We start from the raw sequence: 114794 nt of genomic DNA, 5'->3' as shown, positions 1-114794 counted from the left end.
CTCGGCTGAGTCGACCGCACAAACCGCACGGCGAGCAGGAGGGCCCGATGGATGAGCCGTCGGTGGACCGTCAGGCGGTCCACGAAGAGCTGGACCGCGCCCGTGCGACGTTCCATGGGCTCCTCGACGAAGCCACCAAGGAAGACTTGCGTCGGCCCACCGACGGCACCCGGTGGACCAACGAGCAACTGCTGTTCCACATGCTTTTCGGCTACCTCTTGATCTGGCCGCTGCTGGTCCTGCTGCGGATCTTCGGGCGGCTGCCGCGCGGTGCCAGCCGGGCCTTCGCCCGGCTCCTCAACGCGGGAACCAAGCCCTTCGACGTCGTCAACTATCTGGGCCCCATCGGCGGGGCGAGGGTGCTCGGGCGCTGCCGGATGGGGACTGTCCTTGACCGCGTGATCGCCTCCTTGCACGGCCGCCTCGACGCCGAACGGGAGAGCGACCTCGCGCTCGCCATGCACTACCCCACCCGCTGGGACCCGTTCTTCCGCGACGTCATGACCATCGCCGACCTCTACCGCTACCCGACCCAGCACTTCGACTTCCATCGCCGACAGCTCACGCTGCCCCACGAGGACCGCTGAGGCGGGAAACCGGGGTCGCGCCCTTCGATTTAACGCGCGCCCCCGGCGAGTAGCGTGCTGATCTCGCGGGCAGCCTCGCGGGCCGGTCTCCCGCTGCCGATGAGGGTGGCGGAGGCGGGGCCGGTCCAGTCGCCGTATCCGAGTAGATGCAGGCGCGGTTCGTCCACCGCCCGGGTGCCTTCGGTGGCGATGTGGCCGCGCCGGCTGCGGAGTCGGAGTGGGGCGAGGTGGGAGAGAGCGGGCCGGAAGCCGGTGCACCAGATGATCGCGTCGGCCTCGGCCCGGGTGCCGTCGGCCCACTCGACGCCGCTCTGGACGATCCGGGTGAACATCGGGCTCGTCTTGAGCAGGCCGCGGTCGCGTGCCGCGCGTACGGGCGGGACGGCGACGATGTCGCCGAGGGAGGCGACGCCCCCGCTGTCGGTGCGGCCCTCGTCGAGCGCGCGGCGGCGGGCGGTGGCCGCGTCGAACAAGTCCCGTCCGTCGATGTCGTCGGCGAGGTAGCGGGGCGGGCGCTGGGTGACCCAGGTCAGCTCGGTGTGGTGGGCCAGGTCGGCGGCGATCTGTGCTCCCGAGTTTCCGCCGCCCACTACGACCACTCTGCGGCCTTCGAAGTCCTGCGGTCGCTGGTACTCGACGGTGTGGAACTGGCGTCCCCCGAAGGCCGTGCGGCCCGGGACAGCAGGGAGGAAGGGCCGCTACCAGGTTCCGGTCGCACTGATGACAGCACGGGCGCGCCAGGTGCCGGAGTCGGTCTCCACGCGCAGTCGCCCACCGTCCCGGTGGACACCGAGGACGCTCACGCCTCGCTCGACGGGAAGCTCGTAGCGCTTCTCGTAGTCGGCGAGGTAGTCCACGACGTACTGTGCCTCGGGGTAGGTCTCACCGGGCTGTGGTGGCATGAGGCGGCCGGGCAGCGAGGAGTAGGCGGCCGGGGAGAACAGGCGCAGCGAGTCCCAGGTGCGCTGCCAGGCGCCGCCCGGTGTGGTCTGGGCGTCGAGGATGACGAAGTCGAAGCCCAGGCGGCGCAGGTGGTAGCCGGCGGCGAGGCCGGCCTGGCCGCCGCCGATCACCACCACCTGCGAGACCGGTGTCATACGGTCGGCTGCTCCTCAGCCGTCCGGCCGGGCATGAAGATGAGGGCTACCAGAGCGAGTCCGACCACTGCGCCGACGAGCTGCATGCCGATGAACGCCGCGACCGATCCCGGTGCGATGCCCGCGAAGGTGTCGGTGAAGGCGCGGCCGGTGGTCACCGCCGGGTTGGCGAACGACGTGGACGAGGTGAACCAGTAGGCGGCGCCGATGTAGGAGGCGACCGCGACTGGGGCGAAGCGCAGGCGGTCGGTGCGGGCCAGGCCGAAGATCAGCAGGATCAGGCCCGCGGTGGCGACGACCTCGCCGAGGAGCAGGTGTCCGGCCGAGCGGTCGTGGGTGGACCACTTCACCAGGGGCTCGCCGAACATCGCATCGGCCAGCACAGAGCCCGCGATCGCCCCGGCGATCTGCGCGGGGACGTAGACGGATGCCTCGCGCAGGGTGACGCCGGCGCCGCCGCGGCGGGCAGTCCACCACTCGGCCAGCGTGACGGCGGGGTTGAAGTGCGCGCCGGAGACCGGTCCGAGCAGGGCGATCAGGACCCCGAGACCGAAGACGGTGGCCGTCGAGTTGGCCAGCAGCTGCAGGCCGACGTCCTTGGTCAGCTCGGTGGCCTGGATGCCGGAGCCGACCACGATGGCGACGAGCGCCGCCGTGCCGACCAGTTCAGCGGCGGCCTTGGCCACCAGCGGAGGGCTCTGCCGCGGGGTAGCGCCCGGGGCGGGCTGCGGCTCGGCACCCGCCGCTATGGCGGATTCCTCGGCTCTGTCGTGCTCGGTGGCCTCGGTGGCGCTCAACAGGACTCCTCGGTGCGTTCGAAAAAGCGACAGGACGCGGCGATGGACGGGCGCCGGAAGATCAGGGACAGGACCGCTTGGTGTTGTTCTCGGCGGTTGCGCGCGCGGTCTCCGCGAGGTCGGCGAACTGACCGGCAAGTGAGGCAATGACGTCGGGCTTGAGCCGGTAGTAGGTGAACCGGCCGCAGGGCTCCGTCTCCACGATCCCCGCCTCGCGCAGCACCTTCAGGTGGTTGGAGAGGTTGGTCTGTCTGGCCCCCGTCTCCTCGATCAGGTGCGTGGTGCAGAGCGTCTCCTTGGCGAGCAGGGTGACGATCTGGAGGCGGAGCGGGTCGGCCAGAACCCGCAACAGATCAGTGTCGACTGACGTCAGCATGGGCTGATACTCTCACATCACTCCCGGCTGATACCAGCCTGGGCTGATCCTTGGGACCCGCATCCCAGCACGAGTTGGGACCCATGCCCCGAAGGGGGTTCCCATGACCGCATCGCCGCCCCCTGTCCTGCCCGACGAACGCCTCGCGTCCGGTATCGCCCGGCTCTCGGTGCGCTACCGCGGGCACTTCTCCCCGGAGACCATCCAGCGCCTGATCGTCGACTCCTACGAGCGCCTCGCCGAGCACGCCCGTGTCCGCACGCACCTGGTCGTGCTGGCCGAGCACCTGGCCACCGAGCGCCTCGACGCCCTCTCCCACATCGAGGGCGCACCGGGAAGTGGCCTGCCGCGGGTGCTGTTCGTGTGCAGCCACAATGCCGGCCGCTCCCAGATGGCCGCCGCCCTGCTCGCCCATCGCGCCCATGGCCATGTGGTGGTCTCCTCTGCGGGCACGCATCCGGCCGCCGCGGTCGAGCCGGTCGTCGCGCGGGTGCTGACCGAGGCCGGGGTGGACCTTACAGACGCGTTCCCCAAGCCGCTGACGGACGAGGTCGTGCAAGCCGCCGACATCGTCATCACGATGGGCTGTGGGGATGCCTGTCCCGTGCTGCCGGGGCGCCGGTACCTCGACTGGCCGGTCACCGACCCTGAGGGCGCGCCGATCGCCGTCGTCCGCGGCATCCGCGACGAGATCGACGCCCACATCACCGAGCTGCTCACCTCGCTGCCGAGCAGCTGAACCCGACTCCCGTACCACCTATTGATCCACTTACGAAGGAAGTACCGATGTCCTCCAGCCCGCTCGCCTCCGTGCTGTTCGTCTGTGTCCACAACGCCGGGCGTTCGCAGATGGCCGCCGGCTTCCTCAACCACCTTGCGGGCGACCGGATCGAGGTCCGCTCCGCCGGCTCCATCCCGGGTGATCAGGTCAACCCCGCCGCGGTCGAGGCCATGAAGGAGGTCGGCGTCGACATCTCCGAGGCCAAGCCGAAGATCCTGACCACCGAGGCCGTCCAGGCGTCCGACTACGTCATCACCATGGGCTGCGGCGACGCCTGCCCGATCTTCCCCGGCAAGAAGTACCTCGACTGGGCGCTGGAAGACCCGGCGGGCAAGGGCGTCGAGGCCGTCCGCCCCATCCGCGACCAGATCAAGACCCGTATCGAGGCCCTGATCGCCGAAATCGACGCCCAACAGGACGCGTAACCTCCGCGAGGGGGCACGGGATACGGGAGGTCATCGGCTCGGCCCCCTCAAAGATCGCCTTCGGCTGGCCAAGTCGGCAGTGTGCCGCTGTGCGCCTCGCGTCGGTGCAGTTTCCGCGTCCCTTGGACGCGGGCGGCCTTCTCGGTAAGTGTGTGCGGAACTCCGAGTCAACTGTGCGTAGAGGTGCGTTCTCCAGGGCCGTTGCGGTACAGCAATCTCAGCAGCCGTCCTGGTGACCGCCATCGGACGATGCAAATCGAGCTACCGATCAGCAGGTGCCCACACACCTGCTGCTCTCTGGGGCCGTGGCATCAGTGTGCGTGGCTACTTGCCCGCAGATGGACACCCACATCCCAATCGGCCCGACCGGCAAGAAGTTGCTGCATCTGACGGTCAAGAACGCGGCGCCTGCTCCGAGCGGACACGCTCACTGACGTGAGTGAGGCTCTGGGGCGCATCGCCGATGCGCTGGCGGGGGCGAGCGAGGATGACGTTGCTACTGCGATGCAGCGGTCTGATCCTGGCCCTCACTCGTGAGAGTGGCTGGCGGTCTGCTCTAGTTCTCCGTAGCGCGGAGGGCCCGTGGTGTCGCCTCAGCGCCGGCACGTGAGGCCACCCCGTCGCAGCGCGACACCGCTGGGGACGGATCGTCGTCGGCGTGGGCGGCGGTGTCGGGTGCGGACGCGGTCGTCGTCGAGACGTTCAGCCGAGGGACGCGAGGTGGTCGGCGGTGCCCCCGTGCCACTCGATCATGAAGAGGGTGGCATCGTCGGTGGTGCGCCCGCCCCGTTCGCGCTTCAGCGTGTGCGAGAGCCGGCGCAGATCCGCCCGCACACCCACTGACGGCTCATCCCCCAGGCGGTTGACGCAGCGGATGAGGCGCTCCTCGCCAAACGGCTCCCCGCCGGCGCCACGCTCCTCGATGATGCCGTCGGTGTAGCAGAGCACCCGGTCGCCTCGCTGGAGCACGTGCTCCCGGACTCGGGGCATTTCGCCGCCGAAGCCGACGGGCAGCGTCGTCGCGCTCTCCAGCTGCTGCACGACCTGGCCGTCGCGGATCAGTAGCGGCGCGGGGTGGCCCGCGTTGACCAGCTCCATCTCACCGGTGGAGATGTTCAGGTGCATCAGCTGCGCCGTGACGAAGTGGTCGGGCCCGAACTGCCGGGAAATGGCCTCGTCCATGAACGCGTACTTTTCGTCCAGGCTGATGAACACGCGCCGGGCATGCCGGTAGGCGCCGATGGCCACGGTCGCCATCGTGGCGGCGTCCAAACCGTGGCCCATGGCGTCAATGACGGCCATGTGCAGGATGTTGTCGTTGAGGGCGTAATCGAAGCTGTCGCCGGCGACGCGGTAGGCGGGCTCCAGGGCGCCGGCCACATCGACTTGGGGCACGGACATCGTCAGCGGCGGCAGCAGGCTCCACTGGATCTCTGCGGACACGCTCATCGGCTCCCGACGCCGGGCCTGGAAGAACTGGTCGGTATAGGCATTCTTGGTGACCAGCATGTCGGCGACCAGGCTGGCGAGCCTGCGCAGCAGGCGCCGGTCGTCGTCGCCGACTGTGTCCAGGGTGAGGGCCAGCACGCCCACCTGGTCACTGCCGTCCAGCAGCGGCAGGTACATCCGGACGCCGCGGCGGGCCTGCGGTACTTCGACAATGTCCCCGCGAAGGAAGGCCCGCCCGGCGGGGGAGTCGGCCATCGGCTCGGGCTGGCCGACGTGCAGCTTCCTGCCCGGCAGCGGCACCAGCAACTCCTGCGCGTAGTCCTGGAGCAGGACGGAGACGTCACGACCGCCGATCCTGGCCACCCCCTCCGCGATCAGCGGGGCGATCATCTGGGGTGGCAGCAGCCGTGCTCTGTCCAGCAGTAGGCCGAGCAGCCGCTCGCCGAAACCTTCCGATCGGTCAAAGCTCTGCGCGCCCATGGCCCGGTTTGCCACCCACCTTCCCGCGTCCACGCTGGTCACCGCCTCCGCACAACGTGACCTGGGAAGCCGCCGGAGCGGTTCATTACGCCATGCGCGGCATGTCGGCCGCATGCTTTCCGCGTTTCAGGACTCCTTGCCCGGAGAGCGTCTGCCCCAGGGGATGATCAAGCTGGTGAAGCGTAGGAGGGCTGCGGCAAGTCACCGGTGTCGGGCAGCGAAGGAGTGGCCTGCGGGAGGAGAGGCCCTGCCGGATGCATGCCAACGCAGTCACCAACGCGCTCGGCCTACGCGGCAACGTCCACGGGGACAGGCTCCCATTCCCCGTGGATACGGTCGTGGTCGTGACTCGGTGGCCAGCGCGGCGGCGGGCCTCGGACCCCTCTCTGATTGGCTCCAGCGCAAGCCGTTCAGAGCCGGAACCGGGTGCCCTGTGGCGGCGTCTCTGCCGCCGCAAGTGGACAGCACCGTCGGCACCGATCACCTGAGGGAGCATCCGCGATGACCTGGAGAACCTGGAGAACCTGGAGAGCACTGATGGCGAGTCTGGCCGTACTCATCGGCGTGACCGCCGCCGGAACGTCACCCGCCTTCGCCGGCATAGATGCCCGGGATCCCTACATCGACCAGCACTGCGGTATAGACACCATCGGGAGCGGTACGACGACCATCGCCGTACCCGTGGACCGGCTCAGCCTGAACCTGGAAGCCATCGGGCACGACCCCGCAGGGTCCAAGATCACCGTCGTCTACACCATCCCCGGCACCAGCAAGTACGGCACCCTCTTCGGCCAGTACGACCCCGTCAGGGGAAACGCCACCTTCAACTACACGATCGACTACCCACCCGCGGACTCGACGCTGAGCATCAGTTTCGAGATCGCCTGGACCGACGGCACCTACTACAGCAACACGCTGACGCGCCCCCTGCTCCACTGCACGCGGGACAACACGAGCGAGGTCGACAAAAGGTGGTGGCCGGACCTCGCCCCCACCACCGTCTTCCAGCAGTGCACCACCGTCGGCACATGGCCGTTCTCCGTCCGCGCGGTGGACGTGACCGTGCACCGCTCGCACGACGGGCCCGGCCTCGCGGGAGTGCCGGTCTGGACCGACTACTGGATCCCCGGCAAGAAGGGCTACACCTCGGGAGCGTCCGGCACCACCAATTCCACCGGTGACGCCTGGCAGACGTTCAGGCTGGTCGCCCCGCCCACCGGCGCCGAACTCGACATCCTGTCGAGCATCCGGGACTCCTCCACCTTCACCTACCCCGTGCACACCTGGGTTCCGATCGCCTGCTAATCCCACGGAGCGACTGGGGCGTGCCTTCCTCGGCCAGATCACCAGGGCCGTGAAGCGTCGACTCAAGCAGATCCAGTACCGCTCGGACCTGGTCGAAGGCTGCCTGGCCGGCACCGGCCTGATCATGGATGGCCGACCGGCAGGTGGGGCGGTCGGCCGCACGTCGACGGCGCACGTGCGGAACGCGGTGGGTCAGGCCGGGGTGTCGGCGTCCGGCATGGAGGCCGCGAACGCCTCAGGGCCCTGCTCCACCGTCGCCGGGTCCATCCACATGACCTGCCAGCCGTGGCCGTCGAGGTCGAAGAAGCTGCGTGAGTACATGAAGCCGTAGTCCTCGGCGTCATCCGCCTTGGAGCCGCCCGCCGCGAGCGCGGCGGCGCTGACCGTATCGACCTCATCGCGGGACGACACGCTGAAGCAGTACAGCGCCAGCGTGTGTGTGGTGGGATCGGCCATCGGCAGTTTCGCGAACTCCGCGAACTTCTCGCGGCTGAGCAGCATGACGAAGGCGTGCTCGCCGACCAGCATGCAGGCGGCGGTCTCGTCGGTGAACTTCGGGTTGAAGCTGAACCCGAGCTTGGCGAAGAACGCCTTGCTGAGCTCGAGGTCCGCTACGGGGATGTTCACGAACAGCGTGCGGCCGGGGTGTGCGGGATTGGTCATGGTGGGTCTCCAGTCGGTGGCTCGATGGCGTACGTCCTGGTAGACCGGACCAGTCGGCGGAACTCATCGGTGGGGTGTTCGAGGGTGTCCTGGGTCCGCCCGGTATCGGCGAGTTGTCTTGATCACGCAGTGGGCCGTTGCTAAGCCTTGGGCACTCGACGCTAGGGAGCACGCTGTGCATCAAGAGCCCCCGCTTCCCGTTCCCCCACGTTCACGAGTCCGGGCATTCATCTGCGCCGTCGCGGCCATCGCCCTCGTGACGGTCACCGCTGCGACAAGTCCCCCCGACGTGGACACCCGGACCGCGGCGGACCCGGCAGCCGTGGTCCGCGAGTGGAACGCCGTCGCCACCGACACGATCAAGACCAGCCTCGGCCCACGCCCCTCCGGGCAGGTGGCGATCTGGGAGGGGTTCGTCTCCGTCGCCGTGTACAACGCCGTGGTGGGGATCGAAGGCGGCTACGCCCTGTACAAATGGCACGAGCGCGGTCCGGCCAAGGCATCCTCCGCAGCGGCTGCCGCCACCGCGGCCCACGACGTGCTGCTCGCCTACTTCCCTGCCTTCAAGGAGCGGCTCGACGCCGCCTACGCCGACTCGCTCGCCGCTCTTCCGGCCGGTCAGGCCAGAGACCGGGGTGTGGACTACGGAAAGCGCGCTGCCGCCCGCATCATCGAACTCCGGGAAGGTGACGGCAGGTTCGCGGACGTTCCGTTCACCGCTTCCCCGGCACCGGGGGTCTGGCGTCCCACCCCGCCCGCGTTCCAGCCCTTCATCGACACCTGGCTCGCCAGGCTCCGCCCCCTCCTGCTCTCCTCGCCGCAGCAGTTCCGCCCCGGCGGACCGCCCGCCCTCTCCTCGGCCGCTTACGCCGAGGATGTCCAGGAGCTGAAGGTCATGGGCGCGAAGACCGGCTCGGGCAGGAGCGCGCAGCAGACCGAGACCGCCCTCTTCTTCAGCGGCAACCTGGTCGCACAGGTCCAGGAAGCCGTACGAGACCACGCCGCCCGGCACCGGCTCGGCATCGCCGAGACGGCCCGGCTGTTCGCCGCCGTGAACGCGTCGGCCACCGACGCCGTCGTCACCGCATGGGACGCCAAGCTCCACTACAGCTCCTGGCGGCCGATCACCGCCATCCGCCTCGCGGACACCGACGGCAACCCCGCGACGACGGCAGACCCGGCCTGGGAGCCGCTGCTCCCCACCCCACCGCACCCGGACTACATCGCCGGCCATACGACCGTCACCGCTGCCGTGGTACGCGCCCTGACCGGCGTCCTCGGCACCTCGCACATCGACCTCTACGTCCCCTCCGAGGTCACCGGCACCACACGATTCTACGGGTCGGCCGACGACCTCAACCGGGACGTCGTCGACGCCCGTGTGTGGGGCGGCGTCCACTCCCGCACGGCGGACGTGGCCGGCTGTCGGGCCGGCACCCACGTGGCCGCCTGGGCGTTGGACCACTACTTCCAGCCGGTTGCCGAGGACGGCACCCAGCCGTCCCCGCCGACACGAACGGCTCGGCAGGACAGGTCCGCCGAGCCGAAGTGCGGTGACGACACCGACTAGCGTGGTCAAGAACGCTGGTCCGACGCCCGCTGCGCGACTGCGTGGCCCCGCGAGCCCCCTTCCTGGCTGGGAAGGGGGCTCGTCGGTGTTCGGTGGGGTGTGTGCGTCCGTGCGTCCGTAAGTCCGTGCGTCCGACGCGATGCGGGCCTTCCTACCAGGCCACCGGCAGCTCCAGCGGAAAACGTCTGATCGTCTCCGTGTCCCACCGCAGCTCCTCCGGCGGCACTGCGAGCCGCAGGCCGGGGAACCTCTCCACAAGGCGGCCGATGGCCACTTCGAGCTCCGCCATGGCCAACGGCATGGCGATGCACCGGTGTCCGCCCCAGCCGAAGGTCATGTGCGGAGCGATGGGGCGGTCGAGGTCGATGTCGTGGGGGGACGGGTAGCGCTCCGGGTCACGGTTGGCCGTCAGGTACGACACGTGCACGAAGTCGCCCGCCTTGATCCGCGCACCGTCCAGTTCCACGTCCTCGAGAGCCACGCGTGGGATTCCGACGCCTTTGCGGAACGGGATGCAGCGGAGCATCTCGTGCACGACGTCGGTCACGGTCTCGGGCCGGCGTCTGAGGTGCTGCATCAGCTCGGGACGGGTCAGGAGCAGGTAGGTGATGTCGCTGATCTGGCAGGTCGCCGTGTCCTGGCCGCTGAGCGCCAGCGTCAGTGCCATGACCGCCAGTTCCCTGTCGTCGAGCTGTTCCTCGCCCTCCCGCGCCGCGGCCATCGCGCTGATGAGGTCGGGGCCGGGTGAGTTCCGGCGCTGTTCGACGAGTTTGGCGAAGTAGGCCGTCAGATCGGCCTTGGCCGTCGCGGCGGCCTCCTTGGTGCCCGCGCCGACGACGAGCAGTTGGTGCACGGACTCCTCGATCCGGGGCCATTCCTCCCGTTCGATACCGAGCAGGTCCAGGATGGCGTGCTGGGGGAGCGGGTTGGAGAGGTGCTGGACCACGTCCGCCGGCGGTCCCTGCTTCTCCATGTCGTCCAGCAGGCGGTCCGTGAGCCAGGTGATCCGCTGCCGCATGCCTTCGACCTGCTGCTGCGTGAAGGCCTGCGAGGCCAGGTGGCGGACGCGGCTGCTCTGCGGCGGGTCCATCACGTTGATCGATTCCGGCGAGACGATGGGCTCCGGCGTCATCCGGGGGTAGTCGTGACCGATGATGCCCGCCCGGCTGAACCGTGGGTCGGTGGTCACCTGCTTGACGGCGTCGAAGCCGGTGATCAGCCAGGCATCCGCAGCGCCGTAGCGGAGCCGGATGCGCGCGGGGGAGCGGCGCTGCATCAGGTCCGCGAGCGCGGGGTCGAAGTCGAGTGCTTCGCTGAAGTCGAACGGGCAGGTGATTGTCTCGTTGTCCGCGTCCATCAGCCGGTTCCTCCAGGCATGGGTACGACGTTGGTGACGTCCACGGCCCGGCGAACGGCCTGGGCGAGCCTGACGGCATCGCCGACGGCCCAGTAGTGGACGAAGAACAGGCGTGGTTCGTCGGTGAGGTTGTGGTGGTGCACCTCGACGAGTTCGACCCCACCGCGTCGCAGGGCCGTGAGGGCGGGCTGGACCTCGCCGGCGATCATGGCCAGGTCGCCGCTGAGGGCGGCCCTTCCGCCGCCGAGCGGCTGGAAGTTGACGGAGGTGGTGGAGCCCAGTCCCGGAGGCAGGGCCAGATGGCCGTCGGCGACGGTCTCGCGGCGGACATAGGTGGACTTGTAGATCTTGCCGTCGGGGGAGCCCTTGACGCCCATCGCGGCGTCGATGGCGGCGGTGTCCAGGTCGACGGGCCGCGAGGGGGTGGCGGGTGCGGCGGGTGGAGTACGGGTGCGGTCGAATGCGGCGCGCAGACCGCGGGCGACGGCGACCGGGTCGTGACCGTGGGCGTGCAGGTGGACCCACCAGACGTCCGGTTCATGGGCGAGCAGGTGCTTGTGGATGGCGGTCTGCATGATCCCGTGCTCGTTCAGGACGTCGCAGAAGCGCTGCAGTTCGCGTTCGGTGACCACCGCGTCGCCCATCAGGAGCGTGCTCTGGTCCGCGTATCGGACGAAGGACACGTGCGTACCGAGGGCGAGCGCGGGGTCGATCAGAACGCCTCGCGAGATGACCTTGAGGTCCTGACGCGGCAAGGCCGTGTGGTACATGAACCGCCGCATGTCACCGGGTCGGCCGAGAGAGTCGCCGACGTCCGCCCAGTCCGTCAGCTTGGTCATCACCGGTGCGACCAGGGCGCGGTCTGTCGGTCCGGCGGACAGGGCGTGGGCCCGGGCCGGCACACCGGCAGCTATGGGCGCCAGGGCGGCCGCCGCCAGCACACGACGCCGGGACGCGGAGAGTCGGGAGCGGGTGTCTTGCTGTCTCTCGTCAGTCATGTCATGGGCCTCCACTCAGGATGCAAGCACGGGAGACCGCGTCGACCGCTCATCGGCACAGCTGCACCCGACCAGGTGGGCTAATACCGGGTTCGGCGCTGTGGAGTGCCGCCAGGCGGAGCACCTCGACTTGCCGCTCTCTGCGCGAGCAGGACGCTTGTCGTAGGGACACGCTTCGCGGAAGGGGCCCCGATGAGCGCCAATGGTGGAACCGGGGCGGATGCATCCGGTGACAAGCGGTGGGCGTACGGGCTCTGGGTGGTCCTCGTCGGCCTGGCGGTGGTCCTCGTCGGGTTCCTCGTCGCCGTTTTCAAGGTTGAGACGACGAGCATTTCAGCGGTGTACGCCGGGCTGACCGGAGTCACCGGCACACTCGTCGGCGCGTTCTTCGGTCTCCAGGCCGGTCAGTCGGGGCGGGACAAGTCCGACAACGAACGTCAGAAGGCGAACGCCCTCGCCGTCCAGCTCGCAGCAGCCGCCCACCCTGACGTGGCCACGCCCATCGTCGGGAAGCCGCCCGAGTAGGGCTCAGGCGCCCTCCTCGACGCACGGGGTCTGAGTTCTCCGGTAAGCACGGTTCCCCGGAGCGGATCAAATCACCTAAGTTATTCCGATTAGGATGTATCGGACGGATGTGGACCGCCGCAGGTCCACATCCGATCACTTGCAGCCCGGCGGGTGAGCGGAGGCGACAGTCGACAGTGGTGAACAGCAGAGGTGGCCAAGCGCACAGCACCGAACCGTCCATGCCGCACGTCCCCCAGGGCCTGCGGGCCATACCTACCGCACGGCCCTCGGAATCACACCGCATACGGATGCGGCTGCTCAATGCCGTGGACGAGGACCGGCGCGATGTCGACGTGCTGATGACCGCGCTCCAGCAGGCGGTGGCCGAGGTGCACGGCCTGGGCGGCATGGTGCATCTCCCGGGCGGCGGCATGAGCGGCATCCTCTACCTGGTCGCCGACAGCGGCCTGCCGGAGTCGATGACCCGGCCCTGGCTGATCATCCCGGTACGCGGCACGGCCCCGCCCAGCAGGGCCGCCCGCAACGACACCATCACCTGGCAGCCCGACCTGGCCCCGCCCGACCCGGTGCCCGGCCGGGACCCCGCCGCCCTCTGGCCTTCCCGGCTCCCCGCCGGCATCGGTCACCTGGCCGTCCCCGTTCCGGGCGGTGGCGGGCGACGCGGCGCGCTCTCCGTCCTCTTCGCCCCGGGCGACGAGCCCGGCGCGGCGGAGTGCGTTTTCCTGGACGAGGTGGCGGCCTGGATGTCCAGGAGGCTCGGGTCGTCCGGGATCCTCAATCCGTCCCCCACCCTGCTGCGCGCCCTGGAGAACGAGCCAGGACCGCGGGAGGCCGCCCCGCCGTGGGACGTGGAAGGGGCGCCCTCCGTCACGTACACCTGGGACCTGCGCACCGGCGAGCTGACCTCCGACCGGCCCGTCGAGGAGGTGCTGGCCGGCATCGATCCAGGGGTGATGAGCGGTGGCATCGAGGCGTGGGCGGAGCTGATCCACCCGGACGACCTGCCATCGGCGGTGGCCGGCTTCGACACGGGCATCCAGCTCCGCGGCGGCTTCCAGAACGAGTACCGGGTCCGCCGGCAGGACGGCACGTACCTCTGGATCGAGGCGCGTGCCCGGACGATCACGGACGAGGACGGGGCGCCGGTGGAGGTGATCGGCACCCTCCGGGACAGCAGCGAAACGCATGCCGCCGCCGAGTCGGTGGGGCGGGCGCTACGACACATGAGGGACGGCTTCGTCTCCCTGGACACGGACTGGCGCATCGGATTTCTCAACCAGGCCGCCGAGCGGTTCCTCGGCGCCGCGGGAGACGTGGCCGGAGTCCTGCTCTGGAACATCCCCGCGGTACGTGCCGTGCCGGGGCTGGAGCAACAGTGCCGGGCGACGGCGGCCGAGGGCCGGCCGGCCGAGTTCGACGTACCGGGGCCGGACGGGAGGTCCTGGTACCACGTGCGGCTGGTGCCGGTGCCGGAAGGCCTCACGCTCTACATCACCGACACCACCGAGCGGCATCTGCGCGAGGCCGAGCGGGCCGCCGCGGAGCGGGCGTCCGCGGAGCGGGCGGCCCTGGTGCAGCGGATCACTCGGGAGCTGGCCGAGGCTGTCACGGCCCAGGACGTGATGGCGGCGGTGGCCGACGGCGTCATGACACCCCTCGGGGCCACGGGATTCATCATGCTCGGCGTGGTCGGCGACCGGCTGAACGTGGTCGGCTCCCGGGGATACACGGAGCGCTTCACCCGACTGCTGGACGGGCACTGGACCGTGCGGGACACCATGAACCCGGTGGGACACGCCCTGCGCACCCGCACCCCCCTCTGCATCTCCTCCCCGGAGGAGTTCCTGAGGCGCTACCCGGCGGCCGAGACCCTGATCCGGGAGAGCGACAAGCAGGCATGGTCCTTTCTGCCGCTGGCGGTGTCCGGGCGCGAGATCGGCACGGTGGTGATCTCCTTCGGCCGACCGCGGGTACTGGACGACGACGAACGAACGCTGCTGACCGCGCTCAGCGGACTGACCGCGCAGGCCCTGGAGCGAGCCGGGCTCTACGACGAGGCGACGACCCGGGCCCGTACCCTCCAGCGCAGCCTGCTGCCACAGGCACTGCCCGAGCTGCCCGAGGTGACGACGGCAGCGCGCTACCAGCCGGCCAAACAGGGAGCCGACGTCGGCGGCGACTGGTACGACGTGATTCCCCTCTCCGCGGCCCGGGTGGCGCTCGTGATCGGCGACGTCATGGGCCACGGCATGGCCGAGGCCGCCACCATGGGCAGGCTCCGCACAGCCGTGCGCACCCTCTCGGAGCTGGAGCTGCCGCCCGACGAAGTCCTCGGCCACCTCAACGACATCGTCGGTGAGCTGGGCAACGACGCCCTCGCCACCTGCCTCTACGGCATCTACGACCCGGTGAGCCGGTGTCTGTCGTACGCCAGCGCCGGTCAGCCGCCCCCGGCGGTGGCCCACCCCGACGGCACCGTCACCTTCCTGTCCATGAGCCCGGACCCGCCCCTGGGGGTGGCCGCTCCGCCCTTCGAAACGCTGGAGACCCCCCTGCCCGCCGGCAGCCTGCTCGCCCTCTACAGCGACGGCCTGGTCGAGAGCAAGGACCGGGATGTCACCACCGGCATGAACCACCTGGCCGAGCTGCTCCTCCAGTCCGTGCACGCCCTGCCGGCCTCACCGGCGGACGCGTCCGACCTGGACGCCCTCTGCGCGAACCTCACCTCCGCTCTCCTCCCCGCCCACGGCGCGCTGACCGACGACGCCGCCCTGCTGCTGGCCCGCACCCACCCGCTGGACGCGGAGAACGTCGCCGAGTGGCCGTTGCCGGAGGACCCGGTGGCGGCGGGCCGGGCCCGTGAGCTGGTCCGCGCCCAGCTCACCGAGTGGGAGCTGGCCGACGAGGACCTGATCATGACCACCGAACTCCTGGTCAGCGAGCTGGTCGGGAACGTCATCCGGCACGCCTGCGGCCCGATGCGGCTGCGTATGCTCCGCAGCCGCGCACTGATCTGCGAGGTCTCCGACGCCAGCCTGACCACGCCGCACATCCGCCACAGCTCGGCCACCGACGAGGGCGGCCGCGGCCTGCAGCTCATCTCCGCACTCTGCCAGCGCTGGGGCACCCGCCACACCCGCACCGGCAAGTCCATCTGGACCGAACAGCCCCTCCCTGCCGCCTCCGTCTGATGTTCGGGGGCGTGCGAGGAAGGGGCTGCTGCTCTGCCGGTCCCCTCGGCTGTCGCGTCAACCCTCGCTCTGCTCGACCTGCAGATGGATCGGGCCGCGAAGAACAGGGCTGCGCCGGTACGGCGGCGGGTCGGCGAGCAGGCTGGGCCGGTCGAGGCGGCGGACCAGTTCGGTCAGCGCGATCTGGGTCTCCCGTCGGGCCAGCGGGCCGCCGAAGCACAGGTGGATGCCGCTGCCGAAGCCGAGGTGCTGGTTGTCCCGGCGATCGGGGTCGAAGCGGTCGGGATCGTGGAAGCGGTCCGGGTCGCGGCTGCCCGAGGCCAGCATGAGCATGATCTGCGAGCCCTTGGGGATGACGGTGTCGGCGACGGTGATGTCGCTGTACGCCGCCCGCCAGGGAATGATGTGCACGGGCGGCTCGTAGCGCAGCAGTTCCTCGACCAGCGGGACGACCAGACCCGGTTCGTCGCGCAGCCGCTGGAGCATCTCCGGGTGGCGCAGCAGCGTCAGCATGCCGTTGGTGATGAGGTTGACGGTGGTCTCGTGGCCGGCGATCAGCAGCAGGTTGGCGGTGGAGACGATCTCCTCGTCGGTCATCCGCCCGTCCGGCCCGTCGTCGTGGGCCAGCTTCGACAGCAGGTCGTCCCCCGGCCGGCCGTGGCGTTGCTCCAGCAGCCCGCCGAGGTACTCGTGCAGGTTCGTGCGGGCCTGCACGCCCTTTTCCAGTTTTTCCTTGGGGTCGGTCCTGGGGTCGTAGTCGATCGAGTTGATGAGGTCGTTCACCCAGACGTGGAACCTCGGTTCGTCCTCGCGCGGCACGCCGAGCAGGTGGCAGATCACCGTGACGGGGAACGGGTAGGCGAAGTCGTCGACGATGTCGATCTGCTCCTTGCCCGCGAAATCGTCGATCAGGCTGCCGACGATGCTCGTCAGGGTGGGGTCGAGACCGGCCACCAGTCCCGGGGTGTGCGGAGGGCCGAAGTGGCGCATCGCCATCCGCCGCAGGCGGTCGTGCTCGGGCGGGTCCATGTTGATGAACGCCGGCGTGGTCTCTCCCTCCCTCGCGGGCATCGGGTGCGACAGATTGCGGACGTCGGAACTCAGGTGCGGGTTGTGCAGGAGGTCCGTGAGCTCGCGATAGGTGCTGACGACGTAACTGCCGTCCTCCTGCTGGGCCACCGGCGTCCTGCGCAGCTCGGCGTACAGCGGGTACGGGTCGGCCCGGGAGGAGTAGTCGAGGATCCGGCGCAGCGTGTCGGGCGTCTCGGTCGTGGTCATCTTGCCTTCCCCCTTACCGGTGGTGCTGCGTGATCGACGTGACGCGCCGCTCACTCGGGTCATTGCCGGTGACGACCACAGTGGCTCCCTGGGCGATCAGCTCGGGGCCGGGGAAGTCGACGGGCACCGGTTTGTTGTCGACGGGCTGGTCGGGTGTGGGGCACGGCGGCGGGAAGGGCGCGGCCGTCTCGATCAACTGCCGGTAGTGGTCCAGCCACTTCGCGTTGTTGAAGCTCACCGCCGCGGTGACGCGGCCCCGGTAGCCGTATGCGGCGACGAAGCGGCGGTCGGACACCGACCCCTGGGTGACGACGACCTCGTCGGCGAAGGTCGGCACGCCGACGGACTTGATGTTGGCGCCGAACTGGATCGACCAGAACAGCGGGATGGTCAGGTGGGGCCAGCGGTCGGCCTGGCCGCTGACCATGTTGTGCGCCGCGACCTCGGCCTGCTCCACGGCGTTGGCCCAGTGCTCCAGCGAGATGAGCCGGTACTCGTAGATGGGGTTCGGGCAGCGTGCCACGTCTCCGGCGGCGAAGACGTCGTCGGTGATCAGGCCGTTGATGTCGAGGGCGCGGCAGCCCGTGTCGCAGGCGATTCCCCAGACACCTGCCGCCAGTCCCGAGCCCCGCAGCCACTCGGTGTTGCGGATGCCCCCGAGCGCCACCACCGCCACGTCGGCGTCGATCGTGCTGCCGTCGTCGAAGTGGGCGCGGCGGAACCGCCCTTGAGCGTCGCCCTCCAGCCGGGTGACCTTGACGCCGCAGCGCAGGTCGACACCGTGAGCGCGCTGCATGTCGGCCGCGACCTCACCGATCATGGCACCGAGCGCCCCGACCAGCGGGGCCGGCGCGAGTTCGGCGACGGTCACCGGGATGTCGCGCTCGCGGCAGATGGAGGCGATCTCGGAGCCGGTGAATCCCGCGCCGATGACCAGGACGCGGGAGGGTCCGGCGGCGAGGGCTCGCTGCAGACCCTCGGCGTGCTCGCGCGTACGGACGACGAACACTCCGTCCAGGGCCGCCTCGCTCTCGACGAACCAGGGCCGGGCCCGTACCCCCGTGGAGATCAGCACCCGGTCGAAGGGAATCTCGCGTCCGTCGGCGAGACGCACGACGTTGGCTGCCAGGTCCAGCCCGCTGGCGGGCACCCCCAGCAGCCACTCCGCATTGATGTCACGGCGTCGTGGCAGTGCGGTGTTTCCAGCCGGCACCCACCCCGTCAGTACCTGCTTGGACAGGGGAGGCCGGTCGTAGGGCTCGCCCAACTCGTCACCGATCATGGTCAGCGAGCCGGTGAAACCCTCGTCGCGCAGGGCCTCCGCCGCTCGCAGCCCCGCCAGCGAGGCCCCGACGATCACGATGTTGCCCTCGCGCTTGAGCGCTCGCAGGGTGTCCGCGCGGGTCATGACGGCGACGCCTCCACCGGTGCCTCCCGCCCCTCCAGCTGGTCGACCAGAATCGCTTGGACCGGGCAGGCCGCCGCGGCGCGCAGCACCTGCTCGCGCCGGGCGTCGTCGGGGCTCGGGTCGTACATCAGCGCTTCCTCGCCGTGCATCCGGAACGCGTCCGGAGCGAGGAACGCGCACTGCGCGTACCCCTCACACCGGGAAAGGTCCACGACAATTCTCATCCCGACCTCCACAGGGACTGCAGGCTGCGGACCCGGAAGTCGGTGCCACTCCGGCACGCACAGCGCGACACAGGCTTCGAGAGGAGGGAAAGTGCGAGGGGGCGCACCGCGCTCGTCGGGTCTCAACAGAAAGAACTGAACGTCGCGCATGAGGCGACCGGCGTCTGTAAACCGCCCAGAGAACCTGACCTTGCCGTCAAAAGCCTATCCCGCGTGCACATCACCCGCACCCGGGGAACCAGGGCATGCGTGAGTGCCATTCACTCGCGTGCCGCGTGGCCCTGCGGCCAGGACCGTGCGCTGTCGTTGATTCTTTACGCATGGGTGAAGTGCTGGGCGATGTGCTGGGCTTGGCGGCCGGTGTCGCCGTCAGTCCCCTTCCGATCATCGCCATCATCATCGTGCTGGCCACGCCTCGGGGACGTGTGAACGGACTGGTGTTCGCCGCCGGTTGGGTGGTGGGTCTGTCGGCCTTGGGCGCGGTGATGCTGGTCATCGGCGGCCGGGGGAGCTCCACCGACCACGGGCAGCCGGCCGACTGGGTGGGGGCTCTCAAGCTCGCTTTGGGCGTGGCACTGGCTCTTTTCGGTGCGAAGCTCTGGCGTCATCGGCCGACCGATGTCACGCAGGCACAGTTGCCGAAATGGATGGCGGCGATCGACCGTTTCACACCGGCGAAGATCTTCCTTCTCGCCCTGTTGCTGTCGGCCGGGAACGTGAAGAACGCCCCGCTGACCATTTCCGCGGCAGCGACCATCAGCTCGTCGGGGCTGCCGGTCGCAGAGCAGATCGCCACTCTGGCCATCTTCGTCTTCATCGCTTCCGTGGGACTGCTGACCCCTCTTGGGGTTTTCCTGGTCATGGGTGAACGGGCGAAGAACATGCTGGGCAACTGGAAGGAATGGGCGGCGCGGCACAACACCGCCGTCATGGCGGTGCTGTTCTTCGTGTTCGGGCTGAAGCTGCTGGGGGACGGCATCGGCGTTCTGGTTTCCTGACGAGCCGGCGGTTGCGGCCCCGTCATGCCGGCACCGTTTCTGAACATGATCAACTCCAGCGGCGCGGCCGGGCTACTGTTCGGCGTATGACTCCGATCAGTCCCGAGAACCCGCTGACCTCAGAAGGCGCCCAGGCCCTGCTTGCCATGCTCCCCGCCCGAGTTGAGCTGAAGCCGGGCATGAGCGAGCGGGCACTCGGTCGCGTCGAGGAGCGCTGGGAATTCCGTTTCGCTCCGGAGCACCGGACCCTCCTGCGTGCGGGACTGCCGACCGGGGGCCGCAACTGGCCCGACTGGCGGGACGGCGACCCCGAGGACCTCGCGGAACGGCTCGCCTGGCCGGTGGACGGAGTGCTGTTCGACGTGGAGTGCAACAGCTTCTGGCATCCGGACTGGGATGTGCGGCCGGCGGGCACGCAGGACGCCCTGGAGGTGGCTCGCGCGTACCTGGCCGAGGTCCCGGTCATGGTGCCGATCCACTCGCACCGGTACCTGCTGGCGGATCCGGACCGCACGGGCACACCGGTGCTGTCGATGTACCAGACCGACATCATTCACTACGGCACCGATCTGGTCGACTACTTCCACCACGAGTTCGGCGCGCCCGTGCCTACACCCGAAGGCCATCAGTACGCCACGATCCCGTTCTGGTCCTACTTCCTGGACTGAACGGCCGACGGCCACGCGGGGGTCTCCGCCTGCGCGGGCGCACCGCGGCCGATGGTCATCGACCAGCGCACGGAGGAGGGGGCCTCGACGGAGGCGACGCCGCTGCGGTCCACGCCGCCGACAGCCAGCTGGTTGTAGGTGGTGCTGACCTGGTCGGCGCGGCACTCCAGCAGGAAGGAGGCGCGCACGGGCCGCACGGCGACCTTGATCCTGCCCGTGCCCTGGCAGCTGACCGCGACGATCAGGGCGTCCCCCTTCCTGCCCTTGCCGAAGGAGATGCTCGCGTTCCCGGTGGTCGCCTTCTGGCGGCCGGCGAGTGTTTCGTCGGCGTCCAGCTTTGGGGGCTGTCGGACCGAGGGCTGTGCGCTGCTGTCCGGGGTGGCCGTCGCCGCAGCTGAACCCGGCGCGGACGAACGTGCGGGCTGCGCAGGCTTCTCGGCCTCGGTGTGGCCCGAGGTGCAGCCGGTGAGCGGAGCGAGCAGTGAGGTACACGCGATGCTCAGTCCTGCGAGGGTTCGCAAAGCCGCTTTGGATGTGTGCATGACACTTCTTCCTCGGTCCAGCGTGGTGACGCGCCGGGATCGATCGGTCGCCGGCGGCTGATCATGTCAGCGGCGAGGGGCGGACTGTCGGCTTCCGTGGATCTTCTGAGCAAGATGTGAGCTTCGCATGGCACGTGAAGCACGGAGTGCGAGTCGCCGGTCCGGGCCTCGCAGGATGCGTCACCCGGGTGCCGAGGGGGCGCGGCGGTGGCCCGCCCGCGCTGTTGCGGAATGCAGCGGCCCCGCGTTGGAATCAAGTGTGAGGCACTTTGGCGGCGTCGAGTCCGTCGGCCGCCCCGCGCCCGGGACGCGAGCCGGCCGGAAAGGGCTCAAGAGCAACGCCCTGGGCATGTTCTCCTCGGTGGTCATGGGTCTGGCCTCCACCGGCCCGGCGTACAGCATCGCCGCCACGCTGGGCATCATCGTGGCCGGGGTCGGACTGCAGGCCCCGATCGTCACCATCCTGGCCTTCATCCCGATGCTGCTGGTCGCGTACGCCTTCCGGGAGCTCAACGCGAGCAACGCCGACTGCGGGACCACCTTCACCTGGGCCACCCGCGCCTTCGGGCCGCGCACCGGCTGGATGGGCGGCTGGGGCATCGTCGTCGCCGACGTCATCGTCATGGTGAACCTCGCCGAGATCGCCGGTGTCTACGGCTTCCGGCTGGTGGGCCTGGACGCACTGGGGGAGAGCCGGCTGTGGACCACGGTGGCCGGCATCGTCTGGATCGCCCTGCTGACCGCGATCTGCTACGTCGGCATCGAGGTCTCGGCGGCCGTCCAGCGCTGGCTGCTCTGCCTCGAAGTGCTGATGCTGATCCTGTTCGCCGTCGCCGCGCTGGTCAGGGTCTACACCGATCCTCCCGCGACGGCGATCCATGTCTCCGTCTCCTGGTTCAACCCCTTCGACGTGTCCTCGACACGGGCCCTCACCTCGGGCATCCTCGCGGGCGTCTTCATCTACTGGGGGTGGGACACCTCCTTCGCGGTCAACGAGGAGACCGTCGACAGCACACGCATCCCCGGGCGCGCGGCGGTCCTGTCCATCGTGCTGCTCCTGGTCATGTACGGGCTGGTGTCCACGTCGGCGCAGGCGTTCGCGGGAGTCGGCACCTCGGGCATCGGGCTCGGCAACCCGGACAACTCTGACGACGTGTTCTCCGGACTGGGCGATGCCGTCTTCGGGAGCCACGAAACGGGGCTGGCCCTGTCGACACTGCTGATCCTGATGGTGCTGACCTCGGCGCTGGCCTCCGCCCAGACCACCATCCTGCCCCTGGCCAGGACCGTCTTCTCCATGGCGGTCCACAAGGCCGTCCCCGCCCGGTTCGCCCGCATCCACCGCAGGTTTCTCACCCCGACCTGGGGGACCATCGGCATGGGAGCGGTCTCGATCGCCCTGCTGATCCTGCTGACGTCGTTCAGCCAGAACATCGTGGCCGACTCGATCGACTCGGTCGGGCTCGCGATCGCGTTCCAGTACGGACTGACCGGCTTCGCCTGCCTCTGGTACTACCGCAAGGTCCTCACCCGCAGCGTCCGGGACATGGTCTTCAAGGGTGTGTTCCCGGCCCTCGGCGGGCTGATCATGCTCGTGCTGTTCGTGTACGCCACCTTCGTCGTCTACGCGAACCCCAGGTACGGCACGACCAGCGTAGACCTGCCGGTGATCGGACCGACCGGCGGGGTCACCGTCCTGGGCCTCGGTGCCCTGCTGATCGGTCTCCTGCTGATGCCGGTGGTCACCCGTGGCCACACGGTGGCCCTCAAACTCCAGCGGAGCCTGCTGCCGCGCCACCTGCCGGCGCACACCGCCGTCGACGCGGCGAGCCGCTACCAGCCCGCCGACAGCGGGTCCGGGGTGGGCGGCGACTGGTACGACGTCATCCCCCTGTCGGGCGGCCGGGTCGGCCTGGTCGTCGGGGACGTGCTCGGTCATGGCATGCACGCCGCGGTGACCATGGGGCAGCTGCGCACGGGGGTGCGTGTCCTGGCCCGCCTGGACCTGAGCCCGGACGAGCTGCTGTCCCGCCTGGACGACCTCGCAGAGCAGACCGCGCACGAGCGCGGGACCGGACACGGCCCCGGCCACCTGAGGCCGCGGGCCGCGGCGGTGCTGGGCGTGGCCTGCCTTTACGCGGTGTACGACCCCGCTTCGGGAAACTGCCGTCTGGCGCGGGCCGGGGACTCGGTGCTGGCGGCCGTCGTACCGCACCCGGGTGTCGTCGAGTGCCCGGAGCTGCCGTCCGGGCCGCCGCTGGGAGTCGGGGGCCTGCCCTACCAGAGCACGGAACTGGAGTTCCCGCCGGGCAGTGTCGTCGCCCTCTTCACGGGCGGCCTCCTCCAGGCGGCCGACGACCGTGCGGCCGGGCTCGCGCAGCTGTCCCAGGTGCTCGCCGGCGACTGCAGGTCCCTGCAAGGGCTGTGCGACAGGGTGGTGTACACCCTGCTGCCCGGGGCGGTGGACGTGGACGCGACACTGCTCACGGTCCGCACCCGCATGCTCGACCGGAACCAGTTCGCCGAGTGGGCACTGGCCTCGGACCCGGCGGCGGTGGCCACCATCCGCTCCGCCGTCGCGAAGCAGCTCGGCGACTGGGGGCTGGACGACCTGGCGTTCACCACCGAACTGATCGTCAGCGAACTGGTCACCAACGCCATCCGCTACGCCGGCGGCGGCCCGATCCAGGTACGCCTGATCCGCGACCGGAACCTGATCTGCGAGGTCTCCGACACCGGCCACACCACGCCCAACCTGAAGCACGCGGAAAACGACGACGAGGGCGGCCGGGGCCTGTTCATCATCGCCCAGATGACCCACCACTGGGGCACGCGCTACACCCCCACCGGCAAGACGATCTGGACCGAGCAGGACCTGCAGCCGGCGGACGGCCAGTAGCCCCCCCGCAACCACCCGCGGAGGGTGAGGCCGGCCCCGCCGATCGGTTCGATCCTGTCGGGAAGGCGACCCGGCGCGAGGCCGGGCCGACGGGTCGGGCCGGGGTGGAAGGCGGGCGGACGATGGCCGACGACAGGGCCGAACGCATAGCGGAGTTCATCAGGCCCCTGCGGGTCGAGCCCGGCAGGAAGGTGCATCTGGCGGACGACTTCGATCCCGGCTACAAGGCGGGCATCCGGAAGAAGAAGGAGGGCGTCGAGCTGCTCCGCACCGGTGTCGAGCTGCTCGCCGACTACCAGCGGCGGCTGGCGGCCCAGGACACCTACGGAGTGCTGGTGTGCCTGCAGGCGCTGGACGCCGGCGGCAAGGACGGGACGATCCGCCATGTGATGAGCGGCGTCAATCCGCAGGGCGTGCAGGTGTCCAGCTTCAAGGTGCCCTCGACCGAGGAGCTGGATCACGACTATCTGTGGCGCTACGCCTGCCGGCTGCCCGGGCGCGGTGAGATCGGCATCTTCAACCGGTCCCACTACGAGGAGGTCCTGGTCGTACGAGTGCACCCGGAGAACCTCGACCGGCAGCGGCTGCCGGACTCGGTGCGCGGCCCGGACGTGTGGGACCGGCGGTACCGGGAGATCAACGACTGGGAGCGCTATCTGACCGACAACGGGTTCCGGATCGTGAAGCTGTTCCTGAACCTGTCGAAGGAGGAGCAGCGGATCCGCTTCCTCAAGCGCATCGACGTTCCCGAGCGCAACTGGAAGTTCTCGCCCGCCGACGTCAGGGAGCGGGCCCGGTGGGACGACTACCAGCGCGCGTTCTCGCAGATGCTGTCCGCCACCAGCACGGAATGGGCACCCTGGTACGTCGTACCCGCCGACCACAAGTGGTTCGCGCGGGTCTGCGCGGCCGCGGTGCTGGCGCACACGCTGATCGAGATCAACCCGCAGTACCCGCGGGTCAGTGACGAGACCCGGCGCGGGCTGGCCGAGGTCAGGCGGGAGCTGGAGCGTGAGGCGCCCAAGGGTGCCGCGCCCGACCCGTACGCCGCATCGGTTTCCAAAGGCGAATCCGGCAACGGGAAGCCGAGGAGGCGCGCGCGATGACCGCGCAGACGGACGCCCCGCACGAGGGGGCGACGGACGACCGGGCCTGGTACGCGCGCTCCGCGGAGGAGGTCGCCGCCGGGTTCGGGGTGGATCCGGCCGTGGGGCTGTCCTCGGCGAGGGCCGCGGAGCTGCTGCGGGCGAACGGTCCGAACGCGCTGCCGGAGGAGAAACCCCTGCCGGGCTGGCGCCGCTACCTGGCCCAGTACCGCAGCTACATGCAGCTGGTCCTGGTCGCCGCCGCCGTGGTGTCGTTCCTGATCGCGGAGTGGAACACGGGCATCCTGCTGATGGTGCTGACGGTCCTCAACGCGGTCGTCGGCATGCGACAGGAGGGCAAGGCGGAGAGCGCCATGAACGCGCTCAAGTCGATGCTGAAGGCGAGCGCCCGGGTGCGCCGGGACGGGACGGAGTCCGAGCTCCCGGCCGAGGAGGTGGTCGTCGGTGACGTCGTCCTCCTCACCGCCGGGGACGAGGTCCCCGCCGACGGCCGGATCATCGCGGCCAGCGCCCTGCAGATCGACGAGTCGGCGCTGACGGGCGAGAGCGTGCCCGTCGCCAAGGATGCGACGACCCTGGCCGGCGGCGACCTGGGCCCCGGGGACCGGACGAACATGGCGTTCATGAACACGCCGGTCACGCACGGCAGCGCGACGGTGATCGTCACGGCCACGGGCGCCGGCACCGAACTCGGCCGTATCTCCGGGATGCTGTCGGCGACGCCCCGCGAGGCCTCCCCGCTGGACCGGGAGCTGAACCGGCTCACCCTGTGGATCACGGGTGCTGCCGGACTGACGATGGTCGTGATGTTCGTCCTGGGGCGCAGCCGCGGCGAGGCGTGGGACGTGCTGTTCGTGAGCGCCGTCTCGCTGGCCATCGCCGCCATCCCGGAGGCCCTGCCCACGGTGACCCAGACGATCCTGTCGATCGGCGGGGTGGACCTGGCCCGGCGTCAGGCGATCGTGAAGGACCTGCCGTCGGTGGAGTCGCTGGGGTTCACCTCGGCGATCAACTCCGACAAGACCGGCACCCTCACCATGAACCAGATGACCGTCGTGGAGGTCATCGATCCCGGCGACCGCTACACCGTCTCCGGCACCGGTTACGGCCTGGAGGGCAAGGTCCATCACGCCGTCGGCAGCACACCCGGCATCGAGGACGCGATCCTGCCCTACGTGGTCGCCAGCGACGCCGGGCTCGTGGACGGCACGGTGGTCGGCGACCCCACCGAGGGCGCCCTGCTGGTGCTCGGCCACAAGGCCGGGCTGGACATCGACGCCACCCGGGAGCGGCTGCCCCGGCTGGCCACGCTGCCGTTCGACCCGTCGTACAAGCTGATGGCCACCTTCCACTCGGCCACGGACGCGGCCGGCCGCCCGGTCGTGCGGTGCTTCGTGAAGGGGGCGGCACCCGCGGTCATGGCCCGGGCCGCCACCGCGCTGCGCGACGGCACGACCGTCCCCTGGGACGCGGAGCTGCGCGAGCGGGCCCGGACACACGTCGAGCGCATGGGCGGCGAGGGGCTGCGGGTGATGGCCGCCGCGCGCCGCGACCTCGACCCGGCTGCCTTCGATCCGGACGGGGACCTGCTCGCCCACGTCACCGACCTGCAGATGACGAGCCTGGTCGGCATGGTCGACCCGCCGCGCGCGGAGTCGAGGGCCGCCGTGGCCGACGCGCAGGCCGCGCACATCCGGGTGCGGATGGTGACCGGCGACGACGTCGTCACGGGTGCCGCCATCGCCCGGCAGCTGGGCATCGAGGGCGAGGCGCTCCTCGGCGCCGAGTTCGCCGCGCTGCCGGAGAACGAGCGGCTCGCCCGGATCGACGACATCGGGGTGGTCGGCCGCGTCGCCCCCGAACACAAGGTGCTGCTCGCCGACACGCTCAAGAAGAAGGGCGACGTGGTGGCCATGACCGGGGACGGCGTCAACGACGCCCCGGCCATCAAGGCGGCCGACATCGGCATCGCCATGGGCTCCGGCACGGAGGTCGCCAAGAACGCCGGGCGGATGGTGCTGTCCGACGACAACTTCGCGACGATCGTCTTCGCCGTCGAGCAGGGCCGCAAGATCTACGACAACCTCACGAAGTACATCCGCTTCGTCCTCGTGCTCCTCGTGGTGTTCGTCCTGACCTTCCTCGGCGCGACCCTGTTCGACATCGCGGCGGGCGAACCCTTCAGCCCGGCCCAGGTGCTGTGGATCCACTTCTTCGTCAACGCGGCCTTCGGCTTCGCGCTCGGCTTCGACCGGCAGAGCCCCGGACTCATGGAGCGCAGACCGCGTCCGCGCGGTGAACCCGTGCTCACCAGGGGCGTGATGGTCACGGTCGGGCTGTCCGGGCTGGTGATCACGATCGGCCTGCTCGCCCTGATCAAGCTCGGCGAGGCGCACTACGGCAGCACCGTCGTCGGCCAGTCCATCGCGTTCACGTCCTTCGCGCTCTGCCTGATCGTGGCCGCGCTCGAATGCCGCAGCGAGACCGAGACCGTCCTGACCACCGCCAGCTTCGACAGCAAGCAGATGAACTGGGCGATGCTCGTGGAGTTCGCCCTCGCGGTGCTGGTCACCCAGATGGACGGCTTCCAGCGGCTGCTGGGCACGACACAGATCAACGTGCGGCAGTTCGGCTGGGCGCTGGTGCCGGCGCTGGTGCTGCTCGGGCTGTGGGAGCTGGGCAAGTTCGTCGCCAGGCGGGCCGCAAGGACGTGAGAGGCCGTAGATGGCGACCCGGCACGCCACCGCATGGGTACTGACCCGGCTGCGGGCCGTTCCCGGGGTCCGCGCCGTGTCGTCGTACCGGCGCGAGTGGCTGGCCAAGGACCTGGTCGCCGGAGTCGTCCTGACGACGCTGCTGGTGCCGCAGGGCATGGCGTACGCCGAACTCGCGGGCCTGCCGCCGATCACCGGCCTGTACACGTCGATCCTGTGCCTGCTGGGCTACGCGGTCTGCGGACCGTCCCGGATCCTGGTGCTGGGCCCGGACTCCTCGCTCGGGCCGATGATCGCCGCCACCGTGCTCCCGCTGGCCGGGGCGGGCGGAGATCCCGACCGGGCCGTCGCCCTGGCCTCGATGCTCGCCCTGATGGTCGCGCTCGTGATGATCCTGGCCTCGATGGCGAAGCTCGGCTTCGTCGCCGACCTGATCTCCAAGCCCACGATGATCGGCTACATGAACGGGCTGGCCCTGACCATCCTGATCGGACAGCTGCCCAAGCTGCTCGGCTTCAAGGTCGAGGCGGACACCCTGATCGGGGAGTGCGTCGGCCTCGTCGAGAAGCTGGCCGCCGGAGCGGTCGTACCGGCCGCGGCCGCGGTGGGGATCGGCGGGGTCGTGCTGCTGCTGGTGCTGCAGCGCCGGCTGCCGAAGGTGCCCGCGGTGCTGGTGATGGTGGTGCTGGCGATCGGCGCCGCCGCCGTGTTCGAGCTGGGCGCGCACGGGGTCGGGCTGGTCGGGGTGCTGCCGAAGGGCTTCCCGCCGTTCACCGTGCCCGACGTCCGGCTCGACGACCTCGGGCCGCTGTCCGCTGGCGCCCTGGGCATCGCCGTGGTCTCCCTGGCCGACACCATCTCCAACGCGTCGGCCTTCGCGGCCCGCACCGGACAGGAGGTCCGGGGCAACCAGGAGATGGCCGGGATCGGGGCCGCCAACCTGGCGGCGGGCTTCTTCCAGGGCTTCCCGGTCAGCACGAGCGGCTCGCGCACGGCGGTGGCCGAACGGGCGGGCGCGCGGACCCAGTTGACCGGGGTCGTCGGCGCGGCCCTGATCGTCCTCATGCTCCTGCTGGTCCCGGGGCTGTTCCGGAACCTGCCCCAGCCCGCGCTGGCCGCCGTGGTCATCGTCGCGTCCCTGTCCCTCGCCGACCTGCCGGGCACCGTACGGCTGTGGCGGCAGCGCCGCGTCGAGTTCCTGCTGTCGCTCGCGGCCTTCGTCGGCGTCGCGTTCCTCGGGGTGCTGGCCGGGATCGCGATCGCGGTCGCCCTGTCCGTCCTCAACGTCTTCCGCCGCGCCTGGTGGCCGTACGACGCCGTGCTGGGCCGGGTGCCCGGACTGGAGGGCTTCCACGACATCCGCTCCCACCCCGGCGCGCAGCGGCTGCCCGGCCTGGTGATCTACCGGTTCGACGCGCCGCTCTTCTTCGCCAACGCCAGGACCTTCCGCGACCAGGTCCGCCGGCTCGCCCACGGGGACCCGCGGCCGAGCTGGATCGTGGTCGCGGCCGAGCCGATGACCGACGTGGACACCACCGCCGCCGACGTCCTGGAGGACCTCGACGAGGCCCTCAACGCCGAGCACATCCATCTGGTGTTCGCCGAGCTGAAGGACCCGGTGCGCCGGAAGATCGAACGCTACGGACTCACCCGCACCATCGACCCGGACCACTTCTTCCCCACGGTCGAGGCCGCCGTCGCCGCCTACCGCCTGCGCACCGGCGCCCAGTGGACCACCGGCGCCGGGTGACGTCACCTGCCCAGCGCGAGCCGCGCCACCCGTGGCCAGTCGGCGGCCGGCCGGGCGACCGGTGAACCGGGGCGGCGGCGCGGCACGCGGACGCGCAGGGCCCCGGCGTCGATCCGGCACACGACGGGTACGGGCAGCTCGACGTGCTCTCCGTCGATACCGGCCGGGACGGTGGGCGCGTCCGCCTCGACGACGACCTCCCGCGCGGTCAGCCGGGTCAGCCCCGGCGAGCGCGGGCCGCGCAGCAGCCGGGCCGCCTGCGCGGTGCTGCCGACGCGCACGCACAGCACGCCGAGCCGTCCGGAGTTCAGGCAGACCCGGCGCCCCGGGCGGGAGACGTCGACGGCACGCCGGTAGGGGTTGTTGCTGACGAGCAGCGCCTGCAGGCCCGAGGCCCGCGACCGGCCGGCCCGCATGCGCAGGCTGGGGGCCTTGTCACCGGTGAGGAGATCGGGCAGCTCCCGCAGGGCCGTGCGGACCTTCTGGTCCCGGTATTCGGGATTGGCCACCACGACCGCGTAGGTGCCGAAGGAGACGTTGTTGACGAACACCCGGTCGGCGGCGAACCCGAGGTCGACGCGGAACTCGTCGGCGTCGGTGAGTGCCGCCAGGGCGGCCGCAGGGTCTTCCCGGTCCAGGCCGAGGTCCAGGGCGAAGTGGTTGCGGGTGCCGGCCGGGATCACGACGAAGGGCAGACCGTGCCGGGCCGCGACCTCGGCGACCAGAGCCTGTGTGCCGTCCCCGCCGGCCACGCCCAGCAGGTCGGCGCCGTCCGCCACCGCACGCCGGGCCAGCTCCGCCACGTCCTGGTGCCGTGTCGGGTCCAGCAGGACGACCTCGGCGCCCGCCGCCCGTGCCCGCTCCGCCAGGTGGCAGCGGGCCACCTTGCCGCCGCCGGAGTTCGGGTTCATCAGGACCCACGGATGGCGCGGCGGCTCGACGGGACCCCGGTCACGGTGGCGCGCGGAAGCACCCGCGGGCGTCAGGGCGATCTGCGCGGCCACCACCGCCAGCACCCACAGGCCCAGCGAGAGGAAGACCGCCCACAGCAGGTCGTGCGCGGCGTACAGCGCGAGGACCGCCACAGGCGCGGCCACCGACAGCAGCGTCCCCACGGCCCGGACCACTCCGGTGTGCGCGAGGGCCCACCACACCCCGGCGGCGGTGAGGGCGAGCCCCGCGACCCCCACCAGCATCCACAGCACGCTCTTCAGCCCGGCGACGACCAGCGGCACCGTCACGCTGCCCAGCAGGGCGAGCAGCGCCGCACGGGCCCAGCGGGCGGGAGCCGGGCCAGAAGCCGATCTCACTGTGTGCGTGGCACACCTCGAAAGAAGTCGCAGAAGCCGTCGTCGCGTCCAGCTTGGCCACGGCGGACACCGGACGGCTTCACCCGACGCGGGTGAACACGATCGCCAGGAGGCCCGAGTAAGCCGAGAAAGGCCCGCCGGAGAACCCCGGCGGGCCTTTTCGCTGACGTCGGCTCAGTGGGCCGGCGCGTACTTCGGGTTGGGGCCGTACTGGTTCGGCTCCGACTTGCCCTCGGTGGCGAGGAAGACGATCAGGATGATCGTGCCCACCAGCGGGATGAGGGAGATGAGGATCCACCAGCCGGAGCGGCCCGTGTCGTGCAGGCGGCGGATCGTGACACCGAGGCCGGGGAGCAGGACGGCGAGGGTGTAGATGAGGCTGATGACGTTCGAGCCGATGGCGCGGTCGACGATCGTCAGCACGATGCTGATGATCAGGTTGAACAGGAAGAACATCCAGTATTCCTGCCGCCGCGCACGGCCGCTGAACACCGCGTACTTCTTGAGTACGTCCACATACCAGTGCATTGTCTCGTCCCCCCTGGGATCCGCGTGATTGCTTCCCATCGAATCAGTCAGGCTGACTTGAAACCATAGTTTTGGCGTGCGCGAGTCAATGTGTTATCCGGCCGCTGCCGTTCGGTGATCAGACCCCGTCGGCGGCGCCGAGCCGATCGTCCAGCCAGTCGAAGACACGCTGTTCGAACAGAGCGCGGCCCAACGGCTCGCAGTGCCGGTGCGCCCCTTCCGCCTCGGTGAAGCGGACCAGGTGCTTCGGGCCGGTCAGGGCGTTGTACAACTCCCGCGAAGCGCCTGGCCAGAAGTGCTCGCCGTCCGGGTCGGTAATCAGCAGCGGGGTGGTGATCCGGTCGACGACCGGCATGAGGTCGTACCGGGAGATCTCGGCGACGAGGTCGAACGGCGAGTCGATGCCGTACGGCTTGGCCCGCCAGCGCCAGGTCGCGGCGAGTGGCCCGTCCTCGGCGAGGGCGTCCTCGATGACGCGGTCGAAGGTGGCACGGTCACCGGACTCCCACAGGTGGCGCAGATCGGGGCCGAGGTTGTGCCACCAGCTGTCCACGACACGGGTCACCCCCGGGTCGGCGACCGCGGCCGCGATCCGGTGCTCGTACGCGAGCGCGCGCGGGACCCAGTAGCCGGCCTGGCTGATGCCGGCCAGGACGATCCGGCGGGGGTCGACGTCGGGCCGGGAGAGGAGGAAGTCCACCACCGGGGTGATGACGTTCTCTCAGTCGGGCCGGAAGGTCACGCCCCGTTCGAAGAGCATCGACTGCTGGCCCGGGCCGTCGAAGAGCAGTACGCGGTATCCGCGGGCCACCGCCGGCGCGCCGAGCAGCGTCCAGGCGGAGCTGAGCGGGCCGTCGCTGCCGTTGTTGGCGATCAGCGTGGGAAGGGGGCCGGGGGCGCCGGGCGGGCTGACGAGGTAACCGGGCAGGGGCGTGTTCTCGTACGGGATGGCGACCGGCTCGGCGGGCGGGTCCAAGGACGTCAGAAAGCGGTCCAGGCAGGCGCGGTGCTCCGGGAACACCTCGGCCAGCCGTCTCTCGGGATCGGCGACCGCGTCGACGCCCACGAGGGCGGTGCCGAAGTAACCGGCGGCGCGCAACAGGGCGTCCCGGGCGCTCACCGTCCGCCCCGCCGCCGCGCTGCGGCCGGCCTGTTCCCGGACTCTGCGGGCCAGTTCGACCCAGGCGGTGAACCAGGCCTCGCCGTCACCGTCCGCCACGGCGGCAGCGGTCGCCAGCACCTCGCCCACGTCGGCACCCTGCCGCCATGCGGCGCCCAGGGCGAGCAGGATCTCGTAGTCGAACTGGTCGTTCTGGCTGAAGCGGTAGGTCATGGCGGCTCCCGGCACCGTTCATCCGTTCATCCGGTCATCCGTTCCGGGAGGTGTCCCGAAACCGAGAGCGAGGGTGGCCCTTGCACGACCGGACCGAGCGTGTGTCACGCCGGAACGCGCCGCCTTGTCCATGGATCGGACCAACATCCGCGGACGGGACCGACGGACGACTGCATCCGTAGGGGCTGCCCAGGCGTCTACCTCGGTATGGACCTCCAGAAGCCCCCGCCCGAGCCGCAGTACCCCGAGGGATGCCTCGCCGTCGCGATCCGCATTCCCGTGCGCATCGTCGTGCTCGTGCTGGTGCTGCCCGTGCGCATGGCGTGGGACGCGCTGGTGGTCTGCGGCCGGTTCCTCACCGACACCGTGCTGCGGCCGCTGGGGCGCGCGCTGCTGTGGATCGGCCGGGCGGTCTTCGTGTGGCCGTGGGTGGCGCTGTGGCGCTACGTCCTCGTGCCCGTAGGGAAGGCGCTCGGCTGGCTCGGGCACGTCCTCGTCGTCGTACCGCTGCGGTGGCTGTACGCCTACGTGCTGACCCCGCTCGGGCGCGCCGTCGCCTGGGTCGCGCGGGGGATCGGGGCCGGCCTGGAGTGGCTGTACGCGCGCGTGCTCGCACCGCTGGGCCGGGGCGTCCTGTGGCTGCTGAAGGGCGTGGGATTCCTGCTCGCCGCCGCCGGGGCGGGCGTGTTCGCCGCCGTGGCCTGGCTGGTGCGGTACCTGCTCGTCGTCCCCGCGCGGTGGCTGTACGAGTGGGTCCTCGCCCCGGTCGGGCGAGCGGTGGCGTGGGTGGCCGGCGCCGTGGTCACCGCGATCGGTGCGGTCCTGTACTGGACCGCCCGCGTCCTGGTCGTCCTGCCCGCCCAAGCCCTGTGGCGCTGGGTCCTCGTACCCGTCGGCCGGTTCCTCGCCGTCGTCGCCCGCGAGGTGGGCGAGGCCCTCGGGCACGCCTGGCGGGTCGCGGGACGGATCTCGCGCGCGGTCGGCAGGGCGCTCGCGACCCTCTTCCGGTGGATCTTCGTGGAGCCGCTGCGCTGGGTGTACCGCACGGTCCTGACCCCCGTCGGGCACGTCGTACGGGACTTCGTCCTGCGGCCCGTCGCCGAGGCCGCGCGCGTGGTGGGGCGGACCGCGCGGCAGGCGCTGACCACCGCCCGCGACACCGTGCGGCAGGCCCGCGCGGACCTGAGGCGGATGCTCTTCGGCGAGCCCCGGCAGCCGGTCGCGGTCGACCGGCGGGAACCCTCGGGACCCGGGACACGTACTCTTGGTAGCAGTACGACCGCTCTCACGAAGGACTAGGACACTGGGCAAGCGACAGCCCGAAGGCCCGCCGCCCGCACCCGCGGTGCAGCGCATCCGACTGCGCTACACCAAGCGCGGCCGCCTCCGGTTCACCAGCCACCGTGACTTCCAGCGCGCCTTCGAGCGTGCGCTGCGCCGCGCCGAGGTGCCCATGGCGTACTCGGCGGGGTTCACACCGCACCCGAAGGTGTCGTACGCCAATGCCGCACCCACCGGCACGGGCAGTGAGGCGGAGTACCTGGAGATCGCGCTGACCGAGTCGCGCGACCCCGAGACCCTGCGCGACCTGCTCGACGAGTCGCTGCCCACCGGGCTCGACATCGTCGACGCGGTCGAGGCACGGACCTCGGGCCTCGCCGACCGGCTCACGGCCTCCGTCTGGGAGTTGAGGCTGGACGGAGTCGACCCGGTCGACGCACAGCGCGCGGTCGAGGCCTTCACCGAGGCCGACACCGTCGAGGTGCAGCGCATGACCAAGAACGGCGTCCGCACCTTCGACGCCCGCCCCGCGGTCGTGCACCTGGAAACCGACAGTCCACTGGCTGATAGGCCTAGCGACCAGCCCTGTGCGATACTGCGGCTGGTTGTTCGGCACGTGACGCCTGCCGTACGACCCGACGACGTCCTGTCCGGTCTCCGCGCCGTGGCCGACCTGGCGCCGCCGGTCCCCGCAGCGGTGACCAGGCTGGCGCAGGGGCTGCTCGATGAAGAGACCGGCACGGTGACCGACCCGCTCGCGCCCGACCGCGAGGCAGCCGAGGCCCTGACGGCCCAACCGGTTGCCGCCGCGACGGCGCCGACGCCGGAAGGTCCCGCGTAGGGACGGACGTCGTAGCGCAGCCCTCGTACTCGGGAGCCACCTGGGTCGGGCAGCGCACCGACCAGAAGACTTTCGCCAGGCCGTACCGACAAGGCGTACGGAACCGGCGAGACAGGACACAGAGTGCTCCCGTGCGGCGCCCGCGCCCCGGACGGCGGCCACCGCGCATCGCGCGGGCCGCGGACGTCAACGGCGGACGGTCCTTGGAGACCGACGCCGGACCAGGCGCGGCGCCCGGGAGCCTGACGGGAGAAACGCCCGCATGCTCGAGCCGACCGAGCCCCAAGAGGGCTCTGAACTGAACACTCCGAGCGACACCCTGCCGCCGCGCAGGCGTCGCCGTGCCGCCTCTCGCCCGGCGGGTCCGCCCGCCGCGGCCGAGGCACCCACCGAGGTCACCGTGCCGGCCATACCGGCAGCGGAGGCCGACGAGATCGCCGAGGAGCAGGCCGAGGCCGTCGAGGCGCCCGCCGCCGTCGAGGAGCCCGCGCCCGCCGCTCGTACCCGCCGCCGCGCCACGCGCCGTGCGTCCGCGCCCGCCGGGGCGCCCGCGGCTGCCGAGGCCGTCGAGACGGCCGTTCCGGCTGCTACGGCTGTGACGACCGCTGCCGCCGAGGCCGCCCAGCCGGTTGAGGCCGCCCAGTCGACCGAGGCCGTCGAGGTCGTCGAGACTGCCGAAGAGGCCGCGCCCGCCCCCCGTACCCGCCGCCGTGCCACCCGCCGCGCCTCCGCGCCGGCCGGAGCACCGGCCGCGGCCGAGGCCGAGGAGAAGGCCGAAGTGAAGGCTGAGGAGAAGGCCGAGGAGAAGGCGGCGGCCGAGACCGCGCCCGCCGTCGAGGCCGCGCCCGCCGCCCGTCCGCGCCGTCGCGCCGCCCGCCGCGCCTCCGCCCCCGCCGGCGCGCCGCAGGCCACCGAGGTGCCCGAGACCGCGCCCGCCGCCGAGGCACCGGTCGCCGCCGAAGCCGCCCCCGCCGTGGAGGCCCCGGCAGCCGAAGCCGCGCCCGCCGTCGAGGCGGAGGCCGCGCCGGCCGCTCGTACGCGCCGTCGTGCCACCCGTCGGGCGTCCGCGCCCGCCGGCGCCCCGGCCGCCGCCGAGGCCACCGAGACCGTCGTACCGGCCGCTGCCGCCGCGCCCGTCCCCGAGGCCGTGGAAGAGCCCGCGGCTGCCGAGACCGTCGAGGCTGCTGAGGCCCCTGCGGCCGCCGAGGCCGCTGAAGAGGCCGCGCCGCGCCGTACCCGCCGCCGCGCCACCCGCCAGGTCTCGGCGCCCGTCGGTGCTCCTGTGACCGAGGAGGCCCCTGTGGCCGCCGAGCAGGCCGCCGCCGAGCCCGCCGAGCCCGTCGCCGTCCAGGCCACCGCCGAGACCCCCGCCGAGGGTGCGCCGCGCCGTCGCCGCCGGGTCGTGCGGCAGGCCGCGACCGGGTTCTCCGCACCCGCGCACTCCCCGGCCGCCGAGGCCGAGGCCGAGGCACCGCGTCGCCCGGCCCGGCCCGCCGTGGCCGTGTTCCAGGCGCCGGTGTTCGCCGAGCCGAAGTTCCAGACCCCCGAGCGGGCCGCCGCCGAGGCCGCTGCCGAGGCCGCCGGGTCGGAGGAGACCGAGGAGACCACGGAGGCCGCGGAGACCGGGGCGTACGCGGAGGAGCGCGCCGAGGCCGGCTCGCGCCGTCGCCGTCGCCGCCGTGGCGCCGCCTTCGCCGAGGAGACGCAGGCCGTCGAGGTCGCCGCCGAGGACGAGGAGCCGGAGGAGGCCGAGGAGGCCGCCGCCGAGGACCTCGCCGAGGGCGACGAGACCGAAGAGGCCGAGGGCGCCGAGGAGGCCGGCGCGCGCCGCCGCCGTCGCCGGGGCGGCCGTCGCCGTCGCCGTGGTGACGCCGTCGAGGGCGAGGCCGGTGAGGGCGCGGAGGCCGAGGCCGACGAACTGGCCGCCGAGCAGGCCGCCCAGGACGCCGAGGACACCGCCGAGCAGGAGGAAGAGGACGCCGAGGAGGCACACGCCGACGAGGCCGGCTCCTCCAGCAGTCGTCGCCGCCGCCGGCGCCGTCGTCGCGCCGGTGACACCTCCGCCGACACCGAGCCCGGCGACGGCGACCCGGAGCGCACGGTCGTCAAGGTCCGCGAGCCCCGCAAGCCCGCCGAGCCGTCCGACGAGGTGCAGTCCATCAAGGGCTCGACCCGTCTGGAGGCGAAGAAGCAGCGCCGCCGCGAGGGCCGTGAGCAGGGCCGCCGCCGCGTTCCGATCATCACCGAGGCCGAGTTCCTGGCCCGCCGCGAGGCCGTCGAGCGCGTGATGGTCGTGCGCCAGCACGGCGAGCGCACGCAGATCGGCGTCCTCGAGGACGGTGTGCTGGTCGAGCACTACGTCAACAAGGAGCAGTCGACCTCGTACGTCGGCAACGTCTACCTGGGCAAGGTCCAGAACGTGCTGCCGTCGATGGAGGCCGCCTTCATCGACATCGGCAAGGGCCGCAACGCCGTCCTGTACGCCGGTGAGGTCAACTTCGAGGCGCTGGGCATGGCCAACGGCCCGCGGCGCATCGAGTCCGCCCTGAAGTCCGGCCAGTCGGTCCTCGTCCAGGTGACGAAGGACCCGATCGGCCACAAGGGTGCCCGTCTGACCAGCCAGGTCTCCCTGCCGGGCCGTTACCTCGTGTACGTCCCCGAGGGCTCGATGACCGGCATCAGCCGCAAGCTGCCCGACACCGAGCGCGCGCGTCTGAAGACCATCCTCAAGAAGATCGTCCCCGAGGACGCGGGCGTCATCGTGCGCACCGCCGCCGAGGGCGCGAGCGAGGAGGAGCTGCGCCGGGACGTCGAGCGGCTGCAGGCGCAGTGGGAGGACATCCAGAAGAAGGCCAAGAGCGGCAACGCTCCGACGCTGCTGTACGGCGAGCCGGACATGACCGTCCGGGTCGTGCGCGACATCTTCAACGAGGACTTCTCCAAGGTCGTCGTCAGCGGTGACGAGGCCTGGGAGACGATCCACGGGTACGTCTCCCACGTGGCCCCGGACCTGGCCGAGCGGCTGTCGAAGTGGACCTCCGAGGTCGACGCCTTCGCCACCTACCGGATCGACGAGCAGCTCGCCAAGGCGCTGGACCGCAAGGTCTGGCTGCCCAGCGGCGGTTCGCTGGTGATCGACCGGACCGAGGCGATGGTCGTCGTCGACGTCAACACCGGCAAGTTCACCGGTCAGGGCGGCAACCTGGAGGAGACGGTCACCAGGAACAACCTGGAGGCGGCCGAGGAGATCGTGCGCCAGCTGCGGCTGCGCGACCTCGGCGGCATCATCGTCATCGACTTCATCGACATGGTCCTGGAGTCGAACCGGGACCTGGTGCTGCGCCGCCTGCTGGAGTGCCTGGGCCGCGACCGTACGAAGCACCAGGTCGCCGAGGTGACCTCGCTGGGCCTGGTCCAGATGACCCGCAAGCGGGTCGGCCAGGGCCTGCTGGAGTCCTTCTCCGAGACCTGCGTCCACTGCAACGGCCGTGGCGTCATCGTCCACATGGAGCAGCCGACCGCGGTCGGCGGCGGTGGCGGCGGCAAGCGCAAGAAGCGCGGGCGCGGCGGTGACGGGCAGCTGCCCGAGCACGAGGTCGCCGCCGTGGCCGTGGAGACGGGCGAGGCCGTCGAGCCGGCGGCGGAGACGGTTGTCGAGGTCGCCGCTGAGCTGGCCGAGCCGCTCGCCCTGCCCGCCCCCGACTTCGAGCCGGACGAGGAGCTGTACAGCAGCGTCGCCGAGGCGGAGGCGGCGGCCGGCCGTGGCCGCTCGCGTCGCCGCGTCAGCCGTCGTGCCTCGGCTCCGGCCAGTGCGCCGAAGGCCGAGCGCCGCAGGGCCGCGAAGGCCACCGAGGCCGCGGAGACCGTCGAGGCCGTCACGCCCGCCGAGGAGGCCGTGCTTCCCACGCTGCCGGAGCCGGAGGCGGAGCTGGTGGTCGAGGCGCAGGCCGAGCCGGTCGCCGTGGCGGCCCCGGAGCCCGCTGTCGAGGAGGCCGCGCCCAAGGGCCGTACGCGTCGTCGGGCGACCCGCAAGGTGTCGGCGCCGGCCGGTTCCCCGGCGGGCGCGGAGGCGGCCGTGGTGACGGTCGCCGAGACCGCGCCCGAGGCGCCGGTGGAGCAGCCCGAGGCCGAGGCCCCGGCTGCGGTCGAGGAGGCGCCCGCCGAGAGCGCCGCCCCGGCCCGCCCGCGCCGCCGTGCCGTGCGCAAGGCCACCGCGCCGTCCGCGTCCGAGGAGACGGCCGTCGTGGTCGTCCCGGCCACCGCGTCGGAGGCGGCTGCCGCCGAGGCGCCCGCTGCCGAGGCGGCGCAGGAGGCGGTCGAGGAGGCCGTGCCGGCCAAGAAGACCGCCCGCAAGGCGGCCAAGAAGGCCACGGCGAAGAAGGCCGCCACCAAGAAGACCGTGGCCAAGAAGACGGCCGCCAAGAAGACGACGGCCAAGAAGGCGGCCAAGACCGCCAAGACGGCCGCCGCCAAGTCGACGGCGAAGAAGACCACCACGGTCTCCGCGGCCGCCGACGAGGGCTGAACCCGCTGAGCGGTGTGCGGCCGGTCCGTGTGACCGGCCGCATACCGCGGGGGCCCGGCCCGGTTTGACCCCTTCGGCCACGGCCCCGTAACCTTGACCGTCGGCGTGTCCACTGAGCACGCCACATCCCCGTAAACCTCTTCCTCCCGGGCACACGGTTGGCCGGGAGAGGTTGCCCGTGTCATCGCTGGGCGGCTGGCCTGCGGGGGTGCCGTTTCTTCGAGCGAAAGAGAGATCCGCGTGTACGCCATCGTGCGCAGCGGTGGTCGCCAGCACAAGGTTGCTGTCGGCGACATCGTTGAGGTTGACAAGATTTCCACCGCCAAGGTTGGCGACACGGTCGAGCTCTCGACCCTGCTCGTTGTCGACGGCGACGCTGTGACCAGCGACCCGTGGGTGCTGGCCGGCATCAAGGTCCAGGCCGAGGTCGTGGACCACCACAAGGGCCAGAAGATCGACATTCTGCGCTACAAGAACAAGACCGGCTACCGCCGTCGTCAGGGCCACCGCCAGCAGTACACGGCGATCAAGGTCACGTCGATCCCCGCGGCTGCGAAGTAAGGGACTGAGGAGACATGGCACACAAGAAGGGCGCATCGTCCACCCGGAACGGTCGCGACTCCAATGCCCAGCGGCTCGGCGTGAAGCGCTTCGGCGGTCAGGTCGTCAACGCTGGTGAGATCCTGGTCCGTCAGCGCGGCACCCACTTCCACCCGGGCGCCGGCGTCGGCCGTGGCGGCGACGACACGCTGTTCGCGCTGCAGGCCGGTGCGGTGGAGTTCGGTACCCACCGTGGCCGCAAGGTCGTGAACATCGTTCCGGTCGCCTGACCGAACGTTCACTTCGCGAGGCGGACCTCACTTCCCGGTCGGGAAGGCGGGTCCGCCTTTCGCGTGTTACGCAGTAGAGATTCCCGTACGTATCTGGAGGCACTGAACCATGACCACCTTCGTGGACCGCGTCGAGCTGCATGTCGCCGCGGGTAACGGAGGTCACGGCTGTGCCTCCGTCCACCGTGAGAAGTTCAAGCCGCTCGGCGGCCCGGACGGCGGCAACGGAGGCCGTGGCGGTGACGTCATCCTGACCGTGGACCAGTCGGTCACCACGCTCCTGGACTACCACCACTCCCCGCACCGCAAGGCCACCAACGGCAAGCCCGGCGAGGGCGGCAACCGCTCCGGCAAGGACGGCGAGGACCTGGTCCTGCCGGTGCCGGACGGCACCGTCGTCCTGGACAAGGCGGGCAACGTGCTCGCCGACCTGGTCGGCCACGGCACCTCGTACATCGCGGCGCAGGGCGGCCGGGGCGGCCTCGGCAACGCGGCGCTGGCGAGCGCCCGCCGCAAGGCGCCGGGCTTCGCGCTGCTGGGCGTGCCCGGTGACCTCCAGGACATCGTCCTGGAGCTGAAGACGGTCGCCGACGTGGCTCTGGTGGGCTACCCGAGCGCGGGCAAGTCCTCGCTGATCTCCGTGCTCAGCGCGGCCAAGCCGAAGATCGCGGACTACCCGTTCACCACCCTCGTCCCGAACCTGGGCGTGGTGACCGCAGGCGCGACCGTCTACACCATCGCCGACGTGCCCGGTCTGATCCCGGGCGCCAGCCAGGGCAAGGGCCTCGGCCTGGAGTTCCTGCGGCACGTGGAGCGGTGCAGTGTGCTGGTGCACGTGCTGGACACCGCGACCCTGGAGTCCGACCGCGACCCGGTCTCCGACCTCGACATCATCGAGGAGGAGCTGCGGCAGTACGGCGGCCTCGACAACCGTCCCCGCATCGTCGTCCTGAACAAGATCGACGTGCCGGACGGCAAGGACCTCGCCGAGATGGTCCGCCCCGACCTGGAGGCGCGCGGCTACCGCGTCTTCGAGGTGTCCGCGGTGGCGCACATCGGGCTGCGGGAGCTGTCGTTCGCCCTCGGTGACCTGGTCGGCAGGGCGCGCGCCGCGAAGCCGAAGGAGGAGGCGACGCGGATCGTCATCCGGCCCAAGGCCGTGGACGACGCGGGCTTCACGGTCACGCGCGAGGAGGTCGACGGCGAGCCGCTGTTCCGGGTGCGCGGCGAGAAGCCGGAGCGCTGGGTCCGCCAGACCGACTTCAACAACGACGAGGCCGTCGGCTACCTCGCCGACCGGCTCAACCGCCTCGGTGTCGAGGAGCGGCTGATGAAGGCGGGCGCCCGCTCCGGCGACGGCGTCGCCATCGGCCCCGAGGAGAACGCGGTCGTCTTCGACTGGGAGCCGACGGTCATGGCAGGCGCGGAGATGCTCGGCCGGCGCGGCGAGGACCACCGCTTCGAGGAGCCGCGGCCCGCGGCGCAGCGCCGCCGCGACAAGCAGGCCGAGCGGGACGAGACGCAGCGCGAGTACGACGAGTTCGACCCGTTCGAGTAGCCGGTCGCACCACCCGGGCCGAGAAGGTGAGCGCCGGGCACCGCGCCTGCGGTGTCCCGGCGCCGGGCACACCTGCGGCGAATGGCCGGATCGGCTCGGGATTCGCCCGCTGACTCCCGTTACCGTGGGCATCTCCTGACAGCCAGTGAGACCCGTTGCGGCAAGGTCACGTTCCATCCGTGGTTCCTGTGTCGCGGCGGGTCTTCTGTTGTCTGCCTGTTTGTCATGCACGCGAATGCTCTCGTTCAGCGGGCGGGACGTCCGGCCGTGGGAGCTTCCGAAGGTCCGAGCCCAAGAGGCCTCCGTGGCAAGGGAGTCAGCGAATGACCGGAGCATTACCGCCCGCCCGACGCCGCTTTCTGACCGCCGGTGCCGCCGTCCTCGGCGCCGCGGCCTCCGCCCAGCTCTGGCTGCCGGCCACGGTGGCCCGGGCAGCCCAAACCCCGCTGCCCGACGGGGTGTTCACCCTCGGCGTGGCCTCCGGCGACCCGCTGCCCGACGGCATCGTGCTGTGGACCCGGCTCGCCCCCGACCCCCTGCACGGCGGCGGCATGCCCGACGCGGTCGTCCCCGTGGAGTGGGAGATCGCCGAGGACGAGCGGTTCGCGAAGACCGCCCGCACAGGCACCGTGGAGGCCCGGCCCGAGTACGGGCACAGCGTTCACGTGGATGTACGGGGACTGCGCCCGGACCGCCCGTACTGGTACCGCTTCCGCGCCGACGGCCAGCTCTCGCCCACCGGCCGCACCCGCACCGCCCCCCACCCGCACCGCAGGGGCGGCTCGCTGTGCATCGCGCTCGCCTCCTGCCAGAACTGGCAGCACGGCTACTTCACCCCGTACGCCGACATGCTCGCCCAGGACCCCGACGTCGTGCTCTTCGTCGGCGACTACATCTACGAGTCCAAGCCCTCCGCCACCGCCGTACGCCGGCACGAGGGCAGCGACGAGCCGTACACCCTGGTCCAGTACCGCAACCGCTACGCCCAGTACCGCACCGACCCCGACCTCGCCGCGATGCACGCGAGCGCGCCCTGGGTGGTCACCTTCGACGACCACGAGGTCGACAACGACTTCGCCGGCGAGATCCCGCAGGACCCCGGCAAGCAGTCGCACGACGCGTTCGTGGCCCGGCTGACCGCGGCCTACCAGGCGTACTACGAGCACATGCCGGTCCGCGCCACCGCGATCCCGAACGGCCCGCACATCCAGATGTACCGCCGGCTGGAGTTCGGCCGCCTGGTCCGGCTCAACGTGCTCGACACCCGGCAGTTCCGCACCGACCAGGCGACCACCCAGGACGGCGCCGAGAGCCCGTCGATGACCATGCTCGGCGCCGAGCAGAAGCAGTGGCTGCTGGACGGGCTGTACGGCTCCCCGGCCCGCTGGAACCTGATCGCCTCGCAGATCATGATGGCCGAGACCGACCTGCTGCTCGGCGAGGGCAAGCTCTGGTACTACGACGCCTGGGACGGCTACCAGGCCGAACGAGGCGCCCTGCTGGAGGAGTTCGCCGACATCCGCAACCCGGTCGTGCTCAGCGGCGACCGGCACCTGACGATGATCAGCGACCTGAAAGAGGACTTCGCCGACCCGGACTCCGACGTCGTCGGCGCCGAGTTCGTCGGCACCTCCATCTCCAGCAACGGCGACCAGGACCAGGCCGCCTTCCACGCCCAGTGGGACCCGCTGATGGCGGACAACCCGCACTGGAAGGTGATCGACGCCCACCGCGGCTACCACCTCTTCGACATCCGCCGCGACGGCATCGACGCACAGGTCCGGGTCGTCGACACGGTGGTCAAGCCGCAGGCCACGGCGAGCACGCTGGCGCGGCTGCGGGTGGAGTCGGACGAGCCGGGCGTGCGCCTGGTCTGACAGGTGAGACCCAGGTACGTCCAGGTGAGACCCGGGTAAGCCTCTTACCGTCCGTTGGCCATGGAGACGGACTGCGAAGACCTCGGTGATCAGCAGCGAGTTCTTCGCCGACGCCCCCGACGACGGGACGATCACCCGGATCGTCGAGCAGCTCGGCGGCGACCGGGTGCACGCCCTGGTCACGCTGCGTCCGCTGGCGAGGATCATGCCCTCGCAGTGGCAGCAGTACGTGCAGAACGGGCTGCGCATGGGCTACGAGGACTGGCTGGAACACATGCTCCGCAAGCCGCCGTACGAGAAGCCGAACCCCAGCTTCTGGCAGCGGCACCGGCACGACCGGCTGGCGGAGCGCTGGGCCCGGATCGCCGGACCGGAACGTGTAACCGTCGTCGTGGTGGACGACCGCGACCGCGGCGGTCTGATGCGCACTTTCGAGACACTGCTCGGCTTGCCGGTAAATTTTCTTCATCCGGCCGCGGACACCGCTAACCGTTCTCTTACTTTGGCCGAGACCGAGATGCTGCGGAATCTCAATGTGGAATTCCGTGGCAATGGACTCCCCGAGGAGCTGTATTCCCGGCGTGTTCGCAACGGCGCGGTGCTGCATATGAAGAACACGTGCAGCCCGACGCCCCGGGACGTGAAGATCCCGACTCCCCGCTGGGCGGCCCGGGCGGCCGGTGAGAGCGGCGCGGAGATGGCCGAAAGGATCGGTACGCTCGCCGTGCGCGTCATCGGCGACCCGGCCTTGCTCTCGGCGGTGCCCGAACTCCCGTTGCCGGCTGGGCCGGAGCCGCGGATCTCCCCGGAAGCGGCGGCCCGCGCCCTGTACGGCGCGCTTGCCGCTGCCGCCTCAACACCCCTCGGTGCGACCCCTGCCCGGACCGTGCACCAGACGTCGTCGAAAGAGCTGGTCAGGGTGCTCGGACACCGCTTTCTGAAGCGGCTCGGGCGGCGCTGAGCACAGGCTGTGTACTTACTCACAGGAATTTCACAACCGTACGCGGCAACCATGTCCAACGATCCGGAGTCTAAGGTGAATGACGGGTTGCGCTCGCATAGGCAGGGGATGTCGTCCGCCTTGCATCCCGCTTATCGAAAGTGAGAGCCTTTCACGGTTCCCTGTCGTCCCAAGGTAGGTCAGCCTGTGTCCCAGCACATAGCCAAGCCCCGAACCACCGCAGTGATCCTGGCTGGTGGAACCGGTCAGCGCGTGGGTCTGTCGATCCCCAAGCAGCTGCTGAAGATCGCCGGCAAGGCAGTCATCGAGCACACCCTGACCACCTTCGAGAACGCCGAGTCGATCGACGACGTCATCGTGCTGATGGCGCCTGGCTATGTGCCGGACATCGAGAAGATCGTCGCCAAGGCCGGGTTCCGGAAGGTCAAGAAGATCATCGAGGGCGGCTCGACCCGCAACGAGACCACCGAGCGCGCCATCGAGGCCCTCGGTGAGGGCCTGGCCGAGGGCGAGGACCTCAACGTCCTCTTCCACGACGCGGTACGCCCGCTGCTGTCGCAGCGCGTCATCGACGACTGTGTCGTCGCGCTGGAGCGCTACCAGGCGGTCGACGTCGCCATCCCGTCCGCGGACACCATCATCGTCACGCGCACGCACGGCGAGGACGGCGAGTTCATCACCGAGATCCCGGACCGCTCCCGGCTGCGCCGCGGCCAGACGCCGCAGGCCTTCAAGCTGTCCACGATCAAGCGGGCCTACGAGGTCGCCGCAGGTGACCCCAACTTCCAGGCCACGGACGACTGCTCCGTCGTCCTCAAGTACCTGCCGGACGTGCCGATCCACGTCGTCGCGGGCGACGAGTACAACATGAAGGTGACGCAGCCGGTCGACGTCTTCATCGCCGACAAGCTGTTCCAGCTCGCCTCCACCGCCGCCCCCGAGCAGAACGGCGAGGAGGCCTACCGCGAACTCCTCACCGGCAAGACCGTCGTGATCTTCGGCGGCTCCTACGGCATCGGCAAGGACATCGCCGAACTCGCCGAGTCCTACGGCGCGCGCGTCTACGCGCTGGGCCGCTCCACCACCGGCACCCACGTGGAGAACCCGGAGGAGGTCGACGACGCGCTGTCCAAGGCGTACGCGGAGACCGGCCGGATCGACTACGTCGTCAACACGGCGGGCGTGCTGCGCATCGGCAAGCTCGCCGAGACCGACAACGCCACCATCGAGGAGGCGCTGAAGGTCAACTACCTGGCCCCGGTGCAGATCGCCCGGTCGTCGTACAAGTACCTGGCCGAGACCAAGGGCCAGTTGCTGCTCTACACCTCCAGCAGCTACACCCGCGGCCGCGCCGAGTACAGCCTCTACTCCTCGACCAAGGCCGCCATGGTGAACCTCACTCAGGCGCTGTCCGACGAGTGGGCCGGCGACGGCATCCGCGTGAACTGCATCAACCCGGAGCGCACCGCCACCCCGATGCGCACCAAGGCCTTCGGCCAGGAGCCGGCGGGTTCGCTGCTCTCCTCCGAGGCCGTGGCCGGCACCTCCCTGGACGTGCTGCTCTCCGAGCTGACCGGTCACGTGATCGACGTCCGTCAGCAGGACCCGACGGCGGGCGCCGCCAAGGCCTCCGGGTTCGAGCAGGCGCTGGCCTCCGTCCTGGACCGTCAGGACGGGGTGTAATAATTGCGGATCAATAGGATTTAGGAATCAGGCCTCTGCGGCGCTCACTCACCGGGCATTCGCAGGGGCCTGAGTCCGTACATCGCCGATGTCTTTACGCCGCTCGAATTATCGGCATCCCCGACATTACTGAACAAAACCGGCACTCCCTCCCAGAGCAGGTTTCTCTGTGATATCCACCGCTATTCGCGTCGCCCGGGTGGGCAGCGTGGCCGAGCTGGCCGCGGCGGCCCTCGTGATGCTGGGCTTCCCGGCGCTCATGCTGGCCGCGCTCGTCCCGAGCGTCTACGCCTTCGCGGCCGTGGCAGCCGTGACGTACCTGGCGGACCACTATCTGCACCGCAAGGGCAGCTACCTGATCAACCGCCTCAGCAAGGTCCGGGCCGGTCTGTCGATCCGGTTCCTGATCCGGCAGCTGCTGCTGATCCTGCTGCTGGCCCGGCTCGCGCACGCGAACGACCTGATCTTCTACGGCGCGGTCGCCTGCTTCATCGCCTTCTACGGCCTCCAGGCCCCGCACGGCGCGCTGGTCACCCTGATCCGCAACCGCCGCAAGATGCCGGTCGCCACCCGCAACGTCGACCTGAAGTCCCGCATCCGTATCCCGGACGCCCCGCCGCGCCGCCTGCTGCACCGCTCCGCGGAGAAGATGCTGCACCTCGACCTCTTCGCCGTCGTCGGCATCGTGCTCTCGGCGATGGTGGGCTCGGCCGTCGCCGGCTTCGTCGGCATCGGCCTCACCGTGGGCCTCGGCTGCCTGTACGTGCTGGTGCTGGTGCCGTACGTGCGCGGCACGAAGGTCCCGCCGAAGGCCGACGTCGTCCTCGCCGCCGTCGACGAGTGGCTGGCCGGCTACAAGCCGGAGACGGTCCTGTACTTCTCCGGCTCCAAGGACTCCGCGTACCAGGTCAACATGTGGCTGGAGACGATGGAGCAGCTGGAGACCCGGCCGCTGATCATCCTGCGCGAGCGCGCGATCCTGAACAACCTGGCGCCCACCACGGTCCCCGTCATCTGCGTGCCCGGAGGGGTGCACCTGATGAACCTGGACCTGTCGACCGTGCGCGTCGCCCTGTACGCGGCCAACGTCGGCAAGAACATCCACCTGCTGCGCGTGCCCACCATGAAGCACGTCTTCATCGGCCACGGCGACAGCGACAAGCTGGCCAGCGTCAACCCGTACAGCAAGGTGTACGACGAGGTCTGGACGGCCGGCCGGGCCGGCCGCGACCGCTACGCCATCGCCGACGTCGGTGTCCGCGACGACGACATCGTCGAGGTCGGCCGCCCGCAGCTGGCCCCCATCCAGAGCTGGCAGGGCGTGCCCGAGGGGCGTATCGCCACCGTTCTCTACGCCCCCACCTGGGAGGGCTGGGACGGCAACCCCGGCAACACCTCGATCGTGCTCGCCGGCGAGAACATCGTGAAGGCGCTGGTGCAGGCCGACCCGCCGGTCCGCGTCCTGTACAAGCCGCACCCCTTCACCGGCACCGTCAGCAAGGAGGCGGGCGCCGCGCACCAGCGCATCACCGCCCTGGTCGAGCAGGCCGCCGCCGAGCGCGCCGCCGACTCCCGCTTCAGCGCGGACACCGCCGAGCAGGCCCGGGCCGAGGCCGAGCTGGCCCGTATCGAGGCCCGCCTCGCCGAGCTGGCCGCCGCCGGCGGCCAGAAGGGCGACGAGGCCGAGGCCACCCGCGACGGCGTCGTAGACGTCCAGCTGCACGCGGAGATCGCCCGGCTGCGCGCCGAGTGGAACGACGTCTACTGGCGCTCCTTCCCCTCGTACGAGCACCGCGTCATCACGGGTGCCGAGCCGCGCCTGTACGACTGCTTCAACGTCTCGGACGCGATGGTCTCCGACATCTCCTCCGTGGTCTCCGACTTCATCGCGAGCGGCAAGCCTTACGCCGTTACCGACTCCGCCGATCTTGGCGTGGAGGAGTTCAAGCGGCAGAACACGGCCGTGCGCGCGGCGACGATCCTGTCCAACAGCGCGGCCGAGCTGGGCGGCCTGCTGGACGCCGTGCGCGACCCCTCCACCGACCCGCTGGCCGAGGACCGGGGCGAGCTGAAGCGGTACCTGCTGGGCCCGGACGAGCCGAAGTCCATCGACCAGTTCAACACCGCGATCGCCGACCTGGCCCTCAAGGCCGAGGCCCGCAACGTCGGCCAGGACTCCCGGCCGGTCGCCCAGAACGCCGACACCGCCGAGCTGACCAACGCGGTACCGGGCCAGCGCGGGGCGTCCGCCGGTGAGACGGACGGCGTTACCGCGGGCTGACCCGCCCCCCTGGCACGCGGCCCCCGAGGAGCACTCCTCGGGGGCCGCTGCCGTGTCCGGCCGTCTTGCGCGGCTCTTAACCACTGCTGAACCGCTCTTACTCCGGCTGCGTACTGTCTCGTACCGCCCGTCGTACTCCGTGTCTGTCCGCTTCCTGTGAGGGCGGCAGTGGTGTGACATGCGTCACTGATTACCCGCTGTGAGGCAACCGCTTCCCACAGGTGCCCGTCTATCAGGTTGCGTGAGGCGATACGGGGGAAATGTTCCGCTGACCAGCGGGAAAGCAGCAAGGGGGAAACGTGACCGTCGTGACGCAGCCTGATGTCACCGTGATCATCGGGGCGTACGAGGCGATGCCGTACCTGGTCGAGTGCCTGGCATCCGTCGAGGCACAGACCATCGACCCGGCACGCATGGAGGTCATCGCGGTCGACGACGGCTCGACGGACGGCACCGGGGAGTACCTGGAGGAGTTCGCGGACCGTGCCCTCATGCCGGTCACCGTCATCCGCCAGGAGAACTCCGGCGGCCCCAGCGGACCGCGCAACGTCGGCCTCGGCAAGGCGGCCGGACGCTATGTCTTCTTCCTGGACGCCGACGACCGGCTCGGGCCCGAGGCCCTGGAGCGCATGGTCGCCATGGCCGACAAGAACAGCACCGACGTGGTGCTCGGCAAGGTCGAGGGCATCAACCGCACCCCGCCGAAGTCCATGTGGGGCAAGACCCTCGACCGGACCGACGTCTTCTCGTCCAACATCAAGTTCACGCTCAGCGCGCAGAAGCTGTTCCGCCGGGCGCTGCTGGAGAAGCACGGCATGCGGTTCGACGAGTCCCTGTGGACCGGCGAGGACGCGCTGTTCACCATGGAGGCCTATCTGCGGGCGGACGGCGTCTCGGTGGTCGCCGACCACCCCTGCTACTACCTGGTCGGCCGCGAGGACGGCAAGCACGTCACGAAGACCGGCAGCTACACGCTCCGCTTCGACTCCGCGCGCGCCCTGATGAAGCTGATCGCCGACATGGTCCCGGCGGGCGACAAGCGCGACACCCTGATGATCCGGCCCTTCCTCATCACCCTGCTGCCGCAGTTCGGGCCCAAGTTCCTGACCGACAGCGAAGAGGTGCGCCGGCACAAGTTGGAGCTGGCCAAGCCGCTGATGGACGCCCACTGGACGCCCGGGGTGGCCCGCCGGCTCAAGGTGCACGAGCGGCTGCGGTTGCACCTCGTGGCCATGCAGCGGCCCGAACTGCTGCTGGACGTCGTGAAGTTCGTCAAGGACAAGAGACAGGCCGCCGCGATCCTGGAGAAGCGCGGCACCCGCGTCTACCTCGTCTACCCGCACTTCCGGTCCAAGGCGGCCGGCATCCCCGACCACGTCTACCTTGCCGAAGCCCGCGAGGCCCGGGCCTTCGAGGGCTACCGGGAGGCCGCCGCCAACTCCTTCCTGCGTCGGGCGCTCAGGAAGATCCGGCGGATGCTGCCGAGCGGAGGATTCGGAGCGGCGGCGACCTGAGGGCCCCCGCCGGCCGGGGGAGTCACTGCTTGCCGGACTGCAGCGCCCGGCGCAACGGCCGGCCCACCACGCGGCGGGCGCGCCGGTAGACGGAGGCGCTGGGCGCGGGCACGCCGTCCTGGGCCTTCCTCGCCCGCGCCAGCTCCCGGCGCAACTGGGTGTTGTCCTGCGTCAGTTCGCTCACCCGGTTGTGCAGCCAGCCGAACCGGCTGCTGAGCGAGGCGAGGTCGGTGTCGTTCCAGGGGCGCACACCCGGCGGGAACGACAGCGAGTCCATCTTCTTCTCGAAGGCCGCGCCGCCGTCGCCGTGCGTGAAGGTGTTCTGCAGCCCGTTGCGGTCCAGGAAGCCGGTGAACCGCTCGAAGCGCTCCCGGTGGTTGCCGACCAGAGCGCCGAAGTCGGCCTGCTCGTACAGCCGCGCCGGGTCGGCCGCCTCCGGGTCCTTGGCGACCTGGTCCAGCCGCTGGTGCGGGATCTCGAAGTACCGGCACAGCTCCAGCGTGCGCGAGTCGCCGCACAGCACCGTCGCGGGCGTCCCCGCGAGCAGCGCCGCGATGTTGCCGTGGATGCGCGAACCGAAGGAGAAGTCGAAGGGGCGCTGTGCGAACCGTTGATCGCGATCCGCGACTCGGCGGTCAGTGCGGCACCCGCTTGCGCACGTCGAGTTCGCTGCCGTACAGGAACAGCGACGGGCAGCCGATGACCTCCACGTCCCGGAAGCCCATGTCCCGCAGGTACTGCTCGGTGAACTCGCCGCGCACCCCGATCGAGCTGCTGCGCTCCAGTACCGTCGCGCAGAACTCGCGCACCGTCGGCTCGATGCTCTTCAGCCGCGCCGGGTCGTAACTCACCCCGGTCTGCGCGCCGACGCCGAGGACCACGACCGGGATCCTCAGCCGGGTGATGAGCCGGGTCAGGCGCTTCAGCGCGGTCTCGAAGGACGGCCGGAAGGCGTTGGCGAGCGGCACGACGAAGGCGTCGTACTCCGCTTGATGCGCGCGGCCGCGGCCACCTCGGTCCGTCCGCCGTTCGAGACGACCTCGGTTCCCGGGACCTCGAGGATCTTGTGCGCCGCGTCCTGGAAGACCAGGTTGCCCGCGTTGCAACCAGTACGACCTTTCTGCCGTACGCAAGCGGTGAGCAAGCGGTTACCCACCGCCCGTCCGGAGGCTGGACCGGTGCGCGGCGCACGGCCCCCTTCGCGTAGATTGCCGCACAGCAGCCGGAACCGGGCGAGGGGACAGCAGGCAAGGTGGCAAGGGCAAGGCAGGCCGTGGGCGAGGCCCGCAGGATCGTCGTCAAGGTGGGCTCCTCGTCGCTGACCACCGCCGCGGGCGGCCTGGACGCCGACCGCGTCGACGCGCTGGTCGACGTCCTCGCCAAGGTCCGCAGCGGGGGAGAGAAGGAGATCGTGCTGGTCTCCTCGGGCGCCATCGCCGCGGGCCTCGCACCGCTGGGCCTGCGCCGCCGCCCCAAGGACCTGGCCCGCCAGCAGGCCGCCGCAAGCGTCGGCCAGGGACTGCTCGTCGCCCGCTACACCGCCTCCTTCGCCCGCTACGGCGTGCGCGTCGGACAGGTCCTGCTCACCAGCGACGACATGAGCCGCCGCGCCCACCACCGCAACGCCTCCCGCACCCTGGACAAGTTGCTGGCCATGGGCGCCTTCCCCATCGTCAACGAGAACGACACCGTTGCCACGGACGAGATCCGCTTCGGCGACAACGACCGCCTCGCCGCCCTCGTCGCCCACCTCGTCCACGCCGACCTGCTGGTGCTCCTCTCCGACATCGACGGCGTCTACGACGGCGACCCCAGCAAGCCGGGCACCTCGCGGATAGCGGAGGTGCGCGGGCCCGCCGATCTCGAGGGCATCGAGATCGGCAGCGCGGGCAAGGCCGGCGTCGGCACCGGCGGCATGGTCACCAAGGTCGAGGCCGCCCGGATCGCCGCCGCCGCGGGCATCCCGGTGGTGCTCACCAGCTCCGTCCACGCCGCGGAGGCGCTGGGCGGCGGCGACACCGGCACCTTCTTCCACCCCACCGGCAAGCACTCCGGCGGCCGCCTGCTGTGGCTCCAGCACGCCTCCGCCCCGCAGGGCTCGCTCACCCTGGACGACGGTGCCGTCCGCGCGGTCGTGGAGCGGCGCAAGTCGCTGCTGCCCGCCGGAATCGCCGCCGTGGAGGGCGAGTTCAGCGCCGGCGACCCCGTCGAGCTGCGCGACGGCACCGGCCGCGCGGTGGCCCGCGGGCTCGTCAACTTCGACGCCAAGGAAATCCCCCAGCTGATCGGGCGTTCGACCCGGGAGCTGGCGCGCGAGCTGGGGCCGGCGTACGAACGCGAGGTCGTACACAGGGACGATCTGGTGCTCCTGCACCCGTAAAAACGGGCCGTAACGACGGCCCCCGGTGGGGGACGTTCCGTAAAACCGCCCCGCGGAGCCTTGGGGCCTGCTCAACTTTGTCTCAGGAACACGTTCCCGAGCGCTGCGTGAAGGAGGCCGTCGTGAGACGAGTGCGCCCTGGGGCGGCGGCGTCCCGCGGTGCTCTGACGAGCGTTGCGGCCGGGGGCACCTACGAGGAGCCCAGGGACCTGCCCCGCCTCTGGCACGTCACCCTCAGCGTTTCCGGGCAGGAGGTCCCCCTCAAGGATCTGCGGCGCGCCCTGGAACAGCTGGCCCATGACCACCCCTTCCTGCTGACCAGCAGATACGCGAACGACCACGCGGAGATCCGCTACTGGGAAGAGGCCCGCGACCTGCACGACGCCGCCGCCGTGGCCCTGCGCCTGTGGGGCGAGCACCGCCAGACCGCCGGACTCCCGGCCTGGGAGATCGTCGGCCTTGAGGTCATCGACCGGGAGACCTACCACCAGCGCATCGCCGAGGGCTACGGCCCGCCGCCCGCGACTCCGGTAGGGGTTCATCCCTTCTGAGGTCGTACGGGTGTCTGTGCCCCCTTGATCCCGTCTCGGGGTGTGGAACGAGCGATGGACGGCCCCGTCCGGCGCACTACCCTTCCCTCATGACCACGCTCTCGCCTTACGACTCCATGTCCCCGGTCACCCAGGCCGCCTACCGGGCCAAGGCCGCCGCCGCCGACCTCGCGCCGCTCCCGCGCGCCGTGAAGGACGACGCGCTGCTCGCCATCGCGGACGCCCTGGAGGTCCGGACCGGCGAGATCGTCGAGGCCAACGCCAAGGACGTGGCCAAGGCTCGGGAGAACGGCACCAGCGAGGCCATCGTCGACCGGCTCACCCTCACCCCCGAGCGGGTCCGCGCCATCGCCTCCGACGTCCGCGACGTCGCGAAGCTGCCCGACCCGGTCGGCGAGGTCGTCCGCGGCTCCACCCTCCCCAACGGCATCGACCTGCGCCAGGTCCGCGTCCCGCTGGGCGTGGTCGGCATCATCTACGAGGCCCGCCCGAACGTCACCGTCGACGCCGCCGCCCTCTGCCTGAAGTCCGGCAACGCCGTCCTGCTGCGCGGCTCGGCTTCCGCCTACGAGTCCAACAGCGCCCTCGTCCGGGTGATCCGGGACGCCGTCGGCGGCGCCGGGCTGCCCGCCGACGCCGTCCAGCTGGTGCCCGGTGAGAGCCGCGACTCGGTGCGCGAGCTGATGCGCGCCCGGGGCCTCGTCGACGTGCTCATCCCGCGCGGCGGCGCCTCCCTGATCCAGACCGTGGTCAACGAGTCCACCGTCCCCGTCATCGAGACCGGCACCGGCAACTGCCACGTCTACGTCGACGCCCGGGCCGACATCGACATGGCGATCGAGATCCTCATCAACTCCAAGGCCCAGCGGGTCAGCGTCTGCAACGCGGCCGAGACCCTCCTGGTCCACCAGGACATCGCCCCCGAGTTCCTGCCGCGCGCCCTCGACGCCCTCGCCGAGGCCGGCGTCACCGTCCACGCCGACGAGCGCGTCATGGCCTACGCCAAGGACTCCAAGGCCACCGTGGTCGAGGCCACCCCGGAGGACTGGGAGACCGAGTACCTCTCGTACGACATCGCCGCCGCCGTCGTCGACTCGCTGGACAAGGCCGTCGAGCACATCCGGCTGTGGACCTCCGGCCACACCGAGGCGATCGTCACCACCTCCCAGCAGGCCGCCCGCCGCTTCACCCAGCTGGTCGACTCCACCACCGTCGCCGTGAACACCTCCACCCGGTTCACCGACGGCGGCCAGTTCGGCTTCGGCGCCGAGATCGGCATCTCCACCCAGAAGCTGCACGCCCGCGGCCCGATGGGCCTGCCGGAACTGACCAGCACGAAGTACATCGTCACCGGCGACGGTCACGTGCGCCGCTGACGGCGCTGGCGAAAAGGCGTCTCAGCAGGCGGATGAATTTCCATACCGTCTGCCCAAATTGACCCCCCAGGTCTACTCTGGATCCGTGCCGGAGGACGTGGGGGGCACGCCGTTCCCTGACGGCTGGGAGCCCGACGACGACCACGACCACGGGGTGTCGGACGAAGAGTTCGCCTCCGTGGTCTTCGATGAGGCCTTCGTGCAGGCGGCCGTGGTGCACGAGCCGACCGCCGTGGAACGCCTCCTGGCCGCCGCGCAGGCAAGAGCCGAGGCCTCCGAGGCAGAAGCCCGCCGCGCCCACGCCAGAGGCGAGCGCTACGACGACGCGTACGGCCCCGAGGGTACCGATTTCGGTCATGATCGGGACGACGAACTGGACGACACCTACGTCCTCGGCGACGGCCGCGGCTTCTTCGGGACGCACGGCAAGCAGGTCCGCTGGCACCGTCCCGTCGCCTGGGTGCTCGCCCTCGTGATGGGCATCGGCATGGTCGCGCTGGCCTTCGCCGCCGTCTACCGGGGCGCCTCCTCGAACACCCGCGACCGGGTGCCGTCCCCCGCCGCGACCGGCCTGGAACAGGGCGCGGCATCGCCCCCCTCGGCCTCCGCCGACTCCAACCCGCCGGCCGTCTCGGCCTTCCCGCGGACCCCTTGAACTCCCGTACCGGCACCTGTTGAGAACCTGTCAGAAGTTGTCGCGTAGCGGGGCGTTTACCCGAGGCCCACGAGACCTACTCTGAAAGTATGGGCGGGCCTGGAGACCCACCTGAGGGGACACCCGAGGGCGGCCCCGGAGGTGGAGAGGACGAGTACCGATCCGTCGTCTTCGACGAGTCGTTCGTTCGCGCTGCCCGCCTCCAGGAGTACTCCGCACAGGAGCGCATGGGCGACCACGCGCCCGCCGTGCGCCGCCGCCCGCACCTGCGCCGGGGACTGACCCGGCAGCTCCTGGTTCTCGTCCTGCTGCTCGCCGTCGCCTTCGGCACCGCGATCTACATGGGCGTCCGTCACCCGTACGGCTCACCGCAGGCCCGGCGCTCCGCCGAGGCCCTGCGGATGACCGTCATCCCGCTCGCACCCCAGGGCAAGGTGCCCGGTGGTGCCGACGCCGAGCTGCTCTACGCGCACAGTCCCGCCCGCCAGTTCGAGGTCGGCGCCGCCGGGATCCCGCTGCCGGCCACCCGCAGCACCCCGCACTTCTCCGACAGCCAGGTCACGGCCGCCCTGAGCATCGCCAGGACCTACCTGGTCCGCTCCTCCCTCGACCCCGACGTGCTCACCGGCCGCCAGTCCCGCCCGGCCCGGGCCCTCCTCGACTCCGAGCAGCTCGACCAGTTCGACCAGAGCTTCGACCACCCCGCGGCGGACGGCCGCCACGCCCCCACCGGCTGGCTGGTCCGCCTCGACCCCTCCCGCGCGCAACTGGCCGACGACCGGATCCGCGTCCAGGGCACCCTGCAGGCCGACGAGACCGACGCGGCCACGCTCGAGGTCAGCGCCGACACGATCTTCGTCTACGCCCTGCGCCGGACCGGCGCCGCCGCCGACGCGCCCGTGTCGCTGTTCACGGTCCGCCGTGAGATGACCTTCCACTTCGACAGTGACGCACTGCGCGTGGGCCAGCTCCAGCTGGTCACCTCCTACGCCCAGGCCGGCCCCATGTCCTGCGCGGAGGACGCGACCTCCTACCTCCACCCCCTGCTGGCCGGGGAGACCGCGAGGGCGGGCGGGCCGGCGGGGACCGACCCCTATGCGACGGACAGTGCCACCGCGCTGTGCGGGACGCTGGCCGCCGGGGCTCAGCCGACGGGGTGAGGGTGCGTTGTCAGGGAGTTGCGGTCACTCCTCGTCCTGCGGCGGGGTGTCGGCCGGCGCGTCCTTCGGCGGAGCCGGGCTCTTGAAGCCGTCGAAGCCCCGGCGGACTCGGCCGCCCAGGCCCGCCGTGCCGCCCGCCAGGTCCGTGACCAGTTTCATCAGCGGGTCCTTGGAGGTCTTCACGTCGTCCTTGTAGCTCGCGGCGGACTCGCGGAAGGAGTCGCTGACCGAGGTGTCCTTGTCCTCGGCGCGCCGCGGGTAGTGGCCGTCCATGATCCGCTGGTAGTCCCGGGACTCGGACCACTTCTTCAGCTCGGCCGCCCGGATGGCGGCGAAGGGGTGCGAGCGGGGGAGCACGTTGAGGATCTTCAGCACGGAGTCGCGCAGATCGCCTCCCGCCTCGTACTCCTCGGCCTGCTCCAGGAACGCGTCCACGTTCATCTCGTGCAGGTGGTTGCCGCCCGCGATCTTCATCAGGCCGCGCATGGAGGCCTTCGGGTCTTGCCCCACCAGCAGCCCGGCCCGGTCCGAGGACAGCTCCGACTTGCGGAACCACTCCCGCAGCGCCGTCACGAGCGCCATGATCGCGAAGTTGCCCAGGGGTATCCAGGCGACCTTCAGCGCCAGGGTGGTGAGGAACAGCAGGATCGTGCGGTACACCGCGTGCCCGGACAGGGCGTGGCCCACCTCGTGCCCGACGACCGCCCGCATCTCCTCCTCGTCGAGCAGCTCGACCAGCCCCGTGGTGACCACGATGATCGGCTCGTCCAGGCCGATGCACATCGCGTTCGGCTGCGGGTCCTGGTTGACGTACATCGGCGGGACCTTCTCCAGGTCCAGGATGTAACAGGCGTCCAGCAGCATGTCGTGCAGATGCTTGAACTGCCGCTCGGAGACGCGCACCGAGTCGGACAGGAACAGCAGCCGCAGGCTCCGCTCCGGAAGCAGCCCGCTGAGCGCCTTGAACACCGTGTCGAAACCGCTCAGCTTGCGCAGCGCCACCAGGGCCGACCGGTCGGCCGGGTGCTCGTACGCGCGCGAGGAGATCCCGGGGAAGCGCCTGCGCTGCCTGCTCGGCACGCGCTCGTGCCCCGTCTGCTCGCGGCCGTCGTCGGACATGTCATCCCCCATGTGCGTATGAGTGCCTCACTGTGCCCCCGAGGCAGGAGCCAGCCTAGGCGGAGATACCGTGGACGGGCAGTGCAGCCGAAGGAGTCCACGTCATGGAGCACCACCCCGCAGCCGCCTGGCTGACCGAGGCCGCCGGCGGTGCCGTCCAGCAGCATGGGTCGGGGAATCTGCTCCGGGTCGTCCTGATCGTGATGGTCTTCGGCTGCGCACTGACCGCGTGGTTCCTGCTGCGCGGCTACAAGCGGAAGGACGACTGACCGCCGGCGAAAGTTCCCTCGCCGACGGCCGAACCGCGCCCGCGCCCGCACCAACGGCGGAGTCGGGGTGATCGCCGCCGGGCCGCCCGCTTACGATGAGCCGACGTCTTTATCCCGCCCACACGCGATAGGTCCTGCCGAAGATGAGCTTCCACAGCGCCGCAGCCCAGTTGGTCACCCTCGCCGCCGGGGGCGAGGAGCACGGCGGCAACCACGACAGCCTGAACCCCGCCGTCACCGGCGGCAGTGCCCTCGTCATCCTGCTTCTGCTCCTGTGGATCACCACCCGCTTCAACCGGGACCGCTGACCCGGGACCCCGTCCCCCGCCGGGGCCCTCAGGTGGGGCCGGTAGGGTCTGCACGCATGGGAGAGCAGGACATGCCTACCGGCCCGGCGCACGAGACGGCCGCACCCGCGGCCGCCGACGCCATCCAGCACGCCGGAACGGCGGCAGGCACGGTGAAGACCCCGGCCCACGGCCCGGGCAGCGGCCCCGCCCACTCGGGCAAGCGCCGCCTCGGCGTCATGGGCGGAACGTTCGACCCGATCCACCACGGACACCTGGTGGCGGCCAGCGAGGTCGCGGCGCAGTTCCAGCTGGACGAGGTGGTGTTCGTACCCACCGGCCAGCCGTGGCAGAAGACCCACCGCAAGGTCTCCCCGGCCGAGGACCGCTACCTGATGACGGTCATCGCGACCGCCGAGAACCCGCAGTTCTCCGTCAGCCGCATCGACATCGACCGCGGCGGCCCCACCTACACCGTGGACACCCTGCGCGACCTGCGGGCCCTCAACCCCGCCACGGACCTCTTCTTCATCACCGGCGCCGACGCCCTCGCCCAGCTGCTGACCTGGCGCGACTCGGAGGAGCTGTTCTCCCTGGCGCACTTCATCGGCGTCACCCGGCCCGGCCACCACCTGACCGATCCCGGCCTGCCGGAGGGCGGTGTCACACTCGTCGAGGTGCCCGCGCTCGCCATCTCCTCGACGGACTGCCGTGCGCGAGTCGCCAAGGGCGAGCCCATCTGGTACATGGTGCCGGACGGAGTCGTGCGCTACATCGACAAGCGCGAGCTGTACCGCGGCGAGTGAGCCGAGAGGGGCACCGGTGAACGACCGATACGACGCGGGGTACGGAGACGGCCAGTACGAACTCGTCGGTTACGACGAGTACGGCCGGCCGGTGTACCAGCAGGTCCCGGCACAGCCGTCTCCGCAGCAGCCCTACGACCCGTACGCCCAGCAGGGCTACGGCTACGACCCGTACGCCACCGGGCAGCAGCCGGCTCAGCCCTACGGCACCGGCAACGAGCGCCCCGCCCCGTCCTACGACGCGTACGACACCGGCCGCCAGACGCCGGCCCAGCCCGGCTCCTCCTACGACACCTACGGCGGCGGCAGGGGCGCGGCGAACGCGTACGACCCGTACGGGCAGACCGCGACCAGCGGGCAGCACCCGCGCGTCGCCGAGCAGACCGCCTACATCCCGCAGCAGGCCGGCCCGGCCGGCGAGCCGGAGCCCCAGGCCGAACGCGAGTACCACACCGGGCAGTTCGCCTTCGTCGAGGAGCCGAGCGACGACTCCGAAGACGTCATCGACTGGCTGAAGTTCACCGAGAACCGCACCGAGCGCCGCGAGGAGGCCCGCCGCCGCGCCCGCAGCCGGATCGTCGCCCTGTTCGTCGTCCTCGCCCTCGTCGCCGTCGGCGGTGTCGGCTACCTCTGGTACGCCGGAAAGCTGCCCGGCCTGTCCTCCTCCGGCTCCAAGTCGGGCACGGCGACGCCGGCGGCCGCCCAGAAACGTGACGTGATCGTCGTCCACCTGCACATCACCGGCAAGGGCGGCACCTCCACGGCGCTGCTGGTCGACAACACCACCACCGAGCAGGGCACGACCGTCCTGCTGCCCAACTCCCTCGCGCTCGCCGGCGACGACGGCAGCACCACGACCCTCGCCAAGTCGGTCGACGACGACGGCGCCTCCGGCACCCGCGACCAGCTCGACACCGTCCTCGGCACCAACATCCAGGGCACCTGGCGCCTGGACACCCCGTACCTGCAGAACCTCGTCGACCTGGTCGGCAACATCGACATCGACACCGACACCGACGTACCCGACCCGGACGCCAAGAAGAAGGGCACCGCGCCGCTGGTCCACAAGGGCAAGGCCCAGACCCTCAGCGGCAAGGCGGCCGTGGCCTACGCCACCTACCGCGCCTCCGGCGAGGCCCAGAACGCCCAGCTGGAGCGGTTCGGACAGGTCATGCAGGGCGTGCTGCGCAAGATCTCCTCGGATGCGCAGGGCGCCACGGTCACCGTGCAGACCCTCGCGCAGATCCTCGACCCGCCGCTGACCGACAAGGACCTCGGCGCCTTCCTGGCCAAGCTCGCCGACCTCGCCAAGGGCGGCGACTACAGGACGGCCCTGCTGCCCGTGCAGTCCGACGGCACGCTGAGCGCCCGGACCAGCGACAGTGTGGTGAAGAACATCCTCGGCGGCACCGCCAAGAGCCCCGACGCCGGCTCCGCGGTCCGGGTCTCCGTCCAGAACGCCACCGGTGTGAAGGACAACACCGAGAAGGCCCGCGTGGTCCTCCTCAACGGCGGCTTCACCTTCCTGGAGGGCGGCACCGCCTCCGCCGCCCGGACCACCTCGCAGGTGCTCTACGCCGACGCCGCCGACAAGGCGAACGCCGCGGAGGTCGCCAAGACCCTGGGCCTGCCCGCCGGCTCCGTGACCAAGGGCACCGTCTCCTCCGGCGCCGACGTCTCGGTCGTCCTGGGCAGCAACTACCGGCCCTGACCACCGGCCCGCCTCTGACAGCGGCCGGGGCACCCCGTGTGATCCGTTAATCACATGGGGTGCGCCCGGCGGTCCGTGAGACCCTTGGTGTCAAGTGACCCCTTGACGGAAAGCCATGTAGTGACCGCCACTGATCGTTCCCTTGAGCTCATCAACACCGCCGCCCAGGCGGCGGCCGACAAGCTCGCCCACGACGTCATCGCCTACGACGTCAGCGACGTGCTCTCGATCACGGACGCCTTCCTGCTGGCCTCCGCGCCGAACGACCGCCAGGTCAGGGCGATCGTCGACGAGATCGAGGAGCGCCTGCAGAAGGAACTCGGCGCCAAGCCGGTACGCCGCGAGGGCGACCGCGAGTCCCGCTGGATCCTGCTCGACTACGTCGACATCGTCGTCCACGTCCAGCACAGCGAGGAGCGCGTCTTCTACGCCCTGGAGCGGCTGTGGAAGGACTGCCCCGAGCTCGAGCTGCCCGCCGACGCCAAGGCCACCCGCGGCAAGGCCGAGGAGCACGCCAAGCTGCAGGCCGCCGAGGTCGCCGACGAGCCGGGCGGGGAGTGGTGATGACCGCCACCGCCGAGGTGAGCGACCGCAAGGACCGGGGCCGCCGCATCATCCTGTGGCGGCACGGCCAGACCTCGTGGAACGTGGAGCGCCGCTTCCAGGGCACCACGGACGTCGAGCTGACCGAGACCGGCCTCGGCCAGGCCCGCCGGGCCGCCCGGCTGCTCGCCTCCCTGGGCCCCGACGCGATCGTCTCCTCGGACCTGCAGCGGGCCGCGAAGACGGCCGCCGAGCTGGCCACCCTCACCGGCCTCGACATCGTCCGCGAGGAGGGCCTGCGGGAGACCTACGCGGGCGTCTGGCAGGGCCTGACGCACGAGGAGATCATCGCCCGGTACGGCGAGCAGTACGCCGCCTGGAAGCGCGGCGAGGCGGTCCGCCGCGGCGGTGGCGAACTGGAGACCGAGGTCGCCGACCGCGCCGCCCCCGTCGTGCTGCGGCACGCCGAGAAGCTGCCCGAGGACGGCACCCTGGTGGTGGTCAGCCACGGCGGCACGATCCGCACCACCATCGGCCGGCTCCTCGGCCTGGAGGCCCAGTACTGGGAGAGCCTCGGCGGCCTCTCCAACTGCTGCTGGTCCGTGCTCGGCGAAGGCGCCCGCGGCTGGCGGCTGCTGGAGCACAACGCGGGCACCCTCCCGGAGCCCGTCCTCGGCGACGACGACTGACCCCTGACCCCGGATTTCACTTTCCGGCAGGTCACAGGCTAGAGTTCTTCTTGTTCGCCCCGCTGAGCGGGGCGGATAAGACATGCGGCTCCGCCGCGTGGCACCAGGGGCTATAGCTCAGTTGGTAGAGCGCCTGCATGGCATGCAGGAGGTCAGGAGTTCAATTCTCCTTAGCTCCACAGTGACGAAGATCCCGTCCCTCCAAGGGGCGGGATCTTCTGCTACTTCCGGGCAGTACTTTCCTGGCAGATGACCACCTCAGGCTTGAGTCACTCGTGGCCCTGCGCTCGTATCCCTCCGTGGAGGCGCCCGCGCCGAGACCCGTGTCCGGACTGGTACTGAGGCGTCGCTGACCGTATTGGTCCGGCCGTGGCAGAATCAAACGGCCGGAAGGGGACGCGGCCCGACGGGAGGAGTAGCGATGCCTGCGAGCATCCTTGAGGAGGGCGGCCACCTCCTCGGTGCGGCGTTGATACGGGACACGGCAACCCGGCTCAGCTGCCCTTCCTGCGGTTCCGCGCGTGTCGCCCAGGTTCTCGGGGACAACGGCGGAATCTCCTACGTGTGCACGGCCTGCGGCCACAGCTGGAGCTGATCGATGGGTGCACACAGGCGAAGGTGCGACTGGTGCGGCAGCGGTACGCCGATCGTCCGGGACATGGAACCGATCAACCCCGACTACCAGTACTGGTGCGAGGAATGCGCGCGGGCGCTGATCATAAAAGGCGACCCGATCGAGACCTACCGCGAGCTGGAGGGCGAGCCGATCTACGGCCGGCTGCTCGAGGAGCACTGCACGCTCAAGAGGTTCTACTCCTTCGTGACCGCCTGACGCGCCGCTGACCGCGGCCGCGGGCTCGGCAACGATGTCCGGGCCAGCGCGAGGAACAGTGCGACGGACCCTCCGTAGAGAGCCGACAGTGTCAACTGGATGCCCGTCTGATGCAGTTCGGGCCGTCCCGGGCCGTGCGGCACCCACCACGGGGCGTACGAGCAGAAGACCAGCGCCGTGCCCAGGGCGGCCGCCCGGTGTCCGCGCGTCCACAGCAGCAGCACCACGGGCACGCACCACACCCAGTGGTGCGTCCACGACACCGGACTGATCAGCAGTGCCGTGACCGCGCAGGTGCACACCGCCCAGGGCCGCATCCCCCGCAACTCCGCCGTCACCGCCGTCGCGAGCCCCAGGACGGCCGCCACGGCCGCGGCGGCGACCCAGAGGGCCCCCGGGTCGGGTGTGTGCAGCAGACGGGCCAGAACGCCGCGCAGGGCCTGGTTCGCGGTGTCCTCGACGTGCCCGGCCCGGTCCGCGCGGAACACCGTGTCCGTCCAGAACCGCCACGAGTCGTACGGCAGCGCGGCCGCCGCGAGCAGCGTCGCCCCGGCGAACGCGGCGGCGGCCCCGCGCGCGTGCCGCAGCCAGGGCCGGCCCTCCCCGCCCCCGAGCCGGGCCACGACACCCGTGGCGAGCAGGAACGCCGGGAACAGCGCGGGGGTCAGCTTGACCGCTGCGGCGAGCCCGAGCCCCGCCCCGGCCAGACGGCCGTACCCACTGGCGGGGCGACGGGTCAGATCCCACAGCACCAGGGCGGCCAGCAGCAGGTTGACCTGGCCGTAGCGCAGCGTCGTCCACACCGGCTCGCACCAGACGGCCACCGCCGCGACCCAGCAGACGCTCTCCGCGCGCGCGTGGCCGACGAGTTTCAGCGACAGCCGTACGAACACCACGAGCAGGGCGAGATTCCCCGCCGTCGCCAACATCCGCAGCGTCAGGGGGTCCGGCAGGGTCAGCGCGGTGAACAGCAGGGCCGCGAACGGCGGGTAGGTGGAGGGCAGGTGCGCGGCGGTCGCCCGCAGCGCGTACAGGTCGCCTCCCGCGCGGACGGCGGCCCCCTCGGCCCGGTACACCATCAGGTCGATCATCGTCACGTGCGCGGCCCGCTGTGCCAGCCAGAACGCCGTGAACGACACCAGGCACGCACCCACGGCCACCGGCACCCGGCGCCGGGCTCCGGCGAACGCGATCAGGGTCACGAAAGCAGACATTAGCTCCCGTACAAGGGCAGAGCGGAAATCGATTTGGTGCTGCACCCCAGGGACCGTGTAATGTTGGCGTCGCCGCCGGGGAAACCGGGCGGAACAAGGCAAGGGGCTATAGCTCAGTTGGTAGAGCGCCTGCATGGCATGCAGGAGGTCAGGAGTTCAATTCTCCTTAGCTCCACAGAAGTCGAAGGCGGACCATCCGAACGGATGGTCCGCCTTCGGCGTGTTCTGCACTATTTCCGAGGCAGGCCGATGGCGGTCACCCGAGCCGGGTGACCGCCATCGGTTTCGCTCAGCGTCCGAGGGCGCGGCGGCCGCGGCCCTGGGACAGGACGGGCAGGTTGCGCGAGGGCGCCTGCCCGCGCGTGTCCTCCTCGATGCGCAGCGCCAGCGCCGGGCAGCGGCGCACCGCGCGCAGTGCCTTCGCCTCCGCGTAGCGCGGCACCTGTGCCTGCGCCACGGTCGGGAAACCGTCCGCGCCCAGTTCGAAGACCTCCGGGAGGATGTCGGCGCACAGACCGTGGCCCCGGCACAGCGTCCAGTCGACGTAGATCTTCTGGCGGCTGGAGCCGCTCTCCTCGGCCTCTGAGCCGCCCGGGATGCCCGCAGGGGCCCTGCCTCCCTCGAAGAGCGGCAGAACGCCCTCCACGGGCCGTCCGCAGCCGTTTCCGAGGACGTGCGCGGCCAGGTCGTCGGTGAACGCCTTGATGGTCGACTCCAGGAACATCGCGGAGCCGTCGGGGTGCGAACACGCCCCGCGCCGCTTCACGTTCTTCGCGACCTGCTTCAGCGCCTCCAGGGCGGCGGGTCCGCCGCCGTTGAGGATGTCCTCCATACCGCGCGCGGCGGCGGGCAGTCCGAGATAGCAGGGACCGCACTGGCCGGCGCTCTCCTCGGCCAGCCACTGGGCCACCCGCAGCGACTCGCCCAGCGGGCAGGTCTCCTGAGTGATCGGCAGGATCGCGCCCGCGCCCAGCGCACCGCCCACCGCGTCCAGGGAGTTGCGGGAGACGATCGCCTCGTTGACCGTGGCCGCGTCGATCCACTTGCCGTGGTAGCCGCCGGTCAGCACGCCCTGCGGCACCGGCGGGGCGCCGGCCAGCTGCAGGACGTAGCGCAGCGGCACGCCCGTCGGGACCTCCAGCACCATCGGGCGGGCGACCGCGCCGGAGACCGTCAGCATGACGGTGCCCGGCTCGTCGTACAGACCGGTGTTGCCGTAGCGCTCGGGGCCGATGCGGGCGGCGATGGCCAGCTGCGCGAACGTCTCCGCGTTCGACAGCAGGGTGGGCGCCCCGCCGACGCCGGACTGCGAGGCGCTGATCTTGCGGCCGGGCGGGATCGCCGGGCCGCCGTCGACCGAGCGGATCAGCGACGCGGCTGCGCCGGTGACCATGCGCACGGGGTTGCGCTGCACCCACGCGCGCAGTGCCGATCTGCGGCTGTTGCTCAGGCCGCGCTCGGCGAGCGCGGCCTCCATGGAGCGCTGGGTGGACTCCCGGGTGACCCCGATCACGAGCGTGCGGGCGCCGAGGGCCTCGGCGCACAGCAGGGCGCCGTCCAGGATGAGGTGCGGGGCACGGTTGATGAGCACCGTGTCCTTGCGGCAGGCCGGCTCGTCCTCACTGCCGTTGACGACGACGACCGGCCGCACCCCCCGCTTGATGGCGGACTCGGCGACCGATCGCAGCTTCTTGTGAAAGGGGAAGCCCGCGCCGCCGCGGCCCTTGAGGTTGATGGCCTCGGCGAGTTGGGCGAGCTTCTCGCCGCTCAGCGGGTCGAGCGGCCCGTGCACCTTCAGATGCATGGGCAGGTCGAGCCGCTCCACAAGGTCGAAGCCCGACGTGAGCTGCGGAAGTCCGACCACGCGGACTTCGGGTACGTCGGGCAGGGCCTCGTTCACCTATAGCCTCCGGAAGGCGTGTTCCAAGGTTCGCCCGAACCCGGCGTCTCGTACGAGGTGCCGGGGTTTGGTTCTGTGGCGGGACCGCTGTTGAACGTGTCACCCGAGTTGTACGTGCCATAGAGGTTGTTCGGTTCACCGGTGTCGTACATGTCACTTCCGCCGTATCCACCGGTGCCCGAATTGCCGTAGACCGGGATGGTGTATCCCGTGTCCTGGAGCGGGTCGTACGCCGACGGCGGGGCCTCGCCGACCGGCGGCGGGGACGGGATCGGCCAGTTCCCCGAGGTGCTGGACGGGCCGTCCACGCGCGGCATCGCCTCCGTGGCCTGCAGATCCAGCGGCAGGTCCATGCGTGTGGTCTGGCCGGCCGCGTACGACTGCTGCTGGGGTCCCGGAGTGGACACCGCGCGGTAGGCCGCCGCGAAGCCGGACGCGGGCTCGGGTGCCGGGCTCGCGGGGGTCTGGTACAGCGACGAGGCGGCGGGGGCCGGCCTCTCGGCCGGCGCGGCCTTCGGCTCGCGTCGGCCCTCGAAGCCCTGCGGGCCGGACTCGGTGACCCGGGAGCGGCTCGCCTCCAGGCCCTCGAGGCCCTGCCGCTCCTCGGTGCCGATGAGTGCGACGATCCGGTCGGCGACCTTGCGCTTGAACGGGCGCGGCGCGGCCCGCAGCGCGAGCGCGGCCATGATGCCGACCAGGCACAACTCGTACGAGATCATGAAGAACGGTTTCGCGGCGCGCCCCGCGAACAGGCCGTGGATCAGCGCCGCGCACAGGGCCGGGTAGGCCAGCATGTGCATGGCGCGCCAGCGCGCCGCCACCGGGGCCGGGGAGGCGAACTGGTTGCGCAGCGCGCCGGTGACACCCACGAAGATCATGAGCAGGGCGGCCAGCGAGCCGAGGCCGATCAGCCCCCCGCTGCCCGCGACGCCGAGGCTGAAGGGGATCAGCGCGGCGATCAGGACGGTGTGTCCCAGAGCCAGCTTGATCGTGATGTGCACCAGGAGGAACGCGATCGAGGCCACCGCGAGCACCCGGTGGATGGCTTGGGCGACGATCCGCTGACGGGTGTTGAGGATGAGCCGGTCCTGCGTGACCAGACCCCAGATCACCGAACAGGTGAGGCTGACGAGCGACAGGACGCCCGCACCGAAGTTCAGGAAGTCCTGGAGCCAGCCGCCTCCGTACACCACAACCACGGGTATGAGCAGCAGGACGACAGCAGTCGCCACCCCATAGGCCGACCGGCCCGGTTTGGGGAGTGAGCTGTTACTACGACGAGGGTTCATGGGGGCAACTCCGAGCAGTTTCGGGAAGGCGGTCCCGCTGCCGAACTCTAGGTGGCGCCATACCGATCAGTACGAGGTTTGAGTTATTGCGTTGTTATCAAAGGACAATGTGACCGTGCCGATGCCCTTTAGTGGGTGTTACGCGAAGTAATCTTTGACCTTCGTTCAGTTCTGGTCGGGTTCGTGGCATGTCCACATGGCATACGGACGTTCGTCGCCGCTTGCTCAAGGGCTGCGGTACCCTAGCGCCATGCGTGCCGTACGCCTTCTGCTTAGCGGGCCGCGCTGATCAGTACCGACCCCCGGTCGAGCCGGGCGGGTCGGCATCGGCGCGGCGTCCCCTCCTGTGCGAGGGGTTTTTTCGTTTCTCAAGGACACAGCCGCAGGCAGAGACGATCGATGGAGCTTTGAGGATCATGAGCGAGACGAACCCCGCTGCCCCCGCCGAGGTGGCCGCGCCGCACCGCTACACGGCCGCCCTGGCTGCCGAGATCGAGGCACGCTGGCAGGACTTCTGGGACGTCGACGGCACCTACGCGGCGCCGAACCCGAAGGGCGACCTGGCCGGCGACCCCGAGCTGGTCGCCAAGCCCAAGAAGTTCATCATGGACATGTTCCCGTACCCCTCGGGTACGGGCCTGCACGTCGGTCACCCCCTGGGCTACATCGCCACCGATGTCTACGCCCGCTTCCAGCGCATGACCGGCCACAACGTCCTGCACACCCTGGGCTTCGACGCCTTCGGCCTGCCCGCCGAGCAGCACGCCGTGGCGACCGGCGAGCACCCCCGCGTCACCACCGAGGCGGCCATCAACAACATGAAGTCCCAGCTGCGCCGGCTGGGCCTGGGCCACGACAAGCGCCGGTCGTTCGCCACGATCGACCCGGACTACTACAAGTGGACCCAGTGGATCTTCCTGCAGATCTTCAACTCCTGGTACGACGACGAGGCCCGCAAGGCCCGCCCGATCGCCGAGCTGATCGCCCAGTTCGAGTCCGGTGAGCGCGCCGTACCGGGCGACCACGGGCGCGGTTGGAACCAGCTGACCGCCACCGAGCGCGCCGACGTCCTGGGCGAGTACCGCCTGGCCTACGCCTCCGACTCGCCCGTCAACTGGTGCCCCGGCCTGGGCACCGTGCTGGCCAACGAGGAGGTCACCGCCGACGGCCGCTCCGAGCGCGGCAACTACCCGGTCTTCAAGGCCAAGCTGCGCCAGTGGAACATGCGCATCACCGCCTATGCGGACCGGCTGCTGGAGGACCTGGCGGAGCTGGACTGGCCCGAGGCCATCAAGCTGCAGCAGCGCAACTGGATCGGCCGCAGCGAGGGCGCCCGCGTCGACTTCCCGATCGACGGCGAGCGCATCACGGTCTTCACCACCCGCCCGGACACCCTGTTCGGCGCGACCTACATGGTGCTGGCCCCCGAGCACCCGCTGGTCGACAAGTTCACCCCGGCCGCCTGGCCGGAGGGCACCCACGACGTGTGGACCGGCGGCCACGCCACCCCGGCCGAGGCCGTCGCCGCCTACCGCGCGCAGGCCGCCTCGAAGTCCGACGTCGAGCGCCAGGCCGAGGCCAAGGACAAGACCGGCGTCTTCGTCGGCGCGTACGCGACCAACCCGGTCAACGGCGACCGGATCCCGGTCTTCATCGCCGACTACGTCCTGATGGGCTACGGCACCGGCGCGATCATGGCCGTCCCGGCGGGCGACCAGCGCGACTTCGAGTTCGCGCGCGCCTTCGAGCTGCCGATCCACTGCATCGTCGAGCCGACCGACGGCCGGGGCACCGACACCTCGACGTGGGAGGACGCCTTCGGGTCGTACGACGCGAAGATCATCAACTCCGCCAACGACGAGATCTCCCTGGACGGCCTGCCCGTCGCCGAGGCCAAGGCGCGCGTCACCGAGTGGCTGGCGCGCAAGGGCATCGGCGAGGGCACCGTCAACTTCCGCCTGCGCGACTGGCTGTTCAGCCGCCAGCGCTACTGGGGCGAGCCCTTCCCGATCGTCTACGACGAGGACGGCATCGCCCACGCGCTGCCCGAGTCGATGCTGCCGCTGGAGCTGCCGGAGGTCGAGGACTACTCGCCGCGCACCTTCGACCCGGACGACGCCGACACCCAGCCCGAGACGCCGCTGTCGCGCAACGAGGAGTGGGTCAACGTCACCCTGGACCTGGGCGACGGGCCGAAGAAGTACCGCCGCGAGACCAACACCATGCCCAACTGGGCCGGTTCCTGCTGGTACGAGCTGCGCTACCTGGACCCGCACAACGGCGAGAAGCTGGTCGACCCCGACATCGAGCAGTACTGGATGGGCCCGCGCGAGGGCCAGCCGCACGGCGGTGTCGACCTGTACGTCGGCGGCGCCGAGCACGCCGTGCTGCACCTGCTGTACGCGCGCTTCTGGTCCAAGGTCCTGTACGACCTGGGGTACGTCTCCTCCGCTGAGCCGTTCCACAAGCTGTTCAACCAGGGCATGATCCAGGCCTTCGTCTACCGCGACAGCCGCGGCATCGCCGTGCCGGCCGCCGAGGTGGAGGAGCGCGACGGCGCGCACTACTACGAGGGCGAGCGGGTCACCCGGCTGCTGGGCAAGATGGGCAAGTCCCTGAAGAACGCGGTGACTCCGGACGAGATCGCCGCCGAGTACGGCGCGGACACGCTGCGCCTGTACGAGATGGCGATGGGCCCGCTGGACGTCTCCCGGCCCTGGGACACGCGTGCGGTGGTCGGCCAGTTCCGGCTGCTGCAGCGGCTGTGGCGCAACATCGTCGACGAGAACACCGGCGAGGTCACCGTCACCGACGCCGAGCCCGACGAGGACACGCTGCGTGCCCTGCACAAGGCGATCGACGGCGTGCGCCAGGACCTGGAGGGCCTGCGCTTCAACACCGCCATCGCCAAGGTCACCGAGCTGAACAACCACCTGACCAAGGGCGGTGGCGCCCTGCCGCGGTCGGTCGCCGAGCCGCTGGTCCTGCTGGTCGCCCCGCTGTCCCCGCACATCGCCGAGGAGCTGTGGCGCAAGCTGGGCCACACCGACTCGGTCGTCCACCAGGACTTCCCGGTCGCCGACCCGCGGTACGTGGTGGACGAGACCGTGACCTGCGTGGTCCAGATCAAGGGCAAGGTCAAGGCCCGCCTGGAGGTGCCGCCGGCCATCTCCGAGGAGGAGCTGGAGAAGGTGGCGCTGTCCGACGAGAAGGTCGTCGCGGCGCTGGACGGCGCGGGCATCCGCAAGGTGATCGTGCGGGCGCCGAAGCTGGTCAACATCGTTACGGCCTGAGACGACGTCTGAGCGGACATCCCAGTACCGGAACACCCGGGGTCCCGGGCGCCGGGGGAATCCGGCGTCGGGGTAGTCCCCTACGGGCAGGTTCGGGGTTTTTCTGGAACTCCGGGCCTGCCCGCTGCGTTTACCGTGGAGAACACAGCGGCTGTGCCGCATCCGGCGGAGGAGAAGCGTCATGGAAGCAGTGATCACCGTGTTCGCCCTGCTCTTCCTGCTCTTCGTCGGCCTCGGCGCCTTCGTCACGATCAAGGCGTTCGGCGCCGCCAAGCGCGGAGTGGACCGTACGATCGCGCAGGCCAGACGCACGGTCGAGGACCACACGCTGCGTGCCAAGTCCTTCGCCCAGGTCGGCCCGGCCGGGGAGATCGCCCAGCTGCGGCTCACGCTGCGCACCTCGATGCGCGCCACCCAGGAAGCCCTGCACGCGGGCGTGCCCGAGGACGAGTCGCTGAAGGAGTCCCTCGGCCTCTTCGAGCGGCTCAGCGTGCACGGCCGTGAGCTGGACGCCGACCTCAAGCGTCTGGAGTCCGAGCCGGACCGGGCCACGCTCGCCGCACGGCTGCCCGAGCTGCGCGGCCGCACCGAGCGCATCACCAAGTCCGCCGACTCCCTGCGCTGGGCCGCCCGCGACCGGGCCAGCCGCTTCTCCGAGGACGACCTGGACTCGCTCAGCGCCCAGATCGACGTCGAGGCCGGGGCTCTTCGCCACTGGACGCGGGACGAGCCCACTCCGGCACCCCCGCCGTGGCCCGACGCGCCGGCCGCCGCCGACGGCCCCGAGGCGCAGCAGCAGACCTGGCAGGAAACACCCGGCTCCCGCACCGCCGATGCGCCGGCGGCCCGGGCGATCACCCCGCCGGCACAGCGCCCTTCCTACCCCTGGGAGAAGAAGCCGCGCCCCGAGAGCACCACATGACCGGTCCGCTTCCGGACCGGCAGACAGGGGCTGGGCTGCCGCGCGAGCGCTACGGCAGGTAACCTCCAGCTCATGTCCCGCCATGTCGCTATCGTCACCGATTCAACGGCCTACCTGCCGCCGCGGACGATGGAGCGTCACGGCATCACAGCGGTGCCCCTGACCGTGGTCCTCGGCGACCAGGCGCTCGAAGAGGGCACCGAGATCTCGACCCGTTCCCTGGCCCAGGCGTTGCAGAAGCGGCGCCCGGTCACCACGTCCCGCCCCAGCCCCCAGATGTTCGCAGAGACCTACCGCAGGGTCGCCGAGTCCGGCGTGAGCGGCATCGTCTCCCTGCATCTGTCCGCCGAGCTGTCCGGCACCTACGACGCGGCGGTCCTCGCGGCGCGTGAGGCACCGGTGCCGGTGCGGGTGGTGGACACTGGGATGGTCGCGATGGCGCTGGGCTTCTGCGCGCTCGCCGCGGCCGAGGCCGCGGAGGCCGGCGGCACGGTGGACGAGGCCGTGACGGCGGCCGAGAAGCGGGCCGCGGGCACCTCCGCCTACTTCTACGTCGACACCCTCGACTATCTGCGTCGCGGCGGTCGCATCGGCGCCGCACAGGCCCTGCTCGGTTCCGCACTGGCCGTCAAGCCGCTGCTCCAGCTGGACGGTGGCCGCATCGAACTGCTGGAAAAGGTCCGTACGGCGTCCAAGGCCATCGCCCGCCTCGAGGAGATCGTGGCCGACCGGGCGGGCGGCGCCGAGGTCGACATCGCCGTCCACCATCTCGCCGCCCCCGAGCGGGCCGCCGCCCTCGCCGACCGGCTGCGGGAGCGCGTGCCCGGGCTGTCCGAGCTGCATGTCAGCGAAGTCGGGGCGGTGATCGGAGCGCACACCGGGCCCGGGCTGCTGGGAGCGGTCGTCTCGCCGCGCTGACACCCCCGTTTCCCGGGCTGCTGTCACTCGTGTGAGTGGTGGAGTTCTCCACAACCGGGCGGTAATCCCCGGGAATTGACCAAGATCATCGTGAAGTGGCGAGATGTTCCATCCTCGTCGCATGGCACTTCGATCACGCTCACGCACCGCCACCCCGACCAGCGGACCGGGCCGTGGCCCCACCTCCGACGGGCGCGTCCGCCACCATCCCGCCGACCGTCGCCGCGCCCGTCACCGCGTGCCCGCACCCGCGGATGAGCTGCGCCGCCGCGCGGAACTCCTCTTCGGCGAACGAGCCGTGCAGTGGCGGGACCCGGGGAACGCACCGCCACAGAGGCGGCAGTCGGCGCGTACGGCGATGGCGGTGGGGCCGGCGCCCGGGTTGAGGACGGGGTTGCTCGAATCCGCCGGGGCTCGCCTGCCGACCACCGAGCCGAGGCCGGCTGAAGCGCCCGACGAGCAACTGGCCGACCCGGCAGTTCATTCGGAGCCGACGGAGCCTGTAGTGCCGGGCCTGCGGGAGCGGGCCGGGCTCGCTCTGCGGGAGCGGTTGCCGGTGTGGTTGCAGGTGCGGTGCGGGGTGGAGCGGCGGGGAGTGGTCGCGCTCACCGTGGTGCTCGTGGTGGCCGCCGTGTTCGCCGTCCAGCACTTCTGGGCCGGGCGGACACAGACCGTGAGCCCTCCCCAAGTGGTGCGTGCCGAGACGCCGTTCGCCGGGAAGGAAGAGGACGCGAAGCCCGGTGGCGCCGTGAGCGCCTCGGCGAAGCCGGGCGGGGAGATCGTCGTCGACGTCAGCGGCAAGGTCCGCAGGCCCGGGATCCGGCGGCTGCCGGCCGGCTCGCGGGTGGCGGACGCGCTGCGGGCGGCGGGCGGGGTGCGGCCCGGTGCGAGGACCGAGGGGCTCAACCGGGCCCGCTTCCTGGTGGACGGCGAGCAGGTCCTGGTCGGCGCGACCGCCGGAGCGGCGGCCGGCCCGCCCGGGCCGGGCGGCGGTGCGGCTTCCGGACCGGCGGGGACGGGACCGGCTGCCCCGGTCTCCCTCAACACGGCGACCGCCGACCAGCTCGACACCCTGCCCGGAGTCGGCCCCGTGCTGGCCCAGCACATCATCGACTACCGCACCCGGCACGGCGGCTTCCGCTCGGTGGACGAGCTGCGCCAGGTCAACGGCATCGGCGCCCGCCGCTTCTCCGACCTGCGGACCATGGTGCAGCCATGAGCGCCCCCTCCGAGCAGCCGCCGCCGACCCCGACCGACCTCCGTCTGGTGCCCCCGGCACTCGCGGCCTGGGCGACAGCTGCCCTGGCCCTCGATGCTCCGCCGGGATGGAGTGCCGGCCTCTCTCTCGCCTGTGTGCTCGCCGGAGCAGTCCTGCTGTCGGCCCGGCGGTGGGGGAGACCGGTCGGGGTGTCCGTCCGGTTCGCCTGGGCCCGTGCCCCGGTCGCCGCCGTGCTCCTGTGCGTGGCCGCGGCCGCCGCCTCCGCCGGCCTGCACGGGGCGGATGTGCGACGCGGGCCGGTGCCCGAGCTGGCGCGGCGGTCCGCGACCGTGACCGCCGAGGTCGAGCTGACCGGCGACCCCTGGCTGAGCAGGCCACGGGTGCGGGGTGATCACGCGGCGCCCGTGGCGGTGCTGGTCAGGGCGGAGGTGCGGCGCGTGGCGGAGGGCGACGGGGCCGGGGTACGGACGCGGACTCCGGTGCTGATGGTCGTCGACACCGACGTGCCCGCGCCGCGCGCCCCTCCCACGGGGGACGCGACCGGAGTGCGGGGCACGAGCGGTGCGCGCCCGGGCTGGCTCGGGCTGCTGCCGTCCACCCGGCTGCGGGTGAACGCCCGGCTGGCGCCCGCCCTGACGGGCGGTGACCGGACAGCGGCCGTGCTGCGGGTGCGGAGCGAGCCCGTGCCGGAAGTCGTCGCGGGGCCGAGCGGGCCGCAGCGGCTGGCGGGCCGGCTCAGGGCCGGGTTGCGGGAGGCGACCGAAGGACTGCCGGCGGACGCCCGGGCGCTGCTTCCCGGGCTGGTCGTCGGCGACACCTCCCGGATCACACCCGAACTGGACGACGCCTTCAAGGAGACGGACCTGGCGCACACGCTCGCCGTCTCGGGCAGCAACCTCACGATCCTGCTCGCGTTGCTGATCGGGCCGCCCGGTCTCGCCCAGCGCGTCGAGCGCCGCGGACTCGCCCCGCGCCTGGGGCTATCGCTGCGGGCCACCGCCCTGCTCGCGGGAGCGCTCACGCTCGGCTTCGTGATCGTGTGCCGGCCCGACCCCAGCGTGCTGCGGGCCGCGGCCTGCGGGGCGGTCGCCCTGCTCGCCCTGGCGACGGGGCGCCGCAGATCCCTGGTCCCGGCGCTGGCCACGGCCGTCCTCCTGCTGGTGCTGTACGACCCCTGGCTGGCCCGCAGCTTCGGCTTCCTGCTCTCCGTGCTGGCCACCGGTGCGCTGCTCGTACTGGCGCCCGGCTGGAGCGAGGCGCTGCAGCGGCGCCGGGTGCCGGCCCGGCTCGCCGAGGGACTGGCCGCGGCCGCCGCCGCACAGGCCGTGTGCGCGCCGGTCGTCGCGGTGCTGTCGGCCCGGGTGAGTCTGGTGGCGGTGCCCTGCAACCTGCTGGCCGAGGTGGCGGTCGCGCCGGCCACCGTGCTGGGGTTCGCCGCGCTCGCCACGGCGCCGGTGGCGATGCCGGCGGCCAAGGTGCTGGCCTGGTGCGCCGGTTGGCCCGCCGGATGGATTGCGCAGATCGCCCGGACCGGGGCGGCGTTGCCCGGAGCGGGAGTGGACTGGCCGGGGAGCTGGCCCGGGGCGCTGCTGCTCACGGCGGTCACCGTGGCCGTCGTCGTGGCCGGCCGGCGCCTGCTGCGGCACCCCTGGTGGTGCGGTGCGCTCGGGGTACTGCTTCTTCTGGTGGTGGTGCGCCCGGCGCCGCTGACCCGGGTGATCACGGGCTGGCCGCCGCCGGGTTGGCGGTACGCGATGTGCGACGTCGGGCAGGGCGACGCGACCGTGCTGGCGGCCGGCGAGGGGGCCGGGGTGGTCGTGGACACCGGACCCGACCCCACGCTGGTCGACCACTGCCTGCGGGAGCTGGGCATCACCCGCATCCCCCTGGTCGTCCTGACCCACTTCCACGCCGACCACGTCACGGGGCTGCCCGGTGTCCTGCGGGGCCGCTCGGTGGCCGCGATCGAGACCACGGACTTCGAAGAACCGGCGGAGCAGGCCGAGTTCGTGAGAAGGGAGGCTGCCGAGCGGCACATCCCGCTCACCCGGGCCGTGGCCGGGGAGGAGCGCCGCAGCGGACCGCTGGCCTGGCGGGTGCTGTGGCCACCCGCCGCCCCGGCCCCGGGGCAGGCCTTGGTACCGGAGCCGGATGGACCGAACGACGCCAGTGTCGCCCTGCTCGTCCGGTCCGGCGGACTGCGGATGCTGCTTCTCGGGGACCTCGAACCCCCCGCTCAGCAGGCTCTGTTGCGCTCCCCGGCGGCGGCCCGGCTGGCGGGAGTGGACGTGCTGAAGGTGGCCCATCACGGCTCGGCCTATCAGGACCCGGACCTGATACGGCTGGCGGCCCCGCGGGTGGCGCTCATCTCCTGCGGCGCCGACAACCCCTACGGCCACCCGGCACCGGCGACCGTCGCCGCGCTGCGGGCCGGCGGGGCGGTGGTCCTGCGTACGGACCGGGACGGCGCGCTCGCGGTCGGCGGGGGCGGGACGGACGGGGAGGTGCGGGTGGCGAGAGAGTGAGGAGTGGGTGTTCGACCAGACTGGGTGCATGAACCCAGGACAAGCAGACGCCTACCTCCGCCGCCTCGGGGCCGCCCGCCCGCCGGGCCCCACCACCGAGGCCCTGCGCGAGCTGCACCTGCGCCATCTGCGGACCGTGCCCTTCGAGAACCTGTCCATTCACCTCGGCGAGGAGATCGTGCTGGAGGAGAAGCGGCTGCTGGACAAGGTGGTCGAGGGGCGGCGGGGCGGCTTCTGTTACGAACTCAACGGTCTGTTCGGGGCGTTGCTCGCCGCTCTCGGATACGAGGTCCAGCTGCTGGCGGGGCGGGTGTACGGGGACGAGGGGCGCCTCGGCATCCCGTACGACCATCTCGCGCTGCGGGTGCGGACGGCGGACGGCGGGGACTGGCTCGCCGACGTCGGGTTCGGGGCGCACAGCCACTATCCGCTGGCGTTCGCGGAACGCGGGGAGCAGCCGGATCCCGGCGGGACGTTCCGGGTGGCGGAGGCCGGCCCGGACCTCGCCGGAGTGCTCGGTGGCGGGGGCGACTCGGCCGCGGCCCCGGACCTGGACGTCGTACGGAACGGCAGGCCGCAGTACCGGCTGGAGACGCGGCCCCGCGCGCTCGGGGACTTCGCGGCCGGGGCCTGGTGGCACAGCACCTCGCCGCAGTCGCACTTCACCCGGTCCCTGGTGTGCTCACGGGTGACGGAGGACGGCGGGCGGATCACCCTCAGCGGCCGGGCGTTGACGACGACGGCCCCCGACGGGAAGAAGGAGACGACGGAACTGGGGACGGACGAGGAGGTGCTGGCGGTGTACCGGGACCGGTTCGAGATCGGGGTGAGCCGAGTGCCGGCCGTGCGGACTCGGAACGACCGATAGCGACTGACAACGACTGAATCGGAGGGGCTGACCGGGCCGTCAGGTGTGCGGCGGGTGCCGGAGAATGGGGCGGTGAGCGATGTGAGACACGTGCTGGTGCTGCCCGACCGCGATGCCGCCGAGGAGGCGGCCGAGGCGCTCGGGGAGCGCTTCGCCGTCGACGAGGAGCCCCAGCTCGTCCGGGACGCCCTGGCCGGCGAGGACGACGCGGAGGACGCCCAGTGGCTGCTGGTCCTGCACGACGAGGCCGGACGCCTGGACCCCGCCGAACTGGACGCCTTCGCGGGGGAGTGGGACGGCTGGCGCGAGGAGCCGTGACCCCGGGGCCGGCTGCGGGGACGGTCCGGGACCGGTCGGGGTGCGCGGCCGGTTCGTTGTCAGTGCCGCGTGGGATGCTGTAGGCGATGGCCAGGAAGACTGCGAATGACGACCCTCTCGCCCCGGTGACCCTTGCCGTGGGCCAGGAGGACCTCCTGCTCGACCGTGCCGTGCAGGAGGTGGTGGCCGCCGCAAAGGCCGCCGACGCCGACACGGACGTACGGGACCTGACCCCGGACCAGTTGCAGCCCGGCACGCTCGCCGAGCTGACGAGTCCCTCGCTCTTCGCCGAGCGCAAGGTCGTGGTCGTGCGCAACGCCCAGGATCTCTCGGCCGACACGGTCAAGGACGTGAAGGCGTACCTCGGGGCGCCCGCGGAGGAGATCACCCTCGTGCTGCTGCATGCGGGCGGTGTGAAGGGCAAGGGCCTGCTGGACGCCGCACGCAAGGCCGGGGCGCGGGAGGTGGCCTGCCCGAAGATGACCAAGCCGGCGGACCGGCTGGCGTTCGTGCGGGGCGAGTTCCGGGGGTTCGGGCGGTCGGCCACGCCCGAGGCGTGCCAGGCGCTGGTCGACGCGATCGGCAGCGACCTGCGCGAGCTGGCCTCGGCGGTGGCGCAGCTCGTCGCCGACGTGGAGGGGACGATCGACGAGGCCGTCGTCGGGCGGTACTACACCGGGCGGGCCGAGGCTTCCAGCTTCACGGTCGCCGACCGGGCGGTGGAGGGCCGTACGGCGGAGGCGCTGGAGGCGCTGCGGTGGTCGCTGGCCACCGGGGTGGCTCCGGTGATGATCACCAGCGCGCTGGCCCAGGGGGTGCGGGCGATCGGGAAGCTGTCGTCGGCACGCGGCGGCCGGCCCGCCGATCTCGCCCGCGAGCTGGGCATGCCGCCGTGGAAGATCGACCGTGTGCGCCAGCAGATGCGGGGCTGGACGCCCGACGGGGTGGCGGTGGCGCTCCGGGCGGTCGCCGAGGCCGACGCGGGCGTGAAGGGCGGCGGTGACGACCCCGAGTACGCGCTGGAGAAGGCGGTCGTGACGATCGCCCGCGCCGCGCGGTCCAGAGGGCGGGGCTGAGCCTTGGGGCCGGAGCGCTGATCCAGTCGCCCGGTGGCCGGCGGCGAGGAGAATCGGAGCTGTCAGCCGTACATCGCCGAAATGCTGGAAGGTGGCGATCGCCATGGCTGAACATCCGCACGCAGCCCTGGTCCGTAAGGGTTACGACGCCTTCTTCCGAGCCGACATGGACGCCCTGCGGGAGCTGATGACGGCGGACGTGACCTATCACGCGCCCGGCAGTCATCCGCTCTCCGGCGACTTCAAGGGCCGGGAAGCCGTGATCAAGATGTACGGCCGGCTCTTCCAGGACAGCGGCGGCAGTCTGCGCGTCGAGCTGCGCAGCGTGTTCGTCGACGGCCGGGGGCATGTCGTGGCCCTGCACCACGTCACCGCGGAGCGCGGGGAAAAGCGCTACGGGGAGGACGGATGCCTGGTCTTCCGGATCGTCGGGGACAAGATCACCGACATCGACGAGTGCGTACCGGACATCGACAGGGACAACGCCTTCTGGTCGTGACGCGAAGGCCCGGGGCGGTCATGCCGAAGGCCCCGCCGCCCACCCTGGGGAAGGGAGGGCACGGGGCCTCGGACCAAGCTGCGAGCCCGTTCCCGCGTGGCGAACGCAGGCCGCGAACAGGCTCTGGGGTGCCGGACGGGAGCGGATGAGAGAGGGCCCGCTCTGGGTCCTTCCGGCGGTCAGATCAAAAGGGAGTTTCAGCCCTTGAGGGACGTGACCTTGGAAGCAAGCGCCGACTTCTTGTTGGCGGCCTGGTTCTTGTGGATGACGCCCTTCGAGACGGCCTTGTCGAGCGCACGCGCGGCAGCGCGCTGCAGCTCGGTGGCCTTCTCGACGTCACCCGCGGCAGCGGCCTCACGGGCCTTGCGGATCGCGGTCTTCAGGGAGGACTTGACGGCCTTGTTGCGCAGCCGAGCCTTCTCGTTGGTCTTGATCCGCTTGATCTGGGACTTGATGTTCGCCACGAAGGAGCCTTTTCAGGTTCTGGTGCGGGGCCGCTCGGGTCCCGTACCGGTGATCCAAAATTTTCTGTTCGCGCCTCGCGCTGAGAGGGCATGAGGCACAGCCATCTACAGTACCAGTGGCCCTCCGGGCGGCCCAAAACGGTCCCCGGTCCCGTCGCGTGGGACCATGGAGACTACGTATCGATCCGACCCGAGGCATAAGGCGCCTCAAGAGACAGGACCCTGCGTGCCCGCGACCCCTAACCATGTGCCCGAGCCGAGCCGTACCGCCCCGGCTCTGATCCGCAATTTCTGCATCATCGCGCACATCGACCACGGCAAGTCCACGCTCGCCGACCGGATGCTCCAGCTGACCGGTGTGGTCGAGCAGCGGCAGATGCGTGCTCAGTACCTCGACCGGATGGACATCGAGCGCGAGCGCGGCATCACGATCAAGTCCCAGGCGGTGCGTCTGCCCTGGGCCCCGACCGAGGGCCCCGACCAGGGCACGACGCACATCCTCAACATGATCGACACCCCGGGGCACGTCGACTTCACCTATGAGGTCTCGCGGTCGCTGGCCGCCTGCGAGGGGACCATCCTCCTCGTCGACGCCGCCCAGGGCATCGAGGCGCAGACCCTCGCCAACCTCTACCTGGCGATGGAGAACGACCTCACGATCATCCCCGTGCTGAACAAGATCGACCTGCCGGCCGCGCAGCCGGAGAAGTTCGCCGAGGAGCTGGCGAACCTGGTCGGCTGCGACCCGTCGGACGTGCTGAAGGTCTCCGCCAAGACCGGCCTCGGCGTCGACGCACTGCTGGACAAGGTCGTCAAGGAGATCCCGGCGCCGGTCGGGGTCGCCGACGCGCCGGCCCGCGCGATGATCTTCGACTCGGTCTACGACTCCTACCGCGGTGTCGTGACCTACGTCCGTGTCATCGACGGCCAGCTCAACAAGCGCGAGCGCATCAAGATGATGTCGACCGGCGCCACCCACGAGCTGCTGGAGATCGGCGTCAACTCGCCCGAGATGCTCCCGGCGGACGGTCTGGGCGTCGGTGAGGTGGGCTACCTCATCACCGGCGTGAAGGACGTGCGCCAGTCCAAGGTCGGTGACACCGTCACCAGCCAGGCCAAGGGCGCCACCGAGGCGCTCGGCGGCTACAAGGACCCGAAGCCGATGGTCTTCTCGGGTCTGTATCCGCTGGACGGCTCCGACTACCCGGAGCTGCGCGAGGCCCTCGACAAGCTCCAGCTCAACGACGCCGCGCTGGTCTACGAGCCGGAGACCTCCGCGGCCCTCGGCTTCGGCTTCCGCGTCGGCTTCCTCGGCCTGCTGCACCTGGACGTGATCCGGGAGCGGCTGGAGCGCGAGTTCGGCCTCGACCTGATCGCCACCGCGCCCAACGTGGTCTACCGCGTGGTCATGGAGGACGGCAGCGAGCACGTCGTCACCAACCCGAGCGAGTTCCCCGAGGGGAAGATCGGCGAGGTGTACGAGCCGGTCGTGCGCGCCACCATCCTGGCGCCCACCGAGTTCATCGGCTCGATCATGGAGCTGTGCCAGACCCGGCGCGGCACCCTGCTCGGCATGGACTACCTCTCCGAGGACCGGGTCGAGATCCGCTACACCCTTCCGCTCGCGGAGATCGTCTTCGACTTCTTCGACCAGCTGAAGTCCAAGACCCGCGGCTACGCGTCCCTCGACTACGAGCCCACCGGCGAGCAGACCTCCAGCCTGGTCAAGGTCGACATCCTGCTGCACGGCGACAAGGTGGACGCCTTCTCGGCGATCACCCACAAGGACGCCGCGTACGCGTACGGGGTGCGGCTCGTCGCCAAGCTGCGCGAGCTCATCCCGCGGCAGGCCTTCGAGGTGCCGATCCAGGCCGCCATCGGCTCCCGGGTCATCGCCCGCGAGACCATCCGCGCTATCCGCAAGGACGTCCTCGCCAAGTGCTACGGCGGTGACATCTCCCGTAAGCGGAAGCTGCTGGAGAAGCAGAAGGAAGGCAAGAAGCGGATGAAGATGGTGGGTTCCGTGGAGGTTCCGCAGGAGGCCTTCATCGCGGTCCTGTCCAGCGATGACAGCGCGGGGTCGGGCAAGGGCAAGAAGTAACCATCGGTAACAGCGCGCGGTGTCCGCAAACCGGGCACAACAGGGGCTCGTCGTGCGAAAGCATGGCGGGCCCCTACGCGTGCGTAGCGTCGCTCTGCGTGGAAAGTGACAGGCCGATGCCCCTTACGCAGCGGCCGGTCGCCCCTTACTCTGATCCCTGCTCGATAGTTACTCGCGAGTTAAACAACAGAGCCTGAACCCCACCGTGAGTTAACCCAGCCGCACCGAGTCAGCCGCACTGTCGCGGGCCCCGGAGGACGTCGTGACCGACACACAGACCCTGATCGAGAACCGCCCGCCGTCCGTCGCGGCCCTCTTCCTGGAGCGCGTGGCGGCCACACCGGACGCCGAGGCCTACCGCTACCCGGTCCCGCCCGCCTCCGGCCAGGGTCCCGACGACTGGAAGTCGCTGAGCTGGGCCGAGGCGGCACAGCGGGTGTACGCGATCGCGGCAGGGCTCATCGAACTGGGTCTGCAGCCGGAGCAGCGGGTGGCGCTCGCCTCCTCGACCCGCGTCGAGTGGATCCTCGCCGACCTCGGCATCATGTGCGCGGGCGGCGCCACCACGACCGTCTACCCGCAGACCAACGCCGACGAGTCCGCGTTCATCCTCTCCGACTCCGAGAGCCGGGTGCTGATCGCCGAGGACGCGGCCCAGGTCGCCAAGGCGCTGGAGAAGCGCGCCGAGCTGCCCGCGCTGACCAAGGTCGTCGTCATCGACCCGGCCGGCGTCGAGACGGATGAGTGGGTCATCACCCTCACCGATCTTGAGCAGCGGGGCGCCGCCTATCTGGAGAAGCACCCCGAGCTGATCAAGGAGCGGGTCGGCGCGCTCACCAAGGACCAGCTCGCCACCCTCATCTACACCTCCGGCACCACCGGCCGCCCCAAGGGCGTGCGCCTGCCGCACGACAACTGGGCGTACATGGCGAAGGCCATCGCCGCGACCGGCCTGATCAGCGGCGACGACGTGCAGTACCTGTGGCTGCCGCTCGCCCACGTCTTCGGCAAGGTCCTCACCTCCGGCCAGATCGAGGTCGGCCACGTCACCGCCGTGGACGGCCGTGTCGACAAGATCATCGAGAACCTTCCGGTGGTGCAGCCGACGTACATGGCCGCCGTGCCGCGGATCTTCGAGAAGGTCTACAACGGCGTCGCCGCCAAGGCCCGCGAGGGCGGCGGGGCGAAGTACAAGATCTTCCAGTGGGCCGCCGAGGTCTCCCGCGAGTACGCCAAGGTCTCGCAGGACAACTTCCGCCGCACCGGCAGCCACGCCGTGCCGTTCAGCCTCGGTGCCAAGCACAAGGTCGCCGACGCCCTCGTCTACTCCAAGCTGCGCGAGGCCTTCGGCGGCCGGCTGCGCGCCTGCGTCTCGGGCGCCTCCGCGCTGGCCCCCGAGATCGGCTACTTCTTCGCCGGCGCCGGCATCCACATCCTGGAGGGCTACGGCCTCACCGAGACCTCCGCGGCCTCCTTCGTCAACCCGGGCGAGGCCTACCGCACCGGCACCGTCGGCAAGCCGCTGCCCGGCTGCGAGGTGCGCATCGCGGACGACGGCGAGATCCTGCTGCGCGGCCCCGGCGTCATGGACGGCTACCACCAGCAGCCCGAGAAGACCGCCGAGGTGCTGGAGAGCGACGGCTGGTTCCACACCGGCGACATCGGCGAGCTGTCGCCCGACGGCTACCTGCGCATCACCGACCGCAAGAAGGACCTCATCAAGACCTCCGGCGGCAAGTACATCGCGCCGGCCGAGGTCGAGGGCCAGTTCAAGGCGGTGTGCCCGTACGTCTCCAACATCCTGGTGCACGGCGCCGACCGGAACTACTGCACCGCCCTCATCGCCCTCGACGAGATCGCCGTCCTGCAGTGGGCCAAGGAGAACGGCCTGGACGGCAAGTCGTACGCCGAGATCGTCGCGGCCCCGCAGACGGTCGAGATGGTCGACGGCTACGTCAAGCAGCTCAACGAGGGCCTGCAGCGCTGGCAGACCATCAAGAAGTTCCGGCTGCTGCCGCGCGATCTCGACGTCGAGCACGGCGAGATCACCCCGAGCCTGAAGCTGAAGCGGCCGGTGGTCGAGCGGACGTACAAGGCCCTGATCGACGAGATGTACTCGGGCACCCGCGAGGCATGAGACAACCGTCCGGCCCCGGAAGGCACTTCGCCTGCCGGGGCCGGCGTGTGCCGCCGTCACTCGGACCGTTCCCCCTTCCGAGCGAATGTCGCCGCGCCCTCGGGTCGACCGGATCACTCTGGGCGCCCACCGGCGGGTGCAGCGGGAACTAGAGCGGGTGCAGCACGTGCTCGATCAGGTCGTCCCCGACCCGTCCTGCACGGTGCCGTCGTCGTACCGGGATGCCTGGTCGGCGTCGAGGACCCGGACAAACTCGGGATGCTCGAATTCCGCACATTTTCCGACCGTGTTCGAGCACACCCGTAGCACAGTTCTCACGCGCGCCTGTCCACTTCGGTAACTCAGCGCACCGGCGTGGGGTCACTCTGTCACCCTGGCCGCATGGACATGGCGGCCATACCGACGCAGCGGGAGAGCGAGAGTTACGACTGTGGGGCACAGGGACTCGCCACCCTGCCCGGCGGTCCCCTCGCGCCCGGATCAGCCCGTGCGCTGGTGCGCTCCGCCTTCGCCGAGTGGTCCGACCGGGGGCTCGTGGACCCGGAGCGGTCCCCACGGCTGGCCGACGACGCCATGGCCGTCGTCAGCGAGCTCGTCACCAACGCCGTCGTGCACGCGGGCACGGAGGTGGAGGTCGACTGGCGCCTGGAGGAGTCCGGCGCGTTCGTGGTGGAAGTGCGCGACCACCACCCGGCGCGCGCGCCGCGCGACCCAGCGCGCAGTGAGGGGCCGTACGACACCCCCGAGCACGGGCACGGCCTGCGCCTGGTCGCCACCCTCGCCGAGTCCTGGGGCGTCACCTACCGCACCGGCACCAAGACGGTGTGGGCGCGGCTGTCCGCCGACGGCGGGCAGGACCCGGACGGGCCCGCCCCGGCGCACACCCTGGCGGCCGCCGAGGCCCTCGCCCCACAGCCGCAGCGCCCCGCAGCCGACCGGGACTGGCTCGGCCGGGGCGCGCTGTCCTTCCTCGCCGAGGCCTCCGACCTGCTCGCCGGGCAGCTGGACGAGAACCTGGTCACGGCCCTCACCGGCCAGCTGATCGTGCCCCGGCTCGCCGACTGGTGCGCAGTGTGGCTGGAGGACGAGGCGACCGTGCGCGGCGGCGACGGCGGCGCGCCCACGCGGGTCTGGCACGCCAGCGAGAACCGCATCGAGGAGCTGTCCCGCGCCCTGGAGAAGGATCCGCCTTGCTCGCGGGACGGGAGGATGGGGGTTCCCCCGCTCGAGCAGAGCCGGGAGTGGGGGAGGTCCGGCCCGGAGCCGTACCCCTGGCCCGGCGACGCGCTCGGCCCGCAGGACGCCCACGGCGCGGCGCTGGCGTACCGGCTGATCGCGGGCGGCCGCCCGCTGGGCACGCTGGTCATCGGGCGCTGCGGGCTGCAGCACTTCCCGGACGAGCTCACCGGGCTCGTCGAGGATCTCGCCCGCCGGGTCGCCCTGGCCATCGGCGCCGCCCGCCAGTACGCCCGGCAGGCCACCATCAGCGCCGTCCTGCAGCGCGGCCTGCTGCCCGGCGCGGTCGCCGAGATCCCCGGAATGAGCAGCGCGCTCGTCTACGAACCCTGCGACAAGGGCGGCCCCAGCGGCGACTTCTACGACCTGTTCCCGGCGGGCGACGGCCGCTGGTGCTTCGCCGTCGGCGACGTACAGGGCAAGGGCCCCGAGGCGGCGGTCGTGATCGGACTCGCCCGCCCCTGGCTGCGGCTGCTCGCCCGCGAGGGCTACCGGGTCGCCGACGTCCTCGACCGCCTCAACCAGCTCCTCCTGGACGACGCCACCGAGGCCGCCGACGCGGCCGCCCGCGCACTGGTCGCCGGCGGCGCCCGGCCCGTGGCCCCCGGGGACGGCCCGCAGACCCGTTTCCTGTCCCTTCTGTACGGCGAGCTGACCCCGCACGACGGCGGCGTCCGCTGCACCCTCGCCTCCGCCGGACACCCCCTGCCGCTGCTGCTGCGCCCTGACGGCGACGTGCGCACCGCCGCCCGCCCGCAGACCCTGCTGGGCGTGGTGGAGGACGAGACCTACACCAGCGAGACCATCGAGCTGGGCCCCGGCGACAGCCTGCTGTGCGTGACCGACGGGGTGACCGAGCGCCGTTCCGGCTCCCGCCAGTTCGACGACGGCGACGGGCTCGCGCGGGCCCTGTCCGGCTGCGCGGGCCTGAGCGCCGAGCTGATCGCGGACCGGATCCGTCGTCTGGTGCACGACTTCGGCGGCGGCCTGCCGGAGGACGACCTGGCCCTGCTGGTGCTCCAGGCGGAGTAACCGACGCCGTACGGGACAATGGAGGACATGCCTTCCGCACTCCCCGACGGCGAGCCGGTCCCCGACGACGGCACGCTGCCCGCCGCCGCACTCGCCGGCACCGCCGACCGACCCCTCGGGTTCTATCTGCACGTCCCGTACTGCGCGACCCGCTGCGGCTACTGCGACTTCAACACGTACACCGCGACCGAGCTGCGCGGCACCGGCGGAGTGCTCGCCTCCCGGGACAACTACGCGGACACCCTGACCGACGAGGTCCGCCTGGCCCGCAAGGTGCTCGGCGACGACCCGCGCGAGGTCCGCACGGTCTTCGTGGGCGGCGGCACGCCGACCCTGCTGGCCGCCGACGACCTGGTGCGGATGCTGGGCGCGATCCGCGACGAGTTCGGTCTCGCGCCGGACGCGGAGATCACGACGGAGGCGAACCCGGAGTCGGTCGACCCGGCCTACCTCGCCGCCCTGCGCGCGGGCGGCTTCAACCGGATCTCCTTCGGCATGCAGAGCGCGAAACAGCACGTGCTGCGCGTGCTCGACCGCACGCACACTCCGGGGCGCCCCGAGGCGTGCGTGGCGGAGGCACGAGCCGCGGGCTTCGAGCACGTCAACCTGGACCTGATCTACGGCACGCCGGGGGAGTCGGACGACGACTGGCGGGCCTCACTGGACGCGGCGCTGGGGGCGGGGCCCGACCACATCAGCGCGTACGCCCTGATCGTCGAGGAGGGCACCCAGCTGGCGAGAAGGATCCGCCGGGGCGAGGTCCCGATGACGGACGACGACGTCCACGCCGATCGCTATCTGATCGCCGAGGAGATGCTGTCCGCGGCCGGCTTCGACTGGTACGAGGTCTCCAACTGGGCCACCTCGGAGGCGGCCCGCTGCCTGCACAACGAGCTGTACTGGCGGGGCGCGGACTGGTGGGGCGCCGGGCCGGGGGCGCACTCGCACGTGGGCGGGGTGCGCTGGTGGAACGTCAAGCATCCGGGGGCGTATGCGGCGGCGCTGGCGTCTGGGCGGTCGCCGGGGGCCGGGCGTGAGTTGTTGTCCGACGAGGACCGCCGGGTGGAGCGCATCCTGCTGGAGCTGCGGTTGCGGGAGGGGGTACCTCTGTCGCTGCTGAAGAAGGAGGGGCTCTCGGCTTCCCAGCGGGCACTGGCGGACGGGCTGCTTCAGGAAGGGCCGTACGAGGACGGACGGGCGGTGCTGACGCTGCGCGGGCGGCTGCTGGCGGACGCGGTGGTGCGGGATCTGGTCGACTGATCGTCGGGCTGGGTACAGTTCCCGGCCATGATCTCTGACAGACGGCCGGATCCGGACGCCACCGTGGTGCGGTACGGGTTGCGGTGGCTGCTGTGGACGCTGCCGCTGGTGGTGCTGCTCGGCGGCGTGGGCGTGCTCGGCCTGCTGGCCCTGATGGACAAGGGATTCCACGTCGTCGCCCTGGTCTGCCTGCTCGGCCTGGTCTGGGCCGGGTTCGCGCTGCGCACGGTGCTGCGGTGGCGCGGAATGGTCACGGCCCTCGACGCGAACGGGTTCTGGGTCCTGCGGCGGGGGAAGGCCGTGCTGATCCCCTGGGACTCGCTGGCCGGGGTCGGCCTCTACTGGACGCGCGTCGGCCGGAGGCTGGTCCACACGGTGGAGCTGTGCCCCGGCGGTGACATCGACCATGACGACCCGTTGCTCCGCGAGTTCGTCCGCGAGGCGGCGCCGCTGCGCGAGGAGCTGCCCCGGCTGCGCTACCGCTTGGACGTACGGCACTTCTTCAGCGTGTACGACCGCGCGCTCCGCCGCTGGGCCCCGCCCGAGCTGTGGTTCGGGCGCGTCGAGCAGCCCGGCTCCTACCTGAGACAGCCGGCTGCCGCCGGGTTCACCCGGCCGGGGCAGTGACGAAGTCGATCAGTTCCTCCACCCGCCCCAGCAACTCCGGCTCAAGATCCTTGTAGGACCGCACCCGCGACCGAATCCCCTGCCACGCCGCCCCCGTGTTCTCCGGCCATCCCAGCGCCCGGCACACCCCCGTCTTCCAGTCCTCCCCGCGCGGCACCCGGGGCCAGCCGGGAATGCCCAGGGACGATGGCTTCACGGCCTCCCAGATGTCGATGTACGGGTGACCGAGCACCAGCGCGTGCTCGCTCGTCACCGACTCGGCGATGCGCCACTCCTTCGTGCCCGGCACGAGGTGGTCCACGAGTACGCCCAGGCGCGCATCCGGACCCGGCGCGAACTCGGCCACGATCGCCGGCAGGTCGTCCACGCCCTCCAGGTACTCCACGACCACGCCCTCGATGCGCAGGTCGTCGCCCCACACCTTCTCGACCAGTTCGGCGTCGTGCCGGCCCTCGACGTAGATGCGGCCGGCGCGGGCCACGCGCGCGCGTGCGCCGGGGACGGCCACCGAACCGGACGCCGTACGGGTGGGGCGGACAGGGCCCGAGGCGGGCCGCACCAGAGTCACCACCCTGCCCTCCAGCAGGAAGCCGCGCGGCTCCAGCGGGAACACCCGGTGCTTGCCGAAGCGGTCCTCCAGCGTCACCGTGCCCGCCTCGCAGCGGATCACCGCGCCGCAGAAACCGGTGCCGGGCTCCTCGACCACCAGGCCGGGCTCCGCCGGGACCTCCGGCACGGGCTTCGGCTTCTTCCAGGGCGGGGTCAGGTCCGGTGAGTACTGGCGCATTCGGATGACGATAGGAGAAGCCGCCGACCCGCACTCACGACACGCCGAAACGCGCTGCCAGCTCGTCGCGTTGCCGTCGTACGAACGCCGCGTCGACCACCGCACCGTGACCGGGGACGTACAACGCGTCCTCGCCGCCGAGGGCGAGCAGCCGGTCCAGGGCGTCGGGCCAGCGGGACGGTACGGCGTCCGGGCCCGCCTGGGGTTCGCCGGACTCCTCCACCAGGTCGCCGCAGAAGACGATCTCCGCGGCGCCGGAGACCGGGCCGGGGACGAGCACCGCGAGATCGTGGGCCGTGTGGCCGGGGCCCACGTTGGCCAGCAGCACCTGCCGGCCCTCACCGAGGTCCAGCGTCCACTCGCCCGAGACCAGGTGGCGGGGAGCAGTCAGGGCGGCGACGGCCGCGTCCGCGTCCGCGGCCGGCAGCCCGTGCCGGACCGCGTCCCGGCACAGCTCCTCGCGTTCGTACGCGAACACCGCGTCGATGCCCACCGCCGCGTACGTCTGCGCCCCGGCGAAGGCGGCCGCGCCGAAGACGTGGTCGAAGTGGGGATGCGTGAGCGCGAGATGGGTCACACCGTGCCCCGCCAACTGCTCCGCCCACGTCCGCAGCCGCTCGCCCTCGGCCGGGCTCGACCCGGCGTCCACCATCAGCGCCGTACCCGCCCCGAGAACCAGGCCCACGGTGCAGTCCCAGCCGGGCAGCCGGCACCGCCCCACCCCGGGCGCCAGCCGCTCCCACCCCAGCTCTTCCCAAGTCACCGTCATACCGCGACGCTAGCGGTACGACCAGGTACGGCAGGACCGACCTTGCCCAGTGAGTACCCCACGCCCGTACACTGGGCTGGGGAAGGCTGGCACTCGGACACGCAGAGTGCCAGGCGGGCGACCGGAAGAACCGAGGGGACGACATGCTGGAGGTGCGCGCGGATGCTGAGTGAACGCAGGCTTCAGGTGCTGCGCGCCATCGTCCAGGACTACGTGGGCACCGAGGAGCCGGTGGGCTCGAAAGCGCTCACCGAGCGGCACAACCTCGGCGTCTCCCCGGCGACCGTCCGCAACGACATGGCCGCCCTGGAGGACGAGGGGTTCATCGCCCAGCCGCACACCAGTGCCGGGCGCATCCCCACCGACAAGGGCTACCGGCTGTTCGTGGACAAGCTCGCGGGCGTCAAGCCGATGACCGCGCCCGAGCGCCGCGCGATCCAGAACTTCCTGGAGGGCGCCGTCGACCTCGACGACGTCGTGGCCCGCACGGTACGGCTGCTCGCGCAGCTGACCCGGCAGGTCGCCGTCGTGCAGTACCCGTCCCTGACCCGGTCCACCGTGCGGCACGTGGAGCTGCTCTCGCTCGCCCCCGCGCGCGTGATGCTCGTGCTGATCACGGACACCGGCCGGGTCGAGCAGCGGATGGTCGACTGCCCGGCCCCCTTCGGCGAGGCGTCCCTGGCGGACCTCAGGGCCCGGCTGAACAGCCGGGTCGCGGGCCGCAGGTTCAGCGACGTGCCGCGCCTGGTCGAGGACCTCCCCGAGGCCTTCGACGTCGAGGACCGCGGTACGGTCTCCGCAGTGCTCTCCACCCTGCTGGAGACACTGGTCGAGGAGAACGAGGAGCGGCTGATGATCGGCGGTACCGCCAATCTCACCCGCTTCGGACATGACTTCCCCCTCGTGATCCGGCCCGTCCTGGAGGCCCTTGAGGAGCAGGTCGTGCTCCTCAAGCTCCTCGGCGAGGCGAAGGATCCGGGCATGACCGTGCGCATCGGGCACGAGAACGCCCACGAGGGACTCAACTCCACCTCCGTCGTGTCGGTCGGCTACGGTTCGGGCGGCGAGGCGGTTGCCAAGCTAGGCGTGGTCGGACCGACCCGCATGGACTACCCGGGAACGATGGGAGCGGTACGCGCAGTGGCACGGTACGTCGGACAGATCCTGGCGGAGTCGTAAGTGGCCACGGACTACTACGCCGTTCTCGGCGTGCGCCGCGACGCGTCGCAGGATGAGATCAAGAAGGCGTTCCGTCGGCTCGCGCGCGAGCTGCACCCGGACGTCAACCCGGATCCGAAGACCCAGGAGCGGTTCAAGGAGATCAACGCCGCTTACGAGGTGCTGTCGGACCCGCAGAAGAAGCAGGTCTACGACCTCGGCGGCGACCCGCTCTCCCAGGCGGGCGGCGCCGGAGCGGGCGGCTTCGGGGCCGGTGGCTTCGGCAACTTCTCCGACATCATGGACGCGTTCTTCGGCACGGCGTCGCAGCGCGGCCCGCGCTCGCGCACCCGGCGCGGCCAGGACGCGATGATCCGCATCGAGGTCGAGCTGGACGAGGCGGCCTTCGGGACGACCAAGGACATCCAGGTCGACACCGCGGTCGTCTGCAACACCTGTAACGGTGAAGGCGCCGCTCCCGGCACGTCCGCCCAGACGTGTGACATGTGCCGCGGCCGCGGTGAGGTCTCCCAGGTGACCCGGTCCTTCCTGGGCCAGGTCATGACCTCCCGCCCCTGCCCCCAGTGCCAGGGCTTCGGCACGGTCGTGCCGACCCCGTGCCCGGAGTGCGCCGGTGACGGGCGCGTCCGCTCCCGTCGCACGCTGACCGTCAAGATCCCGGCCGGTGTCGACAACGGCACCCGCATCCAGCTGGCCGGCGAGGGCGAGGTCGGCCCCGGCGGCGGTCCGGCCGGTGACCTCTACGTCGAGATCCACGAGCTGCCGCACCCGACCTTCCAGCGGCGCGGCGACGACCTGCACTGCACGGTCACGATCCCGATGACGGCGGCGGCCCTCGGCACCAAGGTGCCGCTGGAGACCCTGGACGGCATGGAGGAGGTCGACATCCGGCCCGGCACCCAGTCCGGCCAGTCGATCCCGCTGCACAACCGGGGCGTCACGCACCTGCGCGGCGGCGGCCGGGGTGACCTGATCGTCCACGTCGAGGTCACGACCCCGACCAAGCTCGACCCCGAGCAGGAACGGCTGCTGCGCGAGCTGGCGAAGCTGCGCGGCGAGGAGCGTCCGCAGGGACAGTTCCAGCCGGGGCAGCAGGGGCTCTTCTCGCGGTTGAAGGACGCTTTCAACGGGCGCTGAACCATCGGCTGCGGGGTGCCTCGGCACCCCGTATGCCGGTGGCCTATGCCGTGGGACGCCCGGATTCGGACTTGTTCAAAGGACGTGACAACATGCCGTCATGTCCTCCGCACTGACCGATCTCTTCCCCCACCCGATCGTGCAGGCCCCCATGGCGGGCGGTGTCTCCGTCCCGCAGCTCGCCGCCGCCGTGTCCGAGGCGGGCGGCCTCGGGTTCCTCGCCGCCGGATACAAGACCGCCGACGGCATGTACCAGGAGATCAAGCAGCTGCGGGGGCTCACGAGCCGGCCTTTCGGCGTGAACCTCTTCATGCCCCAGCCGGAGTACGCGGAGTCGGGCGCCGTCGAGGTCTACGCGCACCAGCTGGCCGGTGAGGCCGCCTGGTACGAGACCGAGCTGGGCGACCCCGACAGCGGCCGGGACGACGGCTACGACGCCAAGCTCGCGGTCCTCCTCGACAACCCGGTGCCGGTGGTCTCCTTCCACTTCGGCATCCCGAGCCGGGACGTCTTCGACTCCCTGCGCCGTGCCGGAACCCTCACCCTGGTCACCGCCACCACCGCCGAGGAGGCCCTCGCGGTCGAGCGGGCCGGCGCGGACGCGGTGATCGCCCAGGGCGTGGAGGCCGGCGGCCACCAGGGCACCCACCGGGACATCCCCGAGAACGACGGCTCCGGCATCGGCCTGCTCTCGCTGGTCGCCCAGGTCCGGGAGGCCGTGAACATCCCGGTCGTCGCCGCCGGCGGCCTGATGCGCGGCAGCCAGATCGCCGCCGTCCTCGCGGCGGGCGCGAGCGCGGCCCAGCTGGGCACGGCGTTCCTCGCCACCCCGGAGTCCGGCGCCCACGCCCTGCACAAGCAGGCGCTGACCAACCCCCTGTTCGCCCGCACCGAGTTGACCCGCGCCTTCTCCGGCCGCCCGGCGCGCGGCCTGGTCAACCGCTTCCTGCGCGAGCACGGCCCGTACGCCCCCGCCGCCTACCCCGAGATCCACCACCTGACCGCACAGCTGCGCAGGGCCGCCGCCAAGGCCGGCGACGCCCAGGGCATGGCGCTGTGGGCGGGCCAGGGCCACCGGATGGCCCGCGAGCTGCCCGCCGGGCAGCTGGTGGAGGTCCTCGTCGGCGAGCTCGATGCGGCGAGGACAGCGTTGTCGGACGGAGGTGACGGGCGATGACGGCTCCGGTCTTCGTCGTCGACTCCCTGGAGGGCGTGGGCCCCGGGTCGATCATCGACGTGACGGGCCCCGAGGGGCGGCACGCGGTCTCCGTACGGCGGTTGCAGCCCGGTGAGGACGTGGTGGTCACCGACGGGAAGGGCCGGGGGGCGGCCGGGGTCGTCCTCAGCGCGTCGGGGAAGGACCACCTGGTCGTCGAGCCCTTCGAGTTCCCGGTGGAACCCGAGCCGAGCCCCCGTATCACCGTCGTCCAGGCCCTGCCCAAGGGCGACCGCGGTGAGCTGGCCGTGGAGACGATGACCGAGACCGGCGTCGACGCGATCGTGCCCTGGTCGGCTGCCCGCTGCATCACCCAGTGGAAGGGCGACCGGGGCCTCAAGGCGCTCGCCAAGTGGCGGGCCACCGCGCGCGAGGCCGGCAAGCAGTCCCGCCGCCTGCGCTTCCCGGAGGTGGCGGACGCGGCGACGAGCAAGCAGGTCGCCGCACTTCTCGCCAAAGCCGACTTCGCCGCCGTCCTGCACGAGGACCGCGACTACGGCAGCGAGCCGCTCGCGACCGCCGAACTCCCCGCCACGGGCGAGATCGTGCTGGTCGTCGGGCCCGAAGGCGGCGTCTCCCCCGAGGAGCTGGCACTCTTCGAGGAGGCGGGCGCGAAGGCCTACCGGCTCGGGCGCAGCGTGCTGCGCACGTCGACCGCGGGCACCGCGGCCACCGCGCTGCTCCTGGGCCGCACCGGCCGCTGGTCCTGACACGAACCTGGGGGAACACGATGGAACTCGCACAGGTACGGCTCCTCGTCACCGACTTCGCCGCCTGCTACCACTTCTACGCCGAAGTCCTCGGCCTCAAGCCGCAGTCCGGCGCCACCGAGGGCCCGTACGAGAAGTTCAGCCCGCACGCAGGCTCCGCCGGGATCGCCCTCCAGGACCGCGCCATGATGGCCGAGATCCTGAACGAACTCGGCGACCCGGCCAACGGCCACCGCTCCCTGGTCGTCCTGCGCGTCGACGACCTCGACGCCTACTGCGAGCAGATCACCTCCCGCGGCGCCACCCTGCTCCACGGCCCGGCCCCCATGACCGACCGCATGCGCGTGGCCCACCTCAAGGACCCCGAGGGCAACCTGGTGGAGCTGCAGGAGTGGCTGCTGCTGCGCAGCTGAGGTCATCCGAAGGTGACCGCTCCGAACTGACGAGTGACCGTAAGCGGTCTTCCGTCGTGGGTGGGCCGGTGGCACGCTGCCCTGCATGGGGGTGTCGAGGCGGATTCGGTGTCGGGCGCGGCCCGTGCGTGTGCTGGGTGTGGCCGGGCTTGCCGTGATGGCCGTGGGAGCGGTCGTGGGGTGCCAGCCGGGGGGTCCCGGTTCGGCCGCGGTGGCGTACACCACCGACACGACCGCCACCGCAGAGCTGAAACGGCAGCATGTGCACGTGAGTTGGCTCACCTGCACCGGGAACTACGGCAGCTCGGGCAGCCGCACGCCCGGGCGGGCACCCTCGCCGACACAGACCACCGTCGTCTCCGTCGACTGTCAGGGACAGACCGACGACCTGCGGAAGATCACCGTCGTCGGGGTGGTGACCAAGGCCGTCGACGGCGCCTGTGTGCGCGGGGATCTGACGGCCCGGGTCGAGGGCAAGCAGGTGTTCCACGTCGGCGGACTGGGCAACTGCAACGCCAAGCCGGGGCCGACGTACGCCCCGCCCGTCACCTACCGGCCCTCCGGCGCGCAGCCGACCGTCACCGTCACCGTGACCCGGACGATCTGGTGCAAGGGCGACCCGACCTGTTGGCCAGCGCAGGGCAAGTGATCGAAACCGGGGGCGCGGACGGCGGTCGCTGCGTAAGGTGACGGGGTGACTAAGGGCGCTTCGACGGGAACCTCCGGCTACCTCCGATTCCCCCATCTCCACGGCGACTTGGTGACCTTCACCGCCGAGGACGACGTGTGGCTCGCACCCCTGGACGGCGGGCGGGCCTGGCGGGTCAGCGCCGACAACGTGCCGGTGACCCACCCTCGCATCTCGCCCGACGGTACGAGCGTCGCCTGGACCTCCACCCGCAACGGCGCCCCCGAGGTGCACGTCGCCCCGGTCGCCGGCGGCCCCGGCAAGCGGCTGACGTACTGGGGGAGTTCGAAGACCCAGGTGCGCGGCTGGACCCCGGACGGCGAGGTCCTCGCGGTCAGCACCCAGGGCCAGGCGAGCCTGCGCCGCAGCTGGGCGCGGGCGATCCCGCTGGACGGCGGCCCAGCCACCACGCTGCCGTACGGTCCGGTCGGCGACGTCGCGTACGGCCCGCACACCGTGCTGCTGTCCGCCCCGATGGGCCGCGAGGCCGCCTGGTGGAAGCGCTACCGGGGCGGCACGGCGGGAAAGTTGTGGATCGACCGTGCCGCCGAAGGCGAAGCAGGCGCCGGCGAGTTCGTGCGGCTGCACGAGGAGCTGGACGGGAACATCGAGTACCCGGTGTGGGTGGGGGACCGGATCGCGTTCCTGTCCGACCACGAGGGCACCGGAGCCCTCTACTCCTCCCTCGCCGACGGGTCCGACCTGCGGCGGCACACTCCCCTCGACGGCTTCTACGCCCGGCACGCCGCCTCGGACGGCCGCCGCGTCGTCTACTGCAGCGCGGGCGAACTCTGGCTGCTCGACGACCTCGACGGCGCGGAGCCACGCCGCCTGGACGTCCGGCTCGGCGGCGCGCGCGTCGACCTGCAGCCCCACCCGGTGAACGCCTCCCGCTGGTTCGACCACGCCACCCCCGACCACACCGCGCGCGGCAGCGCGGTCGCCGTGCGCGGCGCCGTCCACTGGGTCACCCACCGCTCCGGCCCGGCCCGCGCGCTGGCCGCACAGCCCGGCGTACGGGCCCGGCTGCCGCGCACCTTCCGCGCGGACGGCGAGGAATGGGTGGTGTGGGTGACGGACGCCGAGGGCGAGGACGCCCTGGAGTTCGCGCCCGCCACCGGCGTCGCACCCGGCGCCGTCCCGCGCCGGATCGCCGCCGGACAGCTCGGCCGCGTCCTGGAACTGGCCATGGCCCCCGACGGCAGCCGGGCCGCCGTCGCCTCGCACGACGGCCGGCTGCTGCTGGTCGAGCGCGACACCGGCGAGGTCCGCGAGGTGGACCGCAGCGAGGACGGGGACGTCAGCGGCCTCGCCTTCTCGCCCGACTCCGGCTGGCTCGCCTGGTCCCACCCCGGCCCGCATCCGCTCTGCCAGCTCCGCATCGCCAACACCACCGACCTGTCGGTCACCGAGGCGACCCCGCTGCGCTTCCAGGACTACGCGCCCGCCTTCACCCTGGACGGCAAGCACCTCGCCTTCCTCTCCAGCCGCTCCTTCGACCCGGTCTACGACGAGCACGTCTTCGACCTGGCCTTCGTCGAGGGCGTCCGCCCGCACCTGATCACCCTCGCCGCGACCACACCGTCCCCGTTCGGGCCGCAGCGGCACGGCCGGCCTTTCGGGACCCCCGACAAGGAGGAGACCCCCGACGCCGAGGGCACCCCGGCGACCCGGATCGACCTCGAAGGGCTCGCCGACCGGATAGTCCCGTTCCCGGTCGAGGCCGGCCGCTACGCCAACCTGCGGGCCGCCAAGGACGGCGTGCTCTGGCTGCGCTACCCGGTGCGCGGCGTCCTCGGCGCCTCCCGGGCCACTCCCGACGACCCGGATCCCAAGACCGAGCTGGAGCGCTACGACCTCGCCCAGCAGCGCCTGGAGCACCTCGCCGCCGACGCCGACCACTTCGAGGCCAGCGGCGACGGCAAGCGGGTGCTGCTGTGGACCGACAGCCGCCTCAAGGTCGTACCCGCCGACCGGCGCGCCTCCGACGACGAGGACAGCGACTCGAACATCACCGTCGACCTGAGCCGGATCCGGCAGACCGTCGACCCGGCCGCCGAGTGGCGGCAGATGTACGACGAGACCGGCCGCATCATGCGGGACAACTTCTGGCGGCCGGACATGAGCGGCGTCGACTGGGACGGCGTCCTCGACCGCTACCGCCCCCTCCTCGGCCGCCTCGCCACCCACGACGACCTGGTGGACCTCCTGTGGGAGGTGCAGGGCGAACTCGGCACCTCGCACGCCTACGTCACCCCGCGCGGCGGCTTCGGCAACGGCGCTCGGCAGGGACTGCTCGGCGCCGACATCTCCCGTCACGAGGACGGCAGTTGGCGCATCGACCGCATCCTGCCCGCGGAGACCTCCGACCCCCAGGCCCGCTCCCCGCTCGCCGCGCCCGGTGTCGCCGTGCGCCCCGGGGACGCGATCGTCGCGGTCGCCGGACAGCCGGTCGACCCGGTCACCGGCCCCGGCCCGCTGCTGATCGGCACGGCCGGAAAGCCGGTCGAGCTGACCATCTCGCCCGCCGGCGGGGGCGACCCCCGGCACGCGGTCGTGGTCCCCCTCGCCGACGAGGAGCCCCTGCGCTACCACGCCTGGGTCGCCGACCGCCGCGCCTACGTCCACGAGACGTCCGGCGGCCGCCTCGGCTACCTCCACGTGCCCGACATGCAGGCACCCGGCTGGGCCCAGATCCACCGCGACCTGCGCGTCGAGGTGGCCCGCGAGGGCCTGGTCGTCGACGTCCGCGAGAACCGCGGCGGCCACACCTCCCAGCTCGTCGTGGAGAAGCTGGCCCGGCGCATCGTCGGCTGGGCGCTGCCCCGCGGCATGCGGCCGTACAGCTACCCGCACGACGCGCCGCGCGGCCCCGTCGTCGCCGTCGCCAACGAGTTCTCCGGCTCCGACGGCGACATCGTCAACGCGGCGATCAAGGCCCTCGGCATCGGCCCGGTCGTCGGCACCCGCACCTGGGGCGGCGTCATCGGCATCGACAGCCGCTACCACCTGGTCGACGACACCCTGATCACCCAGCCGAAGTACGCGTTCTGGCTGGAGGGATACGAGTGGGACGTCGAAAACCACGGGGTGGACCCCGATGTGGAGGTAGTCCAGCGCCCACAGGACTACGCGGCGGGCAGGGACACCCAGCTGGACAAGGCGATCAGCCTGGCGTTGGAGGCACTGGAGGAGCAGCCGGCCAAGACTCCGCCAGGCCTGCCCACCTAAAGGGGCGCGGGGCCGTGTCGATATGCGGCTCCGCCGCGGGGCGCGCCCAGCCACATACGGCCCGCACCCAACCGACTACCATGCCCCCGTACTGATCAACCGGCGAAAGCGAGCGCAGCGCATGGCGGGAGAACCGCAGGACGACTGCCTGTTCTGCAAGATCGTCGCGGGGCACATCCCGGCGACGATCGTGCGGGAGACGGAGACGACCGTCGCCTTCCGGGACATAAACCCCCAGGCGCCCACGCACGTCCTGGTGATCCCCAGGGTGCACTACAAGAACGCGGCCGAACTCGCCGTCGCGGAACCGGCCGTCGCCGCCGACATACTGCGCGAGGCCCAGGCCGTCGCCGACGAGGACAAGTTGGAGAGCTACCGCATCGTCTTCAACACCGGCAGCGGCGCCGGACAGACCGTCTGGCACACCCACGCGCACATCCTCGGTGGCCGTGGCATGGAATGGCCCCCCGGGTAAGACGTCGTGTCCGTACGTGAATTGGTGGTCCTCGGCACCGCCAGCCAGGTCCCGACCCGGCACCGCAACCACAACGGCTACCTGCTGCGCTGGGACGGCGAGGGCATCCTGTTCGACCCCGGCGAGGGCACACAGCGGCAGATGCTGCGCGCCGGGGTCGCCGCCCACGACCTGAACCGGATCTGCGTCACGCACTTCCACGGCGACCACTCCCTCGGCCTCGCCGGGGTGATCCAGCGGATCAACCTCGACCAGGTGCCGCACGAGGTCACCGCGCACTACCCGCGTTCCGGGCAGCGCTTCTTCGACCGGCTGCGGTACGCGACCGCCTACCGGGAGACCGTCCGCCTCACCGAGGCACCGGTCGACGCCGACGGCACCCTCGCACGGACCCCGGCGTACACGCTCGAAGCCCGCAAGCTGTCGCACCCCGTCGAGTCCTACGGCTATCGGCTGGTCGAACCCGACGGCCGCCGCATGCTGCCCGACCGGCTCGCCGCGCACGGGATCAAGGGGCCGGACGTCGGCCGGATCCAGCGCGAGGGCCGGCTCGGGGACGTGACCCTGGACGAGGTCAGTGAGGTACGGCGCGGGCAGCGGTTCGCGTTCGTCATGGACACCCGGATGTGCGACGGGGTGCACGCGCTCGCCGAGGGCTGCGACCTGCTGGTCATCGAGTCCACGTTCCTCGACGAGGACCTCGAACTCGCCGGGGACCACGGCCATCTGACGGCCGGTCAGGCAGCGTCCGTGGCACGGGACGCGGGGGTAAGACACCTCGTCCTCACCCACTTCAGCCAGCGCTACTCCGACCCCGACGATTTCGAGCGGCAGGCGCGTTCCGCCGGGTTCGAGGGAGAGCTGACCGTGGCGCACGACCTTCTGCGAGTGCCGGTTCCGAAGCGCGTATAAAAACACGCTTACGATGCTTTGATGCCCCTCCCCAAAGCAGAACTGCACCTCCACATCGAAGGCACCCTGGAGCCCGAGCTGGCGTTCGAGCTGGCCGCCCGCAACGGTGTCGAGCTGCCCTACGCCGACACCGACGAGCTGCGCAAGGCGTACCAGTTCGAGGACCTCCAGTCCTTCCTGAACCTGTACTACGAGCTGATGGCAGTCCTGCGCACCGAGCAGGACTTCGCCGACCTGGCCGACGCCTACCTCGCCCGGGCCGCCGCGCAGGGCGTGCGGCACGCGGAGATCTTCTTCGACCCGCAGGCCCACATCGCGCGGGGCGTGGCCATGGGCACGGTCGTCGAGGGGCTGTGGCGGGCGCTCGGCCGCAGCGAGGAGAACCACGGCGTCTCCACGAAGCTCATCATGTGCTTCCTGCGCGACGAGTCCGCCGACTCGGCGCTCGAGACCCTGGAGGCGGCCAGGCCCTACCTGGACCGGATCACCGGTGTCGGCCTCGACTCGGCCGAGGTCGGGCACCCGCCGGTGAAGTTCCGGGAGGTGTACGAGGCCGCCGCCGCGCTCGGGCTGCGCCGGGTGGCGCACGCCGGTGAGGAGGGTCCGCCCGCGTACATCACCGAGGCCCTGGACGTCCTCGGCGTCGAGCGGATCGACCACGGCCTGCGCTGCATGGAGGACCCTGAGCTGGTCGAGCGGCTGGTCCGGGAGCGCATTCCGCTGACCCTGTGCCCGCTGTCCAACGTCCGGCTGCGGGCGGTGGACGTCCTCGCGGACCATCCCCTGCCGGCGATGCTCGACGCGGGTCTGCTGTGCACGGTCAACTCCGACGACCCGGCCTACTTCGGCGGGTACGTCGCCGACAACTACCACGCGGTGCACGACGCCCTCGGGCTGCCCAGGGAGCAGATGCGCGAGCTGGCCCGCAACTCCTTCCTCGCGTCCTTCCTGGAGGACGACGAGGAGCGGCGGGCCCGTTACATCGCCGAGGTCGAGGCGTACGAGTTCGGGTAGGCGGTGTCGTACGCGGGCTGGGCGGGCACGACCGGGGTGTCCAGCTGGATCTCCACCACGGAGACCGTCTGCCCGCCCGCCCGCAGCGCCACCACCGTCATCGGGACCGCCACCGCCAGCAGCCCGACGGCCAGCACCTCGCCCATGACCGGGAAGCCCGCCCACGCCGCCAGCATGCTCCCGGCCAGCGGGCCCGCCGCGGTGCCCAGGGACGCCGCCGAGCCGACGAACACCGCCCAGCGGCCGCGCGGGTCGAGGGAGGCGGCGAGGCCGATGACGTACGACAGCACGACCGGGTAGACCACGTTCCAGGCGATCTCGCCCCCGGCGAAGGACGCCAGGTCGGTCGCCGAGGCGCTGAGCGCGATGCAGCCCGCGATGAGCGCCGTACCCACACCGATCGGCACCGCCCGGCCCAGCCGCGGCCCGAGCGCCCCCGCGCCCACGACCCCGAGAAGGCCGGCGCCGAGCGCGACCGCGAACACCGCGCCGACGGTGACCTCGGTGAGGTGTGCCTGGTCGAGACCGATGCGGCCGCTGACGCCCCACAGGGCGTTCTGTGCCAGGGACCAGCAGGGCATGGCGGCGGCCAGCAGCAGACCGGCGCGCAGGTGGGGGAGCCGGCGGCGCTCGACGTGGGTGCGGGTCGGAGCCGCAGGGCCGGACAGGCGGCCGGTGAGCGGCCAGGCCGCGAGGGCGGTCAGCGCGATCGCGGCGAGGGGCTGCCCGTGGCCGGGGCCGAGGTGCGGGATCGTCAGGTAAAGGGCGCCCGCGAGGGCGGAGACACCGAGCAGACCGAACGTGGTGACCCGGTGCGGGTCCTGCTGTCCGGCGATGCCGCTTGCGGCGACCGCCGTGACCGTGCCGGACCCGAACCCGCCGATCAGCGCGCCGGCGACGACGGCCGGTACGACTCCGGTGAGCGCGGCGCCGCCGTAGCCGAGGAAGGCGAGGGCGAGCCCGAGCCGGGCGAGTGTACGGGCGCCGATCCGCTCGACCCGGGAGGCCAGCAGAAAGCCCGCCGCGGCCGAAGTCAGCAGCAGCGCACTGCCGATGGCACCGGCCTGGGTGACGGAGAGCGGAAGCCCGGTGTCGAGCCGGCCGACAGTGGTCGGGAGCAGATACGGGGCGAGATACCCGGCCGTGAAAAGGGCGACGAGGGGCCAGGGCAGGGAGCGGGGGGCGGACACGGGCGTTCCAGGGCAGACGAGAGCAGCGGCTCAGACAGGGGGGCGAGCAAGTTGTATCAATTACGTGGGTTCGGGAAGAAGGTCGTCAGGCGTGATCCAGGTCACTTCTGTGTTTGCGGTCAGGGAGTCGGGGTAAAAGGGTGCCCCTTGTCGGTGAGTTGGCTTGGACCCGGTCGGATGCGCTATGGTTGATCACGTCGCGGTCGCCGGAACTGCCGGTGCCGGACAGTGCGTTGGTGGTCCAAGGAAAGACGCCCCGCTTCCTGCGGGGAGATGCAGGTGCAAGGCCTGCCCGGCGCTCCAGTAGAGCCCCATCCCGCTGTGTGCGGGGTGGGGCTCTTTTTCTGCTCCCCCTGTTCCCTCATTGACTCTCGTGTGTCCGTGTATCTAGCCTCTGTTCTCATACGTAGACAACATTCATAAGGGGACATAGTCAGGTGGGCATGTTGGCCCTCCTCACCGCCGGACTCGACCTCGTAGGAGCCTCCCTGTGACCCGTGACCTGACCATCACCGAGGTACGCCTGACGCCGATCCTGGTCGCCGACGCGCCGCTGCTCAACACCCAGGGTGTGCACCAGGCGTACACCCCCCGGCTGATCGTGGAGGTGGTCACGGCCGACGGGATCACCGGGCTCGGCGAGACCTACGGCGACACCAAGTACCTGGAGCCGGCCCGCTCCCTCGCCGAGCGCCTCCCCGGACGCTCGGTCATGGATGTGAACGGACTGTTCGCACTGGACCTCGCCGTGGACGAGGACCGGATCGGGGGCGCCGTGGACGCCGGCGGCCTGCGGGGCGTGCAGAGCGCCGACAAACTGCGGCTCTCCGTGCTCTCCGCCTTCGAGGTGGCCTGCCTGGACGCCCAGGGCCGGGCGCTCGGGCTGCCCGTGCACGCACTGCTCGGCGGCAGGGTGCGGGACGCGGTCGAATACAGCGCCTACCTCTTCTACAAGTGGGCCGGCCACCCGGAGGGCGTCACGGCCGAGCCGGACGACTGGGGCGCCGCCCTGGACCCGGCCGGAGTCGTCGCCCAGGCACGGAAGTTCAAGGAGCGGTACGGGTTCACCTCCTTCAAGCTCAAGGGCGGTGTCTTTCCGCCCGAGGAGGAGATCGCGGCCGTACGCGCCCTCGCCGAGGCCTTCCCCGGGCATCCGCTGCGGCTCGACCCCAACGGCGCCTGGTCCGTCGAGACCTCGCTGAAGGTGGCCAGGGAACTCGGGAACGTCCTGGAGTACCTGGAGGACCCGACCCTGGGCACTCCCGCGATGGCCCAGGTGTCGGCCGGGACGGAGGTCCCGCTCGCCACCAACATGTGCGTGACCACGTTCGGCGAGATCAAGGAGGCGTTCACCAAGGACGCCGTCCAGGTGGTGCTCTCCGACCACCACTACTGGGGCGGACTGCGCAACACCCAGCACCTCGCCGCGATCTGCGACGTCTTCGGCGTCGGGGTGTCCATGCACTCCAACACCCACCTCGGCATCAGCCTCGCCGCCATGACCCAGGTGGCGTCCACCGTGCCCGGCCTCCACCACGCCTGCGACTCCCACTATCCCTGGCAGTCCGAGGACGTCCTCACCGAGCGGATCGCGTTCACCGACGGCAGGGTCGCGGTGTCCGACGCACCCGGCCTCGGCGTCGAACTGGACCGGGACGAGCTGGCCCGGCTGCACCGGCGGTGGGCCGAGGACGACGGCACGATGCGCGAGCGGGACGACGCGGCGGCGATGCGGGTGGCCGAGCCGCACTGGCGGACGCCGGTGATGCCCCGCTGGTAGCCGCGCCCCGGGTGGGATCTGGTGCACACTGGCCAGATCCGCATCACCTCAGGGAGCGCACCGTGACCCCGTCCCACGCGATCGCCGGAGAGGAACCGGAGCACCTCACCCGTGCAGCGCCCTGCCGGGCCCAGGTCGACCCGCTGGTCGCCCTGCGCGCACCGGACGATCCGCCCTGGGACGTCTACCTCACGGGCACCGTCTTCCTCGACATCATCTTCACCGGCCTGGACTCGGCGCCCGTGCGCGGCACCGAGTCCTGGGCCCGGGGGATGGGCTCCAGCCCGGGCGGGGTCGCCAACATGGCCGCCGCGCTCGCCCGCCTCGGTCTGCGGACGTCCCTCGCGGCGGCCTTCGGCGACGACCACTACGGCGACTACTGCTGGGACGCGCTGGAACAGGGCGAGGGCATCGACCTCACCCTCTCGCGGACCGTGCCCGGCTGGCACTCGCCGGTGACCGTCTCCATGGCCTACGAGGGCGAGCGGACCATGGTGTCCCACGGCCACGAGCCGCCGCCGGAGGAGCCGGCGCCGGACTTCCCGCCCCGCGCGCGTGCGGCCGTCGCCTCCCTCGTTCCCGGCAAACGCGCCCCCTGGATCGCCCAGGCCGCCCGCGCGGGCACCCGGGTCTTCGCGGACGTCGGCTGGGACGACACCGGGGCCTGGGACCTGGCGGGCCTCCCCGACCTCGAACACTGCGAGGCGTTCCTGCCCAACGCGCAGGAGGCGATGCGGTACACCGGCGTGGACTGCCCGCGGGCGGCGGCGCGGGCGCTGACCGAGTACGTGCCGCTGGCGGTGGTGACGCTCGGGGCGGAGGGGGCGTACGCGGTGGACCGGCGTACGGGGGAGACGGCCGAGGTGCCCGCGATCGCGGTGGAGGCGCTGGATCCGACCGGGGCGGGGGATGTGTTCGTGGCCGGGTTCGTGACCGGAACGCTGGCGGGGTGGCCGCTCGCCGATCGTCTTGCCTTCGCCGGGCTCACGGCGGCTCTGTCGGTGCAGGAGTTCGGGGGCTCGCTGTCGGCGCCGGGGTGGTCGGAGGTCGGGGCGTGGTGGCGGAAGGTGCAGTCCCTTCCGGGGCAGGACCGGGTGGCGTTGCAGAGGTTTGGGTTCCTTGACGGGCTGGTGCCTCAGGAGCTGGACCGGGTGTGGCCGTTGCGGCGGGCCGTGCCGACGATCGGGTTCGGTCGGTCCAGCTGACGTACCAGGGGGCTCCCGCCCCCTGGACCCCCGGCCTATGCCCACCCACCACCCGACTCGGTCGGCTGCGAAGTGGCCCTCTGAAAAGCCCTACGGTCTTGTCAGTCCACCGTCGTACCCTGGAATCGCGAGGCCGCCCTCAGCTATGCGGCCGTGACGAGGAGGAACCGCAGGCCTACAGCGCCGGCCCATGACTCAGACACCCACAGCTCACACCCCCGCGCAGGAGCAGGCACGAGCGCAGCTCACCGTCCCCGCCCAGCACCCCATGGTGACCGTGCTGGGTTCCGGTGACTCCCTTCTGCGCGTGATCGAGAAGGCCTTCCCGGCAGCCGACATCCATGTCCGGGGCAATGAGATCAGCGCGGTCGGCGACCCTGCGGACGTCGCCCTCATTTCGCGCGTGTTCGACGAGATGATGCTGGTGCTCCGCACCGGGCAGCCGATGACGGAGGACGCAGTGGAACGCTCGATCGCGATGCTCAAGGCGAGCGAGGCAGGGACGAGCGACGGACCGGAGACCCCGGCCCAGGTACTGACGCAGAACATCCTGTCCTCCCGCGGCCGCACGATCCGCCCCAAGACGCTCAACCAGAAGCGGTACGTCGACGCGATCGACAAGCACACGATCGTCTTCGGCATCGGCCCCGCCGGTACCGGCAAGACCTACCTGGCCATGGCCAAGGCCGTGCAGGCCCTGCAGTCCAAGCAGGTCAACCGGATCATCCTGACCCGTCCCGCGGTCGAGGCCGGCGAGCGCCTCGGCTTCCTGCCGGGCACGCTCTACGAGAAGATCGACCCCTACCTGCGCCCGCTGTACGACGCGCTGCACGACATGCTCGACCCGGACTCGATCCCGCGCCTGATGGCCGCGGGCACGATCGAGGTCGCGCCGCTCGCGTACATGCGCGGTCGTACGCTCAACGACGCCTTCATCATTCTCGACGAGGCACAGAACACGAGCCCCGAACAGATGAAGATGTTCCTCACCCGCCTCGGCTTCGACTCGCGGATCGTGATCACCGGTGACGTGACACAGGTCGACCTCCCCGACGGGACCAAGAGCGGCCTGCGGCAGGTCCAGGAGATCCTGGAAGGCGTCGAGGACGTCCACTTCTCCTGGCTGTCGTCGCACGATGTCGTACGGCACAAGCTCGTCGGCCGTATCGTCGACGCGTACGAGAAGTACGACAGCAGGCACGGCACCCAGAACGGCATGCAGAAGAGCCGGGGCAAGTCCGGGCACAAAGGGAAGTAGACCAGCACGACCATGTCGATCGACGTCAACAACGAGTCCGGCACCGAGGTAGACGAGCAGGCGATCCTCGACATCGCCCGCTACGCGCTCGCGCGGATGCGCATCCACCCGCTCTCCGAGCTCTCGGTGATCGTCGTGGACACCGACGCCATGGAGCAGTTGCACATCCAGTGGATGGATCTGCCGGGTCCCACCGATGTCATGTCGTTCCCGATGGACGAGCTGCGGCCGCCCACGAAGGACGACGACGAGCCGCCGCAGGGGCTGCTCGGCGACATCGTGCTGTGCCCGGAGGTCGCCACCAAGCAGGGCGCGGAAGCGCCGACGCAGCACTCCATGGACGAGGAGCTCCAGTTGCTCACCGTCCACGGAGTGCTGCACCTGCTCGGGTACGACCACGAGGAGCCCGACGAGAAGGCCGAGATGTTCGGGCTCCAGGCCGCCATCGTGGACGGGTGGCGGGCCGAGCGCGGGCTGACCGGCCCGTCGCCGGCGCCGACCGTCTCGTAGTCCGAGGGCCGGTCTTCGCATGAGTCCGCAGATCGTGATCGGCGCGATCGCCCTGGTCGTCGTCGCCTGGCTGGCCGCGTGTGCGGAGGCGGGCATCGCGCGCGTCTCCAGCTTCCGCGCCGAGGAGGCCGTGCGCAACGGCCGGCGCGGCAGCGCCAAGCTGGCCCAGGTAGCCGCCGACCCCACCCGCTATCTGAACGTGGCCCTGCTGGTCCGCGTCGCCTGCGAGATGGCGGCCGCGGCCCTGGTGACGTACGCCTGCCTGCAGGAGTTCGCGGCCACCTGGCAGGCCCTGCTGGTCGCCATCGGCGTGATGGTCCTGGTGTCGTACGTCGCGGTCGGCGTCTCCCCGCGCACCATCGGCCGCCAGCACCCGCTGAACACGGCGACGGCGGCGGCGTACGTGCTGCTGCCCCTCGCCCGGATCATGGGCCCGATCCCGTCGCTCCTCATCCTCATCGGCAACGCGCTCACCCCCGGCAAGGGCTTCCGGCGCGGTCCGTTCGCCTCCGAGGCGGAGCTGCGCGCGCTGGTCGACCTCGCCGAGAAGGAGTCGCTGATCGAGGACGAGGAGCGCCGCATGGTGCACTCGGTCTTCGAGCTGGGCGACACCCTCGTACGGGAGGTCATGGTCCCGCGCACCGACCTGGTGGTGATCGAGCGCTACAAGACCATCCGGCAGGCCCTCACCCTCGCCCTGCGCTCCGGCTTCTCGCGGATCCCGGTCACCGGTGAGAGCGAGGACGACGTCGTCGGGATCGTGTATCTGAAGGACCTGGTCCGCAAGACGCACATCAGCCGCGACGCCGAGAACGACCTGGTGTCCACGGCCATGCGCCCGGCGGTCTTCGTCCCCGACACCAAGAACGCCGGCGACCTGCTGCGCGAGATGCAGAAGGACCGCAACCACGTCGCCGTCGTCATCGACGAGTACGGCGGCACCGCCGGCATCGTCACCATCGAGGACATCCTCGAGGAGATCGTCGGCGAGATCACCGACGAGTACGACCGTGAACTCCCGCCCGTGGAGGACCTCGGCGACGACCGCTACCGGGTCACCGCGCGCCTCGACATCACCGACCTCGGCGAGTTGTACGGCCTGGAGGAGTACGACGACGAGGACGTGGAGACCGTCGGCGGCCTGCTCGCCAAGGCGCTCGGCCGCGTGCCCATCGCCGGTGCGTCCTCGGTCGTGGAACTGCCCGACGGCCGCGAGCTGCGCCTGACCGCGGAGGCCGCGGCCGGCCGCCGGAACAAGATCGTGACCGTCCTGGTGGAGCCGGTGGGCCCGGCGGACCCGCCCGAGGAGGAGAGGCCCGAGTGACCCCCAAGGAGCTGCGCGCCTTCTGCCTGTCCTTCAACGCGGCGGTGGAGGACTTCCCGTTCAGCCCGGACGTCTCGGTCTTCAAGGTCCTGGGCAAGATGTTCGCGCTGAGCTGGCTGGACGCGCGGCCCCTGACGGTCAACCTCAAGTGCGACCCGGAGGACGCGGTCCGGCTGCGCGGTGAGCACGAGGGACTGATCATCCCCGGCTACCACATGAACAAGCGGCACTGGAACACCGTCACCGTGGACGGCGAACTCCCGGACCGCCTGGTCCGCGAGCTGATCGAGGACTCGTACGACCTCGTCGTCGCGGGCCTGCCGAGGGCGCAGCGGCTGCGGCTTGACCGGCCGTAAAGCTGCGGCTCGACCGGCCGTAAATCCGTTTGCCGGGACCCTCTGACCGCGTGTCAGAATCCGGCGCATGTCTTCTGTGCGATACCCGCGCCCGCTGCGCCCCGGTGACCGTGTCGGTGTGACCTCCCCCTCCAGCGGGGTGCCCGAGACGATGCGCGGGCGCCTCGACGTGGCGATACGCGACCTGGAGGCGCGGGGGTACGAGGTGGTCGTCGGCCGGTGCATGGACGGCTCGACGCACATCAGCGCCCCCGCCGCCGAGCGCGCCGCCGAACTGACCGAGATGCTGACCGACCCGACGATCCGGGCGGTCGTACCGCCGTGGGGCGGGGAGACCGCGATCGACCTGCTGCCGCTGCTCGACTTCGACAAGATCGGGCGGGCCGAGCCGACGTGGGTGGTCGGCTGGTCCGACATGTCGACCCTGATCACGCCCCTGACCCTGCTCACCGGGGTCGCGACCGTGCACGGCAACAACCTCATGGACACGCCGTACCGGACGCCCGAGGGCCTGCTGTCCTGGCTCGACATCGTGACGGCGCCGCAGGGTGGGCCGCTCTCCCAGACCCCGCCGGGCCGTCACCGCTCGGGCGGTTTCGACGACTACCGGTTCCACGCGGACGTACGCGACTTCACCCTGGACGCCGAGGGCACCTGGACCCGGCTCGACGGCACCGGTGACGTGGACGTCGAGGGCCGGCTGATCGGCGGCTGCATCGAGACCCTCACCAACCTCGCCGGGACGCCGTACCTGAACACCTCCTCCTTCGCCGGCGACGAGGGGCTGCTCGTCTACGTCGAGGCCTGCGAGGACAACGCGTTCACCATCTGCCGCAATCTGCACGGCATGCGCCTGGCCGGCTTCTTCGACCGCGCGGCCGCCGTCCTCGTGGGCCGCACCCACGCCCCCGACGGCGGCACCCTCACCCAGCACGAGGCCGTCCTCGACGCCCTCGGCTCCCTGGGCGTACCGATCGTCTCGGACGTCGAGTGCGGCCACGTGGCGCCCTACCTCCCGCTGGTGAACGGCGCCCGTGCCCGCGTGCTGCACACGGCCGCCCGCAGCGAGATCGTTCAGACCCTGGACTGACCTCGGCGCAGGTCGGGGCCGGTCCGTATGCTCGGGGCATGACCGACAGCAACGCGCTCGACCCCGAGGACCGCAAGATCGTCACCCTGGCCCGTTCCGCCCGGGCCCGCAACGGTGTGCCCGAGGGGGCGGCCGTACGGGACGAGACCGGGCGCACGTACGTCGCCGGGTCGGTGCAGCTCGCCTCGCTGGAGCTGAGCGCCCTGCAGACCGCCGTCGCCATGGCCGTGGCCTCCGGTGCCAAGTCGCTGGAGGCGGCGGCCGTGGTGAGCGAGGCGGAGTCCGTCCCGGAGCAGGACCGGGCCGCTGTGGCCGACCTTGGGGGGCCTGAGACGCCGGTGCTGCTCGCCGGGCCCGACGGGGCCGTGAAGCTGACGGTCCAGGCGGGCGCCACGGAGTAGTCCGGAATTCATCCTTGCCGTCGCCTGCCTCTCGCGCATCAATGGAGCCGTAAGTTCCGACGATCCGTCAGATCCGCACCGCCGCCGCAGCGTGCCCGCACCCACCTGCTCAGGCCTGCTCGTTCGTCGGCGCACCTTCCGACCATCCCCACATGGCATCCCCACAGGGAAGGAAGCGGATCCCCATGAGAGGCAAGCGCACGGCAACAGGTGCGGCGCTGGTCGCCGGGGCCCTCGCGGTCACCGGACTGGCCTTCGCGCCCACCGCGGCCGCCGTCACCCCCCAGACGGCGACCATCAACGCGAGCTGCGGCATCTTCGGCGGTGGCGCGGCCACGCTCACCGCCACCCAGAGCGGCACCTCGGCCACCATCACCCTCACCTCCAGCGCGGTCAAGGCGCCGGTCGCGGTGGCGAAGGACTCCATCACCTCCAAGCTCACCCTGGTCAAGGCGGGCGGCGGCACCACCGTCTTCACCGGGACGAAGAACCCGGCCATGGCCGCCGGCGACCCGGTCACCGCCGGCCCGCTCACCGGCACCGTGGCCTCCGGTGACAGCCTGGAGGCGTACGGCGGTTCGCTGCAGATGACGATCTTCGGGGTCAACGTCACCTGCACGGCCACCGGCAAGCAGTCGCCCGGCCCGTTCGTCTTCGACTGAGCGACCCGAGGGGCCCGAGTGGCCTGAGTGATCTGTTCCGGATAGTTCCGGATCTCCCGGGGATGCCGCAGAAACTGATGATCCGTCAGATTTCTGCGGCGTCTCCATTGACTTCTCACGCGGGCTCCACATCAATGCCCCCTGTCGGCGCAGATGAGCCGCTGCGCCCGCAACCCTCAGGAGGGGCCCCCATGGGTTCGACACCCCGAAGATCCCGACGGTGGCGCTGGGCGTCACTGTTCGGGGCGACCGCCCTCGCGGTCACCGCGGGCGGCGCGCTGGCCGGTCCGGCCGGTGCCGCCGGCACGAACGTGGACTTCGCCACGCACTGCATCCCGCCCGCCGTCTCAGGTCTGCCGCCGATCGACGGCACCACCACCGCGAGCGTCTCGGTGGACAACACCAGCCCGAAGGTCGGCGACACGGTCACCGTGACCTACACCGTGGTCACGGCCGCCGCCAGCAACCCCACGGACCTGGCCCTGCCGGCCGACATCATGACCCCGACCGGCAAGGTCACCGTCGGCGGCGCCCAGAGCGGTGCCGTCACCGTCGCCGGACCGAAGAAGAACCCCCCGGTGCCGGGGAAGGCCGCGTTCCCGTCCTTCTCCATGACCGGGACGTTCACCGTCACCAAGGCCGGCCAGATCACCCTCTCGCCGGGCGACTACAACATCCACACCAGCTACATCCTCGAACTGGACACCCCCTGCACGGTCACCAACCCGCCCGCCCCGGTGTCGCAGACCGTCACGGCGACCGACGGGACGCCGGCCAACACCCGTGCCATCTCGCTGGGTTCGGCCTCGGGTGACCCGGGTGCCAGTGTCACGGTCAACGGCAGCAACTTCACGCCGGGCGCCACCGTCACCCTGGCCGGGCGGGCCGGGGGCACCCAGACCGCGGACACCGCCACGGTGACCGCGGGCGCCTCGGGCTCCTTCAGCGGTTCACTGGTCGTCAACGACAAGACGACGACCGGGATCGTGGCCTACGAGGGCGGCTCCTGGAGCGCGGACAAGGGCGCGGGCCCCGCGGCCTACGTCGTCAACGACAACACGCCCGTCCCGGCCGGCAGCCAGAAGCTGACCACCAGCGTCAAGGCGGGCACCCTGTCCATGTCCCAGGCCGGGGACGCCGTCGCGCTGTCGTCGGTCGACTTCGGCAAGGGCGGGGCCTCCAGCGGAGCCCTGCAGACGGTGACGGTCAAGGACTTCCGCGGCGGGCCCGCGGGCTGGTCCCTGACCGGCAAGGTCACCGACTTCACCGGCCCCGGCGCCAAGATCGACGCGAGCAGACTGAGCTGGACCCCCGCCTGCGTCACCAAGGCGGGCAGCCCCAGCACCTGCAAGGCCGGTTCGACGGGCGCGGTGGGCACCTCGGGAGCGACCCTCGCATCGACCCCCGACGCCACGCTCACCGGCGGCGAGTTCACCGTCGACGCCGGACTCTCCCTGGACGTACCGGCCTTCACGCCTCCGGGCGCGTACTCCGGCGTCCTCACCCTCACCCTCACCTGACCCGAAACACCCACCACGGTGGCCGGGCGCCCGCCGCACCACGGGGCCGCACCCGCCCGACCGCCACGACCCGAGCCCATGGGGGGTCCGCGCCCATGCGCAAGCCGTACGTCCTCCTCCTGAGCCTCATCGGCCTGTTCCTCGGCGTGACGACCGTCCCCGCGCGGGCTGCCGACAACGGCAGTTGGTCCGTCTACCCGGTCGCCTCCAAGGTCGCCGCGCGCCCCTACTTCTACCTCTCGGCCGACCCCGGGCAGACCCTCGCCGACAAGGTCGCCGTCGCCAACAAGACCGGCAGGCCGCTCACGTTCCGGCTCTACGCCGCCGACGCCTACAACACCGCCCGCGACGGCGGGTTCGCCGTACGGACCCTGAAGGAGCGGATGCGCGGGGTGGGCGCCTGGGCGCGGCCCGCGAGGTCACGCGTCACCGTTCCCGGCCACAGGACCGTCACCGTGCCCTTCACCCTGCGCGTGCCCCGGGGCGCCGAACCGGGCGACCACCCGGGCGCGATCGTCGCGCTCGACGAGCGGGTCGACCCCGGCAGCGGCAGGCTGGCGCTCGGCGTGCAGCGGGCCGTCGGCGCCCGGGTCTACCTCCGGGTCGGCGGGCCCACGCTGTCCGCGATCTCCGTCGAGCAGGTGCACATCAGCCATCACCAGCCGCTCGTCCCCGGCCTCGGCGACAGCACGGCCACCATCGGCTACACCCTGCGCAACACCGGGAACGTCACCCTCGACCCCAAGGTGGAGCTGAAGGCGCGCGGCCTGTTCGGCCGTACGCTGCTCGACCGCGACCTGACCGGGGTGCCGTCCGAGCTTCTGCCGGGGCAGCGGGTACGGCTCACCGAGACCTGGTACGGGGCACCCCAGCTCGACTGGGGCGACATCACCCTGACCGCGAGCGCGCCGGACACCCGTCAGTCGGCGAGCGCCTCCTTCTTCGCGCTGCCGTGGCTGCTCGCCGGGCTCGTGTTCGTGGCCGGAGTGGTCACCGGAGTGCTGCTGGTCAGAGCACGTCGGGCACGGGCCGTCAGGCACGGCCGAGGGCGCGGCGCAGCCTTCCCTCCTTCGGCGCGGGGCGCTCGACGGGAGGAGGCTCCGTCGAGGAGATGAGCTGCGCGACGGACAGCCGGGCGTACTGCTTGTACGTGACGGCCTTCTCGTCGATGGTCGACCACCGCGACCGCCCCCGGCTCAGAGGGCGTCCGGGCCGCGCTCGCCGGTCCGCACCCGTACGACGGTCTCCACGGGCAGTGCCCACACCTTCCCGTCCCCGATCTTCCCCGTCTGCGCGGCGCTGACGATCGCGTCGATCACGTCCTCGGCGACCGCGTCCTCGACCACGACCTCGATCCGGGCCTTCGGCACCAGGTCGACGCGGTACTCGGCCCCCCGGTACACCTCGGTGTGGCCGCGCTGACGGCCGTAGCCGCTCGCCTCGGTCACGGTCAGACCGTGCACACCCAGCTCCTGCAGGGCGGTCTTGACCGCGTCCAGGCGGTACGGCTTGACGATCGCGGTGATGAGCTTCATGCCTGGCTCTTGACCTTCTGGGCGGTGGGGACGACGGAGGAGGAGACCGGGGCGCCATGCCCTAGGACCCCGTGATCGTAAGCCGTCTCGGCGTGCACCGTAAGGTCCAGGCCGGTGTGCTCCTGCTCCTCGCTCGCCCGGAAGCCCAGCGCCCGGTCGATCAGCTTGGCGAGGCCGTACGACACCGCGAAGGCGTACGCCGCGACGACCACGACGGCCAGCAGCTGCTTGCCGAGCGGGGCGAGTCCGCCGCCGTGGAACAGGCCCTCGACGCCGCCGGTCATCGCCTTCTCGGCGAACAGGCCGATGAGGAGGGTGCCGATGACGCCGCCGACCAGGTGGACGCCGACGACGTCCAACGAGTCGTCGTAGTTCAGCCTGAACTTCCAGCTCACCGCGTAGGAGCAGACGACACCGGCGGCCAGGCCCACGACCAGCGCGCCGAGCAGGGAGACCGTGCCGCAGGAGGGCGTGATCGCGACCAGGCCGGCCACCGCGCCGGAGGCGGCGCCCAGGGTGGTCGGGTGGCCGTCGCGCCGCTGCTCGACGAAGAGCCAGCCGAGCAGGCCGGTGCAGCCGGCGGCCAGGGTGTTGAGGAAGGCGGCCGCGGCCAGGCCGTTCGCGCCGAGCGCGGAGCCCGCGTTGAAGCCGAACCAGCCGAACCAGAGCAGACCGGCGCCGAGGATCACCATGGGCAGGTTGTGCGGACGCATCGCGTCCTTCTTGAAGCCCAGGCGGGGGCCGAGGACCAGGCACAGGGCGAGGCCGGAGGCGCCGGAGGTGATCTCGACGGGCAGACCGCCCGCGAAGTCGAGCGCGCCGAGCTTGTCGAGGATCCAGCCGCCCGGGCCCCACACCCAGTGGGTGACCGGAACGTATACGAGCAGCGTCCACACCGGCACGAAGACCAGCCAGGCCGAGAACTTCGTACGGTCCGCGACCGCGCCGCTGATCAGCGCCGCCGTGATGATCGCGAACGTGAGCTGGAAGGTCGCGAACAGGAGGGTGGGCACGGAGCCGTGCACGCTGTCCGGGCCGAGGCCGCTCATGCCGGCGTGGTCCAGCCCGCCGATCAGGCCGCCGCCGATGTCGTCGCCGAAGGCCAGCGAGTAGCCGGCCGCCAGCCACACCACCGTCACCAGGGCGATCGACACGAAGCTCATCATCAGCATGTTGAGGACGCTCTTCGTGCGGACCATGCCGCCGTAGAACAGGGCCAGTCCCGGAGTCATCAGCAGGACGAGGGCGGTGGCTGCGAGCAGCCAAGCGGTGTCGCCGGTGTTCACGTGCGCGGCGGCGAGGGTCACGAGCGTCTCCAACGGTGTGCGGGCTCGTCAGAGGGTCACCGGTGATCGTTTCCGGTTGCGCACAGGTGTGTTTCCGTGACGTTTCGTTGCGTGGGGGTTTCCGGAACCTCACGTGCGGGCGTGGTGCGCCCCACTGGTACCGCGAGGCTTCGTGGATCAGGGAGAATGGTCGCCATGAGCGTTCGTACCCAGTCATCCGAGCAGCCGGCCGAGACCGCCCACCGCGCCGGCTTCGCCTGCTTCGTGGGCCGTCCCAACGCGGGCAAGTCCACCCTCACGAACGCTCTGGTCGGGCAGAAGGTGGCGATCACCGCGAACCAGCCGCAGACCACGCGGCACACGGTGCGCGGGATCGTGCACCGGCCCGACGCCCAGCTCATCCTGGTGGACACCCCCGGCCTGCACAAGCCGCGCACCCTGCTCGGCGAGCGCCTCAACGACGTGGTCCGCACCACGTGGGCCGAGGTCGACGTGATCGGCTTCTGCCTTCCCGCGAACGAGAAGATCGGTCCCGGCGACCGCTTCATCGCGAAGGAACTCGCCGGCATCAAGAAGACCCCGAAGGTCGCGATCGTCACCAAGACCGATCTGGTCGACTCCAAGACCCTCGCCGAGCAGCTGATCGCCATCGACCAGCTGGGCAAGGAGCTGGGCTTCGAGTGGGCGGAGATCGTGCCGGTGTCGGCGGTCGGCGACAAGCAGGTGGGCCTGCTGGCCGACCTGATCGTCCCGCTGCTGCCGGAGGGCCCGGCGCTCTACCCGGAGGGTGACCTCACGGACGAGCCCGAGCAGATCATGATCGCGGAACTGATCCGCGAGGCGGCCCTGGAGGGCGTCCGCGACGAACTGCCGCACTCCATCGCCGTCGTCGTCGAGGAGATGCTCCCGCGCGAGGACCGCCCGGCCGACCGTCCCCTCCTGGACATCCACGCCAACGTCTACATCGAGCGCCCCAGCCAGAAGGGCATCATCATCGGCCCCAAGGGCAAGCGCCTGAAGGAGGTCGGCATCAAGTCCCGCAAGCACATCGAGGCCCTGCTGGGCACACCGGTCTTCCTGGACCTGCACGTGAAGGTCGCCAAGGACTGGCAGCGGGACCCGAAGCAGTTGCGGCGGCTGGGGTTCTGAGGCCTCCT

At 71.2% G+C, this 114794-nt stretch carries 98 protein-coding genes, 2 tRNA genes and 2 pseudogenes (1 of these 102 cut by a window edge); 76 read left to right on the top strand and 26 right to left on the bottom strand.

Features of this window, described 5'->3' with window-relative positions; genetic code table 11:
• Positions 1-9, top strand: partial view of an ArsR/SmtB family transcription factor gene (locus ACFYZZ_RS12965; protein ID WP_381659492.1) — the 3' end only. It extends 360 nt beyond the left edge of the window; 9 of the gene's 369 nt are visible here — the last part of the coding sequence; the start codon falls outside the window, past its left edge; it ends in the stop codon at positions 7-9.
• A gap of 38 nt (positions 10-47) precedes the next feature.
• Positions 48-587, top strand: coding sequence for a DinB family protein (locus ACFYZZ_RS12960; protein WP_389174655.1), 540 nt, complete (start codon positions 48-50; stop codon positions 585-587).
• A 29-nt stretch (positions 588-616) separates the two neighbouring features.
• Here ACFYZZ_RS12960 and ACFYZZ_RS12955 read toward each other — a convergent pair.
• The 3 genes and pseudogenes from ACFYZZ_RS12955 to ACFYZZ_RS12945 form a co-directional block, all read right to left on the bottom strand.
• Positions 617-1684: pseudogene (locus ACFYZZ_RS12955) on the bottom strand (ArsO family NAD(P)H-dependent flavin-containing monooxygenase).
• Positions 1681-2481, bottom strand: a complete 801-nt coding sequence (locus tag ACFYZZ_RS12950; RefSeq protein WP_389174651.1) for an aquaporin — start codon at positions 2479-2481, stop codon at positions 1681-1683. Before ACFYZZ_RS12950 ends, ACFYZZ_RS12955 begins: the two are co-directional and overlap by 4 nt.
• A gap of 61 nt (positions 2482-2542) precedes the next feature.
• Positions 2543-2857: an ArsR/SmtB family transcription factor gene (locus tag ACFYZZ_RS12945; RefSeq protein WP_389174648.1), complete on the bottom strand. Its 315-nt coding sequence runs from the start codon at positions 2855-2857 to the stop codon at positions 2543-2545.
• A gap of 103 nt (positions 2858-2960) precedes the next feature.
• On the opposite strand from ACFYZZ_RS12945, the gene ACFYZZ_RS12940 reads away from it, so the two are divergent.
• Complete coding sequence (locus ACFYZZ_RS12940; RefSeq protein ID WP_389174645.1) at positions 2961-3596, top strand: low molecular weight phosphatase family protein; 636 nt, start codon at positions 2961-2963, stop codon at positions 3594-3596.
• A 47-nt stretch (positions 3597-3643) separates the two neighbouring features.
• On the top strand, positions 3644-4063 hold the full coding sequence (locus ACFYZZ_RS12935) for an arsenate reductase ArsC (RefSeq protein ID WP_386571797.1): 420 nt from the start codon (positions 3644-3646) through the stop codon (positions 4061-4063).
• A gap of 702 nt (positions 4064-4765) precedes the next feature.
• Here ACFYZZ_RS12935 and ACFYZZ_RS12930 read toward each other — a convergent pair.
• Positions 4766-5992 (bottom strand): PP2C family protein-serine/threonine phosphatase, encoded by a 1227-nt coding sequence (locus tag ACFYZZ_RS12930; protein ID WP_389175739.1) that lies wholly within the window; start codon positions 5990-5992, stop codon positions 4766-4768.
• 537 nt (positions 5993-6529) lie between these two features.
• Between ACFYZZ_RS12930 and ACFYZZ_RS12925 the strand changes: the two genes are divergently transcribed.
• Positions 6530-7297 (top strand): hypothetical protein, encoded by a 768-nt coding sequence (locus ACFYZZ_RS12925; protein ID WP_389174642.1) that lies wholly within the window; start codon positions 6530-6532, stop codon positions 7295-7297.
• Between the two features lie 192 nt (positions 7298-7489).
• On the opposite strand, the gene ACFYZZ_RS12920 is transcribed toward ACFYZZ_RS12925, so the two are convergent.
• On the bottom strand, positions 7490-7960 hold the full coding sequence (locus tag ACFYZZ_RS12920; protein ID WP_389174639.1) for a VOC family protein: 471 nt from the start codon (positions 7958-7960) through the stop codon (positions 7490-7492).
• Between the two features lie 289 nt (positions 7961-8249).
• On the opposite strand from ACFYZZ_RS12920, the gene ACFYZZ_RS12915 reads away from it, so the two are divergent.
• Entirely contained in the window at positions 8250-9530 is a 1281-nt protein-coding gene (locus ACFYZZ_RS12915; protein WP_389174636.1) for a vanadium-dependent haloperoxidase, read from the top strand.
• Between the two features lie 151 nt (positions 9531-9681).
• Here the strand turns inward: ACFYZZ_RS12915 and ACFYZZ_RS12910 are convergent, their stop codons facing one another.
• Positions 9682-10887 (bottom strand): cytochrome P450, encoded by a 1206-nt coding sequence (locus tag ACFYZZ_RS12910; RefSeq protein WP_389174633.1) that lies wholly within the window; start codon positions 10885-10887, stop codon positions 9682-9684.
• Positions 10887-11885, bottom strand: coding sequence for a DUF1259 domain-containing protein (locus tag ACFYZZ_RS12905; protein ID WP_389174630.1), 999 nt, complete (start codon positions 11883-11885; stop codon positions 10887-10889). Before ACFYZZ_RS12905 ends, ACFYZZ_RS12910 begins: the two co-directional genes overlap by 1 nt.
• Before the next feature lie 192 nt (positions 11886-12077).
• Between ACFYZZ_RS12905 and ACFYZZ_RS12900 the strand changes: the two genes are divergently transcribed.
• Both ACFYZZ_RS12900 and ACFYZZ_RS12895 read left to right on the top strand, forming a co-directional pair.
• Complete coding sequence (locus ACFYZZ_RS12900) at positions 12078-12410, top strand: hypothetical protein (protein ID WP_389174627.1); 333 nt, start codon at positions 12078-12080, stop codon at positions 12408-12410.
• A 290-nt stretch (positions 12411-12700) separates the two neighbouring features.
• Entirely contained in the window at positions 12701-15604 is a 2904-nt protein-coding gene (locus tag ACFYZZ_RS12895) for a SpoIIE family protein phosphatase (RefSeq protein ID WP_389174625.1), read from the top strand.
• A gap of 57 nt (positions 15605-15661) precedes the next feature.
• On the opposite strand, the gene ACFYZZ_RS12890 is transcribed toward ACFYZZ_RS12895, so the two are convergent.
• From ACFYZZ_RS12890 to ACFYZZ_RS12880, 3 genes are read right to left on the bottom strand one after another with little or no spacing between them, the layout of a single operon-like run.
• Positions 15662-16882, bottom strand: a complete 1221-nt coding sequence (locus ACFYZZ_RS12890; RefSeq protein WP_389174622.1) for a cytochrome P450 — start codon at positions 16880-16882, stop codon at positions 15662-15664.
• 13 nt (positions 16883-16895) lie between these two features.
• A complete protein-coding gene (locus tag ACFYZZ_RS12885; RefSeq protein ID WP_389174619.1) occupies positions 16896-18290 on the bottom strand; it encodes an NAD(P)/FAD-dependent oxidoreductase in 1395 nt (464 codons plus the stop codon).
• Positions 18287-18514 (bottom strand): ferredoxin, encoded by a 228-nt coding sequence (locus tag ACFYZZ_RS12880; protein WP_386571811.1) that lies wholly within the window; start codon positions 18512-18514, stop codon positions 18287-18289. The genes ACFYZZ_RS12885 and ACFYZZ_RS12880 overlap by 4 nt, the downstream gene beginning before the upstream one ends.
• A gap of 320 nt (positions 18515-18834) precedes the next feature.
• Between ACFYZZ_RS12880 and ACFYZZ_RS12875 the strand changes: the two genes are divergently transcribed.
• Together ACFYZZ_RS12875 and ACFYZZ_RS12870 are read left to right on the top strand one after the other, a co-directional pair.
• Positions 18835-19512, top strand: a complete 678-nt coding sequence (locus ACFYZZ_RS12875) for a GAP family protein (RefSeq protein ID WP_389174616.1) — start codon at positions 18835-18837, stop codon at positions 19510-19512.
• Between the two features lie 86 nt (positions 19513-19598).
• Positions 19599-20180, top strand: coding sequence for a hypothetical protein (locus tag ACFYZZ_RS12870; RefSeq protein WP_389174613.1), 582 nt, complete (start codon positions 19599-19601; stop codon positions 20178-20180).
• On the opposite strand, the gene ACFYZZ_RS12865 is transcribed toward ACFYZZ_RS12870, so the two are convergent.
• Positions 20165-20722 (bottom strand): hypothetical protein, encoded by a 558-nt coding sequence (locus ACFYZZ_RS12865; RefSeq protein WP_389174610.1) that lies wholly within the window; start codon positions 20720-20722, stop codon positions 20165-20167. The genes ACFYZZ_RS12870 and ACFYZZ_RS12865 overlap by 16 nt on opposite strands.
• A 259-nt stretch (positions 20723-20981) precedes the next feature.
• On the opposite strand from ACFYZZ_RS12865, the gene ACFYZZ_RS12860 reads away from it, so the two are divergent.
• From ACFYZZ_RS12860 to ACFYZZ_RS12845, 4 genes are all read left to right on the top strand, one after another.
• Complete coding sequence (locus ACFYZZ_RS12860; protein WP_389174607.1) at positions 20982-23621, top strand: amino acid permease; 2640 nt, start codon at positions 20982-20984, stop codon at positions 23619-23621.
• A gap of 122 nt (positions 23622-23743) precedes the next feature.
• On the top strand, positions 23744-24727 hold the full coding sequence (locus tag ACFYZZ_RS12855; protein WP_389174604.1) for a polyphosphate kinase 2 family protein: 984 nt from the start codon (positions 23744-23746) through the stop codon (positions 24725-24727).
• Positions 24724-27441 carry a cation-translocating P-type ATPase gene (locus ACFYZZ_RS12850; protein ID WP_389174601.1) on the top strand — a complete coding sequence of 906 codons (2718 nt, stop codon included), beginning with the start codon at positions 24724-24726 and terminating at the stop codon, positions 27439-27441. Before ACFYZZ_RS12855 ends, ACFYZZ_RS12850 begins: the two co-directional genes overlap by 4 nt.
• A 10-nt stretch (positions 27442-27451) precedes the next feature.
• Complete coding sequence (locus ACFYZZ_RS12845) at positions 27452-29191, top strand: SulP family inorganic anion transporter (RefSeq protein ID WP_389174598.1); 1740 nt, start codon at positions 27452-27454, stop codon at positions 29189-29191.
• A gap of 2 nt (positions 29192-29193) precedes the next feature.
• Here ACFYZZ_RS12845 and ACFYZZ_RS12840 read toward each other — a convergent pair whose 3' ends face one another.
• The 4 genes from ACFYZZ_RS12840 to ACFYZZ_RS12825 all read right to left on the bottom strand — a co-directional run bounded on the left by ACFYZZ_RS12840 (position 29194) and on the right by ACFYZZ_RS12825 (position 32362).
• Entirely contained in the window at positions 29194-30501 is a 1308-nt protein-coding gene (locus ACFYZZ_RS12840) for a diacylglycerol/lipid kinase family protein (protein ID WP_389174595.1), read from the bottom strand.
• 174 nt (positions 30502-30675) lie between these two features.
• Positions 30676-31029: a DUF805 domain-containing protein gene (locus tag ACFYZZ_RS12835; RefSeq protein ID WP_389174592.1), complete on the bottom strand. Its 354-nt coding sequence runs from the start codon at positions 31027-31029 to the stop codon at positions 30676-30678.
• A 118-nt stretch (positions 31030-31147) separates the two neighbouring features.
• Positions 31148-31732, bottom strand: a complete 585-nt coding sequence (locus ACFYZZ_RS12830; protein WP_389174589.1) for an alpha/beta hydrolase family protein — start codon at positions 31730-31732, stop codon at positions 31148-31150.
• Between the two features lie 18 nt (positions 31733-31750).
• Complete coding sequence (locus ACFYZZ_RS12825) at positions 31751-32362, bottom strand: alpha/beta hydrolase family protein (protein ID WP_389174587.1); 612 nt, start codon at positions 32360-32362, stop codon at positions 31751-31753.
• A gap of 207 nt (positions 32363-32569) precedes the next feature.
• On the opposite strand from ACFYZZ_RS12825, the gene ACFYZZ_RS12820 reads away from it, so the two are divergent.
• From ACFYZZ_RS12820 to ACFYZZ_RS12770, 11 genes are all read left to right on the top strand, one after another.
• On the top strand, positions 32570-33661 hold the full coding sequence (locus ACFYZZ_RS12820) for a hypothetical protein (RefSeq protein WP_389174584.1): 1092 nt from the start codon (positions 32570-32572) through the stop codon (positions 33659-33661).
• Positions 33662-33707: 46 nt separating this feature from the next.
• The gene (locus ACFYZZ_RS12815; protein WP_386571832.1) at positions 33708-34484 is read left to right on the top strand and encodes a TIGR03936 family radical SAM-associated protein; all 777 of its coding nucleotides are present in this window, start codon (positions 33708-33710) and stop codon (positions 34482-34484) included.
• Positions 34485-34746: 262 nt separating this feature from the next.
• Positions 34747-39009, top strand: a complete 4263-nt coding sequence (locus tag ACFYZZ_RS12810; RefSeq protein ID WP_389174581.1) for a ribonuclease E/G — start codon at positions 34747-34749, stop codon at positions 39007-39009.
• A gap of 240 nt (positions 39010-39249) precedes the next feature.
• Positions 39250-39570 (top strand): 50S ribosomal protein L21, encoded by a 321-nt coding sequence (gene rplU / locus ACFYZZ_RS12805; protein ID WP_030749991.1) that lies wholly within the window; start codon positions 39250-39252, stop codon positions 39568-39570.
• Positions 39571-39584: 14 nt separating this feature from the next.
• Positions 39585-39839, top strand: a complete 255-nt coding sequence (gene rpmA, locus ACFYZZ_RS12800) for a 50S ribosomal protein L27 (RefSeq protein WP_023550764.1) — start codon at positions 39585-39587, stop codon at positions 39837-39839.
• A gap of 109 nt (positions 39840-39948) precedes the next feature.
• Positions 39949-41397, top strand: coding sequence for a GTPase ObgE (gene obgE, locus ACFYZZ_RS12795; RefSeq protein ID WP_389174579.1), 1449 nt, complete (start codon positions 39949-39951; stop codon positions 41395-41397).
• A gap of 323 nt (positions 41398-41720) precedes the next feature.
• Complete coding sequence (locus ACFYZZ_RS12790) at positions 41721-43274, top strand: alkaline phosphatase D family protein (RefSeq protein WP_389174577.1); 1554 nt, start codon at positions 41721-41723, stop codon at positions 43272-43274.
• A gap of 85 nt (positions 43275-43359) precedes the next feature.
• A complete protein-coding gene (locus tag ACFYZZ_RS12785; protein ID WP_389174574.1) occupies positions 43360-44235 on the top strand; it encodes a hypothetical protein in 876 nt (291 codons plus the stop codon).
• Between the two features lie 186 nt (positions 44236-44421).
• Entirely contained in the window at positions 44422-45918 is a 1497-nt protein-coding gene (locus ACFYZZ_RS12780; protein ID WP_389174571.1) for a D-ribitol-5-phosphate cytidylyltransferase, read from the top strand.
• Between the two features lie 199 nt (positions 45919-46117).
• Positions 46118-48199 carry a hypothetical protein gene (locus tag ACFYZZ_RS12775; RefSeq protein ID WP_389175737.1) on the top strand — a complete coding sequence of 694 codons (2082 nt, stop codon included), beginning with the start codon at positions 46118-46120 and terminating at the stop codon, positions 48197-48199.
• A gap of 299 nt (positions 48200-48498) precedes the next feature.
• Positions 48499-49713 carry a glycosyltransferase family 2 protein gene (locus tag ACFYZZ_RS12770; protein WP_389174568.1) on the top strand — a complete coding sequence of 405 codons (1215 nt, stop codon included), beginning with the start codon at positions 48499-48501 and terminating at the stop codon, positions 49711-49713.
• 22 nt (positions 49714-49735) lie between these two features.
• Here ACFYZZ_RS12770 and ACFYZZ_RS12765 read toward each other — a convergent pair.
• Positions 49736-50869, bottom strand: a pseudogene (locus ACFYZZ_RS12765) (polysaccharide pyruvyl transferase family protein).
• A gap of 117 nt (positions 50870-50986) precedes the next feature.
• Here ACFYZZ_RS12765 and proB point away from each other — a divergent pair.
• From proB to ACFYZZ_RS12740, 5 genes are all read left to right on the top strand, one after another.
• Complete coding sequence (gene proB / locus ACFYZZ_RS12760) at positions 50987-52093, top strand: glutamate 5-kinase (protein ID WP_389175735.1); 1107 nt, start codon at positions 50987-50989, stop codon at positions 52091-52093.
• 122 nt (positions 52094-52215) lie between these two features.
• Positions 52216-52644, top strand: a complete 429-nt coding sequence (locus ACFYZZ_RS12755) for a hypothetical protein (RefSeq protein WP_389174566.1) — start codon at positions 52216-52218, stop codon at positions 52642-52644.
• Between the two features lie 89 nt (positions 52645-52733).
• The gene (locus ACFYZZ_RS12750; protein WP_389174563.1) at positions 52734-54020 is read left to right on the top strand and encodes a glutamate-5-semialdehyde dehydrogenase; all 1287 of its coding nucleotides are present in this window, start codon (positions 52734-52736) and stop codon (positions 54018-54020) included.
• Between the two features lie 58 nt (positions 54021-54078).
• The gene (locus ACFYZZ_RS12745) at positions 54079-54675 is read left to right on the top strand and encodes a hypothetical protein (protein WP_389174561.1); all 597 of its coding nucleotides are present in this window, start codon (positions 54079-54081) and stop codon (positions 54673-54675) included.
• Between the two features lie 89 nt (positions 54676-54764).
• Positions 54765-55835, top strand: coding sequence for a hypothetical protein (locus tag ACFYZZ_RS12740; RefSeq protein ID WP_389174560.1), 1071 nt, complete (start codon positions 54765-54767; stop codon positions 55833-55835).
• Between the two features lie 24 nt (positions 55836-55859).
• On the opposite strand, the gene ACFYZZ_RS12735 is transcribed toward ACFYZZ_RS12740, so the two are convergent.
• Positions 55860-56954 (bottom strand): M48 family metallopeptidase, encoded by a 1095-nt coding sequence (locus tag ACFYZZ_RS12735; RefSeq protein ID WP_389174558.1) that lies wholly within the window; start codon positions 56952-56954, stop codon positions 55860-55862.
• A gap of 104 nt (positions 56955-57058) precedes the next feature.
• Between ACFYZZ_RS12735 and ACFYZZ_RS12730 the strand changes: the two genes are divergently transcribed.
• The 9 genes from ACFYZZ_RS12730 (at position 57059) to ACFYZZ_RS12690 (ending at position 62091) form a co-directional block, all read left to right on the top strand.
• Positions 57059-57223 carry a hypothetical protein gene (locus ACFYZZ_RS12730; protein WP_389174556.1) on the top strand — a complete coding sequence of 55 codons (165 nt, stop codon included), beginning with the start codon at positions 57059-57061 and terminating at the stop codon, positions 57221-57223.
• 143 nt (positions 57224-57366) lie between these two features.
• Positions 57367-57531, top strand: coding sequence for a hypothetical protein (locus ACFYZZ_RS12725; RefSeq protein WP_389174553.1), 165 nt, complete (start codon positions 57367-57369; stop codon positions 57529-57531).
• A gap of 56 nt (positions 57532-57587) precedes the next feature.
• On the top strand, positions 57588-58316 hold the full coding sequence (gene nadD / locus ACFYZZ_RS12720) for a nicotinate-nucleotide adenylyltransferase (protein WP_389174550.1): 729 nt from the start codon (positions 57588-57590) through the stop codon (positions 58314-58316).
• A 16-nt stretch (positions 58317-58332) separates the two neighbouring features.
• On the top strand, positions 58333-60027 hold the full coding sequence (locus ACFYZZ_RS12715) for a LytR C-terminal domain-containing protein (protein WP_389174549.1): 1695 nt from the start codon (positions 58333-58335) through the stop codon (positions 60025-60027).
• A gap of 120 nt (positions 60028-60147) precedes the next feature.
• Positions 60148-60591 (top strand): ribosome silencing factor, encoded by a 444-nt coding sequence (rsfS, locus tag ACFYZZ_RS12710; protein WP_386571855.1) that lies wholly within the window; start codon positions 60148-60150, stop codon positions 60589-60591.
• A complete protein-coding gene (locus ACFYZZ_RS12705; RefSeq protein ID WP_389174546.1) occupies positions 60591-61259 on the top strand; it encodes a histidine phosphatase family protein in 669 nt (222 codons plus the stop codon). Before rsfS ends, ACFYZZ_RS12705 begins: the two co-directional genes overlap by 1 nt.
• Before the next feature lie 106 nt (positions 61260-61365).
• Positions 61366-61438 (top strand) — tRNA-Ala (locus ACFYZZ_RS12700).
• Positions 61439-61680: 242 nt separating this feature from the next.
• The gene (locus tag ACFYZZ_RS12695) at positions 61681-61854 is read left to right on the top strand and encodes a hypothetical protein (RefSeq protein ID WP_386571858.1); all 174 of its coding nucleotides are present in this window, start codon (positions 61681-61683) and stop codon (positions 61852-61854) included.
• A 3-nt stretch (positions 61855-61857) separates the two neighbouring features.
• On the top strand, positions 61858-62091 hold the full coding sequence (locus tag ACFYZZ_RS12690) for a hypothetical protein (RefSeq protein ID WP_386571860.1): 234 nt from the start codon (positions 61858-61860) through the stop codon (positions 62089-62091).
• Here the strand turns inward: ACFYZZ_RS12690 and ACFYZZ_RS12685 are convergent.
• Positions 62070-63293 (bottom strand): glycosyltransferase 87 family protein, encoded by a 1224-nt coding sequence (locus ACFYZZ_RS12685; protein ID WP_389174543.1) that lies wholly within the window; start codon positions 63291-63293, stop codon positions 62070-62072. The two genes, ACFYZZ_RS12690 and ACFYZZ_RS12685, sit on opposite strands and share 22 nt — an antisense overlap.
• A 114-nt stretch (positions 63294-63407) precedes the next feature.
• On the opposite strand from ACFYZZ_RS12685, the gene ACFYZZ_RS12680 reads away from it, so the two are divergent.
• A tRNA-Ala gene (locus tag ACFYZZ_RS12680) sits at positions 63408-63480 on the top strand.
• Positions 63481-63594: 114 nt separating this feature from the next.
• On the opposite strand, the gene ACFYZZ_RS12675 is transcribed toward ACFYZZ_RS12680, so the two are convergent.
• Both ACFYZZ_RS12675 and ACFYZZ_RS12670 read right to left on the bottom strand, forming a co-directional pair.
• Complete coding sequence (locus tag ACFYZZ_RS12675) at positions 63595-65205, bottom strand: NADH-ubiquinone oxidoreductase-F iron-sulfur binding region domain-containing protein (protein ID WP_386571863.1); 1611 nt, start codon at positions 65203-65205, stop codon at positions 63595-63597.
• Entirely contained in the window at positions 65202-66494 is a 1293-nt protein-coding gene (locus tag ACFYZZ_RS12670) for a cytochrome b/b6 domain-containing protein (RefSeq protein WP_389174538.1), read from the bottom strand. Before ACFYZZ_RS12670 ends, ACFYZZ_RS12675 begins: the two co-directional genes overlap by 4 nt.
• A 416-nt stretch (positions 66495-66910) precedes the next feature.
• On the opposite strand from ACFYZZ_RS12670, the gene leuS reads away from it, so the two are divergent.
• From leuS to ACFYZZ_RS12625, 9 genes are all read left to right on the top strand, one after another.
• Positions 66911-69787 (top strand): leucine--tRNA ligase, encoded by a 2877-nt coding sequence (leuS, locus tag ACFYZZ_RS12665; protein ID WP_389174536.1) that lies wholly within the window; start codon positions 66911-66913, stop codon positions 69785-69787.
• 181 nt (positions 69788-69968) lie between these two features.
• Positions 69969-70709 carry a hypothetical protein gene (locus ACFYZZ_RS12660; RefSeq protein WP_389174533.1) on the top strand — a complete coding sequence of 247 codons (741 nt, stop codon included), beginning with the start codon at positions 69969-69971 and terminating at the stop codon, positions 70707-70709.
• Positions 70710-70781: 72 nt separating this feature from the next.
• Positions 70782-71627: a DegV family protein gene (locus tag ACFYZZ_RS12655; RefSeq protein WP_389174530.1), complete on the top strand. Its 846-nt coding sequence runs from the start codon at positions 70782-70784 to the stop codon at positions 71625-71627.
• A gap of 121 nt (positions 71628-71748) precedes the next feature.
• Entirely contained in the window at positions 71749-72846 is a 1098-nt protein-coding gene (locus ACFYZZ_RS12650; protein ID WP_389174527.1) for a helix-hairpin-helix domain-containing protein, read from the top strand.
• Positions 72843-75371, top strand: a complete 2529-nt coding sequence (locus ACFYZZ_RS12645; RefSeq protein ID WP_389174525.1) for a ComEC/Rec2 family competence protein — start codon at positions 72843-72845, stop codon at positions 75369-75371. Before ACFYZZ_RS12650 ends, ACFYZZ_RS12645 begins: the two co-directional genes overlap by 4 nt.
• Before the next feature lie 28 nt (positions 75372-75399).
• Positions 75400-76239: an arylamine N-acetyltransferase gene (locus ACFYZZ_RS12640; RefSeq protein WP_389174522.1), complete on the top strand. Its 840-nt coding sequence runs from the start codon at positions 75400-75402 to the stop codon at positions 76237-76239.
• Positions 76240-76311: 72 nt separating this feature from the next.
• Positions 76312-76557 carry a hypothetical protein gene (locus ACFYZZ_RS12635; RefSeq protein WP_386571875.1) on the top strand — a complete coding sequence of 82 codons (246 nt, stop codon included), beginning with the start codon at positions 76312-76314 and terminating at the stop codon, positions 76555-76557.
• Positions 76558-76643: 86 nt separating this feature from the next.
• Positions 76644-77633: a DNA polymerase III subunit delta gene (gene holA / locus ACFYZZ_RS12630; protein ID WP_386571876.1), complete on the top strand. Its 990-nt coding sequence runs from the start codon at positions 76644-76646 to the stop codon at positions 77631-77633.
• Positions 77634-77736: 103 nt separating this feature from the next.
• Positions 77737-78132 (top strand): nuclear transport factor 2 family protein, encoded by a 396-nt coding sequence (locus tag ACFYZZ_RS12625; protein ID WP_386571877.1) that lies wholly within the window; start codon positions 77737-77739, stop codon positions 78130-78132.
• A 197-nt stretch (positions 78133-78329) separates the two neighbouring features.
• Here ACFYZZ_RS12625 and rpsT read toward each other — a convergent pair whose 3' ends face one another.
• Complete coding sequence (gene rpsT, locus ACFYZZ_RS12620; RefSeq protein WP_067006864.1) at positions 78330-78596, bottom strand: 30S ribosomal protein S20; 267 nt, start codon at positions 78594-78596, stop codon at positions 78330-78332.
• 226 nt (positions 78597-78822) lie between these two features.
• Between rpsT and lepA the strand changes: the two genes are divergently transcribed.
• The 5 genes from lepA to ACFYZZ_RS12595 all read left to right on the top strand — a co-directional run bounded on the left by lepA (position 78823) and on the right by ACFYZZ_RS12595 (position 86989).
• Complete coding sequence (gene lepA / locus ACFYZZ_RS12615) at positions 78823-80697, top strand: translation elongation factor 4 (RefSeq protein ID WP_389174518.1); 1875 nt, start codon at positions 78823-78825, stop codon at positions 80695-80697.
• A 262-nt stretch (positions 80698-80959) separates the two neighbouring features.
• Positions 80960-82834, top strand: coding sequence for an AMP-dependent synthetase/ligase (locus tag ACFYZZ_RS12610; RefSeq protein ID WP_389174515.1), 1875 nt, complete (start codon positions 80960-80962; stop codon positions 82832-82834).
• 387 nt (positions 82835-83221) lie between these two features.
• Positions 83222-85102 (top strand): SpoIIE family protein phosphatase, encoded by a 1881-nt coding sequence (locus tag ACFYZZ_RS12605; RefSeq protein ID WP_389175733.1) that lies wholly within the window; start codon positions 83222-83224, stop codon positions 85100-85102.
• A 27-nt stretch (positions 85103-85129) separates the two neighbouring features.
• Positions 85130-86362 carry a radical SAM family heme chaperone HemW gene (hemW, locus tag ACFYZZ_RS12600; protein WP_389174512.1) on the top strand — a complete coding sequence of 411 codons (1233 nt, stop codon included), beginning with the start codon at positions 85130-85132 and terminating at the stop codon, positions 86360-86362.
• Between the two features lie 27 nt (positions 86363-86389).
• Positions 86390-86989 (top strand): hypothetical protein, encoded by a 600-nt coding sequence (locus ACFYZZ_RS12595; RefSeq protein WP_389174509.1) that lies wholly within the window; start codon positions 86390-86392, stop codon positions 86987-86989.
• Here the strand turns inward: ACFYZZ_RS12595 and ACFYZZ_RS12590 are convergent.
• On the bottom strand, positions 86970-87776 hold the full coding sequence (locus tag ACFYZZ_RS12590; protein WP_389174506.1) for a DUF3097 domain-containing protein: 807 nt from the start codon (positions 87774-87776) through the stop codon (positions 86970-86972). The genes ACFYZZ_RS12595 and ACFYZZ_RS12590 overlap by 20 nt on opposite strands.
• Before the next feature lie 34 nt (positions 87777-87810).
• On the bottom strand, positions 87811-88545 hold the full coding sequence (locus ACFYZZ_RS12585; protein WP_389174503.1) for an MBL fold metallo-hydrolase: 735 nt from the start codon (positions 88543-88545) through the stop codon (positions 87811-87813).
• A 162-nt stretch (positions 88546-88707) separates the two neighbouring features.
• Here ACFYZZ_RS12585 and hrcA point away from each other — a divergent pair, with 162 nt between their 5' ends.
• The 10 genes from hrcA to ACFYZZ_RS12535 all read left to right on the top strand — a co-directional run bounded on the left by hrcA (position 88708) and on the right by ACFYZZ_RS12535 (position 99520).
• Positions 88708-89724 (top strand): heat-inducible transcriptional repressor HrcA, encoded by a 1017-nt coding sequence (gene hrcA / locus ACFYZZ_RS12580; RefSeq protein WP_389174500.1) that lies wholly within the window; start codon positions 88708-88710, stop codon positions 89722-89724.
• A complete protein-coding gene (dnaJ, locus tag ACFYZZ_RS12575) occupies positions 89725-90861 on the top strand; it encodes a molecular chaperone DnaJ (RefSeq protein ID WP_389174497.1) in 1137 nt (378 codons plus the stop codon).
• 100 nt (positions 90862-90961) lie between these two features.
• A complete protein-coding gene (locus ACFYZZ_RS12570; RefSeq protein ID WP_389174494.1) occupies positions 90962-92038 on the top strand; it encodes a nitronate monooxygenase in 1077 nt (358 codons plus the stop codon).
• Positions 92035-92787, top strand: a complete 753-nt coding sequence (locus tag ACFYZZ_RS12565; RefSeq protein WP_389174491.1) for a 16S rRNA (uracil(1498)-N(3))-methyltransferase — start codon at positions 92035-92037, stop codon at positions 92785-92787. Before ACFYZZ_RS12570 ends, ACFYZZ_RS12565 begins: the two co-directional genes overlap by 4 nt.
• Positions 92788-92807: 20 nt before the next feature.
• A complete protein-coding gene (locus ACFYZZ_RS12560; RefSeq protein ID WP_389174489.1) occupies positions 92808-93200 on the top strand; it encodes a VOC family protein in 393 nt (130 codons plus the stop codon).
• A 130-nt stretch (positions 93201-93330) separates the two neighbouring features.
• A complete protein-coding gene (locus ACFYZZ_RS12555; RefSeq protein WP_386572447.1) occupies positions 93331-93849 on the top strand; it encodes a hypothetical protein in 519 nt (172 codons plus the stop codon).
• A 108-nt stretch (positions 93850-93957) separates the two neighbouring features.
• On the top strand, positions 93958-97119 hold the full coding sequence (locus ACFYZZ_RS12550) for a S41 family peptidase (protein WP_389175730.1): 3162 nt from the start codon (positions 93958-93960) through the stop codon (positions 97117-97119).
• Positions 97120-97240: 121 nt separating this feature from the next.
• Positions 97241-97594 (top strand): histidine triad nucleotide-binding protein, encoded by a 354-nt coding sequence (locus ACFYZZ_RS12545; protein ID WP_389174486.1) that lies wholly within the window; start codon positions 97241-97243, stop codon positions 97592-97594.
• Between the two features lie 6 nt (positions 97595-97600).
• Positions 97601-98506, top strand: coding sequence for a ribonuclease Z (locus ACFYZZ_RS12540; RefSeq protein WP_389174483.1), 906 nt, complete (start codon positions 97601-97603; stop codon positions 98504-98506).
• A 21-nt stretch (positions 98507-98527) separates the two neighbouring features.
• Positions 98528-99520, top strand: coding sequence for an adenosine deaminase (locus tag ACFYZZ_RS12535; RefSeq protein ID WP_389174480.1), 993 nt, complete (start codon positions 98528-98530; stop codon positions 99518-99520).
• Here ACFYZZ_RS12535 and ACFYZZ_RS12530 read toward each other — a convergent pair.
• On the bottom strand, positions 99484-100710 hold the full coding sequence (locus ACFYZZ_RS12530) for an MFS transporter (RefSeq protein WP_389174478.1): 1227 nt from the start codon (positions 100708-100710) through the stop codon (positions 99484-99486). The two genes, ACFYZZ_RS12535 and ACFYZZ_RS12530, sit on opposite strands and share 37 nt — an antisense overlap.
• A gap of 490 nt (positions 100711-101200) precedes the next feature.
• Here ACFYZZ_RS12530 and ACFYZZ_RS12525 point away from each other — a divergent pair, with 490 nt between their 5' ends.
• From ACFYZZ_RS12525 to ACFYZZ_RS12475, 11 genes are all read left to right on the top strand, one after another.
• A complete protein-coding gene (locus tag ACFYZZ_RS12525; RefSeq protein WP_389174476.1) occupies positions 101201-102490 on the top strand; it encodes a glucarate dehydratase family protein in 1290 nt (429 codons plus the stop codon).
• A 62-nt stretch (positions 102491-102552) separates the two neighbouring features.
• Positions 102553-103695, top strand: a complete 1143-nt coding sequence (locus ACFYZZ_RS12520) for a carbohydrate kinase family protein (RefSeq protein WP_389174473.1) — start codon at positions 102553-102555, stop codon at positions 103693-103695.
• 190 nt (positions 103696-103885) lie between these two features.
• On the top strand, positions 103886-104953 hold the full coding sequence (locus tag ACFYZZ_RS12515) for a PhoH family protein (RefSeq protein ID WP_389174470.1): 1068 nt from the start codon (positions 103886-103888) through the stop codon (positions 104951-104953).
• 12 nt (positions 104954-104965) lie between these two features.
• Positions 104966-105463 (top strand): rRNA maturation RNase YbeY, encoded by a 498-nt coding sequence (gene ybeY, locus ACFYZZ_RS12510; protein ID WP_389174467.1) that lies wholly within the window; start codon positions 104966-104968, stop codon positions 105461-105463.
• 19 nt (positions 105464-105482) lie between these two features.
• Positions 105483-106787, top strand: coding sequence for a hemolysin family protein (locus ACFYZZ_RS12505; protein WP_389174464.1), 1305 nt, complete (start codon positions 105483-105485; stop codon positions 106785-106787).
• Complete coding sequence (locus ACFYZZ_RS12500; protein WP_389174461.1) at positions 106784-107143, top strand: MmcQ/YjbR family DNA-binding protein; 360 nt, start codon at positions 106784-106786, stop codon at positions 107141-107143. Before ACFYZZ_RS12505 ends, ACFYZZ_RS12500 begins: the two co-directional genes overlap by 4 nt.
• 151 nt (positions 107144-107294) lie before the next feature.
• The gene (locus ACFYZZ_RS12495; RefSeq protein WP_389175728.1) at positions 107295-108233 is read left to right on the top strand and encodes a S66 peptidase family protein; all 939 of its coding nucleotides are present in this window, start codon (positions 107295-107297) and stop codon (positions 108231-108233) included.
• Between the two features lie 38 nt (positions 108234-108271).
• Complete coding sequence (locus tag ACFYZZ_RS12490; protein WP_389174458.1) at positions 108272-108634, top strand: cytidine deaminase; 363 nt, start codon at positions 108272-108274, stop codon at positions 108632-108634.
• Between the two features lie 185 nt (positions 108635-108819).
• Positions 108820-109296, top strand: a complete 477-nt coding sequence (locus tag ACFYZZ_RS12485; RefSeq protein WP_389174455.1) for a hypothetical protein — start codon at positions 108820-108822, stop codon at positions 109294-109296.
• Positions 109297-109487: 191 nt separating this feature from the next.
• Positions 109488-110816, top strand: coding sequence for a beta-xylosidase (locus ACFYZZ_RS12480; protein ID WP_389174452.1), 1329 nt, complete (start codon positions 109488-109490; stop codon positions 110814-110816).
• A 95-nt stretch (positions 110817-110911) separates the two neighbouring features.
• Positions 110912-111931 carry a WxL protein peptidoglycan domain-containing protein gene (locus tag ACFYZZ_RS12475; protein ID WP_389174449.1) on the top strand — a complete coding sequence of 340 codons (1020 nt, stop codon included), beginning with the start codon at positions 110912-110914 and terminating at the stop codon, positions 111929-111931.
• Positions 111932-112012: 81 nt separating this feature from the next.
• On the opposite strand, the gene ACFYZZ_RS12470 is transcribed toward ACFYZZ_RS12475, so the two are convergent.
• Both ACFYZZ_RS12470 and ACFYZZ_RS12465 read right to left on the bottom strand, forming a co-directional pair.
• Entirely contained in the window at positions 112013-112351 is a 339-nt protein-coding gene (locus ACFYZZ_RS12470) for a P-II family nitrogen regulator (protein WP_389174446.1), read from the bottom strand.
• Positions 112348-113658: an ammonium transporter gene (locus ACFYZZ_RS12465; protein WP_389174443.1), complete on the bottom strand. Its 1311-nt coding sequence runs from the start codon at positions 113656-113658 to the stop codon at positions 112348-112350. The genes ACFYZZ_RS12470 and ACFYZZ_RS12465 overlap by 4 nt, the downstream gene beginning before the upstream one ends.
• 174 nt (positions 113659-113832) lie before the next feature.
• Here ACFYZZ_RS12465 and era point away from each other — a divergent pair, with 174 nt between their 5' ends.
• Complete coding sequence (era, locus tag ACFYZZ_RS12460; protein WP_386571918.1) at positions 113833-114786, top strand: GTPase Era; 954 nt, start codon at positions 113833-113835, stop codon at positions 114784-114786.
• Positions 114787-114794: the final 8 nt, after the last annotated feature.

The sequence above is a fragment of the Streptomyces sp. NPDC001816 genome (assembly GCF_042892235.1).
Classification (GTDB): domain Bacteria; phylum Actinomycetota; class Actinomycetes; order Streptomycetales; family Streptomycetaceae; genus Streptomyces.
This window is presented reverse-complemented; position numbering and strand designations above follow the sequence as displayed.

What these genes read in the sequence shown, in the direction of transcription:
- ACFYZZ_RS12885 (WP_389174619.1), bottom strand. Translation starts at nt 18,290, where the DNA reads ATGACCCGCGCGGACACCCTGCGAGCGCTCAAGCGCGAGGGCAACATC.
- ACFYZZ_RS12605 (WP_389175733.1), top strand. Translation starts at nt 83,222, where the DNA reads ATGGCGGCCATACCGACGCAGCGGGAGAGCGAGAGTTACGACTGTGGG.
- ACFYZZ_RS12485 (WP_389174455.1), top strand. Translation starts at nt 108,820, where the DNA reads ATGAGAGGCAAGCGCACGGCAACAGGTGCGGCGCTGGTCGCCGGGGCC.
- ACFYZZ_RS12725 (WP_389174553.1), top strand. Translation starts at nt 57,367, where the DNA reads ATGAGCTTCCACAGCGCCGCAGCCCAGTTGGTCACCCTCGCCGCCGGG.
- ACFYZZ_RS12545 (WP_389174486.1), top strand. Translation starts at nt 97,241, where the DNA reads ATGGCGGGAGAACCGCAGGACGACTGCCTGTTCTGCAAGATCGTCGCG.
- ACFYZZ_RS12740 (WP_389174560.1), top strand. Translation starts at nt 54,765, where the DNA reads ATGGGCGGGCCTGGAGACCCACCTGAGGGGACACCCGAGGGCGGCCCC.
- ACFYZZ_RS12905 (WP_389174630.1), bottom strand. Translation starts at nt 11,885, where the DNA reads ATGACTGACGAGAGACAGCAAGACACCCGCTCCCGACTCTCCGCGTCC.
- ybeY (WP_389174467.1), top strand. Translation starts at nt 104,966, where the DNA reads ATGTCGATCGACGTCAACAACGAGTCCGGCACCGAGGTAGACGAGCAG.
- ACFYZZ_RS12940 (WP_389174645.1), top strand. Translation starts at nt 2,961, where the DNA reads ATGACCGCATCGCCGCCCCCTGTCCTGCCCGACGAACGCCTCGCGTCC.
- ACFYZZ_RS12670 (WP_389174538.1), bottom strand. Translation starts at nt 66,494, where the DNA reads ATGAACCCTCGTCGTAGTAACAGCTCACTCCCCAAACCGGGCCGGTCG.
- ACFYZZ_RS12625 (WP_386571877.1), top strand. Translation starts at nt 77,737, where the DNA reads ATGGCTGAACATCCGCACGCAGCCCTGGTCCGTAAGGGTTACGACGCC.
- ACFYZZ_RS12490 (WP_389174458.1), top strand. Translation starts at nt 108,272, where the DNA reads ATGACCGACAGCAACGCGCTCGACCCCGAGGACCGCAAGATCGTCACC.
- ACFYZZ_RS12690 (WP_386571860.1), top strand. Translation starts at nt 61,858, where the DNA reads ATGGGTGCACACAGGCGAAGGTGCGACTGGTGCGGCAGCGGTACGCCG.
- ACFYZZ_RS12645 (WP_389174525.1), top strand. Translation starts at nt 72,843, where the DNA reads ATGAGCGCCCCCTCCGAGCAGCCGCCGCCGACCCCGACCGACCTCCGT.
- ACFYZZ_RS12920 (WP_389174639.1), bottom strand. Translation starts at nt 7,960, where the DNA reads ATGACCAATCCCGCACACCCCGGCCGCACGCTGTTCGTGAACATCCCC.
- obgE (WP_389174579.1), top strand. Translation starts at nt 39,949, where the DNA reads ATGACCACCTTCGTGGACCGCGTCGAGCTGCATGTCGCCGCGGGTAAC.
- hrcA (WP_389174500.1), top strand. Translation starts at nt 88,708, where the DNA reads ATGCTGAGTGAACGCAGGCTTCAGGTGCTGCGCGCCATCGTCCAGGAC.
- ACFYZZ_RS12640 (WP_389174522.1), top strand. Translation starts at nt 75,400, where the DNA reads ATGAACCCAGGACAAGCAGACGCCTACCTCCGCCGCCTCGGGGCCGCC.
- ACFYZZ_RS12475 (WP_389174449.1), top strand. Translation starts at nt 110,912, where the DNA reads ATGCGCAAGCCGTACGTCCTCCTCCTGAGCCTCATCGGCCTGTTCCTC.
- ACFYZZ_RS12930 (WP_389175739.1), bottom strand. Translation starts at nt 5,992, where the DNA reads ATGGGCGCGCAGAGCTTTGACCGATCGGAAGGTTTCGGCGAGCGGCTG.
- ACFYZZ_RS12820 (WP_389174584.1), top strand. Translation starts at nt 32,570, where the DNA reads ATGGACCTCCAGAAGCCCCCGCCCGAGCCGCAGTACCCCGAGGGATGC.
- ACFYZZ_RS12655 (WP_389174530.1), top strand. Translation starts at nt 70,782, where the DNA reads ATGTCCCGCCATGTCGCTATCGTCACCGATTCAACGGCCTACCTGCCG.
- ACFYZZ_RS12505 (WP_389174464.1), top strand. Translation starts at nt 105,483, where the DNA reads ATGAGTCCGCAGATCGTGATCGGCGCGATCGCCCTGGTCGTCGTCGCC.
- ACFYZZ_RS12910 (WP_389174633.1), bottom strand. Translation starts at nt 10,887, where the DNA reads ATGGACGCGGACAACGAGACAATCACCTGCCCGTTCGACTTCAGCGAA.
- ACFYZZ_RS12750 (WP_389174563.1), top strand. Translation starts at nt 52,734, where the DNA reads ATGACCACGCTCTCGCCTTACGACTCCATGTCCCCGGTCACCCAGGCC.
- ACFYZZ_RS12730 (WP_389174556.1), top strand. Translation starts at nt 57,059, where the DNA reads ATGGAGCACCACCCCGCAGCCGCCTGGCTGACCGAGGCCGCCGGCGGT.
- ACFYZZ_RS12865 (WP_389174610.1), bottom strand. Translation starts at nt 20,722, where the DNA reads ATGCACACATCCAAAGCGGCTTTGCGAACCCTCGCAGGACTGAGCATC.
- ACFYZZ_RS12945 (WP_389174648.1), bottom strand. Translation starts at nt 2,857, where the DNA reads ATGCTGACGTCAGTCGACACTGATCTGTTGCGGGTTCTGGCCGACCCG.
- ACFYZZ_RS12890 (WP_389174622.1), bottom strand. Translation starts at nt 16,882, where the DNA reads ATGACCACGACCGAGACGCCCGACACGCTGCGCCGGATCCTCGACTAC.
- rpmA (WP_023550764.1), top strand. Translation starts at nt 39,585, where the DNA reads ATGGCACACAAGAAGGGCGCATCGTCCACCCGGAACGGTCGCGACTCC.
- ACFYZZ_RS12495 (WP_389175728.1), top strand. Translation starts at nt 107,295, where the DNA reads ATGCGCGGGCGCCTCGACGTGGCGATACGCGACCTGGAGGCGCGGGGG.
- ACFYZZ_RS12585 (WP_389174503.1), bottom strand. Translation starts at nt 88,545, where the DNA reads ATGACGGTGACTTGGGAAGAGCTGGGGTGGGAGCGGCTGGCGCCCGGG.
- ACFYZZ_RS12825 (WP_389174587.1), bottom strand. Translation starts at nt 32,362, where the DNA reads ATGACCTACCGCTTCAGCCAGAACGACCAGTTCGACTACGAGATCCTG.
- ACFYZZ_RS12790 (WP_389174577.1), top strand. Translation starts at nt 41,721, where the DNA reads ATGACCGGAGCATTACCGCCCGCCCGACGCCGCTTTCTGACCGCCGGT.
- ACFYZZ_RS12925 (WP_389174642.1), top strand. Translation starts at nt 6,530, where the DNA reads ATGGCGAGTCTGGCCGTACTCATCGGCGTGACCGCCGCCGGAACGTCA.
- ACFYZZ_RS12870 (WP_389174613.1), top strand. Translation starts at nt 19,599, where the DNA reads ATGACTCCGATCAGTCCCGAGAACCCGCTGACCTCAGAAGGCGCCCAG.
- ACFYZZ_RS12570 (WP_389174494.1), top strand. Translation starts at nt 90,962, where the DNA reads ATGTCCTCCGCACTGACCGATCTCTTCCCCCACCCGATCGTGCAGGCC.
- nadD (WP_389174550.1), top strand. Translation starts at nt 57,588, where the DNA reads ATGGGAGAGCAGGACATGCCTACCGGCCCGGCGCACGAGACGGCCGCA.
- leuS (WP_389174536.1), top strand. Translation starts at nt 66,911, where the DNA reads ATGAGCGAGACGAACCCCGCTGCCCCCGCCGAGGTGGCCGCGCCGCAC.
- ACFYZZ_RS12960 (WP_389174655.1), top strand. Translation starts at nt 48, where the DNA reads ATGGATGAGCCGTCGGTGGACCGTCAGGCGGTCCACGAAGAGCTGGAC.
- holA (WP_386571876.1), top strand. Translation starts at nt 76,644, where the DNA reads ATGGCCAGGAAGACTGCGAATGACGACCCTCTCGCCCCGGTGACCCTT.
- ACFYZZ_RS12595 (WP_389174509.1), top strand. Translation starts at nt 86,390, where the DNA reads ATGATCTCTGACAGACGGCCGGATCCGGACGCCACCGTGGTGCGGTAC.
- ACFYZZ_RS12850 (WP_389174601.1), top strand. Translation starts at nt 24,724, where the DNA reads ATGACCGCGCAGACGGACGCCCCGCACGAGGGGGCGACGGACGACCGG.
- ACFYZZ_RS12695 (WP_386571858.1), top strand. Translation starts at nt 61,681, where the DNA reads ATGCCTGCGAGCATCCTTGAGGAGGGCGGCCACCTCCTCGGTGCGGCG.
- ACFYZZ_RS12650 (WP_389174527.1), top strand. Translation starts at nt 71,749, where the DNA reads ATGGCACTTCGATCACGCTCACGCACCGCCACCCCGACCAGCGGACCG.
- ACFYZZ_RS12855 (WP_389174604.1), top strand. Translation starts at nt 23,744, where the DNA reads ATGGCCGACGACAGGGCCGAACGCATAGCGGAGTTCATCAGGCCCCTG.
- ACFYZZ_RS12900 (WP_389174627.1), top strand. Translation starts at nt 12,078, where the DNA reads ATGAGCGCCAATGGTGGAACCGGGGCGGATGCATCCGGTGACAAGCGG.
- ACFYZZ_RS12480 (WP_389174452.1), top strand. Translation starts at nt 109,488, where the DNA reads ATGGGTTCGACACCCCGAAGATCCCGACGGTGGCGCTGGGCGTCACTG.
- ACFYZZ_RS12560 (WP_389174489.1), top strand. Translation starts at nt 92,808, where the DNA reads ATGGAACTCGCACAGGTACGGCTCCTCGTCACCGACTTCGCCGCCTGC.
- era (WP_386571918.1), top strand. Translation starts at nt 113,833, where the DNA reads ATGAGCGTTCGTACCCAGTCATCCGAGCAGCCGGCCGAGACCGCCCAC.
- hemW (WP_389174512.1), top strand. Translation starts at nt 85,130, where the DNA reads ATGCCTTCCGCACTCCCCGACGGCGAGCCGGTCCCCGACGACGGCACG.
- ACFYZZ_RS12515 (WP_389174470.1), top strand. Translation starts at nt 103,886, where the DNA reads ATGACTCAGACACCCACAGCTCACACCCCCGCGCAGGAGCAGGCACGA.
- ACFYZZ_RS12875 (WP_389174616.1), top strand. Translation starts at nt 18,835, where the DNA reads ATGGGTGAAGTGCTGGGCGATGTGCTGGGCTTGGCGGCCGGTGTCGCC.
- ACFYZZ_RS12845 (WP_389174598.1), top strand. Translation starts at nt 27,452, where the DNA reads ATGGCGACCCGGCACGCCACCGCATGGGTACTGACCCGGCTGCGGGCC.
- ACFYZZ_RS12880 (WP_386571811.1), bottom strand. Translation starts at nt 18,514, where the DNA reads ATGAGAATTGTCGTGGACCTTTCCCGGTGTGAGGGGTACGCGCAGTGC.
- ACFYZZ_RS12565 (WP_389174491.1), top strand. Translation starts at nt 92,035, where the DNA reads ATGACGGCTCCGGTCTTCGTCGTCGACTCCCTGGAGGGCGTGGGCCCC.
- ACFYZZ_RS12590 (WP_389174506.1), bottom strand. Translation starts at nt 87,776, where the DNA reads ATGCGCCAGTACTCACCGGACCTGACCCCGCCCTGGAAGAAGCCGAAG.
- ACFYZZ_RS12705 (WP_389174546.1), top strand. Translation starts at nt 60,591, where the DNA reads ATGACCGCCACCGCCGAGGTGAGCGACCGCAAGGACCGGGGCCGCCGC.
- ACFYZZ_RS12835 (WP_389174592.1), bottom strand. Translation starts at nt 31,029, where the DNA reads ATGCACTGGTATGTGGACGTACTCAAGAAGTACGCGGTGTTCAGCGGC.
- ACFYZZ_RS12895 (WP_389174625.1), top strand. Translation starts at nt 12,701, where the DNA reads ATGCGGCTGCTCAATGCCGTGGACGAGGACCGGCGCGATGTCGACGTG.
- ACFYZZ_RS12470 (WP_389174446.1), bottom strand. Translation starts at nt 112,351, where the DNA reads ATGAAGCTCATCACCGCGATCGTCAAGCCGTACCGCCTGGACGCGGTC.
- ACFYZZ_RS12810 (WP_389174581.1), top strand. Translation starts at nt 34,747, where the DNA reads ATGCTCGAGCCGACCGAGCCCCAAGAGGGCTCTGAACTGAACACTCCG.
- ACFYZZ_RS12935 (WP_386571797.1), top strand. Translation starts at nt 3,644, where the DNA reads ATGTCCTCCAGCCCGCTCGCCTCCGTGCTGTTCGTCTGTGTCCACAAC.
- ACFYZZ_RS12735 (WP_389174558.1), bottom strand. Translation starts at nt 56,954, where the DNA reads ATGTCCGACGACGGCCGCGAGCAGACGGGGCACGAGCGCGTGCCGAGC.
- ACFYZZ_RS12535 (WP_389174480.1), top strand. Translation starts at nt 98,528, where the DNA reads ATGCCCCTCCCCAAAGCAGAACTGCACCTCCACATCGAAGGCACCCTG.
- ACFYZZ_RS12660 (WP_389174533.1), top strand. Translation starts at nt 69,969, where the DNA reads ATGGAAGCAGTGATCACCGTGTTCGCCCTGCTCTTCCTGCTCTTCGTC.